Source organism: Streptomyces sp. NPDC048278, assembly GCF_040652195.1.
GTDB lineage: Bacteria > Actinomycetota > Actinomycetes > Streptomycetales > Streptomycetaceae > Streptomyces.
The window spans coordinates 228,587-343,929 of the sequence record NZ_JBEZLP010000006.1; the positions used below are offsets into that span (position 1 = coordinate 228,587).

The following is a 115,343-nucleotide window of genomic DNA, read 5'->3' on the forward strand; positions in this document are numbered from 1 at the left end:
ACCTCCAGGGCGCCCGGCAGGTCCGCGAGACCATGCCGGACGGCCGGCTGGTGTTCCTGGCGCCTCCTTCCTGGGAGGAGCTGGTGCGCAGGCTCACCGGGCGTGGCACCGAGGCGCCCGAGGTGATCGAGCGGCGGCTGGACGCGGCCAAGGTCGAGCTCGCGGCCGAGCCCGAGTTCGACGAAACCCTGGTCAACACCTCTGTCAAGGACGTGGCGCGCGAGCTGCTAGCCTTGATGGACGTTGTGTGATCGTTGCTGATCATTCAGACTGAATCTTTCCCATCCATCGGAAGGCAGAGCGTGTCCTCTTCCATCACCGCGCCCGAGGGCATCATCAACCCTCCGATCGACGAGCTCCTCGAGGCCACCGACTCGAAGTACAGCCTCGTGATCTACGCGGCCAAGCGCGCCCGTCAGATCAACGCGTACTACTCGCAGCTCGGCGAGGGCCTCCTCGAGTACGTCGGTCCGCTCGTCGACACGCACGTCCACGAGAAGCCGCTCTCCATCGCCCTGCGCGAGATCAACGCGGGTCTGCTGACGTCCGAGGCCATCGAGGGCCCGGCGCAGTAGTAGTGCAGTAGTACTACCGCGGGTACTCGCGGTAGTACTTTCGTATTGCGGTTGACTTATCCACAGGCCCGGCAGCCGACTGCCGGGCCTGTGGTGTGTGATGGCGTCATGGATTCGACGAGTGGAGGCCCGGTGGGCAAGCCGAAGGTCGTGCTGGGGGTCAGCGGCGGCATCGCCGCGTACAAGGCCTGTGAGCTGCTGAGGAGGTTCACCGAGTCGGGCCACGACGTCCGGGTCGTGCCCACCGCCTCCGCGCTGCACTTCGTCGGCGCCGCGACCTGGTCCGCCCTCTCCGGCAACCCGGTCTCCACCGAGGTCTGGGACCACGTCGAGGAGGTCCCGCACGTCCGCATCGGCCAGCACGCCGATCTGGTCGTCGTCGCCCCCGCCACCGCCGACATGCTCGCCAAGGCGGCCCACGGCCTCGCCGACGACCTGCTCACCAACACCCTCCTCACCGCCCGCTGCCCGGTCGTCTTCGCCCCGGCGATGCACACGGAGATGTGGGAGCACCCGGCCACCCAGGAGAACGTGGCCACGCTGCGCCGCCGCGGCGCCGTCGTGATCGAGCCGGCGGTCGGCCGCCTCACCGGCGTCGACACCGGCAAGGGGCGCTTCCCCGACCCGGCGGAGATCTTCGAGGCCTGCCGCCGCGTCCTCGGGAGAGGAGCGGCGGAGCCAGACCTGGCCGGCCGCCACGTCGTCGTGTCCGCCGGCGGCACCCGCGAGCCCCTCGACCCGGTCCGCTTCCTCGGCAACCGCTCCTCCGGCAAGCAGGGCTACGCGCTCGCCCGCACGGCCGCCGCCCGGGGGGCCAGAGTGACCCTGGTCGCCGCGAACACCGCAGGGCTGCCCGACCCGGCCGGCGTGGACATCGTCCCGGTCGGTACGGCCGTACAGCTGCGGGAGGCCGTGCTGAAGGCGGCGGCCGACGCCGACGCCGTGGTGATGGCCGCCGCCGTCGCCGACTTCCGCCCCGCGGTCTACGCGGCCGGGAAGATCAAGAAGAAGGACGGCCAGGACCCGGAGCCGATCGTCCTGGTGCGGAATCCGGACATCCTCGCGGAGATCTCGGCCGACCGGGCGCGGTCCGGACAGGTGATCGTCGGCTTCGCCGCCGAGACCGACGACGTCCTCGCCAACGGCCGGACCAAGCTGGCGCGCAAGGGCTGCGACCTGCTGGTGGTGAACGAGGTGGGCGAGCGCAAGACCTTCGGCTCCGAGGAGAACGAGGCCGTGGTGCTCGGGGCCGACGGCAGCGAGACGCCCGTGCCGCACGGGCCGAAGGAGGCCCTCGCCGACATCGTGTGGGATCTGGTGGCGGCCCGTTTGGGTTGACTTATTTCGGCCATATGTCAACTTTCCCGGACGCGACATTGCGGTGCGGGGGCTCTGGCCAAGGCCGCCGGCCATTGGGCAGAATGCCCGTGCCGCAGGTCACAGCACTTCCGAGTGTCGAGACAGGTAGGCCGGCGGCCGAGTGCGACCGATAAACTGTTCTCGGACGGTGCCCGGGTGCAGCCCCCGTGTCGTCCGCCAATGATCAGACAGCAGCCGCTGCAACCCCAGGGAGCGTTGTGTCCCGTCGCCTGTTCACCTCGGAGTCCGTGACCGAGGGTCACCCCGACAAGATCGCTGACCAGATCAGCGACACCATTCTCGACGCGCTTCTGCGCGAGGACCCGACCTCCCGGGTCGCCGTCGAGACGCTGATCACCACCGGCCTGGTGCACGTGGCCGGCGAGGTCACGACCAAGACGTACGCGGACATCGCGACGCTGGTCCGCAACAAGATCCTGGAGATCGGCTACGACTCCTCGAAGAAGGGCTTCGACGGCGCCTCCTGCGGCGTCTCGGTCTCGATCGGCGCGCAGTCCCCGGACATCGCCCAGGGCGTGGACACGGCCTACGAGAACCGGGTCGAGGGCGACGAGGACGAGCTCGACAAGCAGGGCGCCGGCGACCAGGGCCTGATGTTCGGCTACGCCACCGACGAGACGCCGACGCTGATGCCGCTCCCGATCTTCCTGGCGCACCGCCTCTCCAAGCGCCTCTCCGAGGTCCGCAAGAACGGCACCATCCCCTACCTGCGCCCCGACGGCAAGACGCAGGTCACCATCGAGTACGACGGCGACAAGGCCGTCCGCCTCGACACGGTCGTGGTCTCCAGCCAGCACGCCTCCGACATCGACCTGGAGTCGCTGCTCGCCCCCGACATCCGCGAGTTCGTCGTGGAGCCGGAGCTGAAGGCGCTGCTGGACGAGGGCATCAAGCTCGACACCGAGGGCTACCGCCTGCTGGTCAACCCGACCGGCCGCTTCGAGATCGGCGGCCCGATGGGCGACGCCGGCCTGACCGGCCGCAAGATCATCATCGACACCTACGGCGGCATGGCCCGCCACGGCGGCGGTGCCTTCTCCGGCAAGGACCCGTCCAAGGTCGACCGCTCGGCCGCCTACGCCATGCGCTGGGTCGCGAAGAACGTCGTCGCCGCCGGCCTGGCCGCCCGCTGCGAGGTCCAGGTCGCCTACGCGATCGGCAAGGCCGAGCCGGTGGGCCTCTTCGTCGAGACCTTCGGCACCGCCAAGATCGACCACGAGAAGATCGAGAAGGCGATCGACGAGGTCTTCGACCTCCGCCCGGCCGCGATCATCCGCGACCTCGACCTGCTCCGCCCGATCTACGCCCAGACCGCCGCGTACGGCCACTTCGGCCGCGAGCTCCCCGACTTCACCTGGGAGCGCACGGACCGCGTGGACGCCCTGCGCACGGCCGCGGGCCTCTGACACCCCCGGAAATCCACCGCCGAGGCCCGGTTCCCCCACGGGGAGCCGGGCCTCGGCGTGTCCGGGGAAACCGGAGGCGCGGAGACCGTCCCGGGTACCGCGGAAATCGGCTGGTCGCCGGGAAGGCGTGATCGGTACGGTGAGGCCCTCCCGGTGCGACGGCCGTGGTTACTTCTGTGGAGTGCGCATATGGCGCGCGGTGAAACTGGTGTTCCGACCGCTGCCGGACTGATCTCGGGAGATGCGGGCCGCCCGCCCGAGGGGACTCGGGCGGCGTCGGCTGTCAGTGGCGTTTGGTAAGAATGCAAGGGTGAGCAGCGAGAACGGGCAGGGGGGCGGCGGCGCCGGAGGGGCGCCGCCGGAGCAGCTCGCGCTCATCCGGGAGAGCGTGCGGGAGGCCAGGGCGCCGCGGGCCAAGCCGCGGACCTGGCGAGGGGCCGCGCTGGCCGAGCGGTTGCCGGTCGCGCGGGTGCTCGTGGACAAGGGCGTGCTCCATCTCGACCGGTACTTCGACTACGCCGTCCCCGCCGAACTGGACGCGGAGGCGCAGCCGGGGGTCCGGGTCCGGGTCCGGTTCGGGGCCGGGCGGCACCGGGTGCGGGACGGGCGCCGCGAGGGCGGAGGGCTCATCGACGGGTTCCTGGTCGAGCGGCTCGCCGAGTCCGACTACTCGGGACCGCTCGCCGCCCTGGCCCAGGTGGTGTCGCCCGAGCCGGTGCTGAGCGAGGAACTGCTGCGGCTCGCGCGCGCGGTCGCCGACCGGTACGCGGGGAGCCTCGCGGATGTGCTGCAGCTTGCCGTGCCGCCGCGCAGCGCGCGGGCCGAGAAGCGCCCGTCGCCCGAGCCGCTGCCGCCGCCGCCCGTGCCGGGCGCCGGAAGCTGGTCGCGGTACGAGCACGGGGCCGCCTTCGTCGAGTCGCTGGCCTCCGGCGGCGCGCCGCGCGCAGTGTGGAACGCGCTGCCGGGACCCGGGTGGAGCGAGGAGATCGCCCGCGCCGTCGCCGCCACGCTCGCCTCGGGACGCGGCGCGCTCGTCGTCGTACCGGACGGGCGGGCCGCGGCGCGGGTCGATGCCGCGCTGACCGAGGTACTGGGCGAAGGCCGGCACGCGCTGCTCACGGCCGACGCCGGGCCCGAGAAGCGGTACGCGCAGTGGCTCGCGGTCAGCCGTGGGTCGGTGCGGGCCGTCGTCGGGACGCGGGCGGCCATGTTCGCGCCCGTGCGGGATCTCGGGCTCGTCGTGATCTGGGACGACGGGGACGACAGCCACAGCGAGCAGCACGCGCCGCAGCCGCATGCGCGGGATGTGCTGCTCCTGCGGGCGGCCCTGGACAAGTGCGCCTTTCTGCTCGGGAGTTGGAGCTGCACGGTGGAGGCCGCGCAGCTCGTGGAGAACGGCTGGGCGCGGCCCCTGGTGGCGGGGCGGGAACAGGTGCGCGGGGCCGCGCCGCTGGTGCGGACGGTCGGGGACGGGGACCTGGCCCGGGACGAGGCCGCACGGGCCGCCCGGCTGCCGACACTCGCCTGGCAGGCCGTCCGGGACGGGCTGCGGCACGGGCCGGTGCTGGTGCAGGTGCCCCGACGGGGGTATGTGCCGCGGATGGCCTGCGCCCAGTGCCGGGCGCCGGCGCGCTGCCGGCACTGCGCCGGTCCGCTGGAGGCGCGGGACGCCGGAGCACTGGAGTGCGGGTGGTGCGGGCGGGCGGAGGGCGACTGGCACTGTCCCGAGTGCGGCGGCTTCCGGCTGCGGGCCCAGGTGGTCGGGGCCCGGCGGACCGCCGAGGAGCTGGGGCGGGCCTTTCCCGCCGTACCCGTACGGACCTCGGGGCGCGAGCAGGTGCTGGACACCGTGCCGGGGACGCCCGCGCTGGTCGTGAGCACACCGGGTGCGGAGCCGGTCGCCGAGGGTGGCTATGCGGCGGCCCTGCTGCTGGACGGCTGGGCGATGCTCGGGCGGCCCGACCTGCGGGCCGGTGAGGACGCGCTGCGCCGGTGGATCGCGGCCGGGGCACTGGTGCGGCCACAGGCGGACGGCGGGACCGTGGTCGTCGTCGCGGAGCCGACGCTGCGGCCCGTGCAGGCGCTGGTGCGGTGGGATCCCGTCGGGCACGCGGTCCGGGAGCTGGCCGAGCGGGCGGAGCTGGGGTTTCCGCCGGTGTCGCGGATGGCGGCGGTGTCGGGGACGGCGGAGGCGCTCGCCGAGTTCCTCGGTACGGCCGAACTGCCGTCGGATGCCGAGGTGTTGGGGCCGGTTCCGGTGCCCGTGACACGGGCCGGGGCGCCCCGGCGGGCGGGTGCGCCGCCGCCCGGGGAGCACTGGGAGCGGGCGCTGGTACGAGTGCCGCCGGGGAGCGGGGCGGCGCTCGCCGCCGCGCTGAAGTCGGCTCAGGCGGCGCGGATGGCGCGCGGGAGCGGGAGCGGCGGGGGGAGTGGGAACGGGGAGGCCGTTCGGGTGCGGATCGATCCGCCGGACATCGGGTGAGTCGACGGCAGACGGCTGCCCTCCCGGATGCTTGCCGGGAGGGCAGGAACGGGCGGTCGGCCCTTCAGGTCAGCCGTGATGCCGGTCGGTCCTTGCGGACGTCGGCCGTTGCGTGTGTGTCGTGCCGTGTCAGCCGTTCCGTGTCAGCCGTTGCGCGGGCCGGGGAAGGCCGTCGGCCTGACCTCGTCGCGGAGGGTGGGGCTGCCTGCGGTCGGCTGGGTCGGCATGGAGCGGGCGGCCGGGACCGTGGGTACCGTGGGCAGACCGCCGCCCACGTTGATCGTGCGGGTGCCCGACGGTTCCGTGGAGTGGTCGGGGTCGGCCGTGGCCGTCGTCGTCTGGGCCGTGGTGCGGCGGGCGCCGTAACGGCGGTGCACCGCCTGCTTGGTGACTCCGAGCGCGGAGCCCACCGCATCCCACGAGAAGCCGAGCGAACGGTCGAAGTCCACGGCGGCCGTGACCAGGGTTTCGACACTGTCCCGGAGTTCCTGGGCGAGCCGGACCGTCGGGGCGGGGGCACGTCCGTAGACGACGAAGCCCGTGGACGGGCCGGAGCGGCGCGGGCGGTATACGTTGCCCAACTGGGCGGTGAGCGTGCGGAGTGCGTCCACCTGGCGGCGGACCCGCTCGATGTCCCGCACCAGCAAGTGCAGGCTGGCCCGGGCCTGGGCGTCGTGGGTTGCGTGGTCGGCCATGAACAAGCCTCTCGAACCGGCGTTGAAAGGAATGGGCCGCGTTGCGGCCCGTTGTGGTCAACTCTCTCTTGACCAACGCGTGGGCGCTCCGCTGGTCACGGTGTGGGGGCGTATGGGCATATGCGTACGCCGTGCGGCGGGGGTTGCACCACCGGAGAGCTCTCCCACCCGCGCACCACCCGCCCGAGTCGACAGAGAGGTTGAGCGGACCTGCGGGGGCGTTCGCCGTCGGCGGCCTGCGGCCTGCGGGTTCGTCGGCTGTCGCCTGTTGCCCGTCCGCGCGCCGCCCCTTCGAGTCGGTGGAGTGACCTGCGGGGGTGTTCGCGGTCGGCGGCCTGGGGGGCGTTGTCCGTTGGCCGTGGGCGGGGGCCGGTTGTTCCGGCATAGACTTGTTTGTTGCCCGTGTTGATGCCGTTCGAGAGGGTCTCAGTCGCCCATGAAGCTTGTCTTCGCCGGTACCCCCGAAGTCGCCGTTCCTGCTCTGGACGCTCTCATCTCGTCCGGACGGCACGAGGTGGCCGCCGTGGTCACGCGGCCCGACGCGCCGGCCGGGCGGGGACGCAGGCTGGTCGCTTCGCCCGTGGCCGAGCGGGCGATGGAGGCCGGCATCGAGGTGCTGAGGCCGCTCAAGCCGCGCGAGCCGGAGTTTCTGGAGCGGCTGAAGGAGATCGGGCCGGACTGCTGCCCGGTGGTGGCCTACGGCGCGCTGCTGCCCCGGGTCGCGCTCGACGTGCCCGTCCACGGCTGGGTCAACCTGCACTTCTCGCTGCTTCCCGCCTGGCGCGGGGCCGCTCCCGTGCAGCACTCCATCATGGCGGGCGACGAGATCACGGGCGCCTCCACCTTCCTCATCGAGGAGGGGCTCGACTCCGGGCCCGTGTATGGGACCGTCACCGAGGAGATCCGGCCCACCGACACCAGCGGTGACCTGCTGACCCGGCTCGCCTTCGCCGGGTCCGGGCTGCTCGCCGCGACTATGGACGGCATCGAGGACGGCACGCTCAAGGCCGTACCGCAGCCGGTCGAGGGGGTCACCCTCGCGCCGAAGATCACCGTCGAGGACGCGAAGATCGAGTGGTCGGCGCCGGCGCTGAGGGTCGACCGGGTGGTGCGGGGATGCACCCCGGCCCCCGGTGCCTGGACCACCTTCCGCGGTGAGCGGCTCAAGCTCATCCAGGTCACGCCGGTGCCCGACCGGACCGACCTCGCGCCCGCCGAGGTCGCCGTCGGAAAGAACAGCGTGCACGTGGGGACGGGGTCGTACGCCGTGGAACTGCTCTGGGTACAGGCCCAGGGCAAGAAGCCGATGCGGGCCGCCGACTGGGCGCGTGGCGTGCGCATCGGCGCCGGGGAGACCCTCGGCGCCTGAGCCCTTTCCCCGCCGACTTCCCCACCAGCGGCTTTCCGGCGTACGCGGCGTACGCTGGGAGTCGCCTCATTCCCGTACCCGGAGCACCTTTTTCGTGAGCGAGCAGTCCCGGCGGCCACGCAGGCCCGCCAAGCCATACCGCCGTCCCCAGAAGGACCCCGTCCGCATCCTCGCCTTCGAGGCGCTGCGTGCCGTGGACGAGCGGGACGCGTACGCCAACCTCGTGCTGCCGCCGCTGCTGCGCAAGGCCCGGGAGCAGGAGGGACCCGAAAAGTTCGACGGGCGGGACGCCGCGCTCGCGACCGAGCTGGTGTACGGGACGCTGCGCCGGCAGGGCACGTACGACGCGATCATCGCGGAGTGCGTCGACCGGCCGTTGCGCGAGGTGGACCCGCCGGTGCTGGACGTGCTCAGTCTGGGCGTGCACCAGCTGCTCGGGACGCGGATTCCCAGCCACGCCGCCGTCTCCGCCTCCGTCGAGCTGGCCCGGGTGGTGCTGGGCGACGGGCGCGCCAAGTTCGTCAACGCCGTGCTCCGCAAGGTCGCGCAGGACGATCTCGACGGTTGGATCGCGAAGGTCGCACCCCCGTACGACCAGGACCCCGAGGACCACCTCGCCGTCGTGCACTCGCATCCGCGGTGGGTCGTCTCCGCGCTCTGGGACTCGTTGGGGGGCGGACGCGCCGGGATCGAGGAACTGCTGGCCGCCGACAACGAGCGGCCCGAGGTGACGCTGGTCGCCCGGCCGGGCCGGGCCACCACCGAGGAACTTCTCGGTGAGGAGGCCGCCGTGGCGGGGCGCTGGTCGCCGTACGCCGTGCGGCTCGCCGAGGGCGGTGAGCCCGGTGCCATCACGGCCGTGCGGGAGGGCAGGGCCGGGGTGCAGGACGAGGGCAGCCAGCTGGTCGCCCTCGCGCTCGCCAACGCGCCGGTCGAGGGGCCGGACGCGAAGTGGCTCGACGGCTGCGCCGGACCCGGCGGCAAGGCCGCGCTGCTCGCCGCGCTCGCCGCCGAGCGGGGCGCGGTGCTGCTCGCCTCCGAGAAGCAGCCGCACCGGGCCGGGCTGGTCGAGAAGGCGCTGCACGGCAACCTGGGGCCGTACCAGGTCATCGCCGCCGACGGCACCCGGCCGCCGTGGCGCGCCGGCACCTTCGACCGGGTCCTGATGGACGTCCCCTGCACGGGCCTGGGCGCGCTGCGGCGCCGCCCGGAGGCACGGTGGCGGCGCCGTCCCGAGGACCTCGACAACTTCGGCCCGCTGCAGCGGGCGTTGTTGCGTACCGCGATCGACTCGGTCCGGGTGGGCGGGGTGGTCGGGTACGCCACGTGTTCCCCGCACCTGGCGGAGACGCGGGCGGTGGTCCAGGACGTGCTGAAGCAGCGGCCGGATACCGAGCTGCTGGATGCGCGGCCTTTGCTGCCGGGAGTGCCGGACCTGGCCGACGGTCCCGACGTGCAGCTGTGGCCGCACGTGCACGGCACGGACGCGATGTACCTGGCGCTGATCCGTCGGACCGGCTGAGGCTCAACGCCGACGTCCCTCTGTGAGGCAAGGGTCGGAACGGGGAGCTCGCACCGTTCATCCGGATCGGGACAGCCGGGGGAGATTCCCCGAAGCTCTCGGCTTCTGCCGACGGCTCTCCAGGGCACGCCGCGCGAGCCGCTCTTCTGGGCAACCCTTCTGGCGGGCCGACCGGAGGCATCCAGGTCTCGCCTCGCCACTGGCCTCTGCTCCGGGAATCGATGCTGCCGTCGTCGTCCGGTGCCAGGATGTCTTGAGATCCGTGGCGAGAGTGGACTCGGTCCGCGGTCGGTACGGGTGGCATACGATGAACCGCCCCGCCACTGAGCCGGAAGAGAGGGGACGGGTGACCGCGCAGGACGCCATGGTCGAACTGGCCGCCCTATGGCCGCGATTACCTCTGCTGGTAGGTCGGGATTGGCCGAAGGTCCGTTCCTCGGCCCTGGAACTGGTCGGGCGACTGGCCGATGCCGGCGACGATGACGAACGGATCGCCTGTGCCGAGCGCTTGCTGATCCTCCTTGCTCCGTACTCCGGCGTCCGTGATCTGTTGAGTCCCGCCTTCCTCGCCGGACGACGGTCGACCGAGGACGGCGTCGATCTGGCCGCCGTGTGCAGACTGCTGGCGAGCGCACCGTGGGAACGGTGGATCGACGCCCGGCTCGACGCTCCCACGTCCGACAACCTGTCGCACACCCGTACCCTGCACCTGCAAGTGGACCGTCTCGCCCATCCGTTCGCATTCTCGTCCGCCTGGCCAGGGGCGACCGCGTCCGACGCCGCCGAGACGGCTTGGCTGCACGTGGACGTGTACGCCGAGGCCGCGCATGTGTCCATCCGTCCTGTGCGGCAGCGGCTGCCGGTCTTCAGTGAGGTTCCCGACCTCGCCCGGGACCTGCCGGGAGCCTCCTTCGACATCACCTTTCTGCGGGCCGACCAGCCCACCGTGGTCCTGGCCAGAGTGAACGGACCCGACGGCCTGCTGTTCCAGTTGCTGCCTCTGACCCTCCATCCCGACGGACCCGTCGAACAGTGCACCCTGCTGCCGCGCGGAACGGGGCGCGCGGCAGCGCGTCCGGCGGACCTGAGGATCACCCTGGTGTCCGAGGGTGAGGTGCATCGGATGCTGGTGGACGACCGGTCCGGGTACAACCCTGTCGTCGTCCTGCCGCACCGGTCGAAGGAACTGGAGATCCTCGCCCGCAGGGCACGCGCGTCCTTCGAGACTCTCTTGACCGGTTCGGACGGCCGCGTCTACGAGAAGCATCTGGAGATTCCGGAGCCGGTGTATCGGACCGGTCTACGGGCAGTGGCACGGTCGGGGACCGACCTCTTCCGCGGACTGTTCCGGCCCAACGGCGGCAGTGCGGCTCTCCGTGAACTCGGCGACATGCTGATCAGAACCGTGGACGAGGCACAGGCCGGGGCGCTGCCCCGCGTCGAGATCGTTTCCTCGGAACTGAGCCTGCCCTGGCACCTGATGTATGTGACGGACTACTGCCTCGATGCCGAGCTCTCACCCACCCGGCTGCTCGGCCTGGCGTGCGAGGTCGACGTGGTCACCGCCCGGCCCGGATGCCGATTCCGCGGAGAGCCGGGCAGCGGCGCCGACGGGGCGCGCGGCGAAGCCGCGACCACTGCGCCAGGCTCGCGCTCACCGGCGCTCGTCGCCGTCAACACCGACATCGACCGACCGGACACCGCCAGGGCGCGCACCCTGGTGGCGGACCAGACGGCGTACTGGAGGCAGGGCCTCGCCACCCGAGCCGAGGTTGTCGACGACCGGGACCGGGTGGCGGCGGCCCTCGCCGGGGAAGACCCTTACGCCCTCTGGTACTTCTACTGCCATCTCGAACAGGGGGAAGAGGACGATCCGGACGACGTGTCCCTCGTCTTCACCGGGGGCCGACACGTGTCCTTGAGGGACCTCATGCACGACGTGCCGGCGGACACCCCGTTGCGCGGTTCGCCCCTGGTGGTGCTGAACGTCTGCATGTCCACGATGCCGGACACCCTGGGCCGGGCCGGCTTTCCCCCCTATTTCGTCAGCAGAGGCGCCAGGGGGGTCGTTTGCACCGAAACGGATGTCCCGGCGGAGTTCGGCGCGCAATGGGCACGCCGCTTCTTCGACCGCCTGCTGGCCGGGCACACCATGCGCGGAGCCCTCCACGACACTCGTCGGGAGCTGGTGTGCGAGCACCGCAACCTTCTCGGTCTGGTGTACACGGCGATGGGGCAGGGCGATGCGACTCTGGAGGTGCCCCGGTGATCGTGGTCGAGGCTCTGAGCGCCGAGCACGGCGACTGCCTGTGGATCGAGTGGGACGACGGACCGCGCCGGCGACGCATGCTCATCGACGGCGGCCCCGGACGGCGGAACGCCCTGGCCCAAGGGCTGGCCGCCCGGTTCGCGCGGCAGCCGGTGGGCGAACGGGATTTCGAGCTGGTCGTGTCCACTCACATCGACGACGACCACATCACGGGCCTGCTCCCGCTGATGGCTGCTCCTCCGGCCGGATTCACCACGGAAGAAGTGTGGTTCAACGCGGACCACCATCTTGGCGCGGACGACACCTTGGGCGTGCACGCCGCGAACGAGTTCGCGGAACTGCTGCGACGTAAGCGTCTCCCCTGGAACACCCGCAGAGGAGGCGCTGCGATTGCCACCGATGAGGGGCGTCCGCCGCCCGCCTTCGCGTTCCCGGGCGGCCTGACGCTCACGCTTCTCTCGCCCACCCGGTCAGGCCTGCGGGCATTGCGCAAGACCTGGAGGAGCACCCGCCCCACCGCCCGGGGGCCGGGCGACGTCCTCGGCGCCGCCGAAGACGCGCGACTCGACGCCACGAGCCTGCCGGAGCTGGCCGCGCGGCCGTACCGTAGGGACCGCAGCGAGGCCAACGGCTCCAGCATCGCTTTCCTCGCTGAGCACCGGGACGGCAGCCGGGTGCTGTTCGGCGCCGACGCCCATGCCGAGACACTGGTCCCCGCCCTGCGGCGGCTGTGGCACGGCGGCGGATACCCGGTCGCCCTCTGCAAGGTGCCGCACCACGGCAGCGCCCACAACGTCAGCCCCGCTCTGGTCCGTGCCCTGGACTGCCGACACTGGCTCTTCTGCACCAACGGTGGGCGCGGGCACGCCAGGAGATGGGCGTCCGGACGCTCCACGCACCCGAGCCCGGAGGCGGTCGCACGCATCCTGGCGCAAGGGCCCCAGCGGGTACCCGACGCCGGAGGGGCGCACACCACCTTCTGGTTCAACCACCGTTCGCCCAGCACACTGCGCTACGACGGAGAGTCGCTGCGTTCGCTGGGACTGCGCACCGAGTACCCGGCGGACGGTGCGGAAGGTATGACCGTCGTCATCGAGAACGGCGAGGTCACCCGAGGCATGACCTGACAGGAGCCGCGGTCCACCTGGCACGGCGCCGCTCAGTTCGCGGGCGGCGGCGGTCCGGTGTCGGTGACGACGCAGGTCTCCAGTAGTCGCTCGGCGTAGAGCCAGGCAGCCGTCGCCACCCACGACGGGCGCACCAGGAAGGCCCAGAAGCCGACCAGCCCGGCCTCCAGGACGACGAGGAGGACGACGAGGGACGTGGCCGGCCTTCCCCACCATCCCTCGGGCGCCGCGAGCCAGGCGGCGACGGCGACCAGACCCGCCACCGTCACTGACAGGGCATAGGGGCGCAGCCCAAGCGCGTTGCGCCGGAACCCGTACTCGCAGTTCTGGTCCAGCAGTAGCACTGCACCCGGCAGCGCACGCGCTCGGGCGCGCAGGACCAGACCGGCGGCGTCGTAGACTCGGTCGGCGCTCTCGGGATCGTGCTGTTCTTCCAGTTCGTCGGGTAGTCGCAGGGTAGGCCCGACGACACGCTGGAGCGCCTCGTGCAGAAAAGCCAGCCGGACACGGTCGTTGGGACCACGCCACCGGAGCAACTGCACGCTCGGCTTCCCGCCCCAGGACCGGAACAGGCCTTCTTCGATGCGCTTGCCCCTGCTGCGGCCCAGTTGATCGGCGCAGAGCGGCAGACCACTGCACACCAGCAGGGCCCAGACTGTCTGGGCGCCGGGCAGCGCGGGAAGCGCGACCGCCACCGGCAGCGCGACCGGCAGCAGAGCGATCAGCAGCGGCCGCAGCCGTGCCCGCCTGCTGTACTTGTCGAAGAAACCCGGCAGCGCCCCGTATCCCATCGCAGCCCCCCGAATTTTGCCCTGCGTCCACGGCATCCGGTGACTACCCGTACCGTCCGGGTCCCATGTGCGCCCCGCGCCGTCACGCCCCGACGTGGGCGAAGCCCGCCCACAGGTCGGGGTGCGCGTATGAGCGCTCCGTCGGGGCCCCCGACATGTGCAGTGCCAGCCGGAACCCTTGGCCACTCTGTGTCGGAAGCCATGCGGCGCGCTGTCGTTCCGCGTCCTCGTAACACCGTAGCTTCTCGCTGTTCGTGGTGTCGCGGAGCCATACCTGTGCCCCGGCCAGCGCCTCCGACGGCGAGGTGACACCGTCCGTGTGTCGCCATCTTCGGTAGAACTCCGTCATCAGCATGGCCGTCGCCACGTCCGTGACCTCCCACAGCGAGGCCAGCACCCCTGCGACTCCGGCCTGCAGCAGACCGGTGGGGAGCGAGACCACCTCGTCGGGCAGCCGTCCTCCCGGTACGGAGGTCTCGCACGCGGACAGGACCGCCAGCCGCAGCCGCAGCCGGAGCCGGACAGTCAGGAGGTCTCGCAGTGTCAGCTGGTCCGTGCCCGCCAGCAGCAGGTGACTGTTGAGCGGCTCCACCAGATCCACCTTGCCGTGGCAGGCCAGATGGACGACGTCGGCGCCGTGCAGCGCCGCCGTCACGGTGCGGGCGTCCGCGCCCGGTCCCCCGACGAACTCGCTGCCGCCGGGGAAGGCCGCCTCGGCGGCGAGCGTTTCGGACCGTGCGTAGCCCAGTCGGCTGCCGGCCGGCGACCTGGGCGGATCGGCCACCGTGACCAGCCGCTCCACCGGACGCATGGCGGCCAGCTCACGCGCGGTACTCAGAGCACGGGCGTTCGGTGTGTAGGCGAGTACGAGGTGATCGAGAGCGTACCGGCGGCCCGTCGGCCGGGCGGTGTCCGGCGTCCATGCGGCGTGCAACGGCAGCAGTCCGAGCAGCCCACCCGCGACGAGGGTGGCAGCGGTGTCGTCCGTCATGCGATCGAGTACGGGGCCCATGACCGCGTCCCAGAGCCAACCGGTGATGTCGTCCAGGACGGCACGCCAGTCGGCGGTGCCATGGCGCTTGTCAGCCCGATGGGCCGTCAGGTAGGCCTCCGTACGCAGGCGCAACGCGTGTGCGGTCAGAGCCGGGAGCGGTACGTGTTCGATGCGCTCGCCGCGCACCAGCAAGCCGGTCCCGGCGGCCTCCGACGCCGAGAGGTACACCAGAGGACGGTCCTGGGCCGCCGTTCCGACCTCCCTGACCGTGGGCGGAGCGAGGAAGGTCTCGAAGCCTGGCACTCGCTGGACCTCCTCGACCACCAGGTCCAGCTCCCGCCGCGCAGCCCGGAGCTCCTCCATCTCGTCGTACGGCATGCTCCTCCCGTCCTTGTCCTTCACACGTCGTCCGAGAACATCGAGTGCGTGGCCCGGTCCAGCCGGGTGACCGCCGACCGGTACCGGTCGGCCAGGTCCGGTCGGACATCGCGCAGGGCGTCGAGGGCGAATTCCTCGCGTTCCAGGGATTCGGCCAGCACCACGGCTCGTACCGACTCCAGAGCGGTGACGGCCCCGGCGAAGTCCCCGGAGTGGGCGTGCGCGTAGGCGGCCCGGCTGCCGGCCTCCGACGCGTCCGTGAGTACGGTCTCCTTGTCCGCACGGCTCGTCTGGGCGACCGTCACGCGGTGCGTCAGCGCGAGCATCCAGTCGTAGGCCTCGCCCGCTTCCCGTATCCGGCCGTGCTGCCACGCCCAGTGGGCCCATTCACGAGCCGAGTCGAGGGCGGCACGCGGCATGAAGGGCTCCAGGCCGCGCACCGTGGTGCGGTACTGCCCGGTGGCCTCCGCCTGCTGGTCGCTCAGACCGGTGGAGTCCGCCCGCACCATGAGGGCCTGCGCCAGCGCGGCGCCGGCATGCGCACGCTCCAGCGTGCCGGGCGCTTTGCGCTGTACGACCTCGGACCGTAACGTGCACGCCTGGTCCAGATCCTCGACGCGATGGTCGCGGAGGGCGCGCAGCAGGAGCGCGTCGGCGTAGCGGGCGCGGGCTGCGGGGAGAATGTCGGCACGGCCGAGCGCCCCGCCGAGCACGCCTTCCAACAGCCGAACGGCTTCGTCGAGGTCGCGCGAGCGGCGCGGCCGGACCTCCACGTAGCGCTGCGTCAGGCACTGGGCCAGCAGCACCCGCGCTCCGGCGACGTGCACGCCGACGGCGACCTCGACCGCCTCGCGGGCCTGTTCCTCGGCGCGCAGGACGTCCCGGTCGGCGCCGTCGGGGTCCGCGCGCCGACGCCGGTGGGCGCGGGCAAGACGGTCGTGAGCGGCGTTGGTCAGCAAGGGAGCGCGCGAGGGATCCCGGCGGCCCATCCCGGTCAGGGCACTCTCGTTCAGCCGGATGGCGCGGTCGGTCTCCGAGAGCCTGCCGACGGCTGCGGCGGACAGCACCGAGCGCAGCGCCGACAGGGTCTGCGGCGAGCCCTGCGCGCCGAGCCCGGGGAGCAACGCGGCGGGGTCCGCGTCGAGTTCCGGCAAGTGGTCCAAGGCCCTGGGGTCACCCGACCGCCGGGCCACTTCCTGGCGCGCGGATTCCAGATTGGTGCGCAGCACCGCCTCGAAGCCCACGATGCCGCGGCCCGCACCCTGGCGGACGAGTTCCTCCAGGAGCGTGACCGCTCGATCCGCCTCCGCCGGATCAGTGCCCGCACGGCGTGATCGCTCGAGCAGCGTCAGGGCGAACCCCATGGTGAGCGGGGCCCGCTCGTCGCCGGTGGGGCGTGGACCGGCCAGTGCCTCGCTGAGCAGGGCGAAGGACCTCTCCAGGTCGCTCACACGGTTGCCGAGTTCATAGCGCTGGTAGTGCGCGAGCCCCAGCTCACCGGTCAAGGTGGCGTGTTCACCGCTTCCCGCGCGCAGTCCCGGAAGGATGCCCTCCAGCAGCCGGATCGCCTCGTCCAGTGCTTCCTCGGTGCGCGCGTAGGTGAGGCAGTTGGCGAGATTGGCCGCCAGGTCCCGCTGGTCCTCGTGGCCACGCGGCACCTTCCTGAGCGCCTCACGGCCGGTGTCGACCGCCAACTGCCAGTGGGTGCGATCACCCGAGCAGCGGAACATCGCGAGGCGGGCGGCGAACAGCTTGGACAGCGCGACCGCAAGCCGCTGGCGGCTGGCGTTGGGGCCGGGCATGGCGGCCTCCGCCCGGCGGAGCAGTTCCGGCACCTGATCACAGGGCACGGCCTCGATGGGCAGTCGTTCGAGATCCACACCTGCTCCGCTCACGTCGTCCCCGTCGCGGTCCGGGCGTCGAGCCCTTGCGTCCCTGGCGGACGGATTGGTCGCCCCTCCGTACACACCGCCGCCCAGACCGTAGGGTGATGTCGGACATCGGGTACCTCAGTGTGCCGTAGCACCGCTTTCACGCGGGCGGCTTCGACAGATCGCGCGGCAGTCCCCATATTCGCCCAGCGGGGTACTGCGGACCCGCGGCACCCGCTAGAGTGCGCGCAAGATTGTCTGAATACAGCGCCACAGAGGTGTATATGAGCGACTTATCGGGTGAGTCGGGGACGCCCGAACCGTCGGAGTTCCAAGGAAGGGACGAGGCGTGGGAGTACATCCCTGACACGGATGGCACCTCGGACAACCAGGACGACGATCTCACGCGCCGTGACGGGACAGGACCGGCCGACGGGGGCACCCGCAGGGACTCCACCGACTCCGCTGAGAGCACCCGCTTCGACACGCGCAGGATGGATGCGTCGGAGCCGGGGTCCGGTCCACCGGGCGGCAACTGGCTTCCCGTGGATCAGGACCTCCTGGACCGCTACAAGTCCCAGCGATCGCTCGGTGCGGGAGGCGAGGCGCACCGCGTACTGCTGGCAGAGGACATCAGCGACGGCTCCCTCGTCGTCATCAAGATCTACCGTCAGTCGATCCGCCGCAACGACGACGTCATGCGAGCCCTCCATGACACGCGGCACCGGCATGTCGTACGCCTCCTCGACCACGGCGTCACGGTCGACCAGTTCGGGGACCAGTGGTCCTGGGAAGTGCTGGAGTACGCCGCCGGCGGCTCCCTGGCCGACCTTCTCAGGCGCGACGGCCCCATCGCCCCCGAACAGGTGCGGCTCCTGCTCACGCAACTGGCCGAGGCACTCCACCACCTGCACACCCAACTCGTCGTCGGGGAGCGGCGCGGCGCGGCACACCGAGACCTGAAGCCGGCGAACGTCCTGCTGCGCAGCGAGCAGGGACCGCTCGAAGCGGTGCTCGCCGACTTCGGCATGGTTGCCGAAGCGGGCCACACCCGGCACACGGACCACGCCGCGGGCAGCGCGTCGTATCAGGCACCTGAGACGTTCCGCAGGGCGAGCCGGAGCGTCACCCAGGACTGGTGGGCGCTCGGCATCCTGGTGGTGGAGATGCTCACCGGCAGGAACCCCAACTCGGTCGACGGCGGTTGGGCCAATCCGCTGGCGCTGCACGAGCACCTCACCACGCACCCGGTCGACCTCGACGGGGTCGCGGACCCCCGATGGCACATGCTCTGTCAGGGGCTGCTCACCCGGACGCCCGAGAGGCGCTGGGGATACGAACAGGTCACCACCTGGCTGCGCGGCGGAAGTCCCCAGGTGTACGGGGAAGGAGCCACCGGGGAGTCGCGCGCCCCCTACTGGCTGGCCGGCGAGCGCCTCTACACGGTGGACCAGGTGGCGGACGCCATGGCCGCGGAAGCCTGGACCGACGTACTGCGGAACTTCCAGGACGCGAGACGTCTGACCAGGCTGCGCGACTGGCTTCAGCAGGAGTTCAACGGCCATGGCATCCCGGCGGAGCTGGTGGCGGAACCGGTGGAGGACCCGCGGTCCGCGGCCGTCCGGATGGCCTCCTTCCGGGCAAGCGTCCACCCGCAGGCAGCGCCACGCTTCGCGGGCCGCCCGATGGACGCGGCCGGCCTGTCGGAGCTGGCCGCTTCGCAGGCCAGGGACGACCAGGCCGTGATGGCGGTGGTGTCCCCCGAACTCATCGAGGTCTTCGCCGCCCACGCCTGTACGACCACGGGCCGCCCAGGTCACGAACGCTGCGGCGCCCGTTGCCGGGTCCTCGCCGCGGCGGCCGACGAACTGCCCGCGGTGGCGGAGGAGGTGCGGCGGACCCTGGCGGATCTCAGGTCGACGGCGACGCCCGGCGGGGACCTGGCCGACGCGCTGCTCACGATGGGCAACAACAAGTCGCTGCACATCCTGTGCCTGCGCGGTGCGCTCGACCCGGCCACCGGACGGCGGCTCAGCCGGCGGCTGAGCCGACTGCGCCGGTTCAACGGCTCGCTCAAGGCCTGCACCTGGTGGATGGAGCTGTCGCGGCGGGCGGTCCGCGAGCGTGGTTCGCTCGGGCTGTTGATCGTCGCCGACGCACTGGTCACGGTCGCCGAAGGCGACGGCGGCACGAAGCTGAGAGACCCCGACGGCCGCACCGAGCAGCGGCACAAACAGACCATGGCCGTGCTGGGCCGGACGGGTACCGAAGCCCTCGGAGTCCTTGGCGACGTGGCCACGAGCGCCGCGCTGTTCACGGCCGCGCTGGCGGCGCTGTACGTGGCAGCCGTCGCCTGGTTGATGCTGGGCGGCGACAAACCCGCGGCCTCCCCCGGCAGGTACGCCGGGCTCGCCGCTGATCTGCAGTACACGCTGGCCGTACCGATCGCGGCAGCGCTGCTGGCCGTGCTGATGCGCCAGCGGCGGCCCGGCCCCGCAGCCGTGTGGGGTGGCGTGCTCACCGTGCTCACGGGGGCCCTCGCGGCGCTCGCTCTGTGGCACGGTCACCAGCGTGATGTGCGGTTCCCGTATCTGCCCGGAGCCGACTTCAGGTCTCTGCTGCTCGACCTGGACGGTCAGGCGAAGGACCGGCCGGGAGCGACCGCCTGCTGGGTGGCGGTTGCCGTGGCGCTCCTCATCGGGGTCGTGGTCAACCTGGCGAACCGCCGACCAAAGCCGGTGTCCGGCGACCAGACCCTGTGGTGGCTGAGGGCCGCGGTCGTGCTGGCTGTCGCACTGCTTGTCATCGGACTGGTCAAGAACTGGCCCGTGGTGCCCGGCTTTCTCACGGCCGCGCCCCAGAAACTGTGGTGAGGGGCGGGGGCCTCGGGGCCGTGCCCCGTAATGGCCCGGTGCAGGCGCAGAAATCCCGCCGTCGGGCGGTCGGTTGCGGTATGTGGCCAGGAACAGCCAGGAGGTGGGCATGAGTTCGATGGGATCGGCGTCGTACCGGGTGGAGACACCCGAGGAGATCGAGGCACGCAGGCGCAGGGCCGCGCGTGAACGCTATCGGCAGGCGGTCCTGCGGCACACGAGACTGGCGGCCGAGACGGCAGCCTGCCGAGCCGCCCACGGCAGGCGGGTGACCGCGCTGCGACGTGTGGCGGAGTTACCCGAACGGGCCACGGCGGACCAGCTGGAAGCTGCGACGGCCGTGCTCACCGCCGAGACCGAGGGCGCGCGGCGGGTCTTGAAGGGGGAGGTGAAGGAAGCCTTCCTGGCCGAGCTGACCGCGCTGGCCCACCGCCCGGCACCCCGCGTGTCGCGCCGCCCCGACGCGGCACCGAGCGGCCCTGACACGGCGGAGATCGAACGCCGTCGTGCCATCGAACAAGCCGAGACAACGGCACGGCGCAGCGAGATCGCACGACGGGCCGCCGAGTTGACGACCCGGCTGCCCGCCGGGGTACCGGCCCCGGTACGGGAGCGCTGTCTGAGGAACGCCCGGCAGGCAGTGGAGGCCGAGGGCGCCGCAGCGGCCGAACTCGCGCTCGCGGCGTTGGAGGAGAACACCGCGCGGGCCGTCCGTGAGCAGCGACTCGTGGACTTGGCCGCAGAGCAAGCGGCGGCGCTCGTCGCACGGCTGGAGGACGTGCCCGGCGACCGCGCGGCGCCCCTGGCCTCGCGGCTCACGGCGGTGATCGACCAGGGGCGCCCCCAGGTGCCGCCCGATCTGGTCGCCGCTGTCGACGCGGCCGTCCGGGAGACGGACACCGAGCGACGGCGCAGGATCACCGCCCAGGCGCTGGCACAGGTTCTCGCCGACCTGGACTATCAGGTCGACGAGGGGTTCGAGACGGTTCTCGCTGACCGTGGGACGGCCTATGCCGCTCTACCCGACGAGCCCGGATACGGCCTCAAGGTGCTCTTCGACCGCGGGACTTCGACACTCCAGCACATCGTCGTTCGGGACGTCGGGGCCGACGGCGGAGGGAGCGCGGACCTGCGCGCCCAGAAGGCGTTCTGCGCCCAGCACACCACTTTGACCGCCCTGCTGCGCGCCCGGCAAGTCGAACTGGGGGAGGGCGACTTGCGGGAACCGGGGACCGTACCCGTGCCCCGGGTGGGCGCGGGGCTCATTCCGATACGCGAGAAGGCACAGGGCAGGCAGCGAGAGAGGGAGGCCGGAGCATGACCGCGTACGACACTCACATCGCCGGTAAGGATTCCGGCCCGGCGGACGACGGCTCAGAGCCACTGCCCGCCTGGGTACGGGAGGTGGAACTCGCGGTCAGCGCCCACCCGCAGATTCTGCTGACCGGCAACGTGCACGACCAGTATCTGCTCCCCGATCCGGAACTCGACGGCAGGCCGCGCTACATGGGGCTGGCGGAGGTGCTGGCCGGAGTTCTGTCGGCGCGAGGCTACGCCGCGGTGCTGACCACGGCGGGCGGTGAGGGACTGCGCCAGTTGTGGCCGGAACAGGGGTGTCCGGAAGCCATGAGCGAGGTGCTGCGCGTGGCCGAGGTGGAACTTCATCACCATCTCTCTCTGGGACAGCTGCGCAACGTGGTGACGGCGGTGGCCGGTCGTACGCCGCCCGAGCCGCCCGTCGCCCTGATCGTCACGGACGCCTCCCGCCTCCTGTCCGGGGAGCAGGCCACCTCGGAGGAACGGCTCTTCCTCTCCGTGGCGGACCGGCTGGCCTACCAGGCCATCCCCTCCGCGGCGGGCTATCCAGTGATCTTCTGGGTGCTGGACCGGGTCAACGACCTGCCCAGCTGGTTCACCACCGGAAACCACACACTGCGGGTCACCGTGGTACCTGAGCCGGATCTGAGCACCCGGCAGCGTGCCGCGCGCGAGTACGCTCCGCGGATGCTGCACGCCCCGGCCGACCCGGCGGAGCGGGCCATGCTCGCCTCGCGGTTCGCCGAGGCCACACACGGCATGCGGCTGCGGCAGATGCGGGACGTCGTCGAGCTGGCGCGGGCCGCCGGCATTCCGGCGGACCGGATCGAGGACGCCGTGCGCACCTTCCGGGTGGGCGTTCCGGACAACCCCTGGCAGCATCCGCTGCTCCGGACGCGGCTGGCGCATGCCGAGGAGGCGCTGGGCCAGCGGGTGCTGGGCCAGCCGGACGCCGTCCGGCGCGCGGTGGACATCGTGGCCAGGTCGGTCACCGGCCTGGCGGGCGCCCAGACCGGGGGCACGGGCACCAAGCCCCGAGGTGTGCTCTTCTTCTCGGGCCCCACGGGGGTGGGCAAGACGGAGCTGGCCAAGGCTCTCGCCGCGTTGCTGTTCGGCGACGAGCAGGCCTACCTGCGCTTCGACATGAGCGAATTCTCCGCCGAGCACTCGGAGGCCCGGCTGATCGGAGCACCGCCCGGATACGTCGGCCACGACGCCGGAGGCGAACTCACCAACGGCATTCGCGAGCAGCCCTTCAGGGTCGTCCTGTTCGACGAGATCGAGAAGGCGCACCCGCGCCTGATGGACAAGTTCCTGCAGATCCTCGACGACGGAAGGTTGACCGACGGCCGTGGCGCGACGGTGTACTTCACCGAGACCCTGCTCGTGTTCACCACCAATCTCGGTGTCATCACCGTGGACGAGGACGGCAAGCCCACGGAGAACGTCACCCCGGACGAGGACCTCGAGGACATCGAGAAGAAGGTGCGCGAACACCTCCAGGTGTACTTCCGCTACCTCCTCGGGCGGCCCGAGCTGTACAACCGCATTCAGCAGAACGTCGTCGTCTTCGACTTCCTGCGGTCGCCGGTGACCGAACAGATCGCAGACCGGTCCGTGGAACGCGTCGTCGAAACGGTCCGGAGGGTGCACGGCGTGACCGTCGAACTGACGGACGACGCGCGGGACCACGTGCGTGAGCTGGCCACCTACGACCTGCGCAACGGCGGGCGCGGCATCGTCTCCGAGGTGGAGGCGGTCCTCGTCAACCCACTGGCACGGGAGCTGTTCCTGCGTCCGCGGCGGCACGGAGAGGTCCTGCGGATCACGGGCCTGCTGCCGGACGGGCAGAACTGGAAAGTGGTCACGGAGTGAACCTTCGCATCGCACGGCTGCACCATCCGGTGACCGCATTGGGGCCGGGCATCCGGCTCGGCATCTGGACCCAGGGCTGTTCCTTGGCTTGCCCAGGGTGTCTGTCCCGTGACACCTGGTCGGCCGGGCCCGAGCACGCGGTACCGGTCCGCTCGGTGCTCGACTGGTGCGAGGGCCACGCCGCGGACGGGGTCGACGGGGTGTCCCTCAGTGGCGGCGAGCCCTCCGAGCAGCCCGAGGCACTCGGCGAATTGCTGAACGGACTGGCCGAACGGCGTGAGAGGTACCACTGGGACCTGTTGTGTTGGACGGGACTGGAGGAGGCCGAGTTCGCTGCTCGCTGCCCGGCGGCGTATGGCCTCCTGGACGGCCTGGTCACGGGGCCGTACCGGGCGGCGGAGGCCGGCGGAGGCCGATGGCGCGGCTCCGCCAACCAGCGTCTGATTCCACTCACCGCACTGGGGCGGGAACGGTACGGACCCTGGACCGGCACGGAACCGGCGCCGGACGCCCCGGGCGAGCTCCAGTTCCAGGTGGAGTCGGACCGGGTGTACGTCATCGGCGTTCCTCGCCCGGGAGATCCGGCGCGGATCCAGAGGGCCCTGGCGCAGCGCGGTGTGATGCTGGACGGTGTGACATGGCGGCCATGATCTGTCCCCGTGGGTGCGCGGAACCGGGTGACAGCTCCCTCTGCGCCCAGTGCGGGGAATTCCTGCGGCGGGCGCCCGCGGCACCGCCTCCGCAGCCGACGCCCTCGCCCACCGGGGCGGGACCAATGGTCTGCTGCCCAGAATCGGGCTGCGACCTGGAACTCATCGACGGGGAGTGCCTCGTGCACGGCGCCACCCTGGCGCACCGGCAGCCCGGTGTCCCCGAACGTCAGGCACTGTCCGTGAGATTCCCCTGGGAAACGCTTCCGGTCACCGACGTTCCGCTGGTCGTGGGCCGCTCGACGGCCGAGGCGGGGCGGTTCGCGGAGCGCCTGGCGGAGTACGGCCGCTGGGCCGGCCAGGACTACCGCAATCTGTCCAGAGTCCACGCCGTCATCTGGTCGGATCCGGCCGGGAACTGGATCAGGCACGTCGGGCGGACCAACATCACGACGCTGAACGGGAGCGGCCTGGAGCCGAACGAGGCGACACGCCTTCGTGCGGGTGATGTCCTGAGGTTCGTGAAGGGCCTGACAGCGAGTGTCGTCCCCACCACACCCCCGTGACCGGAGGCGGTCTCCGCACCCGATCGCGCCTCCTGATCCGTGGCTCGCACCTGGGCACGGGGCCGGGTATCGCCCCAGTGGCACGGCTGGGCAGCGCCCGTAGGGGCGCGGGAACTGCGCGGCCGGCCCCCACCGGCCCCCACCGGCCCGCAGCCGGACGACAGCGGCCCCAACCCCGGTCGGCCCACCCCGCCAGGGCATGGCACGCTTGGGGCATGGCCGTGCAGATCAACCCCAGCATCCTGTCCGCCGACTTCGCCCGCCTCGCGGACGAGGCGAAGGCGGTCGAAGGCGCCGACTGGCTCCACGTCGACGTCATGGACAACCACTTCGTCCCGAACCTCACGCTCGGTGTACCGGTCGTAGAGTCACTGGCCCGTGCTACGGACACCCCGCTGGACTGCCATCTGATGATCGAGGCCCCCGACCGGTGGGCACCCCAGTACGTCGAAGCGGGTGCCTCCTCCGTCACCTTCCACGTGGAGGCCGCCGCCGCGCCCGTGCGGCTCGCGCGGGAGATCCGGGCCAAGGGCGCCCGCGCCTCCATGGCGCTCAAGCCCGCCACGCCCATCGAGCCGTACGAGGACCTGCTCCCCGAGCTGGACATGCTGCTGATCATGACGGTGGAGCCCGGTTTCGGAGGTCAGGCGTTCCTCGACATCATGCTGCCGAAGATCCGCCGCACCCGGGAGTTGATCAGCAAGCACGGACTGGAGCTGTGGCTCCAGGTCGACGGTGGAGTTTCCGCGTCGACGATCGAACGGTGCGCGGACGCCGGAGCCGACGTTTTTGTGGCAGGTTCGGCGGTGTACGGGGCAAACGACCCGGCAGAGGCGGTACGTGCACTACGCACCCAGGCGGAGACGGCGACGGCCGCCGCGTCGTGGGCGTGCGACCACTGAGGTACGGGAACGTGAACGGCTCCGATCAGGGCTGATCAACTGCGCCGGATCTGCAAGGATGAACGGCGTATCCAGAGTGTGAACAGCAGTGAGGAGATGGCCGTGTCGGGTATGTCGGCGGGCCGGTCAGCCATGCGGATGGGACCCGCAGAGCTGGTGCAGGCGGCGGCCATGGCCCGCCGCTTCTATCTCGAAGGCAAGTCCAAGATCCAGATCGCCGAGGAGTTCGGCGTCAGCCGCTTCAAGGTGGCCCGGGTACTGGAGACTGCCCTCGAAAGGGATCTCGTACGCATCGAGATCCGCGTACCGGCCGAACTGGACGCCGAGCGCTCGGACGCGCTCCGTGCCCGGTACGGCCTGCGGCATGCCGTCGTGGTCGAGTCCCCGGCCGAGGCGGAGGAGACCCCGGACCCGGAGAACCTGGGCGAGGTGGCCGCGGACCTGCTCGGCGAGCTCGTCAACGAGGGGGACGTACTCGGCCTGGCCTGGGGCCGCTCCACCATCCACATGGCCGCCGCGCTCGACCGGCTGCCGCCCTGCACGGTGGTGCAGCTGACCGGTGTGTACGACGCCGGGACCTCCGAGCGCGGCTCGGTCGAGGCCGTCCGGCGTGCCGCCCAGGTGTCGGGCGGCGACGCGCACCCGATCTACGCGCCGATGCTGCTGCCCGACGCGGCCACCGCGGCGGCGCTGCGCAACCAGACCGGGATCGCCCGGGCCTTCGAGTACTTCGACAAGGTCACGGTCGCCTGCGTCTCCATCGGCTCCTGGGAGCCCGGCATCTCCACGGTGCACGACATGCTCAGCGACGAGGAGCGCGCGCACTACGCCACGCTGGGCGTCGCCGCCGAGATGGCCGCGCACCTCTTCGACGCCGAGGGCCGCCGGGTCGGACGTGACCTGGGGGAGCGCTGCATCACGGTCAAGGCCGACCAGTTGCGCCGTGTCCCGGAGGTCGTCGCGATCGCGGGCGGACAGCGCAAGGCCGCCGCGATCGACGCGGTGCTGCGGTCGGGGCTGGTCACCAGCCTCGTCACCGACACCTCGGCCGCCGACTACCTGATGACGGCGGGCAGCAGCCCCAAGCCCGCGCTGAACCGCGCGGACCCGGACGGTCCCTGAACCGGGAGCACGGCAGCGCCGCGGCAGCACGGGTGACAACGCTGCCGCGGCGCTTCTGCCTTTCGGATCCCCCGGACCGCGTCGGCCTTTCGGGCCTCCAGGACCGCTTCGGCCGTCGGGTGTTCAGGGCCGCGTCGGCCGTCGGGTGTTCAGGTCTGCTTCGGAAGGGTCGCGTCGATCAGCAGGCCGGCCGCGTCCCGGGCGACCGCGCCCGCCGACGGGTCGCGGTCCATCCGTGCGGACACCCCGCTCCCGTCGTACAGCAGGTGGAGCTGGTGGGCGAGCGCCTCGGGGCGCGGGGCGCCGGCGTCCCGGGCGAGGCCGGTGAGCAGCGCGCGGATCCAGGCACGGGCGGTGTCGGAGGCCTCCTCGATGGCGCTGCCGTGCTTGGCCTCCGCGCTCGCCGCCACGAAGGCGCAGCCGTGGTAGTTCTGCTGGGCGAGCAGCTCGGCCTGGGCGTCGAAGACCGCCAGCAGCCGGTCGCGCGGGGTGCCGGCGGCGTCGACGGCGCGCAGCAGCCGCTCGGTCAGCTTGGTGTGCCGGGCGTCGAGGTAGGCGCGGATGAGCTCTTCCTTGCCGCCGAAGGTGTTGTACAGCGACGCCTTGGCGACCCCGGCGTGCTCGATGATCCGGTCGATCCCGACCGTCTGCACGCCCTCCGCGTAGAACAGCTCGTTCGCGGCCGAGAGCAGCCGCTCCCGGGCCGTGGGAGCCTTGGCGCTCGACGTCTTCGTCATGCCACCCACCTTCTCGACTTCTCGACTCTACGGCTGACCAGACCGGTCTACTCAGTGGTCGGGACGCCGTTCACCGGGACGCGTCCGCGTGCTCGGCCCGGACGGCCGGGGTGCCGCCGGAGGCCACCAGCACCCCCGGTGCGCTCTGCGGCCTGCCGCGCAGCAGCAGGGCGGCGAGGGCCAGCAGGGCCAGGGCGATGACCACCGCGCCGTACTCCTCGGAGGTCGGGACCAGCCCGCCGCCGTGCACCACCAGCACACCGGCGAGCACGGAGGGGACGCCCATGCCGAGGTAGGAGACGACGAAGAGCAGGGACAACACGCCCGAGCTCTCGTGCGGCCTGGTCAGCGGCATCACGGTGCGGATGCCGCCCTGGAAGCCGCTGCCGAAGCCGAGGCCGGCCACGGCCGTGCCGACGAAGAACAGCACCGGGGCGCCGCGGTCCACGGCGACCAGGGTGAGCGCCACCCCGGCGATCAGCGCGGCGATGCCGGTGTACGTCACGGTGGTCGCCGAGGCGCCGCGCAGGGCGAGGACCGAGCTTGCCGCCACGAACGCCAGGACGAAGAGGCCGAGGCCGCCCCAGACGGCGGAGGTGGAGCCGACCAGGGTGCGGACCAGGGCCGGGCCGAGGGAGCCGTAGAACCCGGCCAGCGCCCAGACGGCGAACATGACCGGGGCCGTCGCCAGGACGGCACCGCGGACGGTGCGCGGGAGCCTGATCTCGGGCACCAGGCTGGCCAGTGCGCCGGGCGCGCGGGTGACGGTCTCGTCGATCAGGGCGATGGCGACGGCCTGCGCCGCGAACACGACGAGCAGGCCGAGGTAGATCGTGTGGGTCGGGGCGGGCAGGTACTGCACGACGAATCCGCTGACCAGGGCGCCGGTCGCGGTGCCCAGACCGGGGACGAAGGCGTTCGCGAGCGTGCCGCGGGAGCGGTTGATGTCCATCATCCCGGCGCCGATCGCACCGAGGGCGGCGCCGGTGGACAGGCCCTGCACGACACGGGCGGTGAGCAGTTCGCCGACGCCCCCGGCGGTGGAGAAGACCAGCATCGCGGCGGCCTGGGCGGCGATCGCGGTGATCAGGACCGGGCGGCGGCCGACGTGGTCGGACAGCTTGCCGAGGACCAGCAGGCCGACGAGGACGGCGATGGCGTAGACGCCGAAGACGATCGTGGTGGTGATCGGGGTGAAGCCCCATTCGGCCTGGTAGGTCGCGTAGAGCGGGGTGGGCGCGCTGGAGGCGGCGAGGAAGGAGACGACGACGGAGGCGAGCACGTAGAACGCCGCGCGCGGCGGGATCGGCCTGCGTGCTGCCGTCGCGCGCTCGGTGCGCTCAGCGCGCTCCGTGCGCTCGGTTCGCTCGTGCGGTGCGAGGTGGTTCATCGGAGATCCTTCGCGAGGACGGGGGCCGAGGTGCGTCGGTTCGGGGACCGTAGTGAGTAGACCGGTCTGTCTAACTGTGCTGGTCAACATCATGGACAGGTCTGTCTATTCCGCTCGGCGAAGGAAGTTTCCCGGAGAGTTTCCGGGCAGGGACCGGTGCGCCCGGGACGGTCTCGGCACCGCTGTTTGGAGCGTCTTCGTCCGATGGACGCCGTCAACCCCGAGTATGTGTACGACAGGCCGTGTGCCGATCGCATCGGGAGGACGCGTTGACCACTGAACCCCAGTCCGTGCCGGGAACCGAACCGCAGCCGGTGCTCGGTCCGTTGACCACCGCCGCGATCTTCCTGGTGCTCGGCGTCCGCCCCGGCGGCGAGGGCACGGTGCGGGAGGTGCTGGGGGATCTGCGGGCGCTCCAGCGCAGTTTCGGGTTCGGGTCGCCGGAGGCCGCGCTGAGCTGTGTGGCCGGGGTCGGCTCCGCTGCCTGGGACCGTCTGTTCGACCACGAGCGCCCGGCGGGACTGCACCCCTTCCGGCCGCTGGAGGGAGCCCGGCACAGCGCGCCCGCCACCCCCGGCGACCTCCTCCTGCACATCAGGGCCACCCGGTTCGACCTGTGCTTCGGGCTCGCCGCCGAGATCATGCACCGGCTGCGCGAGGCGGTGACCGTCGAGGACGAGGTGCCGGGCTTCAGGTACCTGGACGCGCGCGACCTGCTCGGCTTCGTCGACGGCACCGAGAACCCGGTCGGCGCCGCCGCCCGCAGGGCCGTCCTGATCGGCGCCGAGGACCCCGGCCATGCCGGCGGCAGCTATGTGGTCGTGCAGAAGTACCTCCACGACCTCGACGCCTGGAACGCGCTGCCCGTCGAGACGCAGGAGCGGATCATCGGCCGTACGAAGGCCGCCAACATCGAACTGGACGAGCCGGCCTCCCACAAGGGCCTGAACACGGTCACCGGACCGGACGGCGAGGAGCTGAAGATCCTGCGGGACAACATGCCCTTCGGCACTCCGGGCGGCGGCGAGTTCGGCACCTACTTCATCGGGTACGCCCGGACGCCCGACGTCGTCGAGCAGATGCTGCGCAACATGTTCCTCGGCACCGGGGACGCCACCCACGACCGGATCCTCGACTTCTCCACCGCGGTCACCGGCACGCTCTTCTTCGTGCCCTCCGACGGCTTCCTGGACGACCTGCCCGCGCTCCCCGGCGGCACGGCCTCACGCGGAAGCCGCTGAGATGGCGACGAGCCCGCATCTGGTCACCCTCGACCTCGACGGGGTCGCCGACAAGGCCGGCCTCATGGACCGGATCGCCGCCGCCCTCGAGCTGCCCGGCTGGTTCGGGCGCAACTGGGACGCCCTCACCGACAGCCTCCGCGACCCCTCGGTGTGGCCGCCGGAGGCCGTCGACCGCGGGCTCCTGATCGTCGTCACCGACTGGCAGGGATACGCGCGGAGCAGACCGGACGAGTGGGAGACCGCCCGGCAGGTGTTCACCGACGCCTCCGCCGACGAACCCGCGCTGACCGTCGCCCTTGCCCTCCGCTGACCTCGTCGCAGCCCCTGTAGGTTCGTCCAAACAGGCTCTGACCTGCCTGGACGTTCGTCCCGGGCATGGCGCGCCGGTCGGCATGGGAGAATGAAGTACGTGCTTTTCCCTCTGGCCGGCCGGTCCGGGGGTCACCTCTGATCGACTGGGATGTGCGGCACGTGCGATTCCTCAATGACCTCCAGCCCGCGTACGACCTGACGTACGACGACGTCTTCATGGTGCCGAGCCGTTCCGCGGTCGGCTCGCGTCAGGGCGTGGACCTCGGCTCGCCGGACGGCACGGGCACCACCATCCCGCTGGTCGTCGCCAACATGACGGCGATCGCGGGCCGCCGGATGGCCGAGACGGTGGCCCGGCGGGGCGGACTCGTCGTGATCCCGCAGGACATCCCGATCGACGTGGTCACCGATGTCATCACCTGGGTCAAGAGCCGCCACCTGGTGCTCGACACCCCGATCGTGCTGGCCCCGCACCAGACCGTCGCCGACGCGCTGGCCCTGCTGCCCAAGCGGGCGCACAACGCCGGTGTCGTCGTCGACGAGGACGGCCGCCCCGTCGGTGTCGTCACCGACCGGGACCTCACCGGCGTCGACCGGTTCACCCAGCTCGCCGAGGTCATGTCCCGCGACCTGCTGCTCCTCGACGCGGACATCGACCCCCGCGAGGCGTTCAACAAGCTGGACGGCGCCAACCGCCGCTACGCCCCGGCGGTCGACCGGGACGGCAAGCTGGCCGGCATCCTCACCCGCAAGGGCGCCCTGCGCGCCACGCTGTACACCCCGGCGACCGACGCGCACGGCCGGCTGCGCGTCGCCGCCGCCGTCGGCATCAACGGCGACTTCGCGGACAAGGCCAAGCAACTGCTCGACGCGGGCGTCGACACGCTCGTCATCGACACCGCGCACGGCCACCAGGAGTCGATGATCAACGCGATCAGGCTGGTCCGCGGCCTCGACCCGCAGGTCCCGATCGCGGCCGGCAACATCGTCTCCGCCGAGGGCGTCAAGGACCTCGTCGACGCGGGCGCGGACATCATCAAGGTCGGCGTGGGCCCCGGCGCCATGTGCACCACCCGGATGATGACCGGCGTCGGCCGGCCGCAGTTCTCGGCGGTCCTGGAGTGCGCCGCCGAGGCACGCAAGCACGGCAAGCACGTGTGGGCCGACGGCGGTGTGCGGCACCCGCGTGACGTCGCCATGGCGCTGGCCGCGGGTGCGTCCAACGTGATGGTCGGCTCCTGGTTCGCGGGCACCTACGAGTCCCCGGGCGACCTCCAGCAGGACGCCGACGGGCAGCTGTACAAGGAGTCGTTCGGCATGGCCTCCGCGCGGGCGGTGCGCAACCGCACGTCCGAGGAGTCGGCCTACGACCGGGCGCGCAAGGCGCTCTTCGAGGAGGGCATCTCCACGTCCCGGATGTTCCTCGACCCGGCCCGGCCGGGGGTGGAGGACCTGATCGACTCGATCATCGCGGGCGTCCGCTCGTCCTGCACGTACGCCGGTGCGGGGTCGCTGGAGGAGTTCGCCGAGAAGGCGATCGTCGGCATCCAGAGCGCGGCCGGGTACGCGGAGGGCAAGCCGCTGCACGCGAGCTGGAGCTAGGCGCGTCCCGCCGGGCGCCGGTCCCGGGTTCGGGTCCGTGTTCTACTTCGTGTACGGCTGTCGCCGGTCCCGTCCTGCACCACCTGAAAGCTGAACGACCCCTTGCTGAACGATCTCGACGAACGCATCGTGCACGCCCTCGCCGAGGACGCCCGCCGCTCCTACGCGGACATCGGGCAACTGGTCGGCCTGTCCGCGCCCGCCGTCAAACGGCGGGTGGACCGGTTGCGCGCCACCGGAGCGATCACCGGATTCACCGTGCGGGTCGACCCGGCGGCCCTCGGCTGGGAGACCGAGGGGTTCGTGGAGATCTACTGCCGGCGCAACACGTCCCCGGAGACCATCCAGCGGGGCCTGGAGCGCTACCAGGAGGTGGTGGCCGCGTCGACGGTCACCGGTGAGGCCGACGCGGTCGTGCAGGTCTTCGCCTCCGACATGCGGCACTTCGAGAGGGTGCTGGAGCGGATCGCGGGGGAGCCGTTCGTGGAGCGCACCAAGTCGGTGCTGGTGCTGTCGCCGCTCCTGAGGAGGTTCTCCTCGGGGGCGCCGGGGTGAGAGCGGCGGAGGGCTCGGGGGGTGCGGTCGTGCGCCGGGTGCGGGCCGGTGGGGGTTGTTCGCGCAGTTCCCCGCGCCCCTTCAGGGCGCGGTTCCACCGCCGACCCAGCGGCGCGGGGAACTGCGCGACCAGCCACGAACCACCCGCACCCGGCGCACGACCGCACCCCCCACCCCCTACTCCGCGGTTTTTCTCGCCAACGCGTTGTTCCCGATGGAGTTGTGCACACTGAAGCTCACCGCGTCCGACCGGTAGCGGTCGTCGGACCACTCCACCGGCCGCCCCTCCCGCGTGGTCGTCACGCGCCGCACCCGCAGCAGCGGGCTCGTGCGGCGGATGCCGAGCAGTTCGGCGTCCTGGGCCCCCGCCGCCACCGCGTCGATGACGTGCTCGCCGTACGCGAAGACCAACCCCTTGTCCTCGTACAGGCGTTGTGTGACCGACGGGCATTCCGGCTCTATCGCCTCGACCGCCGGGGAGATCCAGTCCGCGTAGACCGTGCGCTCCAGCAACACCGGCTCGCCGTCCAGCCCGCGGACCCGCAGCACATGCAACACGGGCGTACCGACGGCCAGTTGAAGGCGTACGGCGTCCTCCTGCGTGGCCGGCCGGTACTCCTGGGACACCACGTGTCCCGTCGCCTCGCGGCCCATCGCCCTCGCCCACTGCGCGAAGCTGCGCAGCTCCGCGAAGCTCTGGCTGCGGCGGCTGGCCAGGACCACCCGGCGGGCGCCCTGGCGGGAGCCGATCAGCCCCTCGGCGGTGAGCGCGGCGACCGCCTGGCGGACCGTGCCGCGGGAGACCCCGTACTCGGCGGCGAGCTCCGTCTCCGAGGGCAGCCGACTGCCGACGGTGTACTCCTCGCGGTCGATGGCGCGCCGCAGCTCGTCGGCGATCTCCTCGTGTCGCGCCGTCATGCTTCCCCTCTGAGTAGGCCGCTGTGCACAGCGTGACCAGGGTAATCGACGTTCCCAGGTGATTCGTGTCAGCCATGACTGTGCAGGGAATCAGGGGCTGGTGTTCCGTCGTCGTTCATGAACAGGACACTCGCACCGGGCGTACTAGGGTCAACTTGTTCAGACAAGTTCGCCCGGCGCCGCCCACAGCGCCACCCACCCTCGTGCGTACTCCCTGGAGAGACCGTGACCGTGTCCCTGCCGAGAACCGCCCTCCTCGGCGGCTCCCTCGCCGCCGTAGCCGCGCTTGCCCTCAGCGCCTGCGGCGCCGCCCCCGACAACGCCGCGTCCACCACCTCCGACGGCAAGAACGCCGCCACCGCCACCTCCGCCGCCGACCTCGGCGGCATGGACAAGCTGGTCGCCGCCGCCAAGAAGGAGGGCACGCTGCACATCATCGCGGTGCCCCGCGACTGGGCGAACTACGGCGCCATCATCGACGGCTTCAAGAAGAAGTACGGCATCAAGATCGAGGACGAGAGCCCCGACGGCTCGAGCCAGGACGAGATCAACGCCGTGACCTCGCGCAAGGGCCAGGACCGGGCGCCGGACGTGCTCGACCTCGGCTCCTCGTTCGCGCTGAGCGCCGCCCAGCAGGGGCTGCTCGCGCCGTACAAGGTGACCTCGTACGACGACATCGCCACCGGGCAGAAGGACCCGCAGGCCCGCTGGTACAACGACTACGGCGGCTACATCTCCATCGGCTGCGACGCGAAGCGGGTCAAGACCTGCCCGACCACCTTCGCCGACCTGCTCAAGCCGCAGTACAAGGGCCAGGTCGCCCTCAACGGCAACCCGACCAAGTCCGGTTCGGCCTTCGGCGGCGTGTACGCGGCGGCGCTCGCCAACAAGGGCTCCTTCGACGACATCCAGCCCGGTCTCGACTTCTTCGCCAAGCTGAAGAAGAACGGCAACTACACGCCGGTCGAGTCCACCCCGGCCACCGTCGAGAAGGGCGAGACGCCCATCTCCATCGACTGGGACTACCTGAACGCCGGTTACGCCGACGAGTTCAAGTCCAAGGGCGTCGACTGGAAGGTCAGCATCCCGACCGACGGCCAGTACGCGCAGTTCTACTCCCAGGCCATCAACAAGGACGCCCCGCACCCGGCCGCCGCCCGCCTGTGGCAGGAGTACCTGTACAGCACCGAGGGCCAGAACCTGTGGCTCAAGGGGTACGCGCGCCCGGTCCTGATGTCCTCGATGGAGAAGGCCGGCACGCTGGACAAGACCGCCGCCGCCAAGCTCCCCGCGGTCACCGGCACGCCCACCTTCCCGACCGAGGCCCAGCAGGACAAGGCCAAGACCGTCCTCTCGACCGGCTGGTCGAAGGCCGTCTCCGGATGACGGCCACGCTCACGCGGGCCGACGTGGCGTCCGCCGCTTCCCAGAAGCGGCGGCGCCGCGCCCCCGGCTGGCTCGCCGTCGTCCCGCTCCTCGCCTTCACGGCCGTCGCCTTCGGGCTGCCGGCCGTCGCCATGCTGAACGGCGCCTTCACGGTCAAGGACCCGGCCAGCGGCGTGAGTTCGTACACGGCGAGCAACCTCGGCGACTCGCTGCAGGGGCCGTACCTCACCGCCCTCGTGGGCAGCGTGAAGCTGTCCGCGCTCTCCGCCCTCATCGCCGCCGTCCTCGGGCTGCCGCTCGCGCAGGCCGTGGTCAGCTCGCGCTCCCGGGCGCTGCGCGAGGCCGTGCTCACCGCATCCGGCGTGCTCGCCAACTTCGGCGGCGTGCCGCTGGCGTTCGCGTTCGTGGCGACCCTCGGCAACGCCGGTGTGCTCACCGTGCACCTGCACCTCACGGACCACGGCTGGGACCTGTACAGCTTCTGGGGCCTGGTCCTCGTCTACCTGTACTTCCTGATCCCGCTGATGGTCCTCACCATCACCCCGGCCCTGGACGGACTGCGCACCCAGTGGCGCGAGGCCGCGCTCAACAACGGCGCCACCGGCGTGCAGTACTGGCGGTTCGTGGCCCTGCCCGTGCTCGCGCCCTCGCTGCTCGGCGGGCTCGTGCTGCTCTTCGGCAGCGCCTTCGCCGCCTACGCCACCGCCGCCGCGATGGTCGGCAGCGCGGTCCCGCTGGTCACCCTCCAGATCGCCGACGCCCTCTCCGGCAACGTCCTGGTCGGCCAGGAGAACGTGGCCCTCGCCCTGAGCCTGGACATGGTGCTGGTGGCCGGCCTGGTGATGGCCGTGTACCTGCCCCTGCAACGACGGAGCGCCCGATGGCTCGACGCCTGACCCCCTGGCGCTGGGCCGTCCTCGGCCTCGCCGCCCTCTACTTCCTGGTCCCGCTGGGCGCCTCCGTCCTCTTCACGGTCGACGTGCCCGGCCAGGGCGTCACCTTCGACGCCTACACCCAGATCCTGTCCGCCGACGGGTTCACCTCCAGCCTGCTGCTCTCGCTGGAGCTGGCCGTCGCCACCATCGCCGTCGTGCTGCTGCTGATGGTGCCGGCCGTGGTCGCCCTGCGGCTCAGCGCGCCCAAGCTGCGGCCCGTGGTCGAGATCGTCTGCTCGCTGCCGCTGGTGGTGCCGCCGATCGCGTTCGTCGCCGGCATCGTGACCGTGCTGAAGTGGGGCCCCGACTATTTGTCCCGGACCCCGCTGTTCGAGACGTTCGTCGCCGTCCAGAACCCGACCTTCCCGGTCGTGCTCGTCCTCGCCTACGTCGTGATGGCACTGCCCTTCGTCTACCGCGCGCTGGACGCCGGACTGCGCGCGATCGACGTGCGCACCCTCGTCGAGGCCGCCCGCAGCTGCGGCGCCTCGTGGCCGCAGGCCCTGGTCCGGGCCGTCCTGCCCAATCTGCGCGGGGCGCTGCTCAACGCGTCCTTCCTCACCCTGGCGCTGGTGCTCGGTGAGTTCACCGTCGCCCGGCTGCTGGGCTACCAGCCCTTCGCCGTGTGGATCTACAACGTCGGCGGCTCCCAGGCCCAGATGTCCGTCGCCGTCTCCGTGCTCAGTCTCCTGGTGACCTGGGCCCTGCTCCTCGCGCTCGCCGGTGCCGGCGGACGTGACCGAACCGCTTCCTCCCGGGGATGACACACCATGACCACCGCCACCCTTGAGAAGGCCGCGACCGTCGAATTCCGGTCGCTGCGGCGCGAGTTCGGCGCCACCGTCGCCCTCGACGGACTCGACCTGACCGTGCGGCCGGGGGAGTTCCTGGCCCTGCTCGGCCCGTCCGGCTGCGGCAAGACCACCGCGCTGCGCATGCTCGCCGGCTTCGAACACCCCGACTCCGGCGCCGTCCTGGTGGACGGCGAGGACGTCACCCATGTCCCGGCCCACCGCCGAGACGCCGGGATGGTCTTCCAGTCGTACAGCCTCTTCCCGCACCTGAACGCCGTCGACAACGTGGCCTTCGGGCTGCGCATGCGCAAGGTGCGCACGAGCGAACGGCGCGCCCGCGCCGCCGAGTTGCTTGACCTGGTCGGGCTCGGCGACAAGGGGGAGCGGTTCCCGCACCAGCTCTCCGGCGGCCAGCAGCAGCGCATCGCCCTCGCCCGCGCGCTCGCCCTGCGGCCCCGCGTGCTCCTCCTCGACGAGCCGCTGTCGGCCCTCGACGCCAAGGTCCGGCTGTCGCTCCGCGAGGAGATCCGCCGGCTCCAGCAGGAACTCGGCATCACCACCCTCTTCGTGACGCACGATCAGGAGGAGGCGCTGTCCATCGCCGACCGGGTCGCCGTGATGCGCGCCGGGCAGCTCGAACAGTGCGCCGAACCCGCCGAGTTGTACGGCCGTCCGGCCACCGCCTTCGTCGCCGAGTTCGTCGGCACGATGAGCCGGATCCCGGGGACGGTCAAGGACGGCACCGTCGAGGTGCTCGGACAGCGGCTGCCGGTCGACGGACAGGCGCCGGCCGCGGGCGAGGCCGACGTGCTCGTGCGGCCCGAGGCGGTCCAGGTGCGCGGGGACGGCGCCGGTACGGCCACCGTCGTCGCCACCGCCTTCCTGGGCGCGGTCGTCCGGGTCACCGTACGGCTCGCCGACGGCACCGAGGCCAAGGCCGACCTGCCCGCCCACGACGCCGCCGAGCTGGGCGCCGGATCCGCCGTGACCGTGTCGCTGCCCGAGCGGCCCGTGCTCGTGGCGCCACGCGTCCAGAAGTAACGCTTCCCGAAGTCCCCCCCCCACGTGAGGAATGACAACAACGTGACCCCCCACCCACGGCTCCCCCTCCAGGCTGTCCTGTTCGACATGGACGGCACGCTCGTCGACACCGAGCGACTGTGGTGGGAGGCGGTGGAACAGGTCGCCGGGCGGCCGCTCACCGAGGCCGACGAGCCGGAGGTGCTCGGCCGGCCGGTGGAGCACACCGCCGGCTGGCTCGCCGCCGGGACCGGCCGGCCGGCCGCGGAGCTCGCGGCCGGACTGCACCGGGAGTTCGCGGACCGCGTCCGCACCGGCATCGTGCCCCGCCCCGGCGCCCTCGACCTGCTGGACGCGCTGGCCGCGGCCGGCGTCCCCACCGCCCTGGTCACCGCGTCCCCACGCGCGGTCGCCGACCTCGTCCTGGACGCCCTCGGCCCCGGCCGGTTCGCCGTCTCCGTCACCGCCGACGACACGGGCCGCACCAAGCCCGCCCCCGACCCGTACCTGGCCGCCTGCCACGCCCTCGGCGTCGACCCGGCCGCCTGCGTCGCCGTGGAGGACACCGAGACCGGGGTCGCCTCCGCCGAGGCCGCCGGCTGTGCCGTCCTGGCCGTGCCCTCGCTCGCGCCGATCGGCGGCGCGCCCGGCCGGACCGTCCGTGACACGCTGGTCGGGGTCACCCCGAAGGAGCTGAGCGAGATGGCCGTACCGGAACTGCGGGTGATGTCCTGGAACCTGTGGCTCGGCGGCAGCCCGGTCGACGACCACCGGGCCAAGCAGGTCAAGGCGGTCCTGGACGCGGGCGCGGACGTCGTCGGCCTCCAGGAGACCGCGGGGACCGGCGCCCGGGAACTCGCCGAGGCCCTCGGCTGGCACCACCACACCGCGGGCGAGAACCTCGGGATCATCAGCCGGTACCCGATCACCGCCCGTCTCGGCGACCCGGACGTCGGCTTCTACGGCGCCGCCGGGGTGCGGATCGCCGTCCGCCCCGGCCGTGAGGTCGAGATCTGGACCGCGCACCTGCACTACACGCCGTACGGGCCCTACGAGTTCCACTTCGACGGGCTCGGCGCGGACGAGCTGATCGCCCACGAGGGCGTACGGCTCGGGCAGATGAGGGAGGCACTGCGGCGGATCGGGGACACCGACGTGCCCGTGGTGCTGGTCGGGGACTTCAACTGCCCGTCCCACCTGGACTGGCCGGCGGTCGGCTGGCCGGTGACGAAGGCCGCGGAGGCGGCCGGGTTCCGCGACTCCTACCGCGAGGCGCACCCGGACCCGGCCGCCGCGCCCGGCCACACCTGGTCGCCGATCCACCCCGTCCACGAGGACGGCAGCGGGCGGCCCGAACCCCAGGACCGGATCGACTACGTGCTGCACAGGGGGCTGCGCGTGCTCGACTCCCGGACCCGGGTCACCGGCACCCCGGCGCCCTGGCCCGGGGTGGCGGGCAACGACTGGCCGTCCGACCACGCGGCCGTCGTCACCACGTTCGCCGTCGAGCCTTAACCGGGGGTTACCCGCGGCAACCATTGCGGCGGGGGTGGCGATCCCGTAGGTTGTGCGGGCCTCCCCCCTACTCACTGGTAACACCGGTAGGTAACCCATGCGCTGGCCCGGCCGACCCACCACCGTCCGCACCCGGATCGTGGCGCTCGCGCTCGCCCCGGTCGTCGCGCTGACGGCCCTGTGGAGCTTCGCCATGGTGTCCGTCACCGGCGAACTACGCGCGCTGATCCGGCTCCAGGGGGTGTACGACGACTTCGGCACCCCCGTGGACACCGCCGTCGGGCAGATCCAGATCGAACGGCGGCTGTCGGCGGCCTACCTGGGCGCCCGCCTGGACACGGAGGCCGCCGCCGGCCTGCTCGCCCAGCAGCGGCGCACCGACCGGGCCGTGGCCGCGATGCGGGACGCGGTCCGGGACGGCGACCGCGGGCGCCTCAGCGACCGGCAGCGGGAGGCGCTCGACGCGATGGTCACTGCCACCGGCGGGCTGGAGAAGCTGCGCGGCCAGGTGCTGTCCCGGAAGATCTCCTGGGACCGCGCCGTCGCCGGCTACAGCGCCCTGGTGGAGCCCGGCTTCGACGTCGAGTCCGCCCTCACCGCCCTCCAGGCCGGACAGCTGGCCCGGGAGTCCCAGGTCGTCGTCGAGCTGGTGCGGGTGAGGGAGTTCGTCTCCCGCGAGGACGCGCTGGTCGCCGGGGCGCGGGCCGCCGGACGGCTCACCGGCGCGCAGTACGGCACCCTCACCGCGACCATCGAGGACCGGCGGGTCTTCCAGCGGACCTACGTTCCCGACCTGCCGTCGGACTCGCGGGCCCTGTTCGAGACGTTCCAGCGCGGCGCGCTGTACCGCTCGCTGGTGAGCGGCGAGGACGCGCTGCTGCGGGCGGGCCCGGACCGGGCCGGTGCGGCCGTCGCCGCGGGCACCTGGCGGTCGACCACCGACCGGGCCGTCAAGCAGTACATGTTGCTGTGCACGCACTCCGCCGAGAACTCCGGTGCCCGCGGACGCGCCTTCGCCTACCGGGAGTTGGCCAAGGCGGCCGTCGTCGGCGCGGCCGGGCTCGCGGCGGTGGGCCTGTCGCTGTGGTTCGCGGTGCGCGGTGCGCGCCGCATCTCGCGCCGCCTGGAGCTCCTGCGGGACGCGGCCGACCTGCTGACCGCACGCCAACTGCCCGCCCTCATGGAGCGGTTGAGCGCAGGTGAGGACGTGGACGCGGTCACCGAGGCACCGCCGCTGGCCGCCGGGGAGGCCGGCGACGACGAGATCGGGGACGTCGGCCGCTCGTTCAACCGGGCCCGGCTGGCCGCCGTCGAGGCCGCGATCAAGCAGGCCACCCTGCGGCGGGGCCTGTTCGCGGTCCTCCTCAACATCGCCCGCCGCAACCAGGCGCTCGTCCACCGCCAGCTGAAACTCGTCGACACACTGGAACGGCGCACCGACGACCCGGCCGTCCTGGGCGAGCTGTTCCGCATCGACCACCTCACCACCCGGATGCGCCGGCACGCGGAGAGCCTGATCATCCTCTCCGGCGCGACCCCCGGGCGGCGCTGGCGGCGGCCCGTGCCGGTCGCCGACGTGGTGTCCTCGGCGGTCGGCGAGATCGAGGACTACCCGCGGGTCGTGGTGCCGCCGATGCCCGAGGTGGGCGTGGCCGCGGACGCCGTCGCCGACGTCGTGCACCTGCTCGCCGAACTCCTGGAGAACGCCACCGTGTTCTCGCCGCCGCACACCCAGGTGACCCTGCGCACCGGCCGGGTCGGCCACGGCTTCACCCTGGAGATCGACGACCGAGGCCTCGGCCTCGACGCGGACCAGCTCTCCGAGGCCCGGCGCACCCTCACCGACCCCGACGCCTTCGACCCCACCCGCCACGAACGGCTCGGCCTCTACGTCGTGGGCCGCCTGGCCGCCCGGCACGGCATCGAGGTGACCCTGCGCGAGTCGCCGTACGGGGGCACGACGGCGGTGGTGCTGCTGCCGGGGGCGGTGCTGGCCGAGGTGGCGCCGGAGGGCGGCCGACAGCGGCCGGTGTCGGCGGGGGAACACGGGCACCGGTCCGCACCGGCGCAGGAGCCCGGGCACCGGCCCGTGTCGGCGGTCGGTGTGCTGTCGCCGTCCGGGCCGGGCCGGTCCGTGACCTCCGCACCCGGCACCGACCTGCCGCCGCCCCCGGCCCTGCCCACCCGCACCCGCCAGGCCTCCCTCGCCCCCGGGCTGCGCACGGAGCAGCCCCCCGGCGAGGCCCGTGACCTGGACGCCGACGAGATGCGGGCGGTCTTCGGAGCCTTCCAGCGCGGCCTGGACCGGGGCCGCAGAGGACTGCCGACCGGCCCCGAGGAGCCGAACCACACCGAGGAAGGGACCCGTGCCGACGATGACCAGTGACGACCAGCCCCAGCCGCCCGGCACCCCGGCCGGCCCGGACTCCGGTGCCGCCCCCGCCGTCGGTGCCGCCCCCGCCCTCGGTGCCCGGCCCGGCAGCGACCTCGGCTGGCTGCTCGACGACCTCGTGGCCCGGACCGACCACGTCCGGCAGGCCGTGCTGCTCACCGCCGACGGACTGCCGCTCAGCCACTCCGAGGGGATGAGGCGGCGGGACATCGAGCACCTCGCGGCCGTCTGCTCCGGCTTCCACAGCCTGGCCCGCTCCGCGGGGGACCGGTTCGGCGCCGGGGAGGTGCGGCAGACCATGGTGATGCTCGACGACGCCTACCTCTTCGTCACCCCGGCCGGGCACGGCAGCCGCCTCGCCGTGCTCAGCGACGTCCGGACCGACGTCGGCCAGCTCGCCCACGAGATGGCCCTGCTCGTCCGCCGCCTCGGCCGGCACCTCGACGCCGCCGCCCGTTCGGCCCCCTGACCGTCCGGTGAGCGACGAGCACTGGTACGAGGACGAGACCGGCTCCCTGGTCCGCCCCTACACCGTGACCCGGGGCCGTACCGAGCCCTCCGGCAAGCACACCATCGACCTGTTGTCCCAGGTCACGGCCGTGGACCTGGGCGCGGACGCGGGCCGGCCCGAGGTCGACCACGCCCGCGCCGCGCTGCTCGCCCTGGTGCGCCGCGGGGCCCGCCCCGTCGTCGAGCTCGCCGCGGACGCGGACCTGCCGCTCACCGTCGTACGCGTGCTGCTCGCCGACCTCGCCGAGGCCGGTCTGGTCGGCATCGGGGAGCCGCGCCGGGTGGAGCCGACGGGGCCCGCCGCCGCCCCCGAGCTGCTGAAGGTGATCGTGGAGCGGCTGCGGGAGCTGTGACCCCGCGCAACGAATCGCCACCGGAGCCCCGTCCCACGCAACGAACCGCGCGGCCACGCGCAACGGCTCCGCCTTGTCCGGTCCGGCCCGCCGACCGTACGGTCTAACTGACCCCCAGACCTCCTTCCGTACCCGGTGAGGACCCGCATGCGCACCGCCCTGCTCCAGAGCTCCGGCCGACCCGGCTCCACCGTCGAGAACCTCAAGGTGCTCGACGAGGCCGCCGGCCGGGCCGCCGCCGCGGGCGCCGCGCTGCTCGTCGCCCCGGAGATGTTCCTCACCGGTTACGCGATCGGCGACGACATCGCCCGCCTCGCCGAGCCCGCCGACGGCGACAGCGCGGACTCGATCGCCGAGCTGGCCCACCGGCACGGCCTCGCGATCACCTACGGCTACCCGGAGCGCGACGGCGAACGTGTCCACAACTCCGCCCAGCTGATCTCCGCCGACGGCACCCGGCTCGCGAACTACCGCAAGTCCCACCTCTTCGGCGGCTTCGAGCGGGACCACTTCACCCCGGGCGACCAGCCGGTCGTCCAGGCGCGGCTGAACGGCCTCACCGTCGGGATCATGATCTGCTACGACGTGGAGTTCCCCGAGCTGGTCCGCGCCCACGCCCTGGCCGGCACCGACCTGCTGCTGGTCCCGACGGCGAACATGCACCCGTTCGAGATCGTCGCCGAGTCCATGGTCCCGGTGCGGGCCTGGGAGAACCAGATGTACGTCGCCTACGCCAACCGCGTGGGCCAGGAAGGCGAGTTCGAGTTCTTCGGGCTCTCCGCCCTGGCCGGACCCGACGGGGTCGCCCGCGCCCGCGCCGGCCGCGTCGAGGAACTCGTCCTCGCCGACCTCGACCCCGCCCTGCTCGCCGCCTCCCGCGCGGCCAACCCGTACCTCGAGGACCGCCGCCCCGGCCTCTACGGGTCCCTGGCCTGACCTCGCCCGCTCCTCTTCACCCTTTTCGCGTTTCGCAAGGAGTCCGTACCCCATGACGTCCACGGTGCCCAACGCCGTCGAGCACGCCGACGAGCAGCAGCCGCCGATCACCATGTTCGGCCCGGACTTCCCCTACGCCTACGACGACTTCCTCGCCCACCCGGCGGGCCTCGGCCAGGTCCCGGCGACCGAGCACGGCACCGAGGTCGCCGTCATCGGCGGCGGCCTGTCCGGCATCGTGGCCGCCTACGAGCTGATGAAGATGGGCCTGAAGCCGGTCGTCTACGAGGCCGACAAGATCGGCGGCCGGCTGCGGACCGTCGGCTTCGAGGGCTGCGACCCCTCGCTGACCGCCGAGATGGGCGCGATGCGCTTCCCGCCCTCCTCCACCGCCCTCCAGCACTACATCGACCTGGTGGACCTGGAGACCCGGCCCTTCCCCAACCCCCTCGCGGAGGCGACCCCTTCGACCGTCGTCGACCTCAAGGGCGAGTCGCACTACGCCGAGACGGCCGGCGACCTCCCGCAGGTCTACCGGGACGTCGCCGCCGCCTGGAACAAGTGCCTCGACGAAGGCGCCGACTTCTCCGACATGAACCGCGCGATGCGCGAGCGGGACGTGCCGCGCATCCGCGAGATCTGGGCGAAGCTGGTCGAGAAGCTCGACAACCAGACCTTCTACGGCTTCCTCTGCGAATCCGAGGCCTTCAAGTCCTTCCGGCACCGTGAGATCTTCGGCCAGGTCGGCTTCGGGACCGGCGGCTGGGACACCGACTTCCCCAACTCCATCCTGGAGATCCTGCGGGTCGTCTACACCGAGGCCGACGACCACCACCGCGGCATCGTCGGCGGCTCCCAGCAACTGCCGCTCAGGCTCTGGGAGCGCGAGCCGGAGAAGATCGTGCACTGGGCGTACGGGACGTCGCTCGCGACCCTGCACGAGAACGGCGTGCCGAGGCCTGCCGTGACCCGGCTGCACCGCACTACCGGCAACCGGATCACGGTGACGGACGCGAACGGCGACATCCGCACCTACCAGGCGGCGATCTTCACCGCCCAGTCCTGGATGCTGCTCTCCAAGATCGCCTGCGACGACTCGCTCTTCCCGATCGACCACTGGACCGCGATCGAGCGCACCCACTACATGGAGTCCTCGAAGCTGTTCGTCCCCGTCGACCGGCCGTTCTGGCTGGACAAGGACGAGACCACGGGCCGGGACGTCATGTCGATGACCCTCACCGACCGCATGACCCGCGGCACCTACCTCCTCGACGACGGCCCCGACCGGCCCGCCGTCATCTGCCTCTCCTACACCTGGTGCGACGACAGCCTGAAGTGGCTGCCGCTGTCCGCGCACGAGCGGATGGAGGTCATGCTGAAGTCGCTCGGCGAGATCTACCCGAAGGTCGACATCCGGAAGCACATCATCGGCAACCCGGTGACCGTGTCCTGGGAGAACGAGCCGTACTTCATGGGCGCGTTCAAGGCCAACCTGCCCGGCCACTACCGCTACCAGCGGCGCCTGTTCACCCACTTCATGCAGGACCGGCTGCCCGCGGACAAGCGGGGCATCTTCCTCGCGGGCGACGACATCTCCTGGACGGCGGGCTGGGCCGAGGGCGCCGTCCAGACCGCGCTGAACGCGGTCTGGGGCGTCATGCACCACTTCGGCGGAGCGACCGACACGGCCAACCCCGGCCCCGGCGACGTCTACGACGAGATCGCACCGGTCGAGCTCCCCGAGGACTGACACTCGTGCCCCGAAGGGGCGCGACGAACTGCGCGACCGGCCACGACGGCGCCGCGGACGGCCGACGACAGGGCGGGCCGCTCAGATCCCGGCGGCCCGCGCCTTCTCGTACACCTCGGCGCCGACGTCCTTGAGCTCCTGGGCGTCGCGCGGCGTGGCCTCCAGGTCGATCAGGATCTCCTCCAGGCCGACCGCCGCGTGCGCCACGAGGTCCTCGACGATCTGGTCGACGCTGCCCTGGAAGGGCTGCCGGTCGGAGCCGTCGTAGGCCTTCGGCGTGTACGTGGCGTTGATCCGCAGGACCGTCTGGAGCGGTTCCGTCCGGCCGCGTTCGGCGGCCAGGTCCTGTACGCCCTGCCACTGCGCCGCGAGCTGCTCGGCGCCCATGCCCACCGGCAGCCACCCGTCGGCGCGGTCGACCAGCCGGGTCAGGGCCCTCTTGTTGGACGCCGCCAGCAGGATCGGGATCGGCCGGGCCGGCTTGGGGCCGACCACGGCGGAGGCGATCTTCGTGAGTTCGCCGTCGTAACGCACCGGGTCCGGACCCCACACCGCCCGGCAGACCTCGATGAGTTCGTCGAGCACCTTGCCGCGCTCCTCGAACGGCCGGATTCCGGCCGCCGCGTACTCGTCGAGGGACCAGCCCGTGCCGAACCCCGCCAGCACCCGGCCGCCGCTCGCCGCGTCCAGCGTGGCCAGGGACCTGGCCAGTTGGAAGGGGCTGTGCAGCGGTGCCACCAGGACACTGCTGCCCAGCCGCACCCGCTCGGTGGCCGCGGCGGCCAGGGCCAGCGTGACCAGGGGCTCGGCCACGCTCCGGTACTCGTCGGGCCAGGGGAGGCCCGGGACGTTGTAGAGGCCCTGGGTCGCGGGCTCCGGGAACAGGGCCCGTTCGAAGACCCACAGGCTGTCGTAGCCGATCTGTTCGGCGGCGCGTGCCACGTCGGGAACGTCGGTGCCGGGGGAGTACTGCCGCATCTGGGGAAGGCCGAAGCCGAGCCGGGTGGTCATGCCGGTGCTCCTTTGCAGTCGAGTGCCTGCCGTCAACGTAAGGCGGAGGCCGGGGGATTCCGCGGAGGGCTCAGGGCCGGTCGGAACCGGCCATCTCAGTCGCGCAGCGGGGTGAGCAGCATCCGGCCCGCCAGGCCCACGGCCGCGTCCAGCCGCTCGGTGAACTCCTCGGCCAGATCCCCGAATCCGCGCAGCGCCCACAGCGCCCGTGCCGCCGCCCAGGTCGCGTCCCGGGCCCGTTCCAGGCTCCAGGAGCCGAGCAGATGGGTCAGCGGGTCGGCGATCTGGAGCAGGTCGGGCCCCGGCATCAGGTCCTCGCGGATGCGTTCCTCCAGCGAGACGAGCAGGTCGCCCACGCGGTCGAACTCGTCCTCCAGGTCGGCCGGTTCGCAGCGCAGCGTGTGGCAGGCGTCGACCACGGCCAGCGCCAGGTCGTGGCCGATGTGCGCGTTGATGCCGGCCAGGGCGAACTGCATCGGGCGGATCCCGGGATGGCGCCGGAACCGGAACAACGGCCGCCAGCAGGCGGGGGGTCGGCGGCCCGCCTCCTCCGTGTCCACGGCGGTCAGGTAGCGCTCGGCGAACCGCACGTCGAGGGTGGCCGCGGCCCCGGGGTTCGCGAACCGTCCCGCGTCCAGGCGCCGTTCGACCTCCTCGGTGACGGCGAGGTAGACCCGGTTGAAGACCGCGATCCCGTCCCGCTCGGGAAGGGCCGTGTCCAGGGCGCGCATCCGGGCGACGACGGTGCCGACCGGAGCGGTGAGGTGGGGCGACTGCGCCATGGGGGAAGGGTCCCAGCTCCGGCCCGGCCCGCGTGCCGACGGGCCGGGTGCTTCGCCGGAACGGGGGAACGGACCCGCCGCGGCGGGAGGGGCGGGACCGCGTGCCTACGGCCGGGTGTCGTCGTAGGAGCTGGTGCCCTCGTCGAGGAGCGGTTCGGCTCCCTTGAGGTGGGCCGGGGCCAGGGCGCGCAGGACGTGGTAGCCGACGATGACCACCAGGGTGCCGAGGGCGATCCCGCTGAGCGAGAAGGTGTCGGAGAACTTCATGCTGACGTTGCCGACCCCGATGATGATGCCGGCCGCCGCCGGGACCAGGTTCAGCGGATTGCGCAGGTCGACCCCGGCGTGCAGCCAGATCTGGGCGCCGAGCAGGCCGATCATGCCGTAGAGGACGACCGTGATGCCGCCGAGGACACCGCCCGGGATCGCGGCCACGATCGCGCCGAACTTGGGGCAGACACCGAAGAGCAGCGCGAAGCCGGCTGCGGCCCAGTAGGCGGCGGTGGAGTAGACGCGGGTCGCGGCCATCACGCCGATGTTCTCGGAGTAGGTGGTGTTGGGCGGGCCGCCCACGGCGGTGGAGAGCATCGAGGCGACGCCGTCGGCGGAGATCGCCGTGCCCAGCTTGTCGTCGAGCGGGTCGCCGGTCATCTCGCCGACCGCCTTGACGTGCCCGGTGTTCTCGGCGACCAGGGCGATGACGACGGGCAGGGCGACGAGGATCGCCGACCACTGGAAGGACGGGCCGTGGAAGGACGGCAGCCCGATCCAGTCGGCCCTGCCGACGCCGGAGAGGTCCAGGCGCCAGTGGTCGGTGACCTTGCCGCTCGGGCTCATGGAGTGGATCCTGCCGAAGATCCGGTCGAGGGCCCAGGAGAGGGCGTACCCGAAGACCAGGCCGAGGAAGATCGCGACGCGGGACCAGAAACCACGCAGACAGACGACGGCCACACCGGTGAACGCCATGACCAGCAGGGCGGTCCACTGGTCCTGCGGCCAGTAGGTGGAGGCGGTGACCGGCGCGAGGTTGAAGCCGATCAGCATCACGACCGCGCCGGTGACGATCGGCGGCATCGCGGCGTGGATGATCCGGGCGCCGAAGCGCTGGACGGCCAGTCCGACCAGGAAGAGCGCGGCGCCGACCACGAAGACTGCGCCGGTCACGGTGGCGCTGGTGCCGCCCTGGGCGCGGATGACGGCGGCCACCCCGACGAAGGACAGCGAACAGCCCAGGTAGCTGGGGACCCGGCCGCGCGTCGCCAGCAGGAAGATCACGGTCGCGACGCCGGACATCATGATCGCGAGATTCGGGTTCAGACCCATCAGCACCGGGGCGACGAAGGACGCACCGAACATCGCGACCACGTGCTGGGCGCCGAGCCCGACCGTCCGCGGCCAGGAGAGCCGTTCGTCGGGGCGTACCACCGCGCCGGGCGCGGGCGTGCGTCCGTCGCCGTGCAGTTTCCAGCGCACGCCGAGATCCATGGTGGGCTTCGCTTTCCTTGTACGTGAATACGGTCCGAACCATTGTCACGGCTACCACGCGGTTCTACGCTCGCACGGTCCTACTCGTGAATTGAGTTCATATATCTGATTACAGGTTGATCGGAGTACTCGATGAGTGGAAGATCCCGCGCGGCCGTACTGCTGACGACCCTGGTGGCGTTCGGAGCGGTCCTCGTCCCCTCCGCGCACGCCGCGGCCAAGGCCCCGGACACCGCCGTCCTCGACGGCGCCCGGCTCCAGCACACCAAGGCCGAACTGCGCGACGGCGACCCGCGGTTGCGGAACGCGCTGCGCGACCTGACCACGCGCGCCGACGCCTGGCTGGACCAGGGCCCCTGGACCGTCGTCGACAAGCCCAAGCCCGCCCCGGGCGGCGACGTCCACGACTACCTCAGCCAGGCCCCCTACTGGTGGCCCACCACCACGCCCACCGCCGGCAACCCCTGGGGCTGCCCCTACGTCCAGCGCGACGGACAGCGCAATCCCGAGGTCGACAGCGGCACCGACCGGCAGGACGTCGAGAAGGTCTTCGATTCGACGTACGACCTCTCCCTCGCCTGGTACTACACCGGCAGGCGGGAGTACGCCGAGAAGGCCGGGCAGGTCCTGCGCACCTGGTTCCTCGACCCGGCGACCCGGATGAACCCGAACCTGAACCACGCCCAGTTCATCCCCTGCAAGTACGACGGCCGGGCCATCGGCATCATCGACTTCTCCCAGTCGTACACGAGCGTGGTCGACGCGCTGGCGATCCTCGGCACCGGGGCCCCCGGCTGGAGCGCCGGCGACCGGGCCGGGATGCGGAGCTGGAACACCGACTTCCTCGACTGGCTGAAGAACAGCGCCTTCGGCACGGAGGAGGGCGCCGCCGCCAACAACCACGGCACCTTCTACGACATGCAGCTCGCCGCCCTCGCCTACGCGACCGGCGACAAGGCGCTGGCCAGGAAGACCGTGCTGGACGCGCGGGCGAAGCGGATCGACCCGCAGGTCGCGGGGGACGGCAGCCAGCCGCAGGAACTGGCCCGCACCAGGAGCTGGCACTACTCGACCTTCGACCTGGTCGCCTACACCCGGCTCGCGGCCATCGGCCGGCACGTCGGCGTCAACCTGTGGAGCTACCGGGGCCCGGACGGGCAGAGCCTGTTCAAGGCCGTGGACTACCTGCTGCCGGCCGCGACCGGGGCGGTCGCCTGGCCCTATCCCGAGCTGGAGTTCCACCGGTACGCGGCGAGCGACGTCGTGCACGCGGCGGCCGACGCGGGCGACAAGGCGGCCCGGCAGGCCGTACGGCGGCTGGAGGCGCCGCCGGGCGGTGACCTCTGGGCGCTGCGCCCGGCCGCCGAGCAGCTGGACTCGATCGCGGGCTGAGCGGCCCCTCTCAGGCCGGGGCTCCTGAGCGTCCGCTTAGGATGGAGTGTCCCCACCGCTTCGTCCAGTGCTCAGGAGCCCCACCCGTGACCGCCGAAGCCCTGCCCGCGCCCGCCCTCTCCTACGGCCGGCTGCTGCCGGTCAGCGTCCACTTCGACGACCTCGACGCGCTCGGGATGCTGCACAACGCCCGCTACCCGCTGCTGGTCGAGCGCGCCTGGACCGAGCTGTGGCAGGAGCACGGCATCCGCTTCGACGGCGACTGGGCCACCGCCGGGGACGCCTGCAACGTGGTCAAGGAGCTGCTGATCAGCTACGAGGCGCCGGTCACCAGGTCGGGCGGCTACGCCGTCCACCTCTGGCTGGAACGGCTCGGCAGCACCGGCCTGACCTACGGCTTCCGCTTCTGCTCGCCGGACGGCGCGACCACCTACGCGCGGGGCACCCGGGTGCTCGTCCGCCTGGACCCGGCCACCCTGCGCCCCGCGCCCTGGAGCGAGCCGTTCAGGACCGCGGGCCGGGAACTGCTGCGGCCTCGGGGCTGACCTCCGCACGACCGCCCCGCGCCCCGGCGCGCAGCACGCCCGCGAACACCACAAGACCCAGGGCCAGCGCCGTGACCACGCAGAACGACACCACCAGACTGGTCGCCTGCGCGATGCCGCCGATCAGGCTCGGCGCGATCAGGCCCGAGGTGTAGGTGATCGTCGCCACGCCCGCGATGGCCTGGCTCGGATTCGGCCCGGCGTGCCCGGCCGCCGCGAAGCAGAGCGGTACGACGACCGCGATACCGAGGCCCATCAGCGCGAACCCGGTCATCGCCACCGCCGGCTGCCCGGCCAGGACCACCAGCAGCCCGCCGAACGCGGCCAGCACACCCCCGGCGCGCACGGTACGGACCGCGCCGAAGCGGTTCACCACCGCATCCCCGCTGATCCGGGCCACCGCCATGGCCAGCATGAATCCGGTGGTGGTGGCCGCCGCGAGCCCGGCCGAACTGTCCATCCGGTCCCGCAGGAACACCGCCGACCAGTCCAGGCTCGCCCCCTCCGCGAACACCGCGCAGAAGCCCACCGTGCCGATGAGCAGCGCCGACCGGGGCGGCAGCGTGAACCGCGGCGGCGGCTCCTCGTCCTCGCCGGGCCTGACGTCCAGGACGAAGCCGGCCGCCAGCACGCCCAGCACGGTGAGAACGACCGAGGCCAGCGCGAAGTGCACGCGCGCGTCCGTGCCCAGATGCGCGGCGAGGGTGCCCGCCGCCGAGCCGATCAGGGTGCCCGCGCTCCACATGCCGTGCAGCCCCGACATGATCGACCGGTCGAGCACCCGCTCGATCTCCACGCCGAGTGCGTTCATCACCACGTCCGCCATGCCGGCGCTCGCGCCGTACACGAACATCGCCAGACACAGCAGGTACAGGTTGGTGGCGAGCGACGGCAGGACCAGCGACAGCGTCCACATCGCGATCAGCCCGCGCAGCGCCGTACGGCTGCCGAAGCGGTGGCTGATCCGCCCGGCCAGCGGCATCGAGCACGAGGCGCCGAACGCCGTGAAGGCGAGCGCGAAGCCCAACTGCCCGGCGCTGAGCGAGGCGTGGTCCTGGACCCACGGCACCCGGGTCGCGAACGAGCCGGTGACGGCACCGTGCACGGTGAACACGGCCGCGACGGCGTACCGCGCGCGCTTCACCCCGTGCTGCTCGTTGCCCACGTCTTTCATGGTCCTGCCCCTCCCCGGGTGGGTGCCGCCCCGCCGGCCTCGCTGTCCGCAGTAAACTATCAGGGACCCTGCCTGATAGATAGGGTCGTATGTGGCCGTCCTGGGCCATCGGATCTGGGAGGATGCCCGTCATGCCCGCATCACCGAGCACCGCCCGGGCCATCAACGACCGGCTCGCGCTGAGCCTGCTCCAGCGGGAAGGCCCGCTGACGGCGGGGCAGTTGAAGCAGCTGACCGGACTGTCCCGGCCGACCGTCGCCGACCTCGTCGAACGGCTCACTGCGTCCGGCCTGATCACGGTGGTCGGCGAGTCGGGCGAGCAGCGCCGGGGCCCGAACGCCCGGCTGTACGGCATCGTCGCCGACCGCGCGTACCTGGCCGCCCTCGACGTGCGCACCGAGAGCGTCTCGGTGCTCGTCGCCGACCTGGTGGGACGGGTGCTGGCGGAAGGGTCGGTGCCGGTCGCCCCGGAGGAGGGGGAGGCGGCGGCCGTCGAGCAGGCGGTGGAGCTGGTGGAGCGCGCGGCCAAGGAGGCGGGGGCGACCGGGGACGGGGGGCAGCTGCACACCGTGGGCATCGGGGCGCCCGGGCTCGTCGATCCCTCCACCGGCGAGCTCCGCGACTCGGCCGGTCTGCCCGTCTGGCACCGCAGGCTCGTCGCGGCCCTCCAGGAACGGTTCCCGCAGGCCCGGGTCGGCGTCGAGAACGAGACCAACCTGGCCGCCCTCGCCGAACAGCGGGAGGGCGCCGCCCGGGACCGCGACACCTTCGTCCTGCTCTGGCTGGGCAACAGCTGCGGCGCCGCCGTCGTCCTCGACGGCAGCCTGCGCCGGGGCGCCTCCGGCGGCACGGGCGAGATCGGCTTCCTGCCGGTGCCGGGCACGACGGGCCTGCCGACGGCGACGGACTGCTCGGGGGGCTACCACTCCCTGGTGGGTGCGACGGCGATCGAGGAGCTGGCGCGGGAGTGCGGCGTGGGGCCCGAGGGCCTGTCCGCCGACCGTGTGGTCGAGGAGGCGGTAGGCCTGTCAGCGGGCGGCGCCCCGGTCGCGCCCCATAGGGGCGCGGGGAACTGCGCGACCAGCCGCGACGGCGCCGCGGACGACGACCGGCCGTCCCCGGCACACGCCCGTTTCCTGGACACCCTCGCCGACCGCATCGCCGTAGGCGTCGCCGCCGTCGTCGCCGTCCTGGACCCCGGCTGCGTGGTCCTCGGCGGCGAGATCGGCCCGGCCGGCGGAGCGGCACTCGCCACCCGGGTCGAGGCGCGGCTCCGCGGCATGTCCCCGCTGGCCACCGAGGTGCGCGCCGGCACGCTCGGCGGCGCGGCCGTCCTGCGCGGCGCCCTGCTCACCGCTCGCGAGCGCGCCCAGGACGAACTCTTCGCGGCACCGGACCGCTGACCCCCGCGCCGCATGCCCGCAGGGGACGCCCGGATTGGGCGGGCCCGGCGACGGGCAAGGGCCGTCGTCACCGCCACCGGGTCCGTCCGCACCCTAAAAGGACTAGACCAGTGGGGTCAAGAGATGTGAATCGGAGTCAAGAGTCCTGGTCCGGGCGCCAGTTGCGCACACGCCGGCCCGGCTGGGAAGTCCAGCGGCACGCGCTGTGAGGCACCCCACACGGTTCCCCTGTATGGACCACGATCGGGCGTGGCACACTGGCCGTGTACCAGAAGCAGCGCACTCCGGGGTCGGTGAAAGTCCGAACCGGCGGTTACAGTCCGCGACCCGTCCGCTTCCAGCGGCCGGTTGACCAGGTGAAATTCCTGGACCGACGGTTAAAGTCCGGATGGGAGGCAGTGCGCGGCGGGCGAGCATGTACGTGTGCGCGCCGCCGTATCTGGTCTCGTCCCTCGTGGGCGGGGCCTTTTCGGCGTCGGCCTCGGTGTGGTCGTCCGTTCATTCTGTCGTCCGTCGACAGGCCCCGGAGTCCGTGCCCCGTTGAGGCAGGAGGACCCGGGAAGTGTTCACCGGAATCGTCGAAGAGCTGGGTGAGGTCACCGCCGTCGAGAACCTCGGCGACGCGTCCCGTTTCCGGCTCCGTGGCCCCGTAGTGACCGAGGGCGCGCAGCACGGCGACTCCATCGCCGTGAACGGCGTCTGTCTGACCGTCGTGGAGCACGAGGGCGAAGAGTTCACCGCCGACGTCATGGCGGAGACCCTCAAGCGTTCCTCCCTCGGCGCCCTGGACGTCGGCTCCCGCGTCAACCTGGAGCGCCCCACCGCGGTCGGCTCCCGCCTCGGCGGCCACATCGTGCAGGGCCATGTCGACGGCACGGGCCAGGTCCTGGCCCGCACCCCCTCCGAGCACTGGGAGATCGTCAGGGTCTCCCTCCCCGCCGACCTCGCCCGCTACGTCGTCGAGAAGGGCTCGATCACCGTCGACGGCATCAGCCTCACCGTCGTCGAGGCCGGCCCCGACTACTTCACGGTCAGCCTGATCCCCACGACCCTCGACCTCACCACACTCGGCCGCAAGCAGCCCGGCGACCCGGTCAACCTGGAGGTCGACATCGTCGCCAAGTACGTGGAGCGCCTGCTCGCGAACACGCAGGGAGCGGACCGGTGAACTGGCTGAACTCCGAGGCCTTCGCGATGTTCGGCCAGCACATCCTGTGGTCGGACATGATCGGCAACATCCTCGGCCTGGCCGCACTCGCCCTCGGCTGGCGCCGCAACCTGTGGAGCTGGCCGGTCCAGTTCGCCTCCGGCCTGATCCTCTTCGGCGCCTTCTTCGGCCACCTCACCGGCAGCGCCGGCAAGCAGGTCGTCGTCATGGTGGTCGCCCTGTACGGCTGGTGGCAGTGGAACCGCAACAGGGGCCGGGCCGAGGACGGCGGTGACGGCCACATCGCGCCCCGCTTCGCCACCTGGCAGGAGCGCGGCGCCATGGTCGCCGCCGCGGCCGTCGGCACGGTCGCCGTCGCCCTGCTCTTCAAGGCCTACCCGTCCCTGTCCTGGGACCCCTGGCCGGACGCCTACATCTTCGTCGGCACCGTCGTCGCCATGTACGCCCAGGCGCGCGGCATGGTCGAGTTCTGGATCGCCTGGCTCCTGGTCGACGCGGTCGGCGTCCCCCTCAACTTCACCAACGGCTACGCCTTCTCCGGCTTCGTCTACGTCATCTACGGCGCGCTCGTCCTGTGGGGCCTGCGCGACTGGTGGCTGCGCTCCCGCCAGGGCACGCGGCCCGCTCTGGAAGGAGCACCCGCATGACCGCGGCACCGATCCTGTACAGCGCCGAAGGCGTCGAGGACCTCACGCTCGACCCGGTCGGGCAGGCCATCGCCGACATCGCGGCCGGCCGCCCGATCGTGGTCGTCGACGACGAGGACCGCGAGAACGAGGGCGACCTCGTCATCGCCGCCGAGAAGATCACCCCCGAGATCGTCGCCTTCATGATGAGCGAGTGCCGCGGCCTGATCTGCGCCCCGATGGAGGGCGAGGAGCTGGACCGGCTCGAACTGCCGCAGATGGTCGGCGACAACACCGAGTCCATGAAGACCGCGTTCACCGTGTCCGTGGACGCCTCCGCCGCGCACGGCGTCACCACCGGCATCTCGGCCGCCGACCGCGCCACCACGCTCCGGCTGCTGGCGAGCGGCGCCGCCGAACCGACGGACCTCGTCCGCCCCGGCCACATCTTCCCGCTGCGTGCCCGCCCCGGCGGCGTCCTGGTCCGCAACGGCCACACCGAGGCCGCCGTCGACCTCGCCCGCCTCGCGGGCCTGCGCCCGGCCGGCGCCATCGTGGAGATCGCCGGCGAGGACGGCCGGATGCTCCGGCTCCCCGAACTGATCCCGTTCGCCCGCAAGCACGGCCTGACGATCATCTCCATCGCGGACCTGGTCGCCCACCGCCGGGCCGCCGAACCCGCCGTGCGCCGCGAGGCCGAGGTCAACCTGCCCACCAAGCACGGTGCCTTCACCGCCTACGGCTACCGCGCCACCGCCGACGGTATCGAGCATGTCGCCCTCGTCCACGGCGAGATCGGCGCCGGCGAGGACGTCCTGGTCCGCGTCCACTCCGAGTGCCTCACCGGGGACGTCTTCGGCTCCGCCCGCTGCGACTGCGGCCCCCAGCTCGACGCCGCCCTGGACCGCATCCAGGAGGAGGGCCGGGGCGTCGTCGTCTACCTGCGCGGCCACGAGGGCCGGGGCATCGGCCTGCTGTCGAAGCTGCGCGCCTACGAACTCCAGGAGCGCGGCCGGGACACCCTCGACGCCAACCTCGAACTCGGCCTGCCCGCCGACGCCCGCGACTACGGCGCGGGCGCCCAGATCCTGGCCGACCTCGGGGTGCGCAGCGTCCGGCTGATGACCAACAACCCCGACAAGAGCGACGCGCTGCTGAACCACGGCCTCAAGATCAGCGGACGCGAGCCGATGCCCGTACAGGCGGGCGAGCACAACCTCCGGTACCTGCGCACCAAGCGGGACCGGATGGGCCACGACCTGCCCTGGCTGGACACGCCCCCGGCGCTGTCCACCTGCGGCAACCAGTAGACCGTGGCCACCAGCGGCCACCAGTAGAGAAACAGCACTGAGGAGAGACGTGAGCGGCAAGGGTGCACCTGAACTGTCCGTACGCAATGTCAGCGACCTGCGGGTCGCGGTCATCGCGTCCCAGTGGCACGAGAAGGTGATGGACGGACTGGTGGACGGCGCCCTGCGCGCCCTGCGCGACCTGGGGATCGACGAGCCGACCCTGCTCCGGGTCCCCGGCAGCTGGGAACTCCCGGTCACCGCGAAGGTCCTCGCCGGGCGCGGCTACGACGCGATCGTCGCCCTCGGCGTCGTCATCCGCGGCGGCACCCCGCACTTCGAGTACGTGTGCCAGGGCGTCACCCAGGGCCTCACCCAGGTCTCCGTGGAGACCGGCGTCCCGGTCGGCTTCGGCGTTCTCACCTGCGACGACGAGGAGCAGGCCCTGGACCGTGCCGGTCTCGCGGGCTCCCACGAGGACAAGGGCCACGAGGCGGTGACGGCGGCGGTGGCGACGGCGGCCACCCTCCGCTCAGTATCTGAACCCTGGCACTGAGCGACGCGGCGATTGGCGTAGTCTGGCGCTCACCATGTCCAACAAGACTTTCGAGGAGCTCTTCACCGAGCTCCAGCACAAGGCCGCCCACGGCGACCCCGCCACCTCCCGCACCGCCGAGCTGGTCGGCAAGGGGGTCCATGCCATCGGCAAGAAGGTCGTCGAAGAGGCCGCCGAGGTCTGGATGGCCGCCGAGTACGAGGGCAAGGAAGCCGCCGCCGAGGAGATCTCGCAGCTGCTCTACCACGTCCAGGTGATGATGGTCGCCCGCGGAATCTCGCTGGACGACGTCTACGCCCACCTGTAGAACTTTTCCGACAGACCCGCCCAATCGGGCAATCGAGCAAAGGAAGCCGACCTCATGCTGCGCATCGCCGTCCCCAACAAGGGTTCCCTCTCAGGCCCTGCGGCGGACATGCTGCATGAGGCCGGCTACCGGCAGCGCCGGGAGTCCAAGGAACTCCGCACCGTCGACCCGGTCAACGACGTCGAGTTCTTCTACCTCCGCCCCCGCGACATCGCCATCTACGTCTCCTCCGGCCGTCTCGACATCGGCATCACCGGCCGCGACCTGCTGGTGGACTCCGGCGCCAACGCGGAGGAGATCCTGCCGCTCGGCTTCGCCCGCTCCACCTTCCGCTTCGCCTCCAAGCCCGGCGAGGCGACCGGCCTGGCCGACCTGAAGGGCAAGACGGTCGCCACCTCCTACGAGGGCATCGTCGCGGGGCACCTCGCCGACCACGGCGTCGACGCCTCCGTCGTCCACCTGGACGGCGCCGTCGAGACCGCCATCGAGCTGGGCGTCGCCGAGGTCATCGCCGACGTCGTCGAGACCGGCACCAGCCTGCGCAACGCCGGCCTGGAGGTCTTCGGCGAGCCGATCATGAAGTCCGAGGCGATCGTGGTCCGCCGCACCGGCGCCGACGCCGAGGAGCCCAAGGTCCAGCAGTTCCTGCGCCGCCTCCAGGGCGTCCTGGTCGCCCGGACGTACGTGATGATGGACTACGACTGCCGGGTCGAGCAGCTGGAGAAGGCCGTCGCCCTCACCCCCGGCCTGGAGTCGCCGACCGTCTCCCCGCTGCACAACGAGGGCTGGGTCGCCGTCCGCGCCATGGTCCCCACCAAGGACGCCCAGCGGATCATGGACGACCTGTACGACATCGGCGCCCGCGCCATCCTGACCACGGCCATCCACGCCTGCCGCCTCTGAGACACGCACGAGAGATGTCCGAGCTTCCTGCGCTGCCCGTCACCTTCCGGCCGGGCCTCACCCGAGTGATCCTGCTCACCGCCGGTGCCGCGATCTTCGCCACCATCTCCGGGGTCGCCCTGCTCCTCGAGCAGCTCGGCCCGGGGGAGAAGCTCAGCTTCGTCGTCACCGGCGCGCTGATCTTCTGGGTGCTGGCCCAGCTGGCCCGGGTGAAGGTGGTCGCCGACGAGTCCGGGGTCACCGTCGTCAACATCGCCGGAAAACGGCACCTGGCGTGGGCGGAGATCGTCCAGGTGAACCTCCGCCCGGGTGACCCGTGGGTGTTCCTCAACCTCAGCGACGGCACCAGCCTGCCCGCGCTCGGCATCCAGCCGGGCATCGCCAAGCGGCACGCCATCGCCGACGCCACGGCCCTGCGCGCCCTCGTCGAGGCCCACACGGTCCGCGACCCGGAACAGCATCAGGGCTGAAATCACGCAACTTCGGGGGCGTCTCCGGGCCGTCGCCCCTGCCGCACCGGGCCCTGTCTTGATTAATCTGTTGGCGGAGGCTTTTCACGTCCCGCCTCCGCCCCTGTCGCGCGCCCCGCGCACAGGGGTTCCTGCTAACCGAGGAGTGACCCTCTCCGGCGATGGACGGATCGTCCTGTAGTACCTGCGCCGCCCCCTCCCGACATACCACGGACCGCCTTCTCGCGGTCCGCGAGGCTTCGGAGGCGGCGGCATCATGACCACCCCCCTGCTGCTCCTGGCAGCCGCGTTCCTGCTCATCCTCGCCAACGGCTTCTTCGTCGCCGCCGAGTTCGGCCTGGTGACCGTGGAGCGGCCCGAGGCCGAGAAGGCCGCCGCCGACGGCGACAAACGCGCCCGTACGGTCGTCGAATCGCTGAAGGAGCTCTCCTTCCAGCTCTCCGGCACCCAGCTCGGCATCACCATCACCTCCCTCGTCGTCGGCATGCTCGCCGAACCGGCGCTGGCCGAGCTGCTGCGCGGCCCGCTCGCCGCGGTCGGACTGCCCGACGGCGCGGTCTCCGGAATCGCCGTCGTGGTGGGCATGCTGCTCGCCTCGGCGATCCAGATGGTGATCGGCGAACTCGTACCCAAGAACTGGGCGGTCTCCAAGCCCCTCCAGGTCGCGCGGGTCGTGGCCGGCCCGCAGGCGCGCTTCTCCCGCCTGTTCCGCCCGGTCATCGCCGCGCTGAACACGGTCGCCAACCGGCTCGTCCGCGCCCTCGGCGTCGAGCCCACCGAGGAGCTGGCCTCCGCCCGCACCCCCGGCGAGCTGGTCTCCCTGGCCCGGCACTCCGCCCAGGCCGGCGCGCTGGAACAGGACACGGCCGACCTGTTCGTCCGCACCCTGTCCCTGGGCGAGCTGACCGCCCAGCACGTCATGACCCCCCGGGTGAAGGTCAGCGCCCTCCAGTCCACGGCGACCACCGAGGACGTCGTCAACCTCACCCGGGCCACCGGCCTCTCCCGCTTCCCCGTCTACCGGGAGAAGATCGACGAGATCGTCGGCATGGCCCACCTCAAGGACGCGCTGGCGATCCCGGTCCGCGACCGGCTGCGCACCCCGGTCGGCCGCATAGCCCGCAAGGCGCTCCTGGTCCCCGAGACCCTCCCGGTCCAGCCCCTCCTCGCCCGGCTCCGCTCCGAGCAGCCGATCGCGGTCGTCGTCGACGAGTACGGCGGTACGGCGGGCGTGGTCACCCTGGAGGACATCGTCGAGGAGCTCGTCGGCGAGGTCCGCGACGAGCACGACAGCCCGGACGCGCCGGAACTCGCCGCCGCTCCGGCCCAGGACGGCAAACCCGCCTGGGACGTCGACGGCAGCGTCCGCGTCGACATCCTCCAGCGGATAGGCCTCGACGTGCCCGAGGGCCCCTACGAGACGGTCGCCGGCCTGGTCGCCGACCTGCTCGGCCGGATCCCGGCGCCCGGCGACCGTGCCGAGCTGCCCGGCTGGCGGCTGTCCGTCCGCCGGGTCGGCCACTACCGCGCGGAACGGGTCCGCCTGGTCCGCACCGCCCCCGCCGTCGCGGAGGCCGCCCGATGAGCGTCCTCCAACTGGTCTTCGCCGGCCTGCTGGTCCTGGCCAACGGCTTCTTCGTCGGCGCCGAGTTCGCCCTCGTCTCCGTCCGCCGCAGCCAGATCGAACCCCTGGGCACCGCACGGGCCCGCCAGGTCCTCTACGGCCTGGAGCGCCTCCCGCAGATGATGGCCGCCGCCCAGTTCGGCATCACCGTCTGCTCGCTGACGCTGGGCGCGGTGGCCGAACCGACGGTGGCCCATCTGCTGGAGCCGCTCTTCGAGGCGGTGCACCTGCCGGAGGGCGTGATCCACCCCCTGGGCTATGTCATCGCGCTGGCCGGGGTGGTCTTCTTCCATCTGGTCATCGGGGAGATGGTGCCGAAGAACCTGGCGATGGCGGCGCCCGAGAAGGCCGCGCTGTGGCTGAGCCCCGGCCTGGTCGCCTTCGCCCGTGTCTGCCGGCCGATCACGGTCGCCCTCGGCGCCTGCGCCCAGGGCATCCTGAAGCTGTTCCGGGTCGAGCCGAAGGACGAGGTCGAGGCCGTCGTCACCAGCGAGCAGCTCAACCGGCTCCTGGAGGACTCCGGTCAGGCAGGCCTGCTCGACCCCGAGGAGCAGGAGCGCCTGGAGGACGCGCTGGAACTGGGCTCCCGCCCGGTGACGGACGTGCTCCTGCGCCGCGAGTCCCTGATCACGGTCCCGCCGTCGGTCACCCCCGGCCAGATCGTCGAGCTCACCGCCCGCACCGGCTACTCCCGTTTCCCGGTGGCGGCCGAGTCCGGCGCCTTCATGGGATACGTCCACGTGAAGGACGTCCTCGACCTGGAGGACTCGGACCGGGCGGTACCGCAGCAGATATGGCGCCCGATGACGACCCTGCGGGCCGAGCTGCCGCTCGACGACGCGCTGACCGTGATGCGCCGGGCGGCGACCCACCTCGCGCAGGTCGCCGACGCGAACGGCCGGGTGCTTGGCCTGGCGGCCCTGGAGGACGTCCTGGAGCTGCTGGTCGGCGAGGTGACGGACCCGGCGCACCGGGACCGGCCGACGACCCCGGCCAGGACGCCGGAGCCGCGTTCCAGCGGGGAGCCGGAGGAGGTCATGGCGGGCTGAGGTAGTGGGGGAGCTGCGGGCCGGTGGGGGCTGGTCGCGCAGCTCCCCGCGCCCCTGAAAGCAAAGACGCAGCCGCGGGCAGTCGTGCCTCCCCCAGTGCCTTAAGGGCCTGGGAGGTGCGCCCAGGGCGGCACGGGTGGGCGCGGCTGCACCCGGCAAGCTCCGGTGAGTGTCCCCACCCCCCGGCCCCACCCCACCCGCACCTACATCCCGGCCGCCGGATCCTGCGGACCCCGCCCCGACAGCACCTCTCCGTACGCCTGCATCAGGTCCGGCAGCCGCAGTGTCGCCAGGTCGTTCCGCGACAGCGCCCCCGGATACGCCGACAGCCGCAGATCCCGGTACGCACAGCTCTTCTCGTACAGCGTCCGCAGGAACCGCCCGTTGCCCAGCTCGTCGATCCACCCCTGGTCCACCACGTGCCCGGCGATCGACCGCAGCTCCTCCAGCGCCTCCTCGTCCCACGCGTCCCCGTTCTCGGCGGCCAGCACCTCGCCGATCGAGGTCAGTTCGAGGGGACGGTAGGAGGGAAAGTCGACGCGCGTGGTGAAGCGCGAGGAGAGGCCGGGGTTCGCGGCCAGCAGGCGGTCCATGCCCTCCGGGTAGCCGGCCAGGATCACCACCAGGTGGTCCCGGTTGTCCTCGGCCCGCTTCAGCAGCACCTGAAGCGCCTCGTCGCCGTACGCGTCCCCCTTGCCGTAACCGGAGTTGGAGAGGGAGTAGGCCTCGTCGACGAAGAGCACGCCGCCGATCGCGGAGTCGATGAGTTCGTTCGCCTTCACGGCGGTCTGGCCCAGGTACTCGCCGACCAGGTCGGCCCGCTGCGCCTCCACGAGGTGGTCGCCGCCGAGCAGGCCCAGCGCGTAGAACACCCGCCCGAGGATGCGGGCGACGGTGGTCTTCCCGGTGCCGGACGGCCCGGAGAAGACGAAGTGGCGTTTCGGCGGCTGCACCGGCAGCCCCTGCCCGGCCCGCAACCGGGCCATGTTCAACTGCGCGGACAGCGCTTTGACCTGCCGTTTCACGGGTTCGAGCCCGACCATGCGCTCCAGTTCGGCGAGCGCCTCCTCAAGTAACGCGGGGTCGGTGGGCCCGGCCGGCAGCGGAGGCGACGGCACGACCTTCTCGCGCACGGCGGGGTCGATCACCGACGGCATCGCCCCGGTCGGCGGCTCCGGGTCCCCGAAGCGCAGATCGCGCCCCTCGGTGCCGAAGAGCGGGTCGAGCATGTCCGGCCCGTCCACGACGTCCTGCCCGGCTCCGGTCAGGGTGATCGACGCGAAGTCGGCCGTGTCGTCGTACCCGTCGCCCTCGGCTATCGCGGCCAGCCGTGCGGAGGTGTCCATGAAGGCGGGGTCGACGCGGTGCACGGCCCGGTAGAGGGGGAGCGCGGCGGCGCTGCGGCCGGTGCCCTCGTGCGCCCGCGCCAGCCAGTAGCGCAGCTCCTTGCGCTGCGGCTGTTCGCTGCGGCAGCGCATCAGCGCGGCGGAGAGCAGCGGTTCGGCCTGGCCGTACATCTCCAGGCGGACCCGGGCCATGCCGCCGAACAGGCCCGCCTCGATGCCGAGCATGGGGTCGTCGAGCAGCGGGTCGGTGTGCCGTACCAGCTGCTCCCAGTCCTTGACCAGGTAGGCCCGGCAGGCGTGCAGGAAGCGGACCTGCGGGTCGGCGTCCACCGGCGGGAGCCCGGCTAGGGCCCGGTCGAGTTCCGGGACGTGCCGGCCGTCCAGCCAGTGCGAGGCGTGCGCCAGGAGGAGATCGCGCGGGCTCTCCAGGACCGGTTGCACCCACCAGCCCAGCCAGTACCAGGAGTTCAGGGTGCGGCGATGCCGGCCGCGCTGTTCCCCGAAGCGGTCCCGGTGCCGGAACATCCGCAGCAGCGCGGTCGTCGTGTCCACGCGCAGCGCGTGCAGTCCGAGCCAGGCGTCGGCCATCCCCGGATCCATCCGTACCGCGGCGCGGAACTCCTCCTCCGCCTGCGGATAGGCGCCCATCGTGTAGGCGTCCACGCCTCGCAGCCAGGCGAGGTCGGCCGGGGCCTCGGGGCCCTGCGTGCCGAATTCCATCACGTCCCCCACAAACCGTGCCCCCGTGGTTGGCCCCCGGGCTCCCCCCGATGGCCGCCGTTGGTCGAACCGCTGTGCCGCGGACCGGAGTTGCAGGTGCGCGAAGCAGCCGTTCGAAGGTCGCACCGAGGGCATCGTACCTGCGGTTCCACCGCCTGCCGAAGGGTGCCGCACAGGCCGTTTGGCGAGGTGGGGGCAGACGGGGCGCACACGGCTCGGTGACCGAGGGTGAGCACGGAGGCGCACGCCGCGCACACAAAAGGGGTAAAGGGCAGAACGAAGCCCCCGATCACGGGGGAACAACCGGGGGCTTCGCGTCTGCAGGGCGGCATCGAAAGGCCGCTCATTCAGAACGTAAGTCCTGTACGACCCCCGGGTCAAGCCGAGTTGAGGTACTCGGGCAACTTCTTGGAGGCACCTCTTCACAAGTTCAGCACACAGCGGACGGTCAGTCACCGTGGGTGATGAACAGGTCCGGTCCAAGCGTCTTCGCAGGCCCCGGCAGCACCTCGTACCCCTTCTGTGACTGTGTCACCAGAAGGTCGGCGAAGGGTCTTGAGGGGTCTTCGCTGAAATGTTCGTGTTCCGCCCTGACCCACTCGACCCAGAAGTCCCGCTGTTCCGCGCCGTCCCGCGCCCTGCCCCGGGTCCAGGCCTCCTCGTGCGGCAGCTCCATCCACAGCAGCCGCGCCAGGAACGGGCGCAGCGCCCGGCGGCCGGCGCCGACGCCCTCGACGAGGACCACCGGGGCCGGCGGCAGCGGGCGGGGCGGGCCGAAGCGGCGGGTGTGCCAGTCGTAGGGGGAGTAGCGCGCCGTCCCGCCCCGTCCGAGCGGCTCGATCACCTGGGCCAGCAGCCGGCCGGTCCAGGCGAACAGCTCCTCGTGGCTGGCGATGTCGTCGAGGTGCAGCACCGGCGCCCCGCCCAGGGCGGTGGCCAGCCGGCCGGCGAACGTGGTCTTCCCGGACCCGGCGTGCCCGTCGACGGCGACGAGGCGGACCGGGCCGCAGGAGGGCGGCAGGGCGCGGAGTGCGGAGGCGAGCTGGTGAATGGCCGTTCCCGGAGGGTGCTGCGGTGGGGTGTTTTCCGGAAACATTCTAGTAGTGCGGCGCATAGCGGGCGTTTGCCGCCCCGGGAAAGTACCGGCTTGAACCAATTTCGAGCCGTTCTCCGGCGTGCCCATTAATATTTCCGACCCGCTGACCGATATGTCGACCTCGCGCGTTTCCGGTCCGCCCGGCCCTGAGTAGGGTGCCTTCAGCGTGCACGCGTCGAACGGGGACGGACAGGGGAAGATGGCCGCGGAGTTATTCGAGGGGCACTACGTATGGCATCCGGCGGCCGACGACCGCCTGCTCGCGAGCGTATGCGTGGACGTGCGCGCCGGAAGATATCTGAGTGCCCGTGAGGCGCTGGCCGAGACGCGTGCCGACTTCGCCCTGCGCGCCCACCGTTCCCTGGTCCTCGCCTCCGAGGCGGCCGGTACCGATCTGGTGGAGCGCTGGCTGGCCGAGGAGCCGGGCCCCGAGTCCGCGCTGATGTGGGCCCGGGTGGCCGTGCAGCGGGCGATCCGGGCGGCCGACGCCCGTGACGAGCGGGCCGAGGCGCTGGAGCGGATCGCCGTCGCCGCCTGCGACCGGGCCGGCGCCATGGACCCCGCCGACCCCACGCCCTGGGCCGCCAAGCTGGCCATGGCCCGGCTGCACCGCCCGCACGACCCCGCTCCCGGCGGTCTGCTGACCTCCCCGCCCGGTCCCTGGCGGCTGTTCGCGCACACCCTCGCCCTGGACCCCTGGCACCGCGAGGCCCACCACCGCTTCCTCTCCTTCTTCTTCACCCGGTACGGCGGCTCGGTCAACGCGGCCTGGGACGTCGCCGCCTTCCTCGCCCAGCGGGCGCCCGCCGACTCCCCGCTGCGACTGCTCCCGCTGGTCGCGCTCGTGGAGAGCCACAACCCCACCCAGCTGCTCGCGGAGCGGGTCTGGGAACAGCCCCAGTGGCGCAGCACCGCACTGTCGATCTACCAGAACTGGCTGCCCGCGGTCGCCGGATACCGCTTCACCCCGGTGCTCGACCTGGCCTACCTCGCGCACGCGCTGGCCATGGCCCGGTGCCCGTTCGAGGCCCGGGCGGTCCTCACGGCCATGGGGCCGTACGCCTCACGCATGCCCTGGAGCGTCTTCGGCGAACCGGCCGACCAGCTCTCCCGGGCCCGCCGCGCCTGCGGCCTGCCCATCCCCTCCTAGCGCCCCAGAGAAAGGCCGGCACGTGTCAGAACGCACAGCGGACCCCGTCACGCTCGACGACGACGCGACCCTGCACGCGATGGGTTATCCGCGGAAACTCACCCGCCGATTCCAGGCCTTCGACAATTTCGCCATCTCCTTCACCATCATCAATATTCTCTCCGGGATTTTCTCGTCCTTCGGATTCGGAATGAACGCGGGCGGCCCGCGTATTCTGGTGTTCGGCTGGATCGGCGTCTGCGTGATGGTGCTCTGCATCGGCGCCGCCATGGCGGAGGTCGCCTCCGCCTATCCGACGAGCGGCGCCCTGTATTTCTCCGCGGGTAAACTCGCCAAACGGCACAAGGGCGCCTGGTCCTGGTACACGGGCTGGCTGAACTTCGTGGGCCAGATCGGCGGCACCGCGGCCACCGGGTACGCGGCGGCCACCTTCATCCAGGCCTTCGTCGCCCTGCAGTGGCCCTCGTACACGCCGACCACCCACCAGACGGTCCTGATCACGGCCCTGATCATCGTGGTCCAGGGGCTCGCCAACACCTACACCGTGCAGCTCGTCGCCGTCCTGAACCGGATTTCCGTCTGGTGGCTGCTGATCGGACTCGTGGTGATCGTGAGCACACTGATCGTGATGCCCGACCGCCACCAGTCGGCGTCCTTCGTGACGCATTTCGTGAACAACACCGGCTTCACCAACGGCCTTTACGGCGGCCTGCTCGGGCTGCTGGTCACCAGCTGGACCTTCACCGGCTTCGACGGCAGCTTCCACATGTCCGAGGAAACCGTCCAGGCGACCGTCAACGCCCCCAGAGGGATCATCCGTTCCATCGGCTATTCGGCGATCACCGGTCTGGTCCTGATGCTCGCGCTGGTGTACAGCATCGGCGACTACGCCAAGGTGGCGAGCTCCTCGGCGCCGCCCGTCCAGATCCTCATCGACGGACTCGGCATGGGCTGGGCCAAGGCGATGCTGCTCGTCGTCATCGGCGCCATGCTCTTCTGCGGCCTCGCCAACCTCACCAGCAACACCCGGCAGATCTTCGCCTTCTCCCGGGACGGCGCGATGCCCGGCTCCCACCTGTGGCACTCTGTCTCGCCCCGCACCCGGACCCCCGTCAAGGCCGTCTGGCTCGCGGTGGCCTGCTCGCTCGTCCTGGTGGTGCCGGGCTGGTGGTCGCACACGGCGTTCACCGCGATCGTCAGCGTCAACGTCGTCGGCCTGTTCCTCGCCTACGCCGTGCCCGTGTTCCTGCGGCTGCGCCTGGGCGACGACTTCCGGCCGGGGCCGTGGAACCTGGGCCGCTGGAGCAGGCCGGTGGGCTGGCTCGCGGTGGTCTGGATCCTGCTCAGCAGTGTCCTGTTCATGCTGCCCCAGGCCTCGCCGATCACCGCCGACTCCTTCAACTACGCGCCGATCGCGCTCGCCGTCGTCCTGGTCGTGGCCACGGTCTGGTGGTTCGCCACCGCCCGCCGCCGCTTCCAGGGTCCGGTCAGCTACGGCCGCCCCGACGAGGTCGCCGCGATGGACCTCATCTGAGCCCAGGAGGACCCGTACGAAGGGCCCCGGCGACCGTGCCGGGGCCCTTCCAGTGGACGAGACCAATATTGGTGGGCGTGGCACGGGCGGAAGTGCTGGCAGGGGCATGGTGCCTGCTCCATAGTGAGCGCACAGCCCTTGCTCCGGATCAGCCGTGACGCGCACACCTGGGGGTCCTCCACCCATGAGCAGAGCCGAACAGCCGTCCCGCAGAACCGTTCTGGCAGCCGCCGCCACCGTCGCGGCGGCCACCGTGGCCCAGAGCGTGGTCCCCGTCGTGCCGGCGGTCGCCGCGCCGGGGACCGACGCCGACGACACCGCCCGGACCGAGACCCGCCGGGCCGGGAACGGCCGTCACGGTCACGGCAGGGACGGGACCCGCCCGATCGACTACCGCTCCTGGACGACCACCAGCGACTGGAAGACCGGCACCGCCAAGGGCGCCGGCGCCGTCGCGGGGGACCGCCCCGGTGTGGTGATCGGCACCCCGGCCGGCACCACCTCCTACACCGACCCCCACACCGGCACCACCGCCACCTGGGAGTACGCCACCTGGACCGGCCCGGTGCACCAGCTCGCCGTCCCCGCCACCGAGACCATCGCCTCGTGGAACGCGGACACCCCGGCCGGCACCTGGATCCAGGTCGAACTGCACGGCACCTACTCCGACGGCACCGCGACCCCCTGGTACGTCATGGGCCGCTGGGCGGCCGGCGACCAGGACATCAAGCGGACCTCGGTGGACGGCCAGACCGACGGCAAGAGCACCATCTGGACCGACACCTTCGCCATCGACGACGCCACCACCGGCCTGCGCCTCACCTCGTACCAGCTGCGCCTGACCCTCTACCGCAAGCCGGGCACCAAGCTCACCCCGACCGTCTGGCGGCTCGGCGCCATGGGCTCCGACATCCCGGACCGCTTCACCGTCCCGGCCTCCATCCCGGGCCTGGCCCAGGAACTCAAGGTCCCGCGCTACTCGCAGGAGATCCACAAGGGCCAGTACCCCGAGTACGACAACGGCGGCGAGGCCTGGTGCAGCCCCACCTCCTCGCAGATGATCGTCGAGTACTGGGGAGCCCGGCCCACCGCCGCACAGCTGGCCTGGGTCGACCCGTCCTTCACCGACCCCCAGGTCTGCTACGCGGCCCGCTACACCTACGACTACCAGTACGGGGGCTGCGGCAACTGGCCGTTCAACGCCGCCTACGCGTCGACGTACCAGGACCTCCAGGGCGTGATAACGCGACTGGCCTCGCTCACCGACCTGGAGACCCTGATCGCGGCCGGCATCCCGGCCATGACGTCACAGTCGTTCCTCGCGGCGGAGCTGACGGGCGCCGGTTACGGCACCTCCGGGCACCTGATGACCGTGATCGGCTTCACCGCGGACGGGGACGTGATCGCCAACGACCCGTGCTCGGCCGACGACGACGCGGTCCGGCGGGTCTACCTGCGCCGGGAGTTCGAGAACATCTGGCTGCGGACCAAGCGGTACAACGCCAGTGGCAAGGTCGCCTCCGGTACCGGAGGCGTCTGCTACCTGTACTTCCCGGCCCGTCCGAACGCGGCCCAGCTCAAGGCGCTCGACGCGGTCGGCGTGCGCTGACGTGCTGTGACCAAGCTCTCCGCCGCAAAAGCCGCAATCAATGGCATGGTGGACGTCATGACCACACATTCCGCCACCGCCGCCCGCGCCCGTACCGGCGGCCCCAAGGACGACGGCCCGAAGGTTCTGGAACACGTCATGGGGTGGACTCTTGTTGTGGTCATCGCCATGTTGGTCACTCAACTCGGCCTGGTGTGACCTGAACTGACATACTGCGGATGTCCCGCAGCCCGTTGAGACCAGGGTCGAAATTGAATATCAGTCAACAACGTGCCGCCGCCCGTCCCCGGGCGCGCGGCACCGAGCGTTCCGTGGCTCGTCGTGCCGAACTCATCACCATCGGGCGGAAGTTGTTCGCAGACACCTCGTACGACGCGCTCTCCATGGACGACATCGCCAAGCAGGCGCATGTCGCCAAAGGGCTGATCTACTACTACTTCCAGTCCAAGCGCGGCTACTACCTGGCGATCATCCAGGACTCCGTCGCCGACCTGGTCACCTATGCCGCGAGCGGCCTGGAGCTGCCCCAGGTGGACCGCGTCCACCGGACCATCGACAGCTACCTGCGCTACGCCGAGCACCACCAGGCCGCGTACCGCACGATCGTCAGCGGCGGTGTCGGCTTCGACACCGAGGTGCACGCCATCCGGGACGGGGTGCGCGAGGCGATCGTCGCGACGATCGCCGAGGGCGCCTACGGCCGCACCGACATCGCCCCGCTCGCCCGGGTCGGCCTGCTCGCCTGGCTGTGCAGTGTGGAGGGTGCCACCCTCGACTGGATCGACCGGCCCGTGCTCTCCCGCGAGACCATGTGCGAGCTGCTGGTCAAGACGCTCGGCGGCACCCTGCGCGCCATCGAGGAGCTCGACCCGTCCTACCGCGCCCCGACCCCGGCCCGCCGGGACACCTGACGCACGGGGGCCGGTCCGCGGGGCCGGTCCGCCCCGCGGTGTCCCGCCGGACAGGCCGCCGGGGCGGAGGGCTCGTGGTCCCCCCGCCCCAGGCCCCCGTGACCGGGGTCAGTTGATGGCCCTGATCAGCTCACCGTTGGTGGTGTCGCCGCTCAGCTCCCAGAAGAAGGTGCCGCCCAGACCCTGCTGGTTCTTGTAGGTCATCTTGGTCGCGATGGTCGCCGGGGTGTCGTAGCTCCACCAGTCGCTGCCGCACTTGGCGTACGCCGTGCCGCCCACCGTGCCGGTCGCCGGGCACTTCGCCCTGAGCACCTTGTAGTCGTCGATGCCCGCCTCGTACGTCCCCGACGCCGGGCCGGTCGCCGAGCCGCCGGGCGCCGCCTGGGTGACGCCGGTCCAGCCGCGGCCGTAGAAGCCGATGCCGAGCAGCAGCTTGGCCGCCGGGATGCCGAGGCCCCTGAGCTTGGCGATGGTCGCCGAGGTGAAGAAGTTCGCCGTCGGGATGCCCGAGTAGGAGTTCAGCGGCGAGTGCGGGGCCGTCGGACCGGTCGAGGCCCAGGCGCCGAAGTAGTCGTAGGTCATCGGGTTGTACCAGTCGACGTACTGCGCCGCGCCCGCATAGTCGGCCGCGTCGATCTTGCCGCCGCTGGTGGCGTCGGCGGTGATCGCGGCCGTGACGAGCGAACCGCTGCCGAACTTCGCGCGCAGCGCCGCCATCACCTTCCGGAACGCGTCCCGGCCGCTGGTGTCGCAGGTGTTGCCGCAGGCGTTCGGGTACTCCCAGTCGATGTCGATGCCGTCGAAGACGCCGGCCCACTTGGAGTTCCTGACCAGGTCGTAGCAGGACTGGGCGAAGGCGGTGGGGTTCCTGGCCGCCTCGCCGAAGCCGCTGGACCAGGTCCAGCCGCCGAAGGACCAGAGGATCTTGAGGTTCGGGTGCTTCTTCTTCAGCTTCAGCAGCTGGTTGAAGTTGCCGCGCAGCGGCTGGTCCCAGGTGTCCGCCACGCCGTCCACGGACTCGGCGGCGGTGTAGGTCCGGTCGGTCGCCGCGTACGAGTCGCCCATGGCGCACTTGCCGCCGGTGACGTTGCCGAAGGCGTAGTTGATGTGGGTGAGCTTCGCGGCCGAGCCGGAGGTCTCGACGTTCTTGACCAGGTACTTGCGGTCGTAGGTGCCCCATTCCGTGAAGTAGCCGACGACCTTGGAGCCGGCCTGGACCTGGGGAGTCGCCGGGGCGGACCGGCCGGACCGGTCGGCCGCGGTCGCGGTGCCCGCGCCGGCCAGCAGCCCGGCGCCGAGAACGGCACAACAGGCCGCGGAGATCAGCGCCCGGAACCGGGAGCGGTGAGTGGTGTGCATCGGGTGTCTCCTCCTGGGGGAGAGGGGAACGCGCCGATTGGCATGAACGCGGTAAAGCGTTGGTCATGAACCCTAGGAGGACTAGACCAGTCGGGTCAATGGTTCGGACCAATTTCGCGGGTTTCGAATGTTGGCCTGGAATTACTGAAGTAAGCGGTCGTTAACTGGTGACGGGAGGTCCCCGATCGGGCATACTCACTGCGCAGCCGCAGGTCAGCAGCTTCCGAGACCCGGAACGCCGACCTCGGCCGCACCCGCACGACAGGCGGAGCCGCCCCTATCCCACGGGCCGTGACCGCCGTTGCCCGACAGGGAGGAGACCGACGCCATGTCCGACCGCGACCCGCAGCCGGTGGAGCGTCAACTGCCCACGGACGAGGCGAGGGACCTGCTCACGCTGGTCCGGGAGATCGCCCGGCGTGAGATCGCGCCGAGGGCGGCCGACGAGGAGGACGCCGGGCGCTTCCCGCGCGAGGTCTTCACCCTGCTCTCCGAGTCAGGCCTGCTGGGCCTGCCCTACGACGCCGAGTACGGCGGCGGCGAGCAGCCCTACGAGGTCTACCTCCAGGTCCTGGAGGAACTGGCCGCGGCCCGTCTCACCGTCGGCCTCGGCGTCAGCGTGCACACCCTCGCGAGCTACGCGCTCGCCGCCTACGGCACCAAGCAGCAGCAGGTCGAGCACCTGCCCGCGATGCTCGGCGGCGGCCTGCTCGGCGCCTACTGCCTCTCCGAGCCGGCCTCCGGCTCGGACGCCGCCTCGCTGCGCACCAGGGCGGTCCGGGACGGCGACGCCTGGGTGATCAACGGCACCAAGGCCTGGATCACGCACGGCGGCATCGCCGACTTCTACACGGTCATGGCCCGCACCGGCGCCGAGGGCTCGCACGGGATCACCGCCTTCCTGGTCCCCGGCGACGCAGCGGGCCTCAGCGGCGCGGTGCCCGAGAAGAAGATGGGCATGAAGGGCTCGCCCACCGCCCAGGTCCACTTCGACGACGTCCGGGTCGCCGACGAGCGCCGCCTCGGCGAGGAGGGCCAGGGCTTCGCCATCGCCCTCGCCGCGCTGGACTCGGGCCGGCTCGGCATCGCGGCCTGCGCGATCGGCCTCGCCCAGGCGGCGCTCGACGAGGCGGTCGGGTACGCCACCGGGCGACGGCAGTTCGGGCATCCCATCTCGGACTTCCAGGGCCTGCGCTTCATGATCGCCGACATGGCCACCCAGATCGAGGCCGGCCGTGCCCTCTACCTCGCGGCGGCCCGGCTGCGCGACGCGGGCCGGCCGTTCGCCAAGCAGGCCGCCATGGCCAAGCTGCACTGCACCGACACCGCGATGAGGGTCACCACCGACGCCGTCCAGATACTCGGCGGCTACGGCTACACCGCGGACTTCCCGGTCGAGCGCTACATGCGCGAGGCCAAGGTCCTGCAGATCGTCGAGGGCACCAACCAGATCCAGCGGATGGTCATCGCCCGTCACGTGGCGGGGCCGGAAAGTCGCTGAACCCGCTGAACTGCCCGCGGGTGACCGTCGGCGCCGCCAGCCTGACCCACTCCGGGTCGTGGCGGCCCGGCAGGGCGCGGCCCCGGTCGGCCCAGGTCCGCATGAGATCGCGGTAGATGGGCGGGTCCTGCGGCGGGGGCGGCGGCAGCGAGGCCGCGGGCGGGGGCACGAAGATCCGGCGCTGACGGCCGATCGCGGTGTAGGTGGTCGTCACGTCCGGCCAACGCGGGGGCGGCGGCCCTGGTCACCGATGCCCACAATCGTGCGTGAGTTCGTGGACGTCCGTTCCCGGATCTGGCCTCCGTCCACTTTCTGACGTACCGTCAGCCGGACTGTCTCCAGCCTCCGGGGAGGCCTGCCATGGCCGACGACCGTCCCGTACCGCTCGACGAGTACCCCGTGCACCAGGTCCCGCTCTCCATGAAGCACGTCGCCTCCGGGGACCGGAACGCCTACGACCGCTGCATCTTCCACGTCCTCGACCACGACGGCCGCGCCCTGCTCATCCTCGGCCTCGGCGTCTACCCGAACGTCGGGGTGATCGACGCCTACGCCACCCTGCGCACCGGGGACACCCTGCACGCGGTCCGCGCCTCCGACGCCCTGGGCGAGGACCGGATGCGGCTCGCGGTCGGCCCGCTGCGCATCGAGGTCGAGGAGCCGCTCCGGCGCTTCCGCCTGACCTGCGACGACGACGCGCTCTCCTACGACCTCACCTGGACCGCCGACTTCCCGGCCCTGTGGGAACCGCACCACCTCCAACGCCGGGGCGACCGGCTGACCTTGGAGGGCCGCAGGTTCGTGCAGGCCGGGGGAGTGTCCGGGGTGATCCGGGCCGGCGGCGAGGAGTTCCGCGCCGACCCGGCCGCCTGGACCGGCACCCGGGACCGCAGTTGGGGCGTCCGCCCGATCCCGGGCGAGGAGGGCGGGCGGCTCGCCGAGGAGAACCCGACCGAGGGCTTCCACTGGATCTGGTGCCCGGTCCGCTTCGAGGACGGCTTCCTGATGGTCATCACCCAGGAGGACGCCGACGGCCACCGCACCCTCAACGACGCCACCCTGGTCCGCCCCGGCGACCGCGACCGCCAACTCGGCTGGCCGCACACCGAGATCGCCTACCGCTCCGGCACCCGCCACCCCGAGCGTGCCGTCGTCCACCTCGGCGACCCGCGCAAACCCCAGGAACTGGAGGTGGAGATCCTCACCTCCTCGCCGCTCGCGGTCGGCGCCGGCTACCCGCCCGCGGACGACTGGCAGCACGGCACCTGGCAGGGCCGGGGCTGGGTGGACCGCCGTACCTACGACCTGACCGCGCCGCACCCCCGCGCGGCCTACGGCGTCACCGACCACGCCGCGCGCTTCCGCCTCGACGGGCGGACCGGCCACGGCATCTTCGAGCACGGCTCGTTCGGCAGACACGATCCCAGCGGCTTCACCGGCTTCGACTCGGTGGCGCCCTGAAGGAGGAGGCCGGGATGGCGACGAAACCGCGCCCACGCACCACCACCCGCGACCCCGAGGACCTCGCGCGCCGGCTCACCGCCTGGCTGGACACCCGCCTCCCCGGCGCCAAGGCCGTCGGCGTCACGGTCCCCGCCTCCAACGGCATGTCCAGCGAGACCCTGCTCTTCGACATCGAGCACCCCGAACCCCCGCTGCCCGGCTGCGCGTTGAGACTCGCGGCGGATCCGTCGGCGTACACGGTCTTCCCCTCGTACGACCTCACCCGCCAGTACCGCACCATGCGGCTGGTCGCCGACCACACGGACGTCCCCGTGCCCCGCGTCCTGTGGCTGGAAGAAGACCCCGGACCGCTCGGCGCGCCCTTCTTCGTGATGGAGCGGGCCGAGGGGCGCGTTCCGCCCGACGTCATGCCCTACACGTACGAGGGGAACTGGCTGCACGCGGCGACCGACGCCGAACGCGAGCACCTCGAAGCCGTCTCCGTCGGCCTGTTGGCCCGCCTGCACGACCAAGTCCCTGTGTCCGAGGCGGAGTTCCTCGTCCTGCCCGGGGACGGTGACGCCCTGCACCGGCACGTCGAGTCCCAACGGCGCTACTACGACTGGGTGGTGGACGGACTCGCCCGCTCACCCCTGATCGAGGCCGCCTTCGACCGGCTGGCGGACCTGTGGCCGCGCGAGCCCGGCACGCCCGTCCTCAACTGGGGCGACGCCCGGATCGGGAACGTCGTCTACGACGGGTTCGACCCCGTCGCCGTCCTCGACTGGGAGATGGCCGCACCGGCCCCGCGCGAGGTGGACCTCGGCTGGACCGTCTACCTGCACCGCTTCTTCCAGGACCTCACCGCCGCCTCCGGACAGCGGGGACTGCCCGGGTTCCTGCGCCGCGACCGGGTCGAGGCCCGCTACGCCCGCCTGACCGGCCACACCCCGCGGGACATGGACTTCTACACCCTGTACGCCGCCCTGCGGCACGCGATCGTCATGCTGCGCGTCGCCTACCGGCAGGTGTACTTCGGTGAGGTGGCCGTCCCCGCGGATCCGGACACACTGATCCTGCACCACGGCAGTCTGCGCGCCATGGTGCAGGGCAGTTACTGGGACGCGGTGCGGTGACTCAGGCAGCCTGACGGACGGCGGGGTAGCCGCCGGGGCGGATCACCGGTACGCGCATCGGGCGCGAAGCCGGGCCGCCGACGTGCGAGAAGGGCTGCGTCCGCCAGTCCAGACCCTGCGGGAGGGTGAGCAGGAGGGCGGTGTCCTGCTCCTGCGGCTCGGACGACTCGTCCGCGGACGGGGCGTCGTCCGCCGCGCGGCCCGTGCCGGCACAGACCGTCAGGCCGAACGGGTTCCACGGCGAGGCGCACAGCGCGTGCTCCGGCAGGAACTCCTCGTCCGCCAGCAGCGCGATGGACTGCGCGCAGTCCGGGCAGATCACCCGGAACATCTCGAAGGTGTCGTAGGCGTCCGGTTCCTCGGCCTCGTAGAGGTCGGGTTCGACGCCCTCCGGCTCGGGCTCGACCACCAACTGCGGGCGCTTGGACACAGGACGACCAGGGCGCTTAAGACTCTGCATGGGTAACTCCCCCTCGGGCTGGGCCGTTACGGCGCTGCGGCCTCGGCCACAGCAAGCACTTCCCGTCCGGCCTCGGCGGTAATCACGAGAGCATCACGGAGCCGGTTCGAGGGCTGTGGCGTTCGTCACATGCCGTGCGCAGGTGCCCGCTGCGGCGGATTTGTCCGCCGGACAGCCCGCGAACCGGTCATGACCTGGATCGCTGAGCTATCCGTGGAGATCAGGTGCACTGTAGCTTTTGCGCCATGGAGGAGCTGGACCGTCAAATCGTGCAGCTGCTCGTCAAGGACGGGCGGATGAGCTACACGGACCTGGGCAAGGCCACGGGTCTGTCCACGTCGGCCGTGCACCAGCGGGTGCGCCGGCTGGAGCAGCGTGGCGTCATCCGCGGGTACGCCGCGGTCGTCGACCCGGAGGCCGTCGGGCTGCCCATGACGGCGTTCATCTCGGTGAAACCGTTCGACCCCAGCGCCCCCGACGACATCGCGGACCGCCTGGCCGGCGTCCCCGAGATCGAGGCGTGCCACAGTGTGGCGGGCGACGAGAACTACATCCTCAAGGTGCGGGTGGCGACCCCCCACGAACTGGAGGAACTCCTGGCCAGACTCCGCAGCCTGGCAGGGGTGTCAACCCGCACGACGGTAGTCCTGTCGACCCCGTACGAGGCCCGCCCCCCGAAGATCTGAGCTGCGGCCGACAGCGCCGGGTGCCGTGGAGCGTGCTCCGCGTGCAACTGGGCTCTGCCGACCGCGGGTGCGTCGTGGCTGGTCGCGCAGTTCCTCCCCCAGCCTTCGGCCGGGGGGACCCCCAGCGCCCCTGACGGGGCGCGTTTCGGTGGCCCCCTGTCCAGAGGCGTCAGTGGCAGGGGCGAGACTGGTCCCCATGAGTGAGCGCGCCCCCGAGCACAAGACCGTTCTTCTTCGTCGTGGAGAGGTCCACAGCCCCGCCGATCCGTTCGCGACCGCGATGATCGTGGAGCGGGGGCAGGTCGCCTGGGTCGGGTCGGAGGGGGCCGCCGAGGCCTTCGTGGACGGGGTCGACGAGGTCGTCGACCTGGACGGGGCTCTGGTCACGCCCGCCTTCACGGACGCCCATGTCCACACCACGTCCACCGGACTCGCCCTGACCGGCCTCGATCTGTCCGGCGCCGGTTCCCTGACCGCCGCCCTGGCCCTGGTCAGGGACTTCGCCGCCGCCCGCCCGGACGACCGGGTCCTGCTCGGGCACGGCTGGGACGCCTCCCGCTGGGCCGACGGCCGCCCGCCGACCCGCGCCGAGCTGGACGCGGCCACCGGTGGACGCCCGCTCTACCTCTCCCGTATCGACGTCCACTCGGCGGTCGTCACCACGGCCCTGCTGGACCTGGCCCCGGGCACGGTCCCGCGCCAGGACGCCCCGCTCACCGGCGACGCCCACCACGCCGTCCGCGCCGCCGCGTTCGCGGCCGTGACGCCCGCCCAGCGCGCCGAGGCCCAGCGCACCGCCCTCGCGCACGCGGCCTCCCTCGGCATCGGCACCGTCCACGAGTGCGGCGGGCCGAAGATCTCCTCCGAGGACGACTTCACCGCGCTGCTGCGGCTCGCCGCCGAGCTGCCCGGACCGCGCGTCGTCGGTTACTGGGCCGAGGAGGACGTGGAGAAGGCCCGCCGGCTGGGCGCGCTCGGCGCCGCCGGCGACCTGTTCGTCGACGGCGCCCTCGGCTCCCACACCGCCTGCCTGCACCAGCCGTACGCCGACGCGGGACACACCGGCGCCGCCTACCTGGACGCGGACGCCGTCGCCGCCCACGTCACCGCTTGCACCGAGGCCGGTCTGCAGGCCGGCTTCCACGCCATCGGCGACGCCGCCGTGACCGCCGTCGTGGAGGGCGTGCGCTCCGCCGCGGAGAAGGTCGGCCTGCCCCGGGTGCGAGCCGCCCGGCACCGCGTCGAGCACGCCGAGATGCTCACGCCCGAGCACATCGCCGGCTTCGCCGAGCTCGGCCTGATCGCCTCCGTGCAGCCCGCCTTCGACGCCCTGTGGGGCGGCGCGGACGGCATGTACGCCCAGCGGCTCGGCACCGAGCGGGCCCGCACCCTGAACCCGTTCGCCGCCCTCCTCAAGGCCGGGGTCCCGCTCGCCTTCGGGTCCGACAGCCCGGTCACCCCGCTCGACCCCTGGGGGACCGTCCGGGCCGCCGCCTTCCACCGCACGCCCGAGCACCGGGTCTCCGTGCGCGCCGCCTTCACCGCGCACACCCGCGGCGGCTGGCGTGCGACCGGCCGGGACGACGCGGGCGTCCTCGTGCCCGGCGCGCCCGCCGACTACGCGGTCTGGCGCACCGACGAACTGGTGGTGCAGGCCCCTGACGACCGGGTCGCGCGCTGGTCCACCGACCCCCGCTCCGGCACCCCCGGCCTGCCCGACCTCACCCCCGGCCGCGAGCTGCCGGTCTGCCTGCGCACCGTGGTGGGCGGCCGGACCGTGTTCGTACGACCGGGCGAGTGAGCCCCCCGCATTCGTACGGCCGGGCGAGTGATCTCCCGGGGTGGCGCGGTCGTGATCGACGGCCGCCGCCCCGTCGCGCGACCTGCGCATCCTCCGCGCTGACCAGGGGTTTGGTGCCGTCTTCGCAGGTCAGACGGCTGTTGACAGCCAGCGGCAGCGGGCCGGTAGGTTCGGCGGAGTCCACCACCGGACGCCCGACCAGGGAGCAGTTCGCGCACTCGTCGCAGCGCCGCTGGGTCAGGGACGGTGTGCCGCACCGGGGCACCGTCACTGGGAGCCAGGCTCAGCGCCCGCGCCGACGAGGGAACGTTCCGGCCGGTCGGGAGGTGTGACCCGGGTGGGGCCCGGACGCTCAGTAGACAACGGCTTTCGGTCGACCCGCAGCCAGCGGGTCCCAGGTCGGCCCGAAGGGCGCCGGGCCCCCATCCGCAGGGGAACAGAGTGGCTCCGCGGGCGAACAGAGTGGCGAAAGCGCGTATGGCCGCCACCCGAAACGGGCATCCTTACCCCGTTCTTGCGGAATCGACACCACCATACGAATGAGCCGTCGCGTCAGTGCAGGCCGCGGCCACTATGGTGGTCCCCTGCGTACGACATGAAGGGGCAGCAGTGAACGACGGCGACGGGACCCTCGCGGCCAAGGCCCAGGGGCGGCGGTTCGGCCCGCTCGGCACGGCCTTGGTGATCATTCCCACGTACAACGAGGCGGAGAACATCAAGTCCATCGTCGGCCGGGTGCGCCAGGCCGTCCCCGACGCACACGTGCTCGTGGCGGACGACAACAGCCCCGACGGCACGGGCAAGCTCGCCGACGAACTGGCCGCCGAGGACGACCACGTCCAGGTGCTGCACCGCAAGGGCAAGGAAGGCCTCGGCGCCGCCTACCTCGCGGGCTTCCGCTGGGGCATGGACAACGGCTACGGCGTGCTCATCGAGATGGACGCGGACGGCTCCCACCAGCCCGAGGAGCTGCCCCGGCTGCTGACCGCGCTGAAGGGCGCCGACCTGGTGCTCGGCTCCCGCTGGGTGCCCGGCGGCCGGGTGGTCAACTGGCCGAAGTCCCGTGAGTTCATCTCCCGGGGCGGTTCCCTGTACTCCCGGCTCGCCCTCGACCTTCCGATCCGGGACATCACCGGCGGGTACCGCGCCTTCCGCCGCGAGACCCTGGAGGGCCTGGGGCTCGACGAGGTCGCCTCGCAGGGCTACTGCTTCCAGGTCGACCTGGCCCGCCGGGCGATCAAGGCCGGCTACCAGGTCGTCGAGGTGCCCATCACCTTCGTCGAGCGGGAGTTCGGCGACTCCAAGATGAGCCGCGACATCCTCGTCGAGGCGCTGTGGCGGGTCACCTCGTGGGGCGTCACCGACCGGATGGGCAGGATGACCGGCAAGGACAAGCGGTCCTGACGGTCCTGACGGTCTTGGCGGGCGCCCTGGAACCGCACAGTTCCGGCTGATCATCCCCTTATGCCGCACTGAGCCGGGCCCAGGCACACTGGGAGCATGACGACTGGCGCGCAGACCCCTCCGTACACCACCCGGCCCCGGCGCTCCCGGCTCGCCAGATACCTGCCGCTCGGCGTCGCCGCCTGGCTGGTGCTGGAGATCTGGCTGCTGACGGTGGTCGCGGGCGCGGCGGGCGGCATGACCGTGTTCCTGCTGCTGGTGGCGGGCTTCGTCGCCGGTTCCGTGGTCATCAAGCGAGCCGGCCGGCGCGCCTTCCGGAGTCTGAACGAGGCGATCCAGCGCGGCGGCTCCCCGGAGAGCGGCGGCGGCAACGGCCTGATGATGCTGGGCGGCCTGCTCCTCATGATCCCCGGCCTGGTCTCCGACGCCCTTGGCCTGCTCCTCCTGCTGCCCCCGGTCCAGAAGGCGGTCTCGAGCATCGCGGAGCGCACCCTCGACCGCAAGCTCCGCGCCGCCGCCCCCGGCACTCTGGGCAACGCCTTCCAGCAGGCCCGTATGCACCGCCCGGACGGCAAGGTCGTCCAGGGCGAGGTGATCCGGGACGACGGGCCCCGGCCGGGCGACGAGCCGATGGGGGAGCGACCGCCGCTGACGCGGTGAGCGCGCCTGCCTCACCACAACTGAGGGCCTCACCACAACTGAGGGCGCCCCACGTTCACAGAACGTGGGGCGCCCTCAGTTGTTGTGTCGGTTTCCGTCAGACGGAACTACACGGGACTATGCGGACTTGCGGCTGTCCCTGGGATGAATCGCGATGTTCATCGCCCCGGAACGCAGAACCGCCAGACGCTCCTCGAGGACCTCTTCGAGCTCCTCGCGGGTGCGCCGCTCCATCAACATGTCCCAGTGGGTACGCGCGGGCTTGGCCTTCTTCTCTTCAGGGCCGTCGCCGTCCACGAGGAGTGCCTGGGCCCCGCAGACCTTGCACTCCCACTCCGGCGGGATCTCCGCCTCGACCGAGAAGGGCATCTCGAACCGGTGCCCCTTCTCGCATGCGTACTCCACGGCCTGGCGCGGGGCCAGGTCGATACCGCGGTCCGTCTCGTAGCTGGTCACCACGAGGCGCGTACCGCGAAGAGCTCGCTCACTCATGAATCGTGCCTCCCGGGCTTGTCGCCCACAGGACAGGTGTCGCTGTCGTCGTCATCCGGTCAACGTCCGGTCGGCGGTAAAGATTCCCGTTCCGGGTCATGCGTCGCCGTCGTAGCCGCCCCTTGTTGTACCCACCAGCGCCCGGTTTGTCACATCTGCTATCAGATGTCACCCACCGTTTCGGCATCTTTGACGCGCAGTAACGGTACGCCTGGCAGGCCAAACGCGTACACTACCGCCCTTCCGCGTTGAACGCTAAATCTTCCGCTAGATCTTCTGTGGGACCGGATTGCCGGCCTCGCCGATCGCCCGCCGCACCGGCACCCGCGCCAGCAGCGCGAACCCGATGACGAAGAAGGCCACCAGCGAGATGATCGCGGAGCGGTAGCTCCCGGTCAGCTGGTAGGTGATCCCGAACAACAGCGGTCCCAGCCAGCTCATCCCCCGATCGCTCATCTCGTACGCCGCGAAGTACTCGGCTTCTTTTCCGGGCGGCACGAGGTGGGAGAACAGGGAGCGGGACAGGGCCTGGCTGCCGCCGAGGACCAGGCCGATGCCGCCCGCGAGGACGAAGAACCACACGGGTGCCCCGGCCGGCAGGAAGTACCCGGCCGCCAGCGTCACCGTCCACGCCACCAGCGACCCCAGGATCGTGCGCTTCGCCCCGTACGTCCTGGCCAGCCGCCCCATCGTCAGCGCCCCCGCCACAGCCAGCACCTGGACCATCAGGACGGCGCCGATGAGCGTCGACTGGCCCAGCCCGAGCTCCTCGGAGCCGTAGACGGACGCCTGGGAGATCACGGTCTGGATGCCGTCGTTGTAGACGAGGTAGGCCAGCAGGAAGGAGAGCGTCAGCGGATGACGGCGCATGTCCCTGGCGGTCGCCGCGAGTTGACGCAGCCCCGGCGCAGCAGCCCCGGCCGTCCGGCCGCCCCGGTCGCGCAGCCGCCGCAGCGGTACGAGGGTGAAGGCGGCCCACCACAGGCCCGCCCCGGCCAGGCAGACGCGGACGGCCTCCGTCTCGGAGAGGCCGAAGGAGTCGTGCGCGGAGTAGAGGACCAGGTTGATGATCAGTACCAGCGAGCCGGAGGCGTAGCCGAAGGCCCAGCCCCGGGAAGAGACGGTGTCGCGTTCCTCGGGCGGGGCGATCTGGGGGAGGTAGGAGTTGTAGAGCATCAGGGCGACGGACTGGGCGGCGTTCGCGACGATCAGCAGCAGCCCGCCGAGCAGATAGCGGTCGCCGTCCAGGAAGAACATGCCCGTCGTCGCCGCGGCCCCGGTGTACGCGGCCACGCCGAGCAGCTGCTTCTTGCGCCCGGTGCGGTCGGCCGCGCTGCCCACCAGCGGCATCAGCACGACCGCGACGATCACCGACAGGGAGACCGAGTAGGCGAAGAAGGAGCCCGCCCGGACCGGGATGCCCAGCGGGTGCACATAGCCGCCGGCGTCCGCCGCGTGGTCGGCGACCGACGTGAGGTACGGGCCGAGGAACACGGTGAGGACGCTCGTCGAGTAGACCGAGCACGCCCAGTCGTAGAAGTACCAGCCGCGCTGTTCGCGCCGCAGCTCGGCGGCCTCGTCGAAGACCCCCGACCGCACGGTTTCGGTGCCCACCCGTGCCCTTGCCTTTCCCGCAGCAGTACCGCCCGCGCGCCTCAGTACCAGACGCCGCGCTTCTGCATGACCTCACGCAACGTGTCGATGTGATCGGTCATGATGCCATCGACTCCCAGATCCAGGAGCCGGTGCATCCGTTCGGGTTCGTTGATGGTCCACACGTGGACGTGCAGCCCGCGCGCGTGGGCGGCGCGCACGAAGCGACGGTCGACCACCGGGACCCCCGACTGCGACTCGGGCACCTGGGCGGCCACCGCCGACCGGCGCACCGACGCGGGCAGCCCCCAGGAGCGCAGCCGCAGCCCGACCACACCGCGGGTGCCGAACGAGGTGGCCAGGCGCGGCCCGGCCAGCCGCTGCGCCCGCAGCACCCGTGCCTCGGAGAACGACCCGACGCAGACCCGGTCGTAGGAGTCCGTCTTTTCGATCAGGTCGAGGAGGGGTCGCAGGGCCGGCTCCGCCTTGGCGTCCACGTTCCAGCGGACCTCCGGGAACTCCTCCAGCAGCTCCTCGAAGAGGGGGAGCGGCTCGCGGCCCGCCACGCGCGCGTGCCGTACGTCCTCCCACGGCAGGTCGGCGATCCGGCCGGCCCCGTCGGTGACCCGGTCCAGGGTGTCGTCGTGGAAGGCGACGAGCCTGCCGTCCGCCGTGGCGTGCACATCGGTCTCGATGTACCGGTAGCCGAGTGCGACCGCGCGCCGGAACTGCGCCACGGTGTTCTCCAGGCCGTCCGCGGCTCCGCCCCGATGGGCGAAGGCGATGGGGCCGGGGTGGTCCAGGTACGGGTGGAGTGTCAGCGTGCTCACGGACGCAGTATCGCGCGCCCGGGTGACCCCGTGGCAACGACCGTGCTGCGACCGGATGCCGCCGGGACGGCGAACACCTTCAGGAACAGCTGTGCGAGCGGGCCGATGGACACCGCGTAGAGCAGGGTGCCGACGCCCACGGTCCCGCCGAGCGCGAACCCGGTGACGACCACCGCGACCTCGATCGCCGTCCGGATGAGCCGGATCGAACGGCCGGTGCGCCGGTGCAGCCCCGTCATCAGGCCGTCCCGGGGGCCGGCCCCGAAGCTCGCCGCGATGTACAGACCGGTCGCCGCCCCGTTGAGCACGATGCCGGCCGCCATCAGCGGGATCCGTACGGCGAACGCGTGCGCGTCGGGGAGGACGGCGAGCGCGGCATTCATGGCGAGGCCGATGACGAAGACGTTGGAGACCGTGCCGAGGCCCGGCCGCTGGCGCAGCGGGATCCACAGGAGCAGCACGGCCGCCCCCACGACGATCGACACCGTGCCGATGCTGAGCCCGGTGCGCCCGGCGAGCCCCTGGTGCAGCACGCCCCAGGGTTCGAGGCCGAGGCCCGCCTCGACGAGCAGCGCGGAGCTGACGCCGTACAGCGTGAGCCCCGCGTAGAGCTGGACCAACCGTCGCCCGAGACGGCCTTGCGTGGACAAGGGATTACCTCCCTGGTGGTTAAGGTGGCCTGACCCGTGTCACTCTGTGGCTTGGGAGGGAAAGCCATCCATGGCCAATTCCGGGAAGGTGGACTGATTCACATGGCGCAGTGGACCTCGGCGATGGGGGCCGCGCAGCTCGCCCGGCTGCTCAACTCGCAGCAGGAGCGCCCCGCCGGTCCCGGCACCCGGCGTCCGCCGGCCTACCGCGCGCTCGCCGACGGCATCCGGCTGCTGGTCCTGGAGGGCCGCGTCCCGGTCGCCGCCCGGCTGCCCGCCGAACGCGAACTGGCCCTCGCCCTGTCCGTCAGCCGTACGACGGTGGCGGCGGCGTACGAGGCGCTGCGCGCGGAGGGCTTCCTGGAGTCCCGGCGGGGCGCGGGCAGCTGGACCGCGGTCCCCGCGGGCAACCCGCTCCCGGCCCGCGGCCTGGAACCCCTGCCCCCCGAGGCGCTCGGCTCGGTGATCGACCTGGGCTGCGCCGCGCTGCCGGCCCCTGAGCCCTGGCTGACCCGCGCGGTGCAGGGCGCCCTGGAGGAACTCCCGCCGTACGCCCACACCCACGGGGACTACCCGGCCGGGCTCCCCGTCCTCCGCTCGATGATCGCCGAGCGCTACACGGCACGCGGGATCCCCACCATGCCCGAGCAGATCATGGTCACGACCGGTGCGATGGGTGCGATCGACGCGATCTGCCACCTCTTCGGCGGCCGTGGCGAGCGCATCGCCGTCGAGTCGCCGTCGTACGCCAACATCCTCCAGCTGATGCGGGAGGCGGGCGCCCGCCTGGTGCCGGTGGCGATGGCCGAGGGGCTCGCCGGCTGGGACGTGGACCGCTGGCGCCAGGTCCTGCGCGAGGCGGCGCCCCGCATCGCCTACGTGGTCGCCGACTTCCACAACCCCACCGGCGCGCTCGCCGACGACGACCAGCGGCGCCGGCTGGTGGACGCGGCCCGCTCGGCGGGCACGGTGCTGGTCGCCGACGAGACCATGAGCGAGCTGTGGCTGGACGACGGCGTGGAGATGCCCCGCCCGGTCTGCGGCTTCGACCCGGCGGGCTCCACCGTCATCACCGTCGGCTCCGCCAGCAAGGCGTTCTGGGCGGGCATGCGCATCGGCTGGGTCCGGGCGGCTCCCGACGTGATCCGCAGCCTGGTCGCCGCGCGGGCCTACGCCGACCTGGGCACGCCCGTGCTGGAGCAGCTGGCGGTGAACTGGCTGTTCAGCACGGGGGGCTGGGCCCAGGCCGTCGACCTGCGCCGGGCCCAGGCCCGCGAGAACCGGGACGCCCTGGTGACGGCGGTCCGGCGGGAGCTGCCGACCTGGGAGTTCGAGGTGCCCCAGGGCGGCCTGACGCTCTGGGTCCGCGCGGGGGGCCTCTCCGGTTCCCGGCTGGCGGAGGCGGGCGAGCGGGTCGGGGTACGCGTCCCCTCCGGTCCCCGGTTCGGGGTCGACGGAGCCTTCGAGGGCTACGTACGCCTCCCGTTCACCGTGGGCGGAGCGGTGGCAGAGGAGGCAGCGGTCCGACTGGCGGCGGCGGCGCGGTTGGTGGAGGCGGGGGTGAGCGGGGGGAACGGCGAGTCGCCGCGGACCTTCGTCGCGTAGCGGCCGGGGCCCACGGCGGGTGCTGGGAGCGGTGTGTCAGCGGCGAGGGCGCGTGGCGAGGCGTCGCGGCAGCCGGGTGTGCGGGACGGCCTGAGCGGCGGCTCGGTCGGCACGGGCGCCTGTGGTGTAGGGGTGGTGGGGGCCGAGTACGCGCTCGTAGTCGTCGAGGACCGCGTCGAGGCAGCTGATCGCCCGGGATCGTCTGCCTGCGGCCAGGAGTGCCAGGCCGAGGTTGCGGCGGGCGTTCAGCGTCGCGAAGTGGTCGGGGCCCAGGACGTGCTGCCGGTCCCGGACGCAATCGGCGAAGAGGGCGAGGGCTTTGGTGTGGTGGGCGGCCACGGTGTGGGCGCGGGCCAGGAAGATGCGAACGCACAGGGTCTCGGGATGGTCGCGATCGAGTTCGGTTTCGGCGCGCCGTAGGAGGCGGACGAGCTCGGCGATGCCTTCGTCGGTGCGGCCCGCGCCGACCAGCGCCCAGGCTCGGTGGCGGCCCCACCACAGCCCGGTGTACGGGCCGGCACCCGTCTCGTGCGCGAGCACCTGCTCGAACAGCGCGAGCGACTCGGCATGGCGCCCTACCCGCTCGTACATGCGGGCCAGTTCGCCACGAGCGTTGGCTGTCGAGGGGTGGTCGGGGCCCAGGGCACGTTCGTTGTCGGCGGCGTTTTTCCTGAACAGTGCGAGGGCGGCGTCGTTCGCTCCCAGGGAGCGCAGCGTGCTGGCCAGGTTGACCTGGGCGTACATCGTCGTCTGGTGATCGGGGCCGTTGATCCGCAGGCTGTCGGCCAGGTTCCGCCGGTGCAGCGACTCCGCCTCGTCCAGCACCCCGGCCGCCTCCAGGGTGTAGCCGAGGGAGTTGACCGCGTTCAGCGTGCGGGGATCGTCCGGGCCGAGACGTTCCCGCTGGACGGCCGCGTAGCGTCGGCGCAGGGGGAGGGCGAGGTCGAAGCGTCCGGCCATCTGGTAGGCGTAGGCGAGAGCGGACAACGCCTGGAGGACCTTGTCGTCCTGGGGGGAGGCGAGCCGCTCGTGTTCGGCCAGCACGTCCCTGCCCAGGGCGCAGGCACGCACTGTCTCGGCCCGCTCGACCAGGAGGTGCACGGCGTCCTGGTGGAGATCCATCAGACCGCGCCGGAGCTCGTCGCCGAGCGGTTCGGCCGCTGCCCACAGGGCGAGGATGTGATCCGTGAGCCCCCGGTCCGCCACATCCCGTCGCGACCGGTCGTCCGCGGGCCGGAGCAGCCGGCGCAGCGCCTCGGCCGCCTGAACCACGCGCTCGCCCAGCCGGCCGTCCGACAGCAGCCGGTCCCGGACGATCCGCTGGACCAGCCGGTGCATCAGGACGATGTCGCCGCCCAGGCTCAGGGTCAGCACCGAGGCGTCGGACAACGCGCCCACCACACTGTCGATCTCCGCCGCGTCGCGGTCCGCGAGGGCGACCTTCAGATCCTGCCGGTAGACGCCGGAAGGCGACAGCAGGGAGAGGAACTCGACGACACGTCCCACGGTGAGGGCGTTCTCGCCGCTCTCCACCTGTCCGACGGCCTCCAGCAGGACTTCCGCCGCCCCGTGCGGATACGGCTCGCCCGGTGTGCGTCGCAGCATCTGCCGGACGCGGTGGCGGCGGAACCGCTGCCGGTACTCGGCGAACGTCAGCCCCTGGGTGCGGATCACTCCGGAGGCCTGGGCCAACGCCAGGGGAAGGCACCCCAGTTCCTCGGCGAGCGCCGCCGCCTCGTGTGCCGCGTCGTCGTCCGTGCCCGCCCCGGTCGTCTCGCGCAGGAAGGCGACGGCTTCCGCCGGGGAGAACGCCTCGACGGCGGCGGTGGCCCCGAGACGGTCGACGGAACGCACCGTGCTGGTGATCAGGGTCTGTGCCCGACCGGTCCGGGGCAGCCACCTCGACACCTCATCCGGGTCCACGACATTGTCCAGAACCAACAGCGCGGGCTCGGCCAGCTGTTCCAGCCATCGGTGTGCCGCCGCGGCGGCGAGTTCGGCGTCCTGGATGCCGCCCTTGACGCCGGCGGCTTCCGCCAGCTCGTCCAGACCCGCCACGACCTGTCCTGGTTCCTCCGCCACGATCCAGGCCACGACCCGCCAGCCGGCGCCGAGCCGAGCGCGGGCGTAGGCCCCGGCCAGCTGTGTCTTGCCCACCCCACGGCCGCCGGTCAGGGCACACACGGAGGTTCCCCGTTGCCGGTCCATGGCATGACCGAGGGCTTCGAGCAGTTCGGTACGCCCCTGGAACCCGTTCGGCTCGCGGGGCAGCGGGCCGACGACGACGGTCTGTTCCCTCCGGAGTGCCACCGCCTGCCCGGGCTGTCCCGGCCGGGGCTCACGAGCCGCGTACCACCCGCCGGCACTGAGCATCGCCGCACTCGCCGAGGACGCGAAGGCGAGTACCGCGTCCTGCCCGACTCCTGCGAACGGCAACGTGAGCCACGGGAGCGCGAAGGCGCCCACCGCGGACACGACCACTACGGTCCACCTGACCCCATGCCCCACAGCGGCCCCCCGACCGGCCGGTTCACCGGAATCCCACCTGCATGCCTATGGTGCCCAACCATCGCGTGGGCCACCATGCTCCCGCTGTGGACTTCTCACCGGTCCGGCCCGGGGCGTGACCGGTACCGTGCCGGCGGCGGCCGGCCGCGCCGCAGGCGCCGGTGCGGTGGGCACCGGACCGGCAGACGGCCCGGTGCCAGGGCGTCAGCCCTCCGCGACCGCGACCGCGGCCTCGACCGGCACCGCTTCCATGGGCTCGCTCCGCGGTGGCAGCAGCGCCAGTACCGCCTCGCGGTCCACCTCGCTCGTCGCGTCGTCGTACGGATCCGGTGTCGCCGGTACCTGGAGGCGCAGCACCGGCCCGTGTCCAAGTCGCGCGTACCCCCGGCCCGGCGGCACCTGGGCCAACGGCGTGGTGTGCGGCGGAGCGCCCAGCGCCGCCGCCAGCTCGTCCGGCAGTGCCGGTCCCAGTACGACACGTGCACGTGCGTGCTGGCGTACCGCCTCGCTCAACCCGTCCGCGCTGTCGAGCTGTTCGGCGACCACCACGGTGACGTTGGCCGCGCGGCCGTGTCGGAGGGGGGTCTGGAGGAGGGCCTGCGGGTCCTGGTGGCCGTCCGTCGAGGCCAGGTGGACGAAGGCGCTGGGGCGGTCGAGCAGGATCCACAGGGGCCGCCGGCAGTCGTCCGGCGGCGGGTGGCCCGCCTGCCGCGCGTGGCTGAGGGCGATGAGCCGCCGCTCCGTCTCGTTCGCGGCCCACTCCAGGCTGGCCAGCGCACCGGGGAGCCCGCACTCCACCCCGAGGACCCCGTCCCGGCCGGTGAGGCACAGGTACTCGCCGGTGCCGCCCCCCTCGACGACGAGGATGTCGCCGTACTGGAGGGCCTGCAGGGCGACGGAGCGCAGCAGGGTCGAGGTACCGCTGCCCGGACGGCCCATGACCAGCAGGTGCGGTTCGGTGGAGCGGGCGCCGGTGCGCCAGACGACCGGCGGTACGTCACGCTGCTCGTCGCCGTACGCGAGCGGGAGCGTGCGCTGGACCTCGCTGGGGTCGGTGAACCCGAGGACCGTCTCGCCCGGCGCGGTGACGAAGCGCTGGGCGGCGATGTCGGTGGGCAGCGGGGCGAGGACGGTCACCGTGAGCCGGTTGCCCTCCTCGTCCCATGCGAAGTGGTACTCGCGGCCCCGCCCGGACTTCGCGGTGAGCAGGTTCTCGATCCGCGCGCGGGCCCCGGGTTCGCCGTCCGGGAAGTACGCGGGGTAGCGGAGCAGGAGCTGGCCGAGGCGGCCCGCGTCGTCGAACTCGTGGGCGAGGAACGCCTTCTCCCACTCCCCGCCGTGTGCGTACAGCGGCGCCGGGTCCTCGGCGGCCGAGAGGTACGGCACCAGGGCCTCGTACAGGGACTGGAGCCGCTGGGTCTGCGACTCGTCGGGGCCCTCCGGCGGGGAGGGGGCGCGGTCACGGCCCTGCCAGGCGCTCGCCGCCATCAGGGTGATGACGGCGAGCAGCGGCCCGTAGGGCACCAGCGCCACGACCAGGACGACCGAGGCCACCAGGAACAGCAGTGGCCCACGCTTGTCCTTGGGGGTCTCCGCCCATCTGCGCCGTCCGGCCGAGGCCAGCCGGCTCAGCCCGCGGGTCACGGTGATGAGCGGGTGGAGGACGTCGGTGGCGTTGTCGGCGGCCGTCCGGGCCAGCTCCCGGCTCCGGGCGAGTTGCGCGCCGCCGTTGCTCAGAATGCGGGGGAGAGGGCGCCGGGCCACTGCTGTCTCCTCACGGTGCGTACGGGCGGGAGAGGCATCAGAACTTGATGCCGCCGAGCAGGCTCGCCAGGCTCTCGCCGCCTGCCTTGATGCTGGGTGCGATGGCCGTGCTGGCGAGATAGAAGCCGAAGAGCGCCGAGGCCGTGGCGTGCGACGGCTTCAGCCCGTCCTTGCGGAAGAACAGGAAGACCACGATGCCGAGCACGATGACGCCTGAGATGGAGAGGATCATTTGAGATCTCCTGGTGTCGAAGGGGGACAGTCACCATGAGTTCTTCCAGGATCACAGCAGGTATCCATACGATTAAAGGTGTAAATGGGTGAATCTCGGCTGTTTTCACCCGCGTGGTGGATCGGCCGACGGGGTCGCGGTGATCTTTACCTCGGGCAGATCCGGTCATGTGCACCCTGAGCCAGTACGCTGGCGATTCACTCGTACGGCCCCGCGGCCCGTCCGTTGCCGTACGCTCCCCCCAGTCCGGGATAGTCCCCGCAGCGCACAGGAGAGGCGGTCCGGCCGATGAGCGAAGCCCCCGACCCCGAGGTCGTGGAGCTGGCGACCAAGATCTTCGATCTGGCCCGGCAGGGGCGGACCGAGGAACTCGTGGCGTACCTCGACGCGGGCGTTCCGGCCAACCTCACCAACGACCGCGGCGACTCCCTCGTGATGCTCGCCGCCTATCACGGCCACGCCGCGGCGGTACGCGAGCTGCTCGCCCGGGGCGCCGAGGCGGACCGGGTCAACGACCGTGGTCAGACGCCACTCGCGGGGGCGGTCTTCAAGGGCGAGACGGACGTCGTCAAGGTGCTGGTGGAGGCCGGCGCGGACCCGGCGGCGGGCACTCCGTCGGCCGTCGACACCGCGCGGATGTTCGGCAAGGCGGAGGTTCTGGAACTGTTCGGTACCTCCTGACCCATCTGTTCTGACCAGCTAAAACACACAAAACGGGGGAGGCGGTACAGGGCCGCCGAAATTTCGGTCGCGGCAGGTCGAAGTGCCGAGTCATCATGACGTCGTGATTCACGGACGCGATGGCTGGGCAGGTGTTGCCGCACCACGCGGGCCGTGATGCGGCCCGCATGGGCCACTGACGAGAGGCAGAGAGAAATGGTCTACAGCAAGCAAGAGACGGCGGGCGCTCCGACGTTGTGTCACGCGGCCAGGTAGTGCGTGTTCTCCGGTTGCGTCGACGCTTGATGTGAGGCTGTTTCCCATGTTCGATCCGGTCATAGCGCCCAGCGGCACACTGCTGGGCCTGCTGCAGCGGGGCCGCGGCGACGGCACGCTGCACGCGCTCACCGCCCCGCGCGCCGAAGCGCTCGCGGCACTGAACCACTGCGTGCTCCACGACCCCCGCCACGACTGGCAGGTGGAGAACCGCTCCCTCTACTTCGCCCGGCTCTACCTCGATCTGCACGGCGAACTGGACGCCATCGAGGCGCACCTGTTCGACGCCGAGGACGTCCTCGACACCGAGGAGTCCCGCACCGGCCTCGCGCTGGCGGTGCTCGGGCACCTCGCCTCCTACGGCAGGCTGGACGCGCTCGAACTGCTGCGCAGATACGCCGCGACCGGCTCCAACTGGGCCTGGGCCCTGGACGAGCTGGCGCTGCGCGACGACGACGCGGGACTGCGCGCCCTCGCCGCCCCGGTGCTGGCGCGTTTCACCACGGACGCCGAGGGCGAGGCCGAGCTGGCCGCCGCCGTACGGGACGCGTTCGAGCCACGGCCCTGGCGGTTGTGGGCCGAGGATCCCCGCGAATCGGTCGCCACGCGCGTGCGTGCCGCGCAGGAGACCGGCTGTTTCGACCGCTGGCAGCGCCAGATGCGACCTACCGGGCCCCGTCCGGGGTGGAGCGTGCGGGCCGTCTTCGAATGGGCCCAGCAGGGCGTCGAGCGGGGCGCGGCCCTCCACGTGCCGGCCGCCCGCTGCCTGGTCGCCGTCGCCGGACCCGAGGACCGGCCGGAGATCCTCCAGGCCGCCAAGGACGGCACCGACGGAGCCCGCTGCACCGCCCTGCGCTACCTCGCCGACAGCAACGACCCCGACGCGCTGAACCTGATCGAGGTCGCGGTGACCGACGGCACGGCCGCCGTCGTGGAGGCTGCCGTCGACGCATTCGAACGCATGCGCAGTATCGCCGCCGTCGAACGGGCGCGCGGCTGGGCCCGCAGGCCCGACGCCCTCGGCGGCGCCGCCGGCCGGATGCTGGCCTGTCGGGGCGGGACCAAGGACAGCGAACTGGTCCTCGCCGCGCTGCGGGAGGCCGTACGCGGCGAAGGCCCCGACGCGCCGACGCTGTGGACCCTCGTCGACGGCACCGGACGCCTCGGCATCGTCTGCGCCGCGCCCGTCCTGCGCCACGTCTACCGCGAGACCGCCTCGTCCCACCTCCGCGGCCGAGCCGCCCGCGCCCTGGCCGCCACCGATCCCTCCTTCGCCACCGGCTTCGCCGTCGAATGCCTCTGGGACTGCGAGGAGACCACCCGCGAAATCGCCGCCCGGCACGCCGAGACCGGAGACGCCCGCGTCGTCGAACAACTCCGCAGGCTCGCCGCCGACCCCGCCGAGGAGGCGGAGGTACAGACGGCCGTGCGCAGCCGCATCGGACCGGACGCGGCTGCCATGTGACGCGCCACGGACGTGTCATGTGACATATCACTGCACCGGACACCTGCCGCACCACGGGAACCACGGGGGATCCCGCACACGTTCCATACGCGGACGACTGCCCGTCGGGTGAACGGCCGGTGACCGCCGGGCCGGCCGGACATGGACGCCGGTTGGCCCGCTCGGGTGTGCAGGCCAACGCTCATGGGACGTTTAACCATCGGAAAGATCCACTTTGACGCGGCCACGTCCAGCGCGGCGACAACACCGGTATGCGTGTCGTCATCGTGACCGAATCCTTTCCCCCCGATGTGAACGGCGTGGCCCACTGCGCGCTCCAGACCGCCCGACACCTCGTCGATCGCGGTCACGCTCCCCTCGTCGTCGCTCCGGCCCCCGCCCCCGGAAACAGGCTCGCCGCGGCTGCCGCGCCCTGCCCTGTCGTCCACGTCCCCTCCCTTCCGCTCCCGGGCTATCCCCAGGTCCGCGTGGCTCTCCCCAGCCGCAAGCTCGCCACCGCGCTGATCGAGCACCGCCCCGACGTGGTGCACCTGGCCAGCCCCTTCATCCTCGGCGTCCGCGGCATGGCCGCCGCCGCCCGGCTCGGCATCCCGGCCGTCGCCGTCTACCAGACCGACCTGGCCGGATACGCCCGCACCTACGTGGGCGCGGGCGAGGCCGCCGCCTGGCGGCGGATCCGGTCCGTGCACGGCGCCGCCGACCGCACCCTGGCCCCGTCCACCGCCTCGATCGCCGACCTGGAGGCGCACGGGGTCCCGCGGATCCAGCTGTGGCAGCGCGGCGTGGACACCGTCCGCTTCCGTCCCGAGTTCCGCGACGAGGCCCTGCGCCGCGAGATCGCGCCGAACGGCGAGGTCATCGTCGGCTACGTCGGCCGCCTGGCGCCCGAGAAGCAGGTCGAACTCCTCGCCGGGGTCTGCGGCCTGGAGGGCGTGAAGGTCGTGATCGTGGGCGACGGGCCCGCTCAGGCCCACCTCACCGAGGCACTGCCGGGCGCGGTCTTCCTCGGCCGCCGCACCGGCGACGACCTCGCCCGGATCTTCGCCTCGTTCGATGTGTTCGCGCACACCGGCCCCTTCGAGACGTTCTGCCAGACCGTCCAGGAGGCCATGGCCAGCGGTGTCCCGGTCGTCGCGCCCGCCGTCGGCGGCCCGATCGACCTGGTCGACCACGGCCGCACCGGGTTCCTGGTCCCGCCGCGCGACGCCGGCGCCGTCCGGGAGGCCGTGGCCTCCCTCGTCGCCGACCCCGGGATGCGGGCCGCGTTCGGCCACGCCGCGCGGACCACCGTCGAGGGCCGCACCTGGGCCGCCGTCGGCGACCAGCTGATCGGCCACTACGAGGACGTGCTCGCGGCGCGCCGGCCGGTGGTGGCGGCATGAGCGTCACCTCGCCCGGCCCGCTGCGCATCGTGCGGCTGGCCAACTTCGTCGCCCCCGCCTCCGGCGGCCTGCGCACCGCCCTGCGCGAGCTCGGCAAGGGCTTCGTGGCCGCCGGGCACGAGTCGGTCCTGATCGTGCCGGGCGAGCGCTACTCGGACCGGGACGAGGAGCAGGGCCGGGTCATCACGCTGCCCGGCCCGCTGCTGCCCGGCACCGGCGGCTACCGCGTCCTCGTCGACAAGAAGCGGGTGCAGAGCCTCCTGGAGCACCTCGCCCCGGACCGCCTGGAGGTGTCCGACCGCACCACCCTGCGCTGGACCGGCCGCTGGGCCAGGCGCGCCCGGATCCCCGCCGTGATGGTCTCCCACGAGACCGCCGACGGCGTCCTGCGCACCTGGGGCATGTCCGAGAACATGTCCCGGCGCACCGCCGACGCGCTCAACATCCGTACGGCGCACACGTACGCGCGCGTGGTGTGCACCACCGAGTTCGCCGAGCGCGAGTTCATCCGCATCGGCGCGCGCAACGTCGTACGCGCCCCCCTGGGCGTCGACCTGATCGGCCGCCACCCCTCGCTGCGCGACCCGGACCTGCGGGCCCGGTACGCGCGCGAGGACGAGGCACTGCTCGTGATGTGCTCGCGGCTGTCCGTGGAGAAGCGGCCCGGCACCGCCATCGACGCCGTGGAGGCGCTGGCACGGCGCGGTCGCCGGGTGATCCTGGTGGTCGCCGGTGACGGGCCGCTGCGGGAACGCCTGGAGCAGCGGGTGCGGGAGCGCAGGCTGCCGGTGACCTTCCTGGGGCATGTCTCCGACCGGGACAGCCTGGGCGCCCTCCAGGCGTCCGCCGACGTCGCCCTGGCGCCGGGACCCGCGGAGACCTTCGGGCTCGCCGCTCTGGAGGCCATGGCCTGCGGGACGCCCGTGGTCGCCAGCGCCTCCTCCGCGCTGCCCGAGGTGATCGGTTCCGCCGGGGCCACCGCGGCGGACCGCGGCGAGGCGTTCGCCGACGCCGTGGAGATGCTCCTTGAGCGGTCCACCGCCGAGCGCCGGGAGACCGCACGCGCGCGTGCGGAGTGCTTCGGCTGGGGAACGGCCGTGGAGGCGTTCCTCGCCGCGCACGACGCGCCGGTGCTGTCCCGTCGTGACGAGAGCAGAACGACGGCACCGGTCCGTCGTGTCGTGCCGGAGGGCGTGGCATGAGAGCGGTCCGTTTCGTGGCGCTCGGGGACTCGCTGACCGAGGGCGTGGGCGACCCCTCCGGCGACGGGTGGCGCGGCTGGGCCGCGCTGCTGGCCGGTGGGCTCGCCGCGAAGGAGGTGGAGTTCACCAACCTCGCGGTCAGCGGGGCGCAGACCCGTGACGTGCTGGAACGCCAGACCCCGGCCGCGCTGGACCTGCGTCCCGACATCGTCGCCGTCGTCATAGGCGTCAACGACACCCTGCGCTGCACGTTCGACATCCACGCGGTGGCCGAACGGCTCGACAAGGTCTACGCCGCCCTGACCGCGCAGGGCGCGACCCTGCTCACGGCGTGCCTGCCCGACCCCGGTGCGATGTGGGGACTGCCGGGCGCCCTGGCCCGTCCGCTGGCCCGCCGGGGACGCGCCGTCAACGCGGTGGTGCACGCCCTGTCCGAGCGGTACGGGGCGGTCCACCTGCACGCGTCGGAGGGCGCCTGGCTCACCGACCGCGAGATGTGGAGCGCGGACCGGCTGCACCCGTGCGAGCGCGGGCACCGCCAGCTCGCCGTCCGCTTCCACGCCCTGCTCGCCCCGCTGGGCATGGCGACGGGGACGGCGCCGTCCGCCGAGCCGGAGTTCCCGCCGCCGACGAAGAAGGCGAGTGTCCTCTGGCTGGCCACGGCCGGCACCGCCTGGGTGATCAGGCGCTGCCGCGACCTGCTGCCCCAGCTGGTGCGGCTGGCCGTCGACGAGATGCGGCACCGCCGCAGGGGCACCAGCGCCCGCCTGGACCTGAGCGCGTCCGCCGCGGTCTCCGCCGCGCTGGCCGCGCTCCAGTCGCCGGAGCGGCCCGCCGACGCCGCATGAGGAGGCCGCCGCAGCGGCCCGACCACGGCTTACGGCGGTTCGACCGCGGCTTAAGGCAGTTCGACCATGGCCCACGGCGGTTGAGCGACGGCTTACGGCGGTTCAGCGACGGCACAGGGCGGTTCAGCGACGGCGTACGGCCACGAAGCGGACCGGGATGCCCGGGACCGCCTGGGCCGCCGCCGGGAGGTCGGCGGCGCGGACCACCGCGATCACCGGATAGCCGCCGGTGGTCGGATGATCGGCCAGGAACACCACCGGACGGCCGTCCGGCGGTACCTGCACGGCACCGAGGACCATGCCCTCGCTGGCGAGTTCACCGGTACGGGCCCGCTCCAGGGCGGGCCCTTCCGTGCGCAGCCCGATGCGGTTGCTCGCCGACGACACGCGGTACGCGCGCGAGGTGAACGCCCGGACGGCCCCCGGCGTGAACCAGCTGTCCCGCGGGCCGAGCGTCACCCGCAGCACGAGTTCCGCCGGCGGCGACGGGTGCGGTACGACGTCCACGCGCGCGTGCGGTCCCGAGGGCCTGCCCAGCGGAAGCACCGTGCCGTCCGCCAGCGGAGCGGGACCGAGCCCGGAGAGCAGGTCCGTGGCCCGGCTGCCGAGCACCGGCTCCACGGCGATCCCGCCGGAGACGGCCACATAACTCCGTACGCCGGAGCGGGCCGCTCCCACTTCCAGCAGCTCCCCGGCCGGGACCACGACCGGCGCGCCCCAGGGCGCCGGACGCCCGCCCACCGTGACGGGGCACGGCGCACCGCCGACCGCCACCACGACCGTCGAACGCGGTCGCACGGCACACCCGTTGAGCGTCGTCTCCAGCACGGCCGCGTCCGGTGCGTTGCCGGCCAGCCGGTTGACGAGCGCCGCCGCGGGCCCGTCCAGCGCCCCGGAGCGGGGCACCCCCAGATGCGCGTACCCGGGCCGCCCCCGGTCCTGCACGGTGGTCAGCGCACCGGCCCGTACGACGACGAGCGCACGGTCGGTCATGCGTCCCCCACCGGCATCTCCACCGGCACGAACCGCACGCGTGTGCCCGGCGCCAGCAGCGCGGCCGGCACGCGCGCGTGGTCCCACAGCACCGCGTCCGTCGTCCCGATCAGCTGCCAGCCGCCCGGCGAGGACCGCGGGTAGACGCCCGTGTACGGCCCGGCGAGCGCCACCGCGCCCACGGGCACGGCGGTCCGCGGGGTGGCCCGGCGCGGCACGTCGTAGCGGGCCGGGAGCCCGGTGAGGTAGCCGAAGCCGGGCGCGAAGCCGCAGAAGGCCACCGTGAACTCGGTGTCCGCGTGGATGCGGGCCACTTCCTGTACGGGAACCCGCCAGTGGGCGGCGACCTCCGCGAGGTCCGGGCCGTCGTAGCGCACGGGCAGTTCGATCGCCGCACGCGCGCGTGGGGGAGTGGGCGGGATCGCGGCGGCGGCCAGTTCGGCGGCCCGGCGGGCCGGGTCGTCGAGGCCGTCGAGCAGGACCGTGCGGGCGGCCGGCACGATCTCGCGGACCGTCAGCGAGCCCTCCGCGCGGCGACGCAGCAACTCGGCGTGCAGCGACTGCGCTTCCGCGCCGGAGCCGACCTCGACGAGAAGGGCGTCGTCGCCCACCGGCCGGGTGGTCATGGGCATGGTCGTAGCGGTTCCCGTCTCCGTGCTCACGCGAAGGCCGCCACGGTCACGCCCGCCGCCGCGAGCCGCGCACGCACCCTGCGGGCCAGCTCCACCGCGCCCGGGGTGTCACCGTGCAGGCAGAGCGAGCGGGCGCGTACGGCGATGCGCGTGCCGGAGTGCGACGTGACCGCGCCGGAGCGCGCCAGTTCCACCGAGCGCTCCACCACCGCCTCCGGGTCGCTCACCACCGCGCCCTCGCGCCCGCGCGGGACGAGCGTCCCCTCGTCGGTGTACGCGCGGTCCGCGAACGCCTCCGTGACCGCCGGCAGCCCCGCCGTCTCCGCCAGCGCGAGCAGCCGGGAACCGGGCAACCCCAGCACGGGCAGCGAGGCGTCCGCGAGGAGCACGCCGTCGACCACCGCGGCGGCCTGCTCCTCGTCGTGCACGACCCGGTTGTAGAGCGCGCCGTGCGGCTTCACGTACGCCACGCGCGCGCCGGCCGCCCGGGCGAAGACCTCCAGGGCGCCGATCTGGTAGGCCACTTCCGCCGCCAGCTCGGCGGGCGGCACGTCCATCGCGCGCCGCCCGAACCCCGCCAGGTCCCGGTAGGAGACCTGGGCGCCGATCGTCACCCCGCGCCCGGCCGCCAGCTCGCAGACCCGCCGCATGGTGGCCGCGTCCCCCGCGTGGAAGCCGCAGGCCACGTTCGCGCTGGTCACGACGGACAGCAGTTGCTCGTCGTCGGTGAGCCGCCAGCGGCCGAAGCCCTCGCCGAGGTCGGCGTTCAGGTCGATCGAGGTCATGGATGCGCTGTCTCTCCTGTCAGGCCACGCGGTACTGCTCGTCGCGGGCGTCGCTGATGAACATCTGGCCCGGCGCGTGCGTGATGGCGAACGGCGGCCGGGACGCCGTCACCGCCGCCTGCGGAGTGACCCCGCAGGCCCAGAACACCGGGATGTCGTCCGGCTCCGCGTCCACCGGGTCGCCGAAGTCGGGCCGGCCGAGGTCCGCGATGCCGAGCGCGGCGGGATCGCCGCAGTGCACGGGGCCGCCGTGCACCGCCGGGAGCAGACTGCTCTCCCGGATCGCGGTCGCCAGATGCTGCGGCGGGACCGGGCGCATGGACACCACCATCGGCCCGCGCAGCCGTCCCGCCGGCCGGCACGGCCGGGTGGTCACGTACATGGGCACGTTCCGGCCCTGTTCGACATGGCGTATCGGTACCCCGGCACCGGCCAGCGCCCACTCGAACGTGAAGCTGCACCCGAGCAGGAACGACACCAGGTCGTCGCGCCAGTACGCGCGCACGTCCGTCGGCTCGTCCACCAACTCCCCGTCCCGCCACACCCGGTAGCGCGGGAGGTCGCTGCGCAGGTCCGCGCCCTCGGCGAGTTCGGTGCCGGTCGCACCGGCGTCGGTGACGTCGAGCACCGGACAGGGCTTCGGATTGCGCTGGCAGAAGAGCAGCATGTCGTACGCCCAGTCGGCGGGCACCGAGATCAGGTTGGCCTGTGTGTGACCGGCCGCGACCCCGGCCGTGGGGCCCGTGAGGCCCGCCCGGAAACGGGCCCGGGCGCTTCTCGGGCTCCACGCGTGCGCGTGCTCGTCGGCGAGGACGACCGGACGGTCCGCCGCGGCCAGGGTGAGAACGTGGTCTTCCGTAGGGTTCACGCCAGTTCCTTCCCGCGCGTCTCCGGCAGTCCGAACAGCGCCAGGGCCGCCAGCGCGTAGCCGGCCGCGCCGAAGACCAGCGCGCCGCCCACGCCCCAGCTGTCGGCCAGGAAGCCCACCAGGGTCGGGAAGACCGCGCCCACCGCGCGGCCCGCGTTGTACGTGAAGCCCTGCCCGGTGCCGCGCACCGCCGTCGGGTACAGCTCGCTCAGGTACGAACCGAAGCCGCTGAAGATCGCCGACATGCAGAAGCCGAGCGGGAAACCGAGCACCAGGAGGAGCGTGTTGGCGCTCTGCGGGATGTTCGCGTACGCCAGCACGCAGACCGCGGACAGCACCGCGAACAGCCAGATGTTGCGGCGCCGCCCCAGCCGGTCGGTGAGGTAGCCGCCGGTGAGGTAGCCGAGGAACGCTCCCGAGATCAGGAAGGTCAGATAGCCGCCGGTACCGACGACCGACAGACCGCGCTCCGTCTTGAGATACGTCGGGACCCAGGTCGCCAGCGTGTAGTAGCCGCCCTGGACACCCGTGGACAGCAGGCCCGCGAAGACCGTGGTGCGCAGCAGACCGGGCGCGTCGGCCGTGCCCGGCCGGAAGATGGCGGTGAACGAACCGCGCCGCGGGCTCTGTTCGCGTACCGCGACCGCCTGCGGCGCGTCGTGCACCCGCCGGCGCAGCCACACCACGAGAAGCGCGGGCAGCGCGCCGGTCCAGAACATCACCCGCCAGGCCATGTCGTCGCCGACGAACGAGAAGACCAGCGTGTACACGATCGCGGCGAGTGCCCAGCCGACGGCCCAGGAACTCTGGATCGCGCCCAGCGTGCGACCGCGGTGCCGGGCGCTGGCGTACTCGGCGACCAGGATCGCGCCGACCGCCCACTCGCCGCCGAAACCGAGGCCCTGCAGCGCGCGGAACACCAGCAGCGTCTCGTAGTTGGGCGCGAAGCCGCAGGCCACCGTGAACACCGCGTAGGTGATGACCGTGACCATGAGCGCGCGGACCCGGCCGACCCGGTCCGCGAACACGCCCGCCGCGGCGCCGCCGACCGCGGAGACCACCAGGGTGACGGTGGTGAACAGGCCGGTCTGGCCGCTGTCCAGACCGAAGTACGCCGCGAGCGCGACCATGCTCAGCGGCAGGGTGAAGTAGTCGTACGAATCCAGGGCATATCCGCCGAAAGCACCGGCGAACGCACGTCGGCCGCGCGGACCGAGGGCGTGCAGCCAGCCGAACGCGCCGTCCTCGGCGGTGCGTTCACCCCTGCCCGGGTGCGCGTCGGAGGACAGGGCCTGCGGTGGAGGAGTCGTGCTCATGGGCACCTCGCAGATGAGGGACGGAGGGTGCGGGGACTGAGCGGTGCGGGGCCGTGCGGGGCCGTGCAGGGCCGTGCGGAGGGCCGTGCCTGAGTGAGCGTGATGAGCACCGTAGAGGATCGTTCAACGATCCTTCAATACCCACGTTGTTTCGTTCCTGTGTCTGCGGTTGAATTCCGGGCATGGCAGAGCAGCTGACGGGACTGGCCGACGACCGCGCCCTCCTCGGGCGGACCAGCACCGCGGAACGGGTCTCCGACATCCTCAGGAGTCGCATCGCCGACGGTTACTTCCCGCCAGGCACCCGCCTGTCCGAGGACGGCATCGGCGGCGCGCTCGGCGTCTCCCGCAACACCCTGCGCGAGGCGTTCCGGCTGCTCACCCACGAGCGCCTGCTGGTCCACGAACTCAACCGGGGCGTCTTCGTCCGGGTCCTGACCGTCGAGGACGTCGAGGACATCTACCGCACCCGTGCCCTCGTCGAGTGCGCCGTCGTACGCGGCCTCGGCGAGCCGCCGTACGCCCTGGAGAGCCTGTCGGCGGCGGTCACCGAGGGGCGGCAGGCGGCCCTCGCGGATGACTGGAAAGCAGTGGGTACGGCCAATATCCACTTCCACCGGGAACTGGTCGCCCTGGCCGGCAGCGAACGCACCGACGAACTCATGCGCAGCGTCTTCGCGGAACTCCGCCTCGCCTTCCACGTGGTCGACGACCCGCACGCCCTGCACGAGCCGTACCTGGCCCGCAACCGCGAGATCCTGGAGTCGCTCCAGGGCGGCGACAGGCGCGGCGCGGAGCACCTGCTTGAGACCTACCTCACGGACTCCCTGGAACGAGTGGTCGAGGTCTACCGCCGCAGGGTCGGTGACGACCTGACTCCGTGAGGGGCAGCGCCCCGTCAGGGGCGCGGGGAACTGCGCGACCAGCCACACACGACCCGCACTCTGACGCACCCCCTGCAGTGACCCGGCGCTACCGGCGGAGCCATCCGCGTCGTTTGGGCCGATGTCAGACCCAGGACCTAGTCTGTGCACCGTGACTTCGCCTGCATCGACGGACAGCGTGCCGCCCCAGCTCAGCGCGGGGCCGCGCCCCGCACCGGGCCCGGCCGCCGACGAGGGGCTGGCGCGGCGGCTGCGCGCGCTCGCGTGCACCGCGCCGCTGCACGACCTCGACGCACGCAAGGCGAACCTGGCCGGCGAGTACTCGGTGTACGGCATGGCCGAGGTGGCGCTCTCCGCCATCGACCTGGTCACCCTCAACATGGACTTCGACACCGGCGCCGACCACGAGCAGATCGTCGCCCGGCTGATCCCGCGCATCTCCGCCCAGACCCCGCACCGCCCCGTCGCCGAGCACGAGCGCGTGGCCCGCTGGGTCCTGGAGAACCTGATCAACGTCGGCAGCGTCGACCGCGGCTTCCGCGCGGTGTACGGCACTTTCACGCCGGACGGGTCGTACGTCCGCCGGGACTACGACTTCAAGCTCATCGAGGAGGTGCCGGGACCGGGCGGCACGGTGTACCTCCGGACCACCGACGAGGCGGTCAACGTCCTGGTCGGGGCCCTCGACACGGACGTCACCAGCGCCCAGATCGCCGCCGAGGTCAAGCTGGAGGTGCTGGTCAACCGCGGTCGGCTCGCCGACGCCCAGCTCGCCGCGGAGCAGGCCCGCTACCGCACCGTCCAGTACTCGGAGACCCTGCGCCGGGCCCTGGAGGCCACCCGGCGCAACGTCCGCGCGGTCGACTGGCTCAACGCCGTCCCCGACATGATCGCCGAGGCCCTGGACCACGTCGCCGACCGGTACCGGCACGAGAACGCGATCCTCACCAACATCCGCAAGGCCCGTGACGAGACCGAGGAGCCCGAGAACAAGCGGCGCGCCGCCGAGCTCGTGGAGATCGTCAAGGACTGCATCCGACGCCACACCCAGTTGCAGTCGCGACTGCTGGAGGCGGGTCCGCTGTTCCGCGCGGAGCAGGACCGGCAGGCGTTCGCGACGCCCATGACGACGTCGGGGACGGACCTGTACGGGCACCTGCTCGCACCGCTGCTGCCGCTCCCGCTGGAGCAGGCGAGCCGGGTCACGGGGGCGTTCTTCGCGCGCGGGACGGGGCTGCGGACGCCGGTGTCGGTGCGGGTCGGCGACCTCGTCGACATACTGCTGACGCCACCGGTGGAGCGGGAGCACCTGGGCGCGGAGATGCCCGAGCCGGACCTCATCGCCACCCCGGACGACAGCCGGTTCAGCGAGGAGCAGCTGGCCGACGCCATGCGGCTGCTGGACCTCCCGGCGGACGCGCCGCGGCGGCTGTCCGGGCTGCTGGCGGAGGCGCGGCGCGTGGGCGGCGAGGATCTGGCCTACCTGATCGCTTTGCTGGCCGTGCACGCCGCCAGCCCGGCCGTGGGCACGGCCTACCGGCAGGGCGAGGAGAAACTGCTGTTCGCGGTGGACGACGGTACGCAGCTGGACGACCCCGGCTTCGGCGGTGCCGATCTGATCGTGGGGATGGCTCTGCTGGACGCGGTGGGGATGGCCGCGGATCGGACCGAGGCCGCGTAGATGAGGGAGTTGTCGTTGTGAGCGAGTACGTCGAGGCAGAAGCGGCTGTCGCGTCGGCGAGTGCTGCCGTCACGCCCGCCGACGCCGCCGACGCGGCTCGGCTCGTCGCCTTCGGGCTCCAGCCCAAGCTGCAGCCCGCGCGTGATCAGGAGTACACCGAGCTGCTGCGGCGCTACCGGGAGGACCCTCCGTTCGCGCGGCTCGCCGATGCCGTGGCCGCCGGTCTCGGGCTGGTGGTCCTCGAGGTGTCGCCCCGCGCGGGCATGGCCGTGACCGCCGCCGAGGACTCGGTGTTCGCCGTGCGCATGGGTGACTACGCGCGCCGCACGTCCGCGGACGGCAGCGACCGGTTCCTGCACGGGCTCGCCCACCTCGCCGTCGCCGCGCTGGCGTTCCCGCGCCCCGAGGACCTGGCCGACGACGGCTACATCGGGCGGATCACGGTCAACGGCGTCGACGCCTTCGTCCGGCAGGCCTGCCGGCGGCTGGAGGAGCGGGCCGAGGAGGCGGGGGAGAACACCGACCCGGCCACCGACGCGCCCGGTCTGGAGGCCGCCTGGCGGATCTGGGCCAGACGCAGTGCGACCGGCGCCACCAAGGACGCCCGCCGGCTGGCCGGTTCCACCACCGGGATCATCGGCAAGGCGGTCGTCTTCCTCACCGACTCCGGGTTCCTCCAGCGCACCGGCGACGACCAGGGCGGCACCTACCGCACGACGGCCCGCTACCAGCTCCAGGTGCGCGACATGGCCGGCAGCGCCGCCATGGCCGAGCTGCTGGAACTCGGCGTCGTCCCGGTCACCGACGGCACGGCCAGCCTGCTGCCCGCCGACGCCACCGAGGACCTGGACCTGGTCGCCGACGCGGGTCTGCCGTTCCACTCCTGAGCCGCTGCCGGCGCCCGTTCCGAGCCGGCACCACCCTTTTCCCACGTCTTACGAGAGTCCGCCATGTACGAGCTGTCCCGGGTCCGCCTCTACTCCATCGGGCCGGCCGGTGCGCGCTACGCCGACACCGTGCTGGACCTGCGGGGTGTCGGTGCGCCCGTGCCCGACCCCGCCCCCGCCCAGGCGGAGTTCTTCGAGGAGGAGCCGGTCGGCCCGCCGCGCCGGCCCGCGCCTGCGGGCGTGCTCTTCCTGGAGAACGGCGGCGGCAAGTCGGTGCTGCTCAAGCTGATCTTCTCGGTGATGCTGCCGGGGCACCGCAACACCCTCGGCGGCGCCAGCTCGGGTGTGCTGCGCAAGTTCCTGCTCGCCGACGACTGCGGGCATGTCGCCCTGGAGTGGCAGCACACGCTCACCGGCGAGTGCGTGGTCGTCGGCAAGGCGAGCGAGTGGCGGGGGCGCCAGGTCTCCAACGACCCGCGGAAGTTCGCCGAGGCCTGGTACTCGTTCCGGCCCGGCCCCGGGCTCTCGCTGGACAGTCTGCCGGTGGCCGAGTCCACCGCCGTACGGCCGCCCGTCGAGGGAGCCTCCGGCGCGCAGGGGCGGCGGCGCACCATGAAGGGCTTCCGGGACGCCATCACCGAGGCGGGCAAGTTCTACCCGCATCTGGAGGTGCACTGGGAGGAGATCCACGACCGCTGGATCGAGCATCTCGGTGAACTCGGCCTCGACCCCGAACTCTTCCGCTACCAGCGCGAGATGAACGCCGACGAGGGCGAGGCCGCCGGCCTGTTCGCGGTGAAGAAGGACTCCGACTTCACCGACCTGCTGCTGCGGGCCGTCACCGACACCCGGGACACCGACGGACTCGCCGACCTGGTCGGCGGCTTCGGCAACAAGCTCGGCCGGCGCGCCGAGCTGATCGCCGAACGGGACTTCACCGCCGGATCGGTGGACCTGCTGGGCCGGATCGTGGAGGCCGCGGAGACACGGACACGCGCGCGGGACATCCACGCGGGCGCCGAACGCCGTACCCGCACGCTGGCGCGCCGGTTGTCCGCGCGGGGCGTGCAGGAGCGGGTGCGCGCCGCCGACCTCGCCCAGCGGGTCACGGCCGCCGCCTACGCCGTCACGCACTCCGAGGGCGCCCGTGAGCGCAGCTCGCTGATCGCCGCCGAACTCGCCTACCGGCACGCCTCCCTGGCGCTGGCCGTCGGCGAGAAGTCCGCCGCCGCGCAGAAGCGCGAGCTGGCCGACGCACGCACCCTGCACTCGGCCTGGCAGGCCGCCGAGGCCGCGCTGCGCCACCGCGCCGCCGCCGACCGCGTCGCGCGCGTGGCCGCGGCCATCCAGGAGGCCGAGCGGGACGCGGCGCCGGCCCTCGCCGCCCGCGCCAAGGCCGCCGTCGCGCTCGTCCGGGCCCTGCACGGGGCCGCCGAGAGCGCGGAGGCCCTCGCCAACGAGGAGGAGGAGCGGTCCGCCGCGCTCCAGGAGGTCAGCGACGGCGCCTACCGGGACTCGACGTCCGCCGCCACCGAGGCACAGCGCGCCCGCAGCGAGGCCGGGCACCTGCGGCAGCGGCTCGGCGAGGTCGAGCAGGAGACCGCCGAGGCGGTCCGCGCGGGCTGGCTCGACGACAGCGCCCCGGACGCCGACCCGGCCCGGGCCGCGCTCGCGGCGAGCGACGCCGAGAAGACGGCCGTGGCCGCCTGGGACACCGCCCGCGAGGCCTCCCACCGAGCGGGCGAGCACGCGCGCGAGGCGGCCTCCGCCGAGTCCCGCGCCGAACTCACCGCCGCCCGCGCGGCGGACGCGGCGACCGCGGCCGGGCGGACGCACGACGCCGAGCAGCGGCTGGCCGAGAGCCTCGCGGCGGAGGAGCGGCTCGGCGAACTGCTGGGACTCACCGGCTCGCGCAGCGCCGTTCCGCGGCCCCGCCACGAGGGCGGCGCCCGTCACGAGGGCGGCGACACCCCCACCAACCTCACCCACCTCACGCCCGAGGAACTCGACCGGTTCGCCGACGAGTTGCGGGAACTCCTCGACGACGCCGTCGGATCCGCCGAGCGGCAGCTGTTCGAGCTGCGGACCGCCGCCGCCGACGACTCCCGCATCCTCGGCGCCCTCGGCGACGGCGGACTGCTGCCGCCCGGCCCCGACGTCCTCGCCACCGTCGAGTACCTCGGCGAACACGGCATCCCGGCCCTGCCCGGCTGGCGCTACCTCGCCCAGGCCGTCGACCCCGCCGACCACGCGCGCGTGCTGGCCGCCCGCCCCGAACTCGTCGACGGCGTCGTCATCACCGACCCCGACACGCATGCCCGCGCCCGCGCGGCGCTCAGCGAGGCGGCCCTGCTGCCCCGCTCCGCCGTGGCCGTCGGCACCGCCGCCGCCCTGCTCGCGCCCACCCCGGCCGCCGACGCCGGCCCGCGCGACGTGTTCCTCGTACCGCCGAACCCGGCCATGCACGACGAGCACGCCGCCGACGAGGAGCGGCAGGCGCTGCGCGCACGGGCCACCGAGCGGGACGAGGAGATCCGCACCCTCGCCGCCCGGCTCGGCAAGGACCGCGAGCTGGCCGCGCGGCTCGCCTCCTGGCGCACCGGCTGCCCGGCCGGACGGCTCGTGGAGCTGGCGCAGGAGGCCCGGGACGCGCGGGAGTTCGCGGAGGAGTCCGAGGCCGAGCTGGCCGAGGCACGGACCGCGCGGGCGGAGGCCGAGGAGGCCGCCGCCGGGGCCGCGCAGGTACGCGACGAGCGGCAGGAGGCCGCCCAGCGGGCCCGGCGGGCGGCCGACGCCCTCGCCGGCCTCGCGTTCCGGCTGCGCGAGCGGGCCGGCTGGCAGGTCAGGCTGCGCGAACTCGCGGACGAGGCCACCGAGTCGGAGGCCCGCGCCCAGTCCTGCCTGGACCGCGCCCGCGTCGCCGACGAGGACCGGCGCGCCGCCCAGCGCGCCGCCGACGACGCCCGCCGCACCGCCCGTGCGCTGCGCGCCGAGCGCTCCGAGATCGCCGGCGCCCCCGACGACATGCCCGAGACCGACGAGGATGCCGCCGAGTCCTCGGCGCCGCTGCCCGCCCTGCGCGAGGCCTACCGAGCCGCCTCACAGGTGTACGAGAAGGTCGGTGTCGGCGCCGACCTGCGCGCCGAGCAGGCCCGCGCGGAGAGCGACGAGAGCGCCGCGCTCGCGGAGCTGGAGCGGCTGAGCAACAAGGTCCGCACCCGCGCGGAGCAGCTCCTCCAGTCGCCCGACGGCTCCGACGGGCCCTCCCGGCAGGCCGCCGCCGCCCGTGCGGAGGAGCTGGTGCAGCTCCTGGAGACCCGCATGTCCACCGCGAGCGAGCAGCTCGGGCGGCTCCGCGGCGAGGCCGAGCGGCACGCCCCCGAGGACGGCGAGGCGCACACCGAACTGCCCGAGGAGCTCCAGCCGCGCGACGCCGAACACGCCCAGGCACTGCTGCGCACGGCGACGGCCGAACTCGCCGCACGCACCGAGGCGCTGGCCCAGGCCCGCGAGGCGCACGCCGAACTCCTCGACACGCACCGCGCGGCCGAGGACGCGGCGGGCGGCTTCGAGGAGATCGCCGCCATGCTCCGCGACCTGCTGCGCGAGCACACCGCCGACGACGAGCAGGAGGACATCGAGCCGTACCCCGGCAGCCTGGAGGATGCCCGGCAGTCCGCCGCCGAGGCCCGCAGGTCGCTGCGCGGCTGCGCCGGTGACCTGTCCGCCGCCGAGTCCGCCGTCCGCGAGGCGAGCGACGTCCTCGTAAGGCACGCCAACGCCACCCGGTACGAGGCGGTGCGGACCCCCGCGCGCCAGCAGATCCGGGAACTGCCCGCCGCCGCGCTCCCGGAGCACGCCCAGAAGTGGGCGGACGCCTTCGCGCCCCGGCTGCGGGTGCTGACCGACGAACTGGCCCAGCTGGAGCGGAACCGGGACTCGATCGTGGACCGGCTGCGGGGGCTCGTCGAGTCGGCGCTGGCGACCCTGCGCTCGGCCCAGCGGCTCTCCCGGCTGCCCGAGGGACTCGGCGAGTGGTCGGGCCAGGAGTTCCTCCGTATCCGCTTCGAGGAACCCGACCAGGCCACGCTCACCGAGCGGCTCGGCGAGGTCGTCGACGAGGCGACCCGGGCCGCGGTGAAGAAGAACTCCGATCTGCGGCGGGACGGCATGTCCCTGCTGCTGCGGGGAGTCGCGGCTGCCCTGCAACCGAAGGGCGTCGCCGTCGAGATCCTCAAGCCGGATGCGGTACTGCGCGCCGAGCGGGTGCCGGTGGGGCAGATGGGGGACGTGTTCTCCGGCGGGCAGCTGCTGACCGCAGCCATCGCCCTGTACTGCACGATGGCAGCCCTGCGGTCCAACGACCGGGGGCGGGACAAGCACCGGCACGCGGGGACGCTCTTCCTCGACAACCCCATCGGGCGCGCCAACGCGACCTACCTGCTGGAGCTCCAGCGAGCCGTGTCGGACGCGCTGGGCGTGCAACTGCTGTACACGACCGGGCTGTTCGACACGACCGCACTCGCCGAGTTCCCGCTGGTCATCCGGTTGCGGAACGACGCGGACCTGCGGGCCGGACTCAAGTACATCAGCGTGGAGGAGCATCTCCGGCCCGGGCTGCCGCAGCAGCCGCAGGCGGGAGAGGCCGTGCACAGCGAGATCACCGCCACGCGGATGTTCAAGAAGCCGTCGGCCTGACCGTCCGGCCTGACGGTCCGTCAGGGGTGTGTCAGCTGACCGGCCTGGCCGCCCCGCCGCCGTATCCGCTCCTGTTCGCGCTCGGCGGCCCGCTCCTGCCGCCGGGCCGCGCGCCGCTCGCGGCGGAGCGAGCGGGCCGTGCTGCTCGGCTCCGAGAGCACGCCGTAGCGCTGGTTCCACACCTGACGGGTCACCAGGACGTCGACCGCGCTCCAGGTGGCCACCACCGTGCTCGCCACGCTGCTGATCACCATCGGGAACGCCAGCCAGGACTCCGCCATCGTGCAGAAGAACGCCACCATGGCCAGCATCAGCGTGACCGCGATGATGATCACCGCGCGCACCGCCGCCGTCCGCACCGGATCGGGCATCCGGTACCGCTTGGCCGGCTCCTCGACCCACAACGTCCGGTACTGCGCCTGTTGTTGCCGCACCGTCGGGTGCGTCGCCGCGCCGCTCTCGGGCGCCTGGCGCCGCTCAGCCGTCCCCATCAACGTGTCACTCCCCACCGCCGACAAGCCCTCGCACCGGTGTCCCACGACCCCGGCTCCCCAGTGGCTGCCCGGCTTGCGCTGTTTTACGCCGCCCGGATCCGAGATGCGGCTCCTGTGGCCGAATCCGCACTCATCACCCGTCTACAAGGACGAACGAACTCGCCCGATGATTCCCGACCAGGGAAAAATTCCGGCCAACTGATCCTTCGTGCCGTTCCCGCACCACTCGCGTGAAGTCGACGCGATCGCGGTGGCAATCTCCCGCAATGCCCGGGCGACTCGTCCTGTCTGCCGGTCATGTGAGGGTATCGGGGAGGAAGTTCACCGTCCGGACAGTTCTTCGAGTTATCCCTGTGACGGTAGTAGGCTCGCGCCGTTTGTTGACGTACATGTGTACCCCCGGTCTGCGGGGGTCGAGCTGGGGGAGGCCATGCGCTTTCGCGGGAAGTCGATCCGCCGGAAGATCGTGGCGCTGCTTCTCGTGCCGCTGGTGTCCCTGACCGCCGTCTGGGGTTTCGCGGCCGTGCTCACCGGACGCGTGGTCACCCACATCTTCCAGGTGTCGTCGATCGTCGAGGACATCGGCTACCCCACCGAGGACGCGGTCCGCGCCCTCCAGCAGGAACGCCGGCAGACCCTGGTCTACCTCGCCGACCCGCGGGCCTCCGACGCGCTCGCCGCCCTGAACCGCACGCGCGCCGCCACCGACACCACCGTGGCCGAACTCCGGAAGAACGCCGGGGAACAGCACGTACGCGACGGCCTCGACGCCGAGGACGGTGAGCACCTCACCGCCGAACTCGACGGGCTCGACGGCATCGAGCCGCTGCGCCGCAGCGTCGAGCAGGGCACCGTGGACCGCGCCGAGGCCCTCGCCCTCTACGACGCCGTCGTCGACCCCTGCTACACACTCCTCGGCTCCCTCGACGGGACCGACGACGTCGAGATCGACAAGGAGGCCCGCGCCCTCCTCAACATCACCCGCGCCCGGGAACTCGTCTCCCGTGAGGACGCCCTGCTCGGCTCCGCTCTGGTGGTCGGGAAGGTCTCCCGCGAGGAGACCCGCGAGATCTCCGACCTCATCGCCCAGCGCACCCTCCTCTACGACATCAGCCTCCCGCTGCTGCCGGCCGGCGAACGCGACCGCTTCGACCGCTTCTGGAAGAGCGCCACCACCGCCCCCCTGCTGGCCGCCGAGCGGTCCGTCGTCGCCGCCGGATCCGGCATGCCGAACGACGTCGACGCGAAGAGCTGGGACACCACCGCGGGCAACGTGCTCGACGAACTGCGCGACCTCGACGACCAGGTCGGCGACCGCTTCAAGGACCGCATCCGGCCCGTCGCCGTCAGCGAGTTCGTCCAGGCGGCCGTCGTCGGTGTCCTCGGTCTGGCCGCCGTGCTGTTCTCGCTGGTCATGTCGGTCCGGGTCGGCCGCAGCCTCATCCGCGACCTGCGGCTGCTGCGCCAGGAGGCGCACGACGCGTCCGGGGTCCGGCTGCCGAGCGTGATGCGCCGTCTCTCCGCGGGCGAACAGGTCGACGTGGAGACCGAGGTCCCGCGCCTGGAGTACGACAGGAACGAGATCGGCGAGGTCGGCCAGGCCCTCAACACCCTGCAGCGCGCCGCCGTGGAGGCAGCCGTCAAGCAGGCCGAGCTGCGCGCCGGCGTCTCCGAGGTCTTCGTCAACCTCGCCCGCCGCAGCCAGGTCCTGCTGCACAAGCAGCTCACCCTGCTCGACACCATGGAGCGCAGGACCGAGGACACCGACGAACTCGCCGACCTGTTCCGCCTCGACCACCTCACCACCCGTATGCGCCGGCACGCCGAGGGCCTGGTCATCCTCTCCGGCGCCGCCCCCTCGCGACAGTGGCGCCGGCCCGTCCAGCTGATGGACGTGGTGCGTGCCGCCGTGGCCGAGGTCGAGGACTACGAGCGCATCGAGGTCCGCCGGCTGCCCCGCGTCGCCGTCACCGGCCCCGCCGTCGCCGACCTCACCCACCTCGTGGCCGAACTCCTGGAGAACGCCACGGTGTTCTCGCCACCGCACACCGCCGTGCAGGTCCTCGGCGAACGCGTCGCCAACGGCTTCACGCTGGAGATCCACGACCGCGGTCTCGGCATGGCGGCCGAGGCGCTCCTGGACGCCAACCTGCGGCTCGCCGAGACGCCCGAGTTCGAGCTCTCCGACACCGACCGGCTCGGCCTGTTCGTGGTCAGCCGCCTCGCGCAGCGCCAGAACGTCCGCGTCTCGCTCCAGCCGTCCCCCTACGGCGGCACCACCGCCGTCGTCTTCATCCCCGACGTACTGCTGACCGACGACGTCCCCGACACCAACGGCGTCGGCTTCCGCCTCGACCGCAGCCGCCCGGCCGGGGAGGCCGAACCCGAGGAGAGCCGGGCCGCCTCCCTGGCCCAGGCGCCGGGACAGCGGCCCGGACTGCCGGCCGCACTGCTGGGCGGCCCGGTCGAGCTGGAGGCGCCCGTCGACCTGGACGCGCTGGACGACTTCCCGGGCGCTCTCACCGACGACGACAGCGAGCGCGGCGGCCTGTTCCGCCACCGCCGCTCCGCGGCCCCCGCCGCCGACACCACGCCCGCCGTGACCGAACTCCCGCACCCGGACCGCGAGACCACCGGCCGCTTCGGCGACGAGCAGCCCGGCAGCCCCCTGCCACTGCCCGCACGGCGGACGCCCAAGCTGGTCAGCTCGCACGGCAGACCGGTCACCGAGCAGCGCTCCCGCCGCGTCGCCCCGGACGAGCGGGACCCGGCGGACCAGGGCCGCCCCGAACCGGGCGGACTGGCCCCGCTGCCCTCCCGCCGCCGCACCGACCCGTCCTCGCCCCGCGCCATCGGCCCGGCCGACCGAGCCGGGGAACGCACGGCGCACCAGGCCGGCGGACCGGCGGACCCCCCCGCCCTGCCCCGGCGCACCCGCCGCCCCGAGACCGCCTCCGGCGGCGGCACCGACGACTCCGTCCCGCCCCTCGGCAGCACACCCCCGGAGGCCGACTCCGGCACCCGGCCGCTGCCCAGGCGGGTACGGCAGGCCAACCTGGCCCCACAGTTGCGACAGGAAGCCGCATCACCCACCGCGCGCCGGCCGGAACCCGTCGAGCGCGACGCCGACGAGGTCCGCAGCCGCATGGGCTCGCTCCAGCGCGGCTGGCAGCGGGGCCGTGCCGAGAACGCCGAGGGCGACGGCTCCTGGGACAGCACAGCACAAGGAACGACTAAGGGGGACGGTCGATGACCGATCCGAAGGCGACCGGCCACACGGCGACGAACAAGGGCGAGCTGAACTGGCTGCTGGACGACCTCGTGGACCGGGTCGCCAGCATCCGCAAGGCCGTCGTGCTCTCCGGCGACGGCCTGCCCACCGGCGTCTCCAAGGACCTCAGCAGAGAGGACGGCGAGCACCTGGCCGCCGTGGCCTCCGGCTTCCACAGCCTCGCCAAGGGCGTGGGCCGGCACTTCGAGGCGGGCAGTGTCCGGCAGACCGTCGTCGAACTCGACGACGCCTTCCTGTTCGTCACGGCGGCGGGCGACGGCAGCTGCCTCGCCGTCCTCTCCGACGCCGACTCCGACGTCGGCCAGGTCGCGTACGAGATGACACTCCTGGTCAAGCGGGTCGGCGTACATCTGGGGTCCGCTCCGCGCACCGATCTGTCCTCCGGCGGGTAGTGGGATGACATGAGCGGAGACGGTCAGGGAAGAAGCCACTGGTTCGACGACGAGGCCGGGCCGGTCGTCCGTCCGTACGCCATGACACGGGGCCGCACCACCAGTGCGGCCCAGCACCGCCTCGATCTGATCGCGGTGGTCGTCACGGAGCCGCACGTGGACGACCCGGACGACGACCGGACACTGTCCCCGGAACACGTGGACATCGTCGAGCTCTGCCGCGACGCCCCGCAGTCCGTCGCCGAGCTGGCTTCGGAACTCGACCTCCCCGTCGGAGTGGTGCGGGTCCTCGTCGGCGACCTCGTCGCCGGGGAACTCGTCCATGTCAACCGGCCGGTACCCCCGGCCGAGCTGGTGGACGAGAGTATTCTGCGCGACGTGATCAACGGCCTCCGGGCGCTGTGACCGGCGCGGAAGCGGAGTAGTGACGTGACAGGCTGGCAGTTCTGGGTCGACCGGGGCGGTACGTTCACCGACGTGGTCGCACGGCGCCCGGACGGCCGGCTGCTCACCCACAAACTGCTCTCCGACAACCCCGCGAGGTACGCCGACGCGGCAGTGGCCGCCGTGGGCGAGCTCCTCGCAGGGGCCGGTGACCCCGGCGCCCCCGTCGACGCCGTCCGGATGGGCACCACGGTCGCCACCAACGCACTTCTCGAACGCAAGGGCGAGCGCACCCTCCTCGTCATCACCCGCGGCTTCCGTGACGCCCTGCGCATCGCCTACCAGAACCGCCCCCGCATCTTCGCCCGCCGCATCGACCTGCCCGAGCTGCTCTACGAACGGGTCGTCGAGGCCGACGAGCGCGTCGCCGCCGACGGCACCGTGCTGCGCGCACCCGACCTGGACGCCCTGGCGGGCCCGCTCCGGGCGGCGTACGACGACGGGATCCGCGCCGTCGCCGTGGTCTGCATGCACAGCCACCTCTATCCCGCCCACGAGCGGGCGATCGGCGAGCTGGCCGCCTCGACCGGCTTCCCGCAGATCTCGCTGTCCAGCGAGGTCAGCCCGCTGATGAAGCTGGTCCCGCGCGGCGACACCGCCGTCGTCGACGCCTACCTGTCGCCCGTGCTGCGCCGCTACGTCCGCCGGGTCGCCGACCAGCTCGAAGGCGTACGGCTGATGTTCATGCAGTCCAACGGCGGGCTCGCCGAGGCCGGGCAGTTCCGCGGCAAGGACGCCGTGCTCTCCGGTCCGGCCGGCGGGATCGTCGGCATGGCCCGGATGTCGCAGCTCGCCGGCTTCGACCGGGTCATCGGCTTCGACATGGGTGGCACCTCCACCGACGTCTCCCACTTCGCCGGCGGGTACGAACGGGTCTTCACCACACAGATCGCGGGCGTCCGGCTGCGCGCCCCCATGCTGGACATCCACACCGTCGCCGCGGGCGGCGGCTCGGTGCTGCACTTCGACGGCTCCCGCTACCGCGTCGGCCCGGACTCGGCCGGCGCCGACCCCGGCCCGGCCTGCTACCGCGGCGGCGGCCCGCTGGCCGTCACCGACGCCAACGTCATGCTCGGCCGGATCCAGCCGGCCCACTTCCCCCAGGTCTTCGGCCCGGACGGGGACCAGCCGCTGGACGCCGGCCTCGTCCGCGACCGCTTCACCGGGCTCGCCCGGGAGATCCGCGAGCGGACCGGCGACGACCGCACCCCCGAACAGGTTGCCGAGGGCTACCTGAGCATCGCCGTCGCCAACATCGCCAACGCCGTGAAGCGGATCTCCGTCCAGAAGGGCCACGACGTCACCCGCTACGCCCTCACCACCTTCGGCGGAGCCGGCGGGCAGCACGCGTGCATGGTCGCCGACTCGCTCGGCATCCGCACCGTCCTGGTGCCGCCCATGGCCGGGGTCCTGTCCGCGCTCGGCATCGGGCTCGCCGACACCACCGCGATGCGCGAGCAGTCCGTCGAGGCCCCCCTGGAGCCCGCCGCCATGCCCGGCATTCGCAAGACCGCCGACGACCTGGAGGCCGCGGCCCGCGCCGAACTCCTCGCCGAGGACGTCCCCGAGGACCGCGTCGAAGTCACCCGCCGCGCCCAGCTCCGCTACGACGGCACCGACACCACCCTCACCGTCGAGCTCACCGAGCCCGCGGCGATGAAACACGCCTTCGAAGAACGTCATCGCGCCACGTACTCCTTCACGCTCGACCGCCCGGTCGTCGTCGAAGCCCTCTCAGTGGAAGCCACCGGCATCACCCAACCCCCCGATCTCTCCGCCCTCGCCCCGTACGAGGGCACGCCCGCCGCCCCGGAGGCCGTCCGCCTCCACACCGGCGGCGCCTGGCGCGTCGTACCCCTCCACCGCCGCGAGGACCTGCCCCCCGGCGAAGCCGTCACCGGCCCGGCGATCATCACCGAGGCCAGTGCCACGACCGTCGTCGACGACGGCTGGCGGGCCGCGGCGACCGACGACGGGCATCTGGTCATGGAACGCGCGACGGTCACGCAGAGTTCCGATCTCGACACGGAAGCCGACCCGGTCCTGCTCGAGGTCTTCAACAACCTCTTCATGTCGATCGCCGAACAGATGGGCGCCCGCCTGGAGTCAACGGCCCAGTCCGTCAACATCAAGGAGCGTCTGGACTTCTCCTGCGCCCTGTTCGATCCGGACGGGAACCTGGTGGCCAACGCCCCGCACATCCCCGTCCACCTGGGCTCCATGGGCACCAGCGTCAAAGAGGTCATCCGCCGCCGCGGCACCTCGATGCGCCCCGGCGACACCTACGCCGTCAACGACCCCTACCACGGTGGCACCCACCTGCCCGACGTCACCGTGATCACCCCGGTCTTCGACACGCAGGGTGACCGGATCCTCTTCTACGTCGCCTCCCGCGGCCACCACGCCGAGATCGGCGGCATCGCGCCGGGTTCGATGCCGGCGAACAGCCGCACCATCGACGAGGAGGGCGTCCTCTTCGACAACTGGCTGCTCGCCGAGAACGGCCGGTTCCGGGAGACCGAGACGCACCGGCTGCTCGCCGAGGCCCGCCACCCCTCCCGCAACATCCCCACCAACCTCGCCGACCTGCGCGCCCAGATCGCCGCCAACCGCAAGGGCGTCGACGAGGTCGGCCGGATGATCGAGGAGTTCGGTCTCGACGTCGTCCAGGCCTACATGCGGCACGTCCAGGACAACGCGGAGGAAGCGGTCCGCCGGGTGATCGACACCCTCGACGACGGCGCGTACGCCTACGAGACCGACTCCGGAGCGGTCATCCGGGTACGCGTGCGCGTGGACCGCGCCGAACGGCGCGCGACCGTCGACTTCACCGGCACCTCCGCCCAGCTCGCCACCAACTTCAACGCCCCGTTCGCCGTCGTCAACGCGGCCGTGCTGTACGTCTTCCGTACCCTCGTCGCCGACGACATCCCGCTCAACGACGGCTGCCTGCGCCCGCTCGACATCGTTGTGCCGCCCGGTTCGATGCTCGCCCCCGAGCCGCCGGCCGCCGTCGTCGCGGGCAACGTCGAGACCTCCCAGGCCATCACCGGTGCCCTCTACGCGGCGCTCGGCGTCCAGGCCGAGGGCTCCGGGACCATGAACAACGTCACCTTCGGCAACGAACGCCACCAGTACTACGAGACCGTCGCCTCCGGTTCCGGAGCCGGTGACGGCTTCCGCGGCGCGAGCGTCGTACAGACCCACATGACCAACTCCCGGCTCACCGACCCGGAAGTCCTGGAGTGGCGGCTGCCGGTCCGCCTCGACGAGTTCGCCGTACGGGCGGGCAGCGGCGGCGCCGGCCGCTGGTACGGCGGGGACGGCGCGGTCCGCCGTGTCCGCTTCCTCGAACCC

At 72.3% G+C, this 115,343-nt stretch carries 97 protein-coding genes and 1 riboswitch (2 of these 98 running past the window's edge); of the genes, 68 read left to right on the forward strand and 29 right to left on the reverse strand.

The window, feature by feature from the left end; all coding sequences use genetic code 11:
* From gmk to AB0D74_RS14050, 5 genes are all read left to right on the forward strand, one after another.
* Positions 1–251 carry the 3' end of a guanylate kinase gene (gene gmk / locus AB0D74_RS14030; RefSeq protein ID WP_362584817.1) on the forward strand. The gene continues 343 nt to the left of window position 1, outside the view, so only the last 251 of its 594 coding nucleotides appear in the window; the start codon falls outside the window, past its left edge; its stop codon occupies positions 249–251.
* Positions 252–302: 51 nt separating this feature from the next.
* On the forward strand, positions 303–575 hold the full coding sequence (rpoZ, locus tag AB0D74_RS14035) for a DNA-directed RNA polymerase subunit omega (protein WP_005319902.1): 273 nt from the start codon (positions 303–305) through the stop codon (positions 573–575).
* Positions 576–683: 108 nt separating this feature from the next.
* Entirely contained in the window at positions 684–1,913 is a 1,230-nt protein-coding gene (gene coaBC, locus AB0D74_RS14040; RefSeq protein WP_362584820.1) for a bifunctional phosphopantothenoylcysteine decarboxylase/phosphopantothenate--cysteine ligase CoaBC, read from the forward strand.
* Between the two features lie 239 nt (positions 1,914–2,152).
* Positions 2,153–3,361 carry a methionine adenosyltransferase gene (gene metK / locus AB0D74_RS14045; RefSeq protein ID WP_362584822.1) on the forward strand — a complete coding sequence of 403 codons (1,209 nt, stop codon included), beginning with the start codon at positions 2,153–2,155 and terminating at the stop codon, positions 3,359–3,361.
* Positions 3,362–3,671: 310 nt separating this feature from the next.
* A complete protein-coding gene (locus AB0D74_RS14050) occupies positions 3,672–5,843 on the forward strand; it encodes a primosomal protein N' (RefSeq protein WP_362584825.1) in 2,172 nt (723 codons plus the stop codon).
* Positions 5,844–5,986: 143 nt separating this feature from the next.
* On the opposite strand, the gene AB0D74_RS14055 is transcribed toward AB0D74_RS14050, so the two are convergent.
* Entirely contained in the window at positions 5,987–6,538 is a 552-nt protein-coding gene (locus tag AB0D74_RS14055) for a hypothetical protein (RefSeq protein WP_362584828.1), read from the reverse strand.
* Positions 6,539–6,974: 436 nt separating this feature from the next.
* Between AB0D74_RS14055 and fmt the strand changes: the two genes are divergently transcribed.
* The 4 genes from fmt to AB0D74_RS14075 all read left to right on the forward strand — a co-directional run bounded on the left by fmt (position 6,975) and on the right by AB0D74_RS14075 (position 12,825).
* On the forward strand, positions 6,975–7,907 hold the full coding sequence (fmt, locus tag AB0D74_RS14060; protein WP_362584831.1) for a methionyl-tRNA formyltransferase: 933 nt from the start codon (positions 6,975–6,977) through the stop codon (positions 7,905–7,907).
* A gap of 94 nt (positions 7,908–8,001) precedes the next feature.
* Positions 8,002–9,429 carry a transcription antitermination factor NusB gene (locus AB0D74_RS14065; protein WP_362584834.1) on the forward strand — a complete coding sequence of 476 codons (1,428 nt, stop codon included), beginning with the start codon at positions 8,002–8,004 and terminating at the stop codon, positions 9,427–9,429.
* Positions 9,430–9,775: 346 nt separating this feature from the next.
* Complete coding sequence (locus AB0D74_RS14070; protein ID WP_362584837.1) at positions 9,776–11,698, forward strand: CHAT domain-containing protein; 1,923 nt, start codon at positions 9,776–9,778, stop codon at positions 11,696–11,698.
* Positions 11,695–12,825: a hypothetical protein gene (locus tag AB0D74_RS14075; protein WP_362584840.1), complete on the forward strand. Its 1,131-nt coding sequence runs from the start codon at positions 11,695–11,697 to the stop codon at positions 12,823–12,825. Before AB0D74_RS14070 ends, AB0D74_RS14075 begins: the two co-directional genes overlap by 4 nt.
* Positions 12,826–12,857: 32 nt before the next feature.
* Here AB0D74_RS14075 and AB0D74_RS14080 read toward each other — a convergent pair whose 3' ends face one another.
* The 3 genes from AB0D74_RS14080 to AB0D74_RS14090 all read right to left on the reverse strand — a co-directional run bounded on the left by AB0D74_RS14080 (position 12,858) and on the right by AB0D74_RS14090 (position 16,868).
* Complete coding sequence (locus tag AB0D74_RS14080; protein ID WP_362584843.1) at positions 12,858–13,616, reverse strand: hypothetical protein; 759 nt, start codon at positions 13,614–13,616, stop codon at positions 12,858–12,860.
* A gap of 82 nt (positions 13,617–13,698) precedes the next feature.
* Positions 13,699–14,988 carry a CHAT domain-containing protein gene (locus AB0D74_RS14085; RefSeq protein WP_362584846.1) on the reverse strand — a complete coding sequence of 430 codons (1,290 nt, stop codon included), beginning with the start codon at positions 14,986–14,988 and terminating at the stop codon, positions 13,699–13,701.
* A gap of 20 nt (positions 14,989–15,008) precedes the next feature.
* Positions 15,009–16,868, reverse strand: a complete 1,860-nt coding sequence (locus AB0D74_RS14090; protein ID WP_362584849.1) for a hypothetical protein — start codon at positions 16,866–16,868, stop codon at positions 15,009–15,011.
* Between the two features lie 536 nt (positions 16,869–17,404).
* On the opposite strand from AB0D74_RS14090, the gene AB0D74_RS14095 reads away from it, so the two are divergent.
* From AB0D74_RS14095 to AB0D74_RS14125, 7 genes are all read left to right on the forward strand, one after another.
* On the forward strand, positions 17,405–19,732 hold the full coding sequence (locus AB0D74_RS14095) for a serine/threonine-protein kinase (protein ID WP_362584852.1): 2,328 nt from the start codon (positions 17,405–17,407) through the stop codon (positions 19,730–19,732).
* A gap of 109 nt (positions 19,733–19,841) precedes the next feature.
* A complete protein-coding gene (locus tag AB0D74_RS14100) occupies positions 19,842–21,053 on the forward strand; it encodes a hypothetical protein (RefSeq protein ID WP_362584855.1) in 1,212 nt (403 codons plus the stop codon).
* Positions 21,050–22,924: an AAA family ATPase gene (locus AB0D74_RS14105; RefSeq protein ID WP_362584858.1), complete on the forward strand. Its 1,875-nt coding sequence runs from the start codon at positions 21,050–21,052 to the stop codon at positions 22,922–22,924. The genes AB0D74_RS14100 and AB0D74_RS14105 overlap by 4 nt, the downstream gene beginning before the upstream one ends.
* Positions 22,921–23,574 (forward strand): 4Fe-4S single cluster domain-containing protein, encoded by a 654-nt coding sequence (locus AB0D74_RS14110; protein WP_362584861.1) that lies wholly within the window; start codon positions 22,921–22,923, stop codon positions 23,572–23,574. The genes AB0D74_RS14105 and AB0D74_RS14110 overlap by 4 nt, the downstream gene beginning before the upstream one ends.
* 182 nt (positions 23,575–23,756) lie before the next feature.
* Entirely contained in the window at positions 23,757–24,140 is a 384-nt protein-coding gene (locus AB0D74_RS14115; RefSeq protein WP_362584864.1) for an FHA domain-containing protein, read from the forward strand.
* A gap of 215 nt (positions 24,141–24,355) precedes the next feature.
* On the forward strand, positions 24,356–25,042 hold the full coding sequence (rpe, locus tag AB0D74_RS14120) for a ribulose-phosphate 3-epimerase (protein ID WP_362584867.1): 687 nt from the start codon (positions 24,356–24,358) through the stop codon (positions 25,040–25,042).
* 78 nt (positions 25,043–25,120) lie between these two features.
* Positions 25,121–26,164, forward strand: coding sequence for a sugar-binding domain-containing protein (locus AB0D74_RS14125; protein ID WP_362584869.1), 1,044 nt, complete (start codon positions 25,121–25,123; stop codon positions 26,162–26,164).
* Between the two features lie 149 nt (positions 26,165–26,313).
* Here the strand turns inward: AB0D74_RS14125 and AB0D74_RS14130 are convergent, their stop codons facing one another.
* Complete coding sequence (locus tag AB0D74_RS14130; protein ID WP_362584872.1) at positions 26,314–26,901, reverse strand: TetR/AcrR family transcriptional regulator; 588 nt, start codon at positions 26,899–26,901, stop codon at positions 26,314–26,316.
* A gap of 70 nt (positions 26,902–26,971) precedes the next feature.
* Positions 26,972–28,291 carry an MFS transporter gene (locus AB0D74_RS14135; protein WP_362584875.1) on the reverse strand — a complete coding sequence of 440 codons (1,320 nt, stop codon included), beginning with the start codon at positions 28,289–28,291 and terminating at the stop codon, positions 26,972–26,974.
* Between the two features lie 269 nt (positions 28,292–28,560).
* On the opposite strand from AB0D74_RS14135, the gene AB0D74_RS14140 reads away from it, so the two are divergent.
* The 4 genes from AB0D74_RS14140 to AB0D74_RS14155 all read left to right on the forward strand — a co-directional run bounded on the left by AB0D74_RS14140 (position 28,561) and on the right by AB0D74_RS14155 (position 32,004).
* Entirely contained in the window at positions 28,561–29,532 is a 972-nt protein-coding gene (locus tag AB0D74_RS14140) for a Dyp-type peroxidase (RefSeq protein ID WP_362584878.1), read from the forward strand.
* Between the two features lies 1 nt (position 29,533).
* Positions 29,534–29,845 carry a barstar family protein gene (locus AB0D74_RS14145; RefSeq protein ID WP_362584880.1) on the forward strand — a complete coding sequence of 104 codons (312 nt, stop codon included), beginning with the start codon at positions 29,534–29,536 and terminating at the stop codon, positions 29,843–29,845.
* Positions 29,846–30,006: 161 nt separating this feature from the next.
* The gene (locus tag AB0D74_RS14150; RefSeq protein ID WP_362584883.1) at positions 30,007–31,449 is read left to right on the forward strand and encodes a GuaB1 family IMP dehydrogenase-related protein; all 1,443 of its coding nucleotides are present in this window, start codon (positions 30,007–30,009) and stop codon (positions 31,447–31,449) included.
* Between the two features lie 102 nt (positions 31,450–31,551).
* Positions 31,552–32,004 carry an Lrp/AsnC family transcriptional regulator gene (locus AB0D74_RS14155; RefSeq protein ID WP_046726552.1) on the forward strand — a complete coding sequence of 151 codons (453 nt, stop codon included), beginning with the start codon at positions 31,552–31,554 and terminating at the stop codon, positions 32,002–32,004.
* A 177-nt stretch (positions 32,005–32,181) separates the two neighbouring features.
* Here the strand turns inward: AB0D74_RS14155 and AB0D74_RS14160 are convergent, their stop codons facing one another.
* The gene (locus AB0D74_RS14160; protein WP_362584887.1) at positions 32,182–32,922 is read right to left on the reverse strand and encodes a GntR family transcriptional regulator; all 741 of its coding nucleotides are present in this window, start codon (positions 32,920–32,922) and stop codon (positions 32,182–32,184) included.
* Positions 32,923–33,147: 225 nt separating this feature from the next.
* Here AB0D74_RS14160 and AB0D74_RS14165 point away from each other — a divergent pair, with 225 nt between their 5' ends.
* The 10 genes from AB0D74_RS14165 (at position 33,148) to AB0D74_RS14210 (ending at position 44,513) form a co-directional block, all read left to right on the forward strand.
* Positions 33,148–34,308 (forward strand): ABC transporter substrate-binding protein, encoded by a 1,161-nt coding sequence (locus tag AB0D74_RS14165; RefSeq protein ID WP_362584890.1) that lies wholly within the window; start codon positions 33,148–33,150, stop codon positions 34,306–34,308.
* Complete coding sequence (locus tag AB0D74_RS14170) at positions 34,305–35,204, forward strand: ABC transporter permease subunit (protein WP_362584893.1); 900 nt, start codon at positions 34,305–34,307, stop codon at positions 35,202–35,204. The genes AB0D74_RS14165 and AB0D74_RS14170 overlap by 4 nt, the downstream gene beginning before the upstream one ends.
* Positions 35,189–36,007, forward strand: a complete 819-nt coding sequence (locus tag AB0D74_RS14175; RefSeq protein ID WP_362584896.1) for an ABC transporter permease subunit — start codon at positions 35,189–35,191, stop codon at positions 36,005–36,007. Before AB0D74_RS14170 ends, AB0D74_RS14175 begins: the two co-directional genes overlap by 16 nt.
* Before the next feature lie 6 nt (positions 36,008–36,013).
* On the forward strand, positions 36,014–37,078 hold the full coding sequence (locus AB0D74_RS14180; RefSeq protein WP_362584899.1) for an ABC transporter ATP-binding protein: 1,065 nt from the start codon (positions 36,014–36,016) through the stop codon (positions 37,076–37,078).
* 42 nt (positions 37,079–37,120) lie between these two features.
* Positions 37,121–38,572, forward strand: a complete 1,452-nt coding sequence (locus AB0D74_RS14185) for an HAD-IA family hydrolase (RefSeq protein WP_362584902.1) — start codon at positions 37,121–37,123, stop codon at positions 38,570–38,572.
* 97 nt (positions 38,573–38,669) lie between these two features.
* Positions 38,670–40,958, forward strand: a complete 2,289-nt coding sequence (locus AB0D74_RS14190; protein ID WP_362584905.1) for a nitrate- and nitrite sensing domain-containing protein — start codon at positions 38,670–38,672, stop codon at positions 40,956–40,958.
* Positions 40,948–41,433 carry a roadblock/LC7 domain-containing protein gene (locus AB0D74_RS14195; RefSeq protein ID WP_362584908.1) on the forward strand — a complete coding sequence of 162 codons (486 nt, stop codon included), beginning with the start codon at positions 40,948–40,950 and terminating at the stop codon, positions 41,431–41,433. The genes AB0D74_RS14190 and AB0D74_RS14195 overlap by 11 nt, the downstream gene beginning before the upstream one ends.
* 7 nt (positions 41,434–41,440) lie before the next feature.
* Positions 41,441–41,827 (forward strand): DUF742 domain-containing protein, encoded by a 387-nt coding sequence (locus AB0D74_RS14200; RefSeq protein ID WP_362584911.1) that lies wholly within the window; start codon positions 41,441–41,443, stop codon positions 41,825–41,827.
* A 147-nt stretch (positions 41,828–41,974) separates the two neighbouring features.
* Positions 41,975–42,763 (forward strand): carbon-nitrogen hydrolase family protein, encoded by a 789-nt coding sequence (locus AB0D74_RS14205; RefSeq protein WP_362584913.1) that lies wholly within the window; start codon positions 41,975–41,977, stop codon positions 42,761–42,763.
* 52 nt (positions 42,764–42,815) lie between these two features.
* Complete coding sequence (locus AB0D74_RS14210; protein WP_362584916.1) at positions 42,816–44,513, forward strand: NAD(P)/FAD-dependent oxidoreductase; 1,698 nt, start codon at positions 42,816–42,818, stop codon at positions 44,511–44,513.
* Between the two features lie 81 nt (positions 44,514–44,594).
* Here the strand turns inward: AB0D74_RS14210 and AB0D74_RS14215 are convergent, their stop codons facing one another.
* The 3 genes from AB0D74_RS14215 to AB0D74_RS14225 form a co-directional block, all read right to left on the reverse strand.
* Positions 44,595–45,524, reverse strand: a complete 930-nt coding sequence (locus AB0D74_RS14215; RefSeq protein ID WP_362584918.1) for an LLM class F420-dependent oxidoreductase — start codon at positions 45,522–45,524, stop codon at positions 44,595–44,597.
* Positions 45,525–45,619: 95 nt separating this feature from the next.
* Entirely contained in the window at positions 45,620–46,306 is a 687-nt protein-coding gene (locus tag AB0D74_RS14220; protein ID WP_362584921.1) for a DUF5995 family protein, read from the reverse strand.
* A gap of 105 nt (positions 46,307–46,411) precedes the next feature.
* Positions 46,412–47,791 (reverse strand): solute carrier family 23 protein, encoded by a 1,380-nt coding sequence (locus tag AB0D74_RS14225; RefSeq protein WP_362584924.1) that lies wholly within the window; start codon positions 47,789–47,791, stop codon positions 46,412–46,414.
* A gap of 132 nt (positions 47,792–47,923) precedes the next feature.
* On the opposite strand from AB0D74_RS14225, the gene AB0D74_RS14230 reads away from it, so the two are divergent.
* Both AB0D74_RS14230 and AB0D74_RS14235 read left to right on the forward strand, forming a co-directional pair.
* Positions 47,924–49,183, forward strand: coding sequence for an alginate lyase family protein (locus tag AB0D74_RS14230; protein ID WP_362584927.1), 1,260 nt, complete (start codon positions 47,924–47,926; stop codon positions 49,181–49,183).
* Positions 49,184–49,269: 86 nt separating this feature from the next.
* Entirely contained in the window at positions 49,270–49,728 is a 459-nt protein-coding gene (locus AB0D74_RS14235) for a thioesterase family protein (protein ID WP_362584929.1), read from the forward strand.
* On the opposite strand, the gene AB0D74_RS14240 is transcribed toward AB0D74_RS14235, so the two are convergent.
* Positions 49,688–50,902: an MFS transporter gene (locus tag AB0D74_RS14240; RefSeq protein WP_362584933.1), complete on the reverse strand. Its 1,215-nt coding sequence runs from the start codon at positions 50,900–50,902 to the stop codon at positions 49,688–49,690. The genes AB0D74_RS14235 and AB0D74_RS14240 overlap by 41 nt on opposite strands.
* A gap of 131 nt (positions 50,903–51,033) precedes the next feature.
* Here AB0D74_RS14240 and AB0D74_RS14245 point away from each other — a divergent pair, with 131 nt between their 5' ends.
* The 10 genes from AB0D74_RS14245 to AB0D74_RS14290 all read left to right on the forward strand — a co-directional run bounded on the left by AB0D74_RS14245 (position 51,034) and on the right by AB0D74_RS14290 (position 60,297).
* Positions 51,034–52,305, forward strand: a complete 1,272-nt coding sequence (locus AB0D74_RS14245) for an ROK family transcriptional regulator (RefSeq protein WP_362584936.1) — start codon at positions 51,034–51,036, stop codon at positions 52,303–52,305.
* Positions 52,306–52,580: 275 nt separating this feature from the next.
* Positions 52,581–52,711, forward strand: a riboswitch (FMN riboswitch).
* Between the two features lie 156 nt (positions 52,712–52,867).
* Positions 52,868–53,473, forward strand: a complete 606-nt coding sequence (locus tag AB0D74_RS14250; protein WP_362584939.1) for a riboflavin synthase — start codon at positions 52,868–52,870, stop codon at positions 53,471–53,473.
* On the forward strand, positions 53,470–54,120 hold the full coding sequence (pnuC, locus tag AB0D74_RS14255; protein ID WP_362584942.1) for a nicotinamide riboside transporter PnuC: 651 nt from the start codon (positions 53,470–53,472) through the stop codon (positions 54,118–54,120). The genes AB0D74_RS14250 and pnuC overlap by 4 nt, the downstream gene beginning before the upstream one ends.
* Entirely contained in the window at positions 54,117–55,409 is a 1,293-nt protein-coding gene (locus AB0D74_RS14260; RefSeq protein ID WP_362584945.1) for a bifunctional 3,4-dihydroxy-2-butanone-4-phosphate synthase/GTP cyclohydrolase II, read from the forward strand. Before pnuC ends, AB0D74_RS14260 begins: the two co-directional genes overlap by 4 nt.
* 49 nt (positions 55,410–55,458) lie before the next feature.
* A complete protein-coding gene (gene ribH / locus AB0D74_RS14265) occupies positions 55,459–55,944 on the forward strand; it encodes a 6,7-dimethyl-8-ribityllumazine synthase (RefSeq protein ID WP_362584948.1) in 486 nt (161 codons plus the stop codon).
* 34 nt (positions 55,945–55,978) lie between these two features.
* Entirely contained in the window at positions 55,979–56,251 is a 273-nt protein-coding gene (locus AB0D74_RS14270) for a phosphoribosyl-ATP diphosphatase (RefSeq protein WP_030946750.1), read from the forward strand.
* A gap of 54 nt (positions 56,252–56,305) precedes the next feature.
* On the forward strand, positions 56,306–57,154 hold the full coding sequence (hisG, locus tag AB0D74_RS14275) for an ATP phosphoribosyltransferase (RefSeq protein WP_362584952.1): 849 nt from the start codon (positions 56,306–56,308) through the stop codon (positions 57,152–57,154).
* 14 nt (positions 57,155–57,168) lie between these two features.
* On the forward strand, positions 57,169–57,624 hold the full coding sequence (locus AB0D74_RS14280) for a PH domain-containing protein (RefSeq protein WP_362584955.1): 456 nt from the start codon (positions 57,169–57,171) through the stop codon (positions 57,622–57,624).
* 256 nt (positions 57,625–57,880) lie between these two features.
* Positions 57,881–59,209: a hemolysin family protein gene (locus AB0D74_RS14285; RefSeq protein WP_362584958.1), complete on the forward strand. Its 1,329-nt coding sequence runs from the start codon at positions 57,881–57,883 to the stop codon at positions 59,207–59,209.
* On the forward strand, positions 59,206–60,297 hold the full coding sequence (locus tag AB0D74_RS14290) for a hemolysin family protein (protein WP_362584961.1): 1,092 nt from the start codon (positions 59,206–59,208) through the stop codon (positions 60,295–60,297). The genes AB0D74_RS14285 and AB0D74_RS14290 overlap by 4 nt, the downstream gene beginning before the upstream one ends.
* A 203-nt stretch (positions 60,298–60,500) precedes the next feature.
* Here the strand turns inward: AB0D74_RS14290 and AB0D74_RS14295 are convergent, their stop codons facing one another.
* Entirely contained in the window at positions 60,501–62,363 is a 1,863-nt protein-coding gene (locus tag AB0D74_RS14295) for an AAA family ATPase (RefSeq protein WP_362584964.1), read from the reverse strand.
* A 448-nt stretch (positions 62,364–62,811) separates the two neighbouring features.
* Entirely contained in the window at positions 62,812–63,459 is a 648-nt protein-coding gene (locus AB0D74_RS14300) for a hypothetical protein (RefSeq protein WP_362584967.1), read from the reverse strand.
* 199 nt (positions 63,460–63,658) lie between these two features.
* Between AB0D74_RS14300 and AB0D74_RS14305 the strand changes: the two genes are divergently transcribed.
* The 5 genes from AB0D74_RS14305 to AB0D74_RS14325 all read left to right on the forward strand — a co-directional run bounded on the left by AB0D74_RS14305 (position 63,659) and on the right by AB0D74_RS14325 (position 68,663).
* Positions 63,659–64,609 carry a hypothetical protein gene (locus tag AB0D74_RS14305; RefSeq protein WP_362584970.1) on the forward strand — a complete coding sequence of 317 codons (951 nt, stop codon included), beginning with the start codon at positions 63,659–63,661 and terminating at the stop codon, positions 64,607–64,609.
* Between the two features lie 79 nt (positions 64,610–64,688).
* The gene (locus AB0D74_RS14310) at positions 64,689–66,143 is read left to right on the forward strand and encodes an amino acid permease (protein ID WP_362585127.1); all 1,455 of its coding nucleotides are present in this window, start codon (positions 64,689–64,691) and stop codon (positions 66,141–66,143) included.
* 184 nt (positions 66,144–66,327) lie between these two features.
* Entirely contained in the window at positions 66,328–67,752 is a 1,425-nt protein-coding gene (locus AB0D74_RS14315) for a peptidase C39 family protein (protein ID WP_362584973.1), read from the forward strand.
* Between the two features lie 45 nt (positions 67,753–67,797).
* Positions 67,798–67,950 (forward strand): SCO1431 family membrane protein, encoded by a 153-nt coding sequence (locus tag AB0D74_RS14320; protein ID WP_362585130.1) that lies wholly within the window; start codon positions 67,798–67,800, stop codon positions 67,948–67,950.
* 53 nt (positions 67,951–68,003) lie between these two features.
* On the forward strand, positions 68,004–68,663 hold the full coding sequence (locus AB0D74_RS14325) for a TetR/AcrR family transcriptional regulator (RefSeq protein ID WP_362584976.1): 660 nt from the start codon (positions 68,004–68,006) through the stop codon (positions 68,661–68,663).
* A 108-nt stretch (positions 68,664–68,771) separates the two neighbouring features.
* On the opposite strand, the gene AB0D74_RS14330 is transcribed toward AB0D74_RS14325, so the two are convergent.
* Positions 68,772–70,022 (reverse strand): glycoside hydrolase family 18 protein, encoded by a 1,251-nt coding sequence (locus AB0D74_RS14330; RefSeq protein WP_362584979.1) that lies wholly within the window; start codon positions 70,020–70,022, stop codon positions 68,772–68,774.
* 328 nt (positions 70,023–70,350) lie between these two features.
* Here AB0D74_RS14330 and AB0D74_RS14335 point away from each other — a divergent pair, with 328 nt between their 5' ends.
* Complete coding sequence (locus tag AB0D74_RS14335; RefSeq protein WP_362584982.1) at positions 70,351–71,523, forward strand: acyl-CoA dehydrogenase family protein; 1,173 nt, start codon at positions 70,351–70,353, stop codon at positions 71,521–71,523.
* Here AB0D74_RS14335 and AB0D74_RS14340 read toward each other — a convergent pair.
* Positions 71,486–71,737 (reverse strand): hypothetical protein, encoded by a 252-nt coding sequence (locus AB0D74_RS14340; RefSeq protein ID WP_362584985.1) that lies wholly within the window; start codon positions 71,735–71,737, stop codon positions 71,486–71,488. The two genes, AB0D74_RS14335 and AB0D74_RS14340, sit on opposite strands and share 38 nt — an antisense overlap.
* 146 nt (positions 71,738–71,883) lie before the next feature.
* On the opposite strand from AB0D74_RS14340, the gene AB0D74_RS14345 reads away from it, so the two are divergent.
* Positions 71,884–72,984: a hypothetical protein gene (locus AB0D74_RS14345; RefSeq protein WP_362584988.1), complete on the forward strand. Its 1,101-nt coding sequence runs from the start codon at positions 71,884–71,886 to the stop codon at positions 72,982–72,984.
* Between the two features lie 14 nt (positions 72,985–72,998).
* Positions 72,999–74,102, forward strand: a complete 1,104-nt coding sequence (locus tag AB0D74_RS14350) for a phosphotransferase family protein (RefSeq protein WP_362584990.1) — start codon at positions 72,999–73,001, stop codon at positions 74,100–74,102.
* A 1-nt stretch (position 74,103) separates the two neighbouring features.
* Here the strand turns inward: AB0D74_RS14350 and AB0D74_RS14355 are convergent, their stop codons facing one another.
* The gene (locus AB0D74_RS14355) at positions 74,104–74,562 is read right to left on the reverse strand and encodes a hypothetical protein (RefSeq protein WP_362584992.1); all 459 of its coding nucleotides are present in this window, start codon (positions 74,560–74,562) and stop codon (positions 74,104–74,106) included.
* 245 nt (positions 74,563–74,807) lie between these two features.
* Between AB0D74_RS14355 and AB0D74_RS14360 the strand changes: the two genes are divergently transcribed.
* The 4 genes from AB0D74_RS14360 to fxsA all read left to right on the forward strand — a co-directional run bounded on the left by AB0D74_RS14360 (position 74,808) and on the right by fxsA (position 79,113).
* Positions 74,808–75,248 carry an Lrp/AsnC family transcriptional regulator gene (locus AB0D74_RS14360; RefSeq protein WP_066997022.1) on the forward strand — a complete coding sequence of 147 codons (441 nt, stop codon included), beginning with the start codon at positions 74,808–74,810 and terminating at the stop codon, positions 75,246–75,248.
* A 196-nt stretch (positions 75,249–75,444) separates the two neighbouring features.
* Positions 75,445–77,049, forward strand: a complete 1,605-nt coding sequence (locus AB0D74_RS14365) for an amidohydrolase (protein ID WP_362584994.1) — start codon at positions 75,445–75,447, stop codon at positions 77,047–77,049.
* Between the two features lie 609 nt (positions 77,050–77,658).
* Positions 77,659–78,453 (forward strand): polyprenol monophosphomannose synthase, encoded by a 795-nt coding sequence (locus tag AB0D74_RS14370; protein WP_362585000.1) that lies wholly within the window; start codon positions 77,659–77,661, stop codon positions 78,451–78,453.
* A 96-nt stretch (positions 78,454–78,549) separates the two neighbouring features.
* On the forward strand, positions 78,550–79,113 hold the full coding sequence (fxsA, locus tag AB0D74_RS14375) for an FxsA family membrane protein (protein ID WP_362585002.1): 564 nt from the start codon (positions 78,550–78,552) through the stop codon (positions 79,111–79,113).
* 117 nt (positions 79,114–79,230) lie between these two features.
* On the opposite strand, the gene AB0D74_RS14380 is transcribed toward fxsA, so the two are convergent.
* The 4 genes from AB0D74_RS14380 to AB0D74_RS14395 form a co-directional block, all read right to left on the reverse strand.
* Complete coding sequence (locus AB0D74_RS14380; protein ID WP_010046329.1) at positions 79,231–79,605, reverse strand: RNA polymerase-binding protein RbpA; 375 nt, start codon at positions 79,603–79,605, stop codon at positions 79,231–79,233.
* 267 nt (positions 79,606–79,872) lie between these two features.
* A complete protein-coding gene (locus AB0D74_RS14385; RefSeq protein WP_362585005.1) occupies positions 79,873–81,219 on the reverse strand; it encodes an MFS transporter in 1,347 nt (448 codons plus the stop codon).
* A 41-nt stretch (positions 81,220–81,260) separates the two neighbouring features.
* Positions 81,261–82,028, reverse strand: a complete 768-nt coding sequence (locus AB0D74_RS14390; protein WP_362585008.1) for a glycerophosphodiester phosphodiesterase — start codon at positions 82,026–82,028, stop codon at positions 81,261–81,263.
* Entirely contained in the window at positions 82,025–82,678 is a 654-nt protein-coding gene (locus AB0D74_RS14395) for a hypothetical protein (RefSeq protein WP_362585011.1), read from the reverse strand. The genes AB0D74_RS14390 and AB0D74_RS14395 overlap by 4 nt, the downstream gene beginning before the upstream one ends.
* A 102-nt stretch (positions 82,679–82,780) precedes the next feature.
* Here AB0D74_RS14395 and AB0D74_RS14400 point away from each other — a divergent pair, with 102 nt between their 5' ends.
* Entirely contained in the window at positions 82,781–84,283 is a 1,503-nt protein-coding gene (locus AB0D74_RS14400) for a PLP-dependent aminotransferase family protein (protein ID WP_362585014.1), read from the forward strand.
* 36 nt (positions 84,284–84,319) lie between these two features.
* On the opposite strand, the gene fxsT is transcribed toward AB0D74_RS14400, so the two are convergent.
* The 3 genes from fxsT to AB0D74_RS14415 all read right to left on the reverse strand — a co-directional run bounded on the left by fxsT (position 84,320) and on the right by AB0D74_RS14415 (position 88,787).
* Positions 84,320–86,758 (reverse strand): FxSxx-COOH system tetratricopeptide repeat protein, encoded by a 2,439-nt coding sequence (gene fxsT / locus AB0D74_RS14405; protein ID WP_362585017.1) that lies wholly within the window; start codon positions 86,756–86,758, stop codon positions 84,320–84,322.
* Between the two features lie 237 nt (positions 86,759–86,995).
* The gene (locus tag AB0D74_RS14410; protein WP_362585019.1) at positions 86,996–88,555 is read right to left on the reverse strand and encodes a hypothetical protein; all 1,560 of its coding nucleotides are present in this window, start codon (positions 88,553–88,555) and stop codon (positions 86,996–86,998) included.
* 37 nt (positions 88,556–88,592) lie between these two features.
* The gene (locus tag AB0D74_RS14415) at positions 88,593–88,787 is read right to left on the reverse strand and encodes a hypothetical protein (RefSeq protein ID WP_089103318.1); all 195 of its coding nucleotides are present in this window, start codon (positions 88,785–88,787) and stop codon (positions 88,593–88,595) included.
* Positions 88,788–89,075: 288 nt separating this feature from the next.
* Between AB0D74_RS14415 and AB0D74_RS14420 the strand changes: the two genes are divergently transcribed.
* The 5 genes from AB0D74_RS14420 to AB0D74_RS14440 all read left to right on the forward strand — a co-directional run bounded on the left by AB0D74_RS14420 (position 89,076) and on the right by AB0D74_RS14440 (position 94,620).
* Positions 89,076–89,468, forward strand: coding sequence for an ankyrin repeat domain-containing protein (locus AB0D74_RS14420; protein WP_362585022.1), 393 nt, complete (start codon positions 89,076–89,078; stop codon positions 89,466–89,468).
* Positions 89,469–89,769: 301 nt separating this feature from the next.
* Positions 89,770–91,188 carry a HEAT repeat domain-containing protein gene (locus AB0D74_RS14425; RefSeq protein WP_362585024.1) on the forward strand — a complete coding sequence of 473 codons (1,419 nt, stop codon included), beginning with the start codon at positions 89,770–89,772 and terminating at the stop codon, positions 91,186–91,188.
* A gap of 251 nt (positions 91,189–91,439) precedes the next feature.
* The gene (locus AB0D74_RS14430; protein ID WP_362585027.1) at positions 91,440–92,570 is read left to right on the forward strand and encodes a glycosyltransferase family 1 protein; all 1,131 of its coding nucleotides are present in this window, start codon (positions 91,440–91,442) and stop codon (positions 92,568–92,570) included.
* The gene (locus tag AB0D74_RS14435) at positions 92,567–93,772 is read left to right on the forward strand and encodes a glycosyltransferase (RefSeq protein ID WP_362585030.1); all 1,206 of its coding nucleotides are present in this window, start codon (positions 92,567–92,569) and stop codon (positions 93,770–93,772) included. The genes AB0D74_RS14430 and AB0D74_RS14435 overlap by 4 nt, the downstream gene beginning before the upstream one ends.
* Positions 93,769–94,620 carry an SGNH/GDSL hydrolase family protein gene (locus tag AB0D74_RS14440; protein WP_362585033.1) on the forward strand — a complete coding sequence of 284 codons (852 nt, stop codon included), beginning with the start codon at positions 93,769–93,771 and terminating at the stop codon, positions 94,618–94,620. The genes AB0D74_RS14435 and AB0D74_RS14440 overlap by 4 nt, the downstream gene beginning before the upstream one ends.
* A 123-nt stretch (positions 94,621–94,743) precedes the next feature.
* On the opposite strand, the gene AB0D74_RS14445 is transcribed toward AB0D74_RS14440, so the two are convergent.
* The 5 genes from AB0D74_RS14445 to AB0D74_RS14465 are packed head-to-tail and all read right to left on the reverse strand — an operon-like array spanning position 94,744 to position 99,214.
* A complete protein-coding gene (locus tag AB0D74_RS14445) occupies positions 94,744–95,613 on the reverse strand; it encodes a biotin-dependent carboxyltransferase family protein (RefSeq protein ID WP_362585035.1) in 870 nt (289 codons plus the stop codon).
* A complete protein-coding gene (locus tag AB0D74_RS14450; RefSeq protein WP_362585038.1) occupies positions 95,610–96,239 on the reverse strand; it encodes an allophanate hydrolase subunit 1 in 630 nt (209 codons plus the stop codon). The genes AB0D74_RS14445 and AB0D74_RS14450 overlap by 4 nt, the downstream gene beginning before the upstream one ends.
* Before the next feature lie 32 nt (positions 96,240–96,271).
* Positions 96,272–97,030: a 5-oxoprolinase subunit PxpA gene (locus AB0D74_RS14455; RefSeq protein WP_362585041.1), complete on the reverse strand. Its 759-nt coding sequence runs from the start codon at positions 97,028–97,030 to the stop codon at positions 96,272–96,274.
* Between the two features lie 19 nt (positions 97,031–97,049).
* Positions 97,050–97,898 (reverse strand): putative hydro-lyase, encoded by an 849-nt coding sequence (locus tag AB0D74_RS14460; RefSeq protein ID WP_362585044.1) that lies wholly within the window; start codon positions 97,896–97,898, stop codon positions 97,050–97,052.
* On the reverse strand, positions 97,895–99,214 hold the full coding sequence (locus tag AB0D74_RS14465) for an MFS transporter (RefSeq protein WP_362585046.1): 1,320 nt from the start codon (positions 99,212–99,214) through the stop codon (positions 97,895–97,897). The genes AB0D74_RS14460 and AB0D74_RS14465 overlap by 4 nt, the downstream gene beginning before the upstream one ends.
* 182 nt (positions 99,215–99,396) lie before the next feature.
* Here AB0D74_RS14465 and AB0D74_RS14470 point away from each other — a divergent pair, with 182 nt between their 5' ends.
* The 4 genes from AB0D74_RS14470 (at position 99,397) to AB0D74_RS14485 (ending at position 107,364) form a co-directional block, all read left to right on the forward strand.
* Positions 99,397–100,098, forward strand: coding sequence for a GntR family transcriptional regulator (locus AB0D74_RS14470; protein WP_362585049.1), 702 nt, complete (start codon positions 99,397–99,399; stop codon positions 100,096–100,098).
* A 151-nt stretch (positions 100,099–100,249) separates the two neighbouring features.
* Positions 100,250–101,779: a hypothetical protein gene (locus tag AB0D74_RS14475; protein ID WP_362585052.1), complete on the forward strand. Its 1,530-nt coding sequence runs from the start codon at positions 100,250–100,252 to the stop codon at positions 101,777–101,779.
* Between the two features lie 17 nt (positions 101,780–101,796).
* Complete coding sequence (locus tag AB0D74_RS14480) at positions 101,797–102,666, forward strand: hypothetical protein (protein WP_362585054.1); 870 nt, start codon at positions 101,797–101,799, stop codon at positions 102,664–102,666.
* A gap of 63 nt (positions 102,667–102,729) precedes the next feature.
* Complete coding sequence (locus AB0D74_RS14485; protein WP_362585057.1) at positions 102,730–107,364, forward strand: hypothetical protein; 4,635 nt, start codon at positions 102,730–102,732, stop codon at positions 107,362–107,364.
* A gap of 20 nt (positions 107,365–107,384) precedes the next feature.
* On the opposite strand, the gene AB0D74_RS14490 is transcribed toward AB0D74_RS14485, so the two are convergent.
* On the reverse strand, positions 107,385–107,855 hold the full coding sequence (locus AB0D74_RS14490) for a hypothetical protein (RefSeq protein WP_362585060.1): 471 nt from the start codon (positions 107,853–107,855) through the stop codon (positions 107,385–107,387).
* Positions 107,856–108,288: 433 nt separating this feature from the next.
* On the opposite strand from AB0D74_RS14490, the gene AB0D74_RS14495 reads away from it, so the two are divergent.
* The 4 genes in view from AB0D74_RS14495 to AB0D74_RS14510 are tightly spaced (at most 24 nt apart) and all read left to right on the forward strand, a layout consistent with a single transcriptional unit that may run on beyond the window.
* The gene (locus AB0D74_RS14495; RefSeq protein WP_362585062.1) at positions 108,289–111,111 is read left to right on the forward strand and encodes a nitrate- and nitrite sensing domain-containing protein; all 2,823 of its coding nucleotides are present in this window, start codon (positions 108,289–108,291) and stop codon (positions 111,109–111,111) included.
* Positions 111,108–111,542 (forward strand): roadblock/LC7 domain-containing protein, encoded by a 435-nt coding sequence (locus AB0D74_RS14500; RefSeq protein WP_362585065.1) that lies wholly within the window; start codon positions 111,108–111,110, stop codon positions 111,540–111,542. Before AB0D74_RS14495 ends, AB0D74_RS14500 begins: the two co-directional genes overlap by 4 nt.
* Positions 111,543–111,551: 9 nt before the next feature.
* The gene (locus AB0D74_RS14505; protein ID WP_362585067.1) at positions 111,552–111,947 is read left to right on the forward strand and encodes a DUF742 domain-containing protein; all 396 of its coding nucleotides are present in this window, start codon (positions 111,552–111,554) and stop codon (positions 111,945–111,947) included.
* Positions 111,948–111,971: 24 nt separating this feature from the next.
* Positions 111,972–115,343, forward strand: partial view of a hydantoinase B/oxoprolinase family protein gene (locus tag AB0D74_RS14510; protein WP_362585070.1) — the 5' portion only. The gene runs 273 nt beyond the window's last position; only the first 3,372 of its 3,645 coding nucleotides appear in the window; it begins with the start codon at positions 111,972–111,974; its stop codon lies off the right edge, out of view.

Coding starts and splice junctions, on each gene's coding strand:
- coaBC (WP_362584820.1), top strand. CDS start 684: ATGGATTCGACGAGTGGAGGCCCGGTGGGCAAGCCGAAGGTCGTGCTG.
- AB0D74_RS14055 (WP_362584828.1), bottom strand. CDS start 6,538: ATGGCCGACCACGCAACCCACGACGCCCAGGCCCGGGCCAGCCTGCAC.
- fmt (WP_362584831.1), top strand. CDS start 6,975: ATGAAGCTTGTCTTCGCCGGTACCCCCGAAGTCGCCGTTCCTGCTCTG.
- AB0D74_RS14080 (WP_362584843.1), bottom strand. CDS start 13,616: ATGGGATACGGGGCGCTGCCGGGTTTCTTCGACAAGTACAGCAGGCGG.
- AB0D74_RS14085 (WP_362584846.1), bottom strand. CDS start 14,988: ATGCCGTACGACGAGATGGAGGAGCTCCGGGCTGCGCGGCGGGAGCTG.
- AB0D74_RS14100 (WP_362584855.1), top strand. CDS start 19,842: ATGAGTTCGATGGGATCGGCGTCGTACCGGGTGGAGACACCCGAGGAG.
- AB0D74_RS14105 (WP_362584858.1), top strand. CDS start 21,050: ATGACCGCGTACGACACTCACATCGCCGGTAAGGATTCCGGCCCGGCG.
- rpe (WP_362584867.1), top strand. CDS start 24,356: ATGGCCGTGCAGATCAACCCCAGCATCCTGTCCGCCGACTTCGCCCGC.
- AB0D74_RS14130 (WP_362584872.1), bottom strand. CDS start 26,901: ATGACGAAGACGTCGAGCGCCAAGGCTCCCACGGCCCGGGAGCGGCTG.
- AB0D74_RS14135 (WP_362584875.1), bottom strand. CDS start 28,291: ATGAACCACCTCGCACCGCACGAGCGAACCGAGCGCACGGAGCGCGCT.
- AB0D74_RS14145 (WP_362584880.1), top strand. CDS start 29,534: ATGGCGACGAGCCCGCATCTGGTCACCCTCGACCTCGACGGGGTCGCC.
- AB0D74_RS14160 (WP_362584887.1), bottom strand. CDS start 32,922: ATGACGGCGCGACACGAGGAGATCGCCGACGAGCTGCGGCGCGCCATC.
- AB0D74_RS14170 (WP_362584893.1), top strand. CDS start 34,305: ATGACGGCCACGCTCACGCGGGCCGACGTGGCGTCCGCCGCTTCCCAG.
- AB0D74_RS14175 (WP_362584896.1), top strand. CDS start 35,189: ATGGCTCGACGCCTGACCCCCTGGCGCTGGGCCGTCCTCGGCCTCGCC.
- AB0D74_RS14180 (WP_362584899.1), top strand. CDS start 36,014: ATGACCACCGCCACCCTTGAGAAGGCCGCGACCGTCGAATTCCGGTCG.
- AB0D74_RS14190 (WP_362584905.1), top strand. CDS start 38,670: ATGCGCTGGCCCGGCCGACCCACCACCGTCCGCACCCGGATCGTGGCG.
- AB0D74_RS14195 (WP_362584908.1), top strand. CDS start 40,948: ATGACCAGTGACGACCAGCCCCAGCCGCCCGGCACCCCGGCCGGCCCG.
- AB0D74_RS14205 (WP_362584913.1), top strand. CDS start 41,975: ATGCGCACCGCCCTGCTCCAGAGCTCCGGCCGACCCGGCTCCACCGTC.
- AB0D74_RS14210 (WP_362584916.1), top strand. CDS start 42,816: ATGACGTCCACGGTGCCCAACGCCGTCGAGCACGCCGACGAGCAGCAG.
- AB0D74_RS14215 (WP_362584918.1), bottom strand. CDS start 45,524: ATGACCACCCGGCTCGGCTTCGGCCTTCCCCAGATGCGGCAGTACTCC.
- AB0D74_RS14220 (WP_362584921.1), bottom strand. CDS start 46,306: ATGGCGCAGTCGCCCCACCTCACCGCTCCGGTCGGCACCGTCGTCGCC.
- AB0D74_RS14225 (WP_362584924.1), bottom strand. CDS start 47,791: ATGGATCTCGGCGTGCGCTGGAAACTGCACGGCGACGGACGCACGCCC.
- AB0D74_RS14230 (WP_362584927.1), top strand. CDS start 47,924: ATGAGTGGAAGATCCCGCGCGGCCGTACTGCTGACGACCCTGGTGGCG.
- AB0D74_RS14240 (WP_362584933.1), bottom strand. CDS start 50,902: ATGAAAGACGTGGGCAACGAGCAGCACGGGGTGAAGCGCGCGCGGTAC.
- AB0D74_RS14245 (WP_362584936.1), top strand. CDS start 51,034: ATGCCCGCATCACCGAGCACCGCCCGGGCCATCAACGACCGGCTCGCG.
- AB0D74_RS14260 (WP_362584945.1), top strand. CDS start 54,117: ATGACCGCGGCACCGATCCTGTACAGCGCCGAAGGCGTCGAGGACCTC.
- AB0D74_RS14270 (WP_030946750.1), top strand. CDS start 55,979: ATGTCCAACAAGACTTTCGAGGAGCTCTTCACCGAGCTCCAGCACAAG.
- hisG (WP_362584952.1), top strand. CDS start 56,306: ATGCTGCGCATCGCCGTCCCCAACAAGGGTTCCCTCTCAGGCCCTGCG.
- AB0D74_RS14280 (WP_362584955.1), top strand. CDS start 57,169: ATGTCCGAGCTTCCTGCGCTGCCCGTCACCTTCCGGCCGGGCCTCACC.
- AB0D74_RS14285 (WP_362584958.1), top strand. CDS start 57,881: ATGACCACCCCCCTGCTGCTCCTGGCAGCCGCGTTCCTGCTCATCCTC.
- AB0D74_RS14290 (WP_362584961.1), top strand. CDS start 59,206: ATGAGCGTCCTCCAACTGGTCTTCGCCGGCCTGCTGGTCCTGGCCAAC.
- AB0D74_RS14295 (WP_362584964.1), bottom strand. CDS start 62,363: ATGGAATTCGGCACGCAGGGCCCCGAGGCCCCGGCCGACCTCGCCTGG.
- AB0D74_RS14300 (WP_362584967.1), bottom strand. CDS start 63,459: ATGTTTCCGGAAAACACCCCACCGCAGCACCCTCCGGGAACGGCCATT.
- AB0D74_RS14305 (WP_362584970.1), top strand. CDS start 63,659: ATGGCCGCGGAGTTATTCGAGGGGCACTACGTATGGCATCCGGCGGCC.
- AB0D74_RS14310 (WP_362585127.1), top strand. CDS start 64,689: ATGGGTTATCCGCGGAAACTCACCCGCCGATTCCAGGCCTTCGACAAT.
- AB0D74_RS14315 (WP_362584973.1), top strand. CDS start 66,328: ATGAGCAGAGCCGAACAGCCGTCCCGCAGAACCGTTCTGGCAGCCGCC.
- AB0D74_RS14320 (WP_362585130.1), top strand. CDS start 67,798: ATGGTGGACGTCATGACCACACATTCCGCCACCGCCGCCCGCGCCCGT.
- AB0D74_RS14330 (WP_362584979.1), bottom strand. CDS start 70,022: ATGCACACCACTCACCGCTCCCGGTTCCGGGCGCTGATCTCCGCGGCC.
- AB0D74_RS14335 (WP_362584982.1), top strand. CDS start 70,351: ATGTCCGACCGCGACCCGCAGCCGGTGGAGCGTCAACTGCCCACGGAC.
- AB0D74_RS14345 (WP_362584988.1), top strand. CDS start 71,884: ATGGCCGACGACCGTCCCGTACCGCTCGACGAGTACCCCGTGCACCAG.
- AB0D74_RS14350 (WP_362584990.1), top strand. CDS start 72,999: ATGGCGACGAAACCGCGCCCACGCACCACCACCCGCGACCCCGAGGAC.
- AB0D74_RS14355 (WP_362584992.1), bottom strand. CDS start 74,562: ATGCAGAGTCTTAAGCGCCCTGGTCGTCCTGTGTCCAAGCGCCCGCAG.
- AB0D74_RS14360 (WP_066997022.1), top strand. CDS start 74,808: ATGGAGGAGCTGGACCGTCAAATCGTGCAGCTGCTCGTCAAGGACGGG.
- AB0D74_RS14365 (WP_362584994.1), top strand. CDS start 75,445: ATGAGTGAGCGCGCCCCCGAGCACAAGACCGTTCTTCTTCGTCGTGGA.
- fxsA (WP_362585002.1), top strand. CDS start 78,550: ATGACGACTGGCGCGCAGACCCCTCCGTACACCACCCGGCCCCGGCGC.
- AB0D74_RS14380 (WP_010046329.1), bottom strand. CDS start 79,605: ATGAGTGAGCGAGCTCTTCGCGGTACGCGCCTCGTGGTGACCAGCTAC.
- AB0D74_RS14400 (WP_362585014.1), top strand. CDS start 82,781: ATGGCGCAGTGGACCTCGGCGATGGGGGCCGCGCAGCTCGCCCGGCTG.
- AB0D74_RS14415 (WP_089103318.1), bottom strand. CDS start 88,787: ATGATCCTCTCCATCTCAGGCGTCATCGTGCTCGGCATCGTGGTCTTC.
- AB0D74_RS14420 (WP_362585022.1), top strand. CDS start 89,076: ATGAGCGAAGCCCCCGACCCCGAGGTCGTGGAGCTGGCGACCAAGATC.
- AB0D74_RS14425 (WP_362585024.1), top strand. CDS start 89,770: ATGTTCGATCCGGTCATAGCGCCCAGCGGCACACTGCTGGGCCTGCTG.
- AB0D74_RS14430 (WP_362585027.1), top strand. CDS start 91,440: ATGCGTGTCGTCATCGTGACCGAATCCTTTCCCCCCGATGTGAACGGC.
- AB0D74_RS14435 (WP_362585030.1), top strand. CDS start 92,567: ATGAGCGTCACCTCGCCCGGCCCGCTGCGCATCGTGCGGCTGGCCAAC.
- AB0D74_RS14440 (WP_362585033.1), top strand. CDS start 93,769: ATGAGAGCGGTCCGTTTCGTGGCGCTCGGGGACTCGCTGACCGAGGGC.
- AB0D74_RS14445 (WP_362585035.1), bottom strand. CDS start 95,613: ATGACCGACCGTGCGCTCGTCGTCGTACGGGCCGGTGCGCTGACCACC.
- AB0D74_RS14450 (WP_362585038.1), bottom strand. CDS start 96,239: ATGACCACCCGGCCGGTGGGCGACGACGCCCTTCTCGTCGAGGTCGGC.
- AB0D74_RS14455 (WP_362585041.1), bottom strand. CDS start 97,030: ATGACCTCGATCGACCTGAACGCCGACCTCGGCGAGGGCTTCGGCCGC.
- AB0D74_RS14465 (WP_362585046.1), bottom strand. CDS start 99,214: ATGAGCACGACTCCTCCACCGCAGGCCCTGTCCTCCGACGCGCACCCG.
- AB0D74_RS14470 (WP_362585049.1), top strand. CDS start 99,397: ATGGCAGAGCAGCTGACGGGACTGGCCGACGACCGCGCCCTCCTCGGG.
- AB0D74_RS14485 (WP_362585057.1), top strand. CDS start 102,730: ATGTACGAGCTGTCCCGGGTCCGCCTCTACTCCATCGGGCCGGCCGGT.
- AB0D74_RS14490 (WP_362585060.1), bottom strand. CDS start 107,855: ATGGGGACGGCTGAGCGGCGCCAGGCGCCCGAGAGCGGCGCGGCGACG.
- AB0D74_RS14495 (WP_362585062.1), top strand. CDS start 108,289: ATGCGCTTTCGCGGGAAGTCGATCCGCCGGAAGATCGTGGCGCTGCTT.
- AB0D74_RS14500 (WP_362585065.1), top strand. CDS start 111,108: ATGACCGATCCGAAGGCGACCGGCCACACGGCGACGAACAAGGGCGAG.
- AB0D74_RS14505 (WP_362585067.1), top strand. CDS start 111,552: ATGAGCGGAGACGGTCAGGGAAGAAGCCACTGGTTCGACGACGAGGCC.